The 112,742-nt window shown below is 71.5% G+C and carries 106 protein-coding genes and 1 tRNA gene (2 of these 107 only partly in view); 49 read left to right on the plus strand and 58 right to left on the minus strand.

The annotated features are described in order from the left end of the window. From IL992_RS20240 to IL992_RS20270, 7 genes are all read right to left on the minus strand, one after another. A protein-coding gene (locus IL992_RS20240; protein WP_193204920.1) for a PhoH family protein crosses the window boundary here: on the minus strand, positions 1-803 show its 5' portion. It extends 508 nt beyond the left edge of the window; only the first 803 of its 1,311 coding nucleotides appear in the window; its start codon is at positions 801-803; its stop codon lies off the left edge, out of view. A 246-nt stretch (positions 804-1,049) separates the two neighbouring features. Next, positions 1,050-1,811, minus strand: coding sequence for an isoprenyl transferase (locus IL992_RS20245; RefSeq protein ID WP_193204921.1), 762 nt, complete (start codon positions 1,809-1,811; stop codon positions 1,050-1,052). Between the two features lie 220 nt (positions 1,812-2,031). Further along, entirely contained in the window at positions 2,032-2,370 is a 339-nt protein-coding gene (locus tag IL992_RS20250; RefSeq protein WP_193204922.1) for a hypothetical protein, read from the minus strand. After that, on the minus strand, positions 2,363-3,286 hold the full coding sequence (locus IL992_RS20255; protein WP_319018687.1) for a DUF692 domain-containing protein: 924 nt from the start codon (positions 3,284-3,286) through the stop codon (positions 2,363-2,365). The genes IL992_RS20250 and IL992_RS20255 overlap by 8 nt, the downstream gene beginning before the upstream one ends. After that, complete coding sequence (locus tag IL992_RS20260) at positions 3,279-4,280, minus strand: TIGR04222 domain-containing membrane protein (RefSeq protein WP_193204924.1); 1,002 nt, start codon at positions 4,278-4,280, stop codon at positions 3,279-3,281. The genes IL992_RS20255 and IL992_RS20260 overlap by 8 nt, the downstream gene beginning before the upstream one ends. A 155-nt stretch (positions 4,281-4,435) precedes the next feature. Further along, positions 4,436-6,304 (minus strand): phosphoenolpyruvate carboxykinase (GTP), encoded by a 1,869-nt coding sequence (locus IL992_RS20265; RefSeq protein WP_404804770.1) that lies wholly within the window; start codon positions 6,302-6,304, stop codon positions 4,436-4,438. Between the two features lie 280 nt (positions 6,305-6,584). Continuing rightward, positions 6,585-7,103 carry a hypothetical protein gene (locus IL992_RS20270; RefSeq protein WP_193204925.1) on the minus strand — a complete coding sequence of 173 codons (519 nt, stop codon included), beginning with the start codon at positions 7,101-7,103 and terminating at the stop codon, positions 6,585-6,587. A gap of 95 nt (positions 7,104-7,198) precedes the next feature. Between IL992_RS20270 and IL992_RS20275 the strand changes: the two genes are divergently transcribed. From IL992_RS20275 to IL992_RS20290, 4 genes are all read left to right on the plus strand, one after another. Beyond that, a complete protein-coding gene (locus IL992_RS20275; protein ID WP_193204926.1) occupies positions 7,199-7,831 on the plus strand; it encodes an acyl-CoA-like ligand-binding transcription factor in 633 nt (210 codons plus the stop codon). Positions 7,832-8,151: 320 nt separating this feature from the next. Beyond that, positions 8,152-8,412 (plus strand): SAV_915 family protein, encoded by a 261-nt coding sequence (locus IL992_RS20280; RefSeq protein ID WP_193204927.1) that lies wholly within the window; start codon positions 8,152-8,154, stop codon positions 8,410-8,412. Continuing rightward, positions 8,412-8,561, plus strand: a complete 150-nt coding sequence (locus IL992_RS20285; protein WP_193204928.1) for a hypothetical protein — start codon at positions 8,412-8,414, stop codon at positions 8,559-8,561. The genes IL992_RS20280 and IL992_RS20285 overlap by 1 nt, the downstream gene beginning before the upstream one ends. A 191-nt stretch (positions 8,562-8,752) precedes the next feature. Beyond that, a complete protein-coding gene (locus IL992_RS20290; RefSeq protein WP_193204929.1) occupies positions 8,753-10,594 on the plus strand; it encodes an APC family permease in 1,842 nt (613 codons plus the stop codon). Positions 10,595-10,821: 227 nt separating this feature from the next. Here the strand turns inward: IL992_RS20290 and IL992_RS20295 are convergent, their stop codons facing one another. Continuing rightward, positions 10,822-12,735 (minus strand): APC family permease, encoded by a 1,914-nt coding sequence (locus tag IL992_RS20295; protein ID WP_404804775.1) that lies wholly within the window; start codon positions 12,733-12,735, stop codon positions 10,822-10,824. A gap of 436 nt (positions 12,736-13,171) precedes the next feature. Here IL992_RS20295 and IL992_RS20300 point away from each other — a divergent pair, with 436 nt between their 5' ends. From IL992_RS20300 to IL992_RS20310, 3 genes are read left to right on the plus strand one after another with little or no spacing between them, the layout of a single operon-like run. Next, positions 13,172-13,639, plus strand: coding sequence for an Lrp/AsnC family transcriptional regulator (locus tag IL992_RS20300; protein ID WP_193204930.1), 468 nt, complete (start codon positions 13,172-13,174; stop codon positions 13,637-13,639). After that, positions 13,636-14,964: a diaminopimelate decarboxylase gene (gene lysA, locus IL992_RS20305; RefSeq protein ID WP_193204931.1), complete on the plus strand. Its 1,329-nt coding sequence runs from the start codon at positions 13,636-13,638 to the stop codon at positions 14,962-14,964. The genes IL992_RS20300 and lysA overlap by 4 nt, the downstream gene beginning before the upstream one ends. Before the next feature lie 6 nt (positions 14,965-14,970). After that, positions 14,971-15,486: a hypothetical protein gene (locus tag IL992_RS20310; protein ID WP_193204932.1), complete on the plus strand. Its 516-nt coding sequence runs from the start codon at positions 14,971-14,973 to the stop codon at positions 15,484-15,486. Between the two features lie 103 nt (positions 15,487-15,589). Here the strand turns inward: IL992_RS20310 and IL992_RS20315 are convergent, their stop codons facing one another. Next, positions 15,590-16,570 (minus strand): NADP-dependent oxidoreductase, encoded by a 981-nt coding sequence (locus IL992_RS20315; RefSeq protein WP_226873415.1) that lies wholly within the window; start codon positions 16,568-16,570, stop codon positions 15,590-15,592. An 87-nt stretch (positions 16,571-16,657) separates the two neighbouring features. Between IL992_RS20315 and IL992_RS20320 the strand changes: the two genes are divergently transcribed. Next, on the plus strand, positions 16,658-17,254 hold the full coding sequence (locus tag IL992_RS20320) for a TetR/AcrR family transcriptional regulator (protein ID WP_193204933.1): 597 nt from the start codon (positions 16,658-16,660) through the stop codon (positions 17,252-17,254). On the opposite strand, the gene IL992_RS20325 is transcribed toward IL992_RS20320, so the two are convergent. The 3 genes from IL992_RS20325 to IL992_RS20335 all read right to left on the minus strand — a co-directional run bounded on the left by IL992_RS20325 (position 17,223) and on the right by IL992_RS20335 (position 19,647). After that, a complete protein-coding gene (locus IL992_RS20325) occupies positions 17,223-18,479 on the minus strand; it encodes a C40 family peptidase (RefSeq protein ID WP_319018688.1) in 1,257 nt (418 codons plus the stop codon). The genes IL992_RS20320 and IL992_RS20325 overlap by 32 nt on opposite strands. Before the next feature lie 166 nt (positions 18,480-18,645). After that, complete coding sequence (gene greA / locus IL992_RS20330; RefSeq protein ID WP_079315666.1) at positions 18,646-19,146, minus strand: transcription elongation factor GreA; 501 nt, start codon at positions 19,144-19,146, stop codon at positions 18,646-18,648. 75 nt (positions 19,147-19,221) lie between these two features. Beyond that, positions 19,222-19,647: a DUF4307 domain-containing protein gene (locus tag IL992_RS20335; protein ID WP_193204935.1), complete on the minus strand. Its 426-nt coding sequence runs from the start codon at positions 19,645-19,647 to the stop codon at positions 19,222-19,224. 151 nt (positions 19,648-19,798) lie between these two features. Here IL992_RS20335 and mca point away from each other — a divergent pair, with 151 nt between their 5' ends. The 3 genes from mca to IL992_RS20350 are packed head-to-tail and all read left to right on the plus strand — an operon-like array spanning position 19,799 to position 21,171. Further along, positions 19,799-20,680, plus strand: a complete 882-nt coding sequence (gene mca / locus IL992_RS20340; RefSeq protein WP_319018689.1) for a mycothiol conjugate amidase Mca — start codon at positions 19,799-19,801, stop codon at positions 20,678-20,680. A 9-nt stretch (positions 20,681-20,689) separates the two neighbouring features. Beyond that, entirely contained in the window at positions 20,690-20,857 is a 168-nt protein-coding gene (locus tag IL992_RS20345) for a hypothetical protein (RefSeq protein ID WP_179155211.1), read from the plus strand. Beyond that, positions 20,854-21,171: a GNAT family N-acetyltransferase gene (locus IL992_RS20350; protein ID WP_193204936.1), complete on the plus strand. Its 318-nt coding sequence runs from the start codon at positions 20,854-20,856 to the stop codon at positions 21,169-21,171. Before IL992_RS20345 ends, IL992_RS20350 begins: the two co-directional genes overlap by 4 nt. A 60-nt stretch (positions 21,172-21,231) precedes the next feature. Here the strand turns inward: IL992_RS20350 and IL992_RS20355 are convergent, their stop codons facing one another. Together IL992_RS20355 and IL992_RS20360 are read right to left on the minus strand one after the other, a co-directional pair. Further along, positions 21,232-22,395: a hypothetical protein gene (locus IL992_RS20355; RefSeq protein ID WP_319018690.1), complete on the minus strand. Its 1,164-nt coding sequence runs from the start codon at positions 22,393-22,395 to the stop codon at positions 21,232-21,234. Between the two features lie 11 nt (positions 22,396-22,406). After that, entirely contained in the window at positions 22,407-23,426 is a 1,020-nt protein-coding gene (locus IL992_RS20360) for a helix-turn-helix domain-containing protein (protein ID WP_193204937.1), read from the minus strand. A 110-nt stretch (positions 23,427-23,536) separates the two neighbouring features. On the opposite strand from IL992_RS20360, the gene IL992_RS20365 reads away from it, so the two are divergent. Next, entirely contained in the window at positions 23,537-24,565 is a 1,029-nt protein-coding gene (locus IL992_RS20365; protein ID WP_193204938.1) for a saccharopine dehydrogenase family protein, read from the plus strand. 74 nt (positions 24,566-24,639) lie between these two features. Next, positions 24,640-26,637, plus strand: a complete 1,998-nt coding sequence (locus IL992_RS20370; protein ID WP_193204939.1) for a thioredoxin domain-containing protein — start codon at positions 24,640-24,642, stop codon at positions 26,635-26,637. Between the two features lie 63 nt (positions 26,638-26,700). Here IL992_RS20370 and IL992_RS20375 read toward each other — a convergent pair whose 3' ends face one another. Continuing rightward, positions 26,701-29,022 carry a transglycosylase domain-containing protein gene (locus tag IL992_RS20375; RefSeq protein ID WP_319018691.1) on the minus strand — a complete coding sequence of 774 codons (2,322 nt, stop codon included), beginning with the start codon at positions 29,020-29,022 and terminating at the stop codon, positions 26,701-26,703. Between the two features lie 302 nt (positions 29,023-29,324). Then, positions 29,325-29,792, minus strand: coding sequence for an Lrp/AsnC family transcriptional regulator (locus IL992_RS20380; protein WP_193204940.1), 468 nt, complete (start codon positions 29,790-29,792; stop codon positions 29,325-29,327). 96 nt (positions 29,793-29,888) lie between these two features. Between IL992_RS20380 and hppD the strand changes: the two genes are divergently transcribed. The 3 genes from hppD (at position 29,889) to IL992_RS20395 (ending at position 33,253) form a co-directional block, all read left to right on the plus strand. Beyond that, entirely contained in the window at positions 29,889-30,992 is a 1,104-nt protein-coding gene (hppD, locus tag IL992_RS20385) for a 4-hydroxyphenylpyruvate dioxygenase (RefSeq protein WP_193204941.1), read from the plus strand. A gap of 104 nt (positions 30,993-31,096) precedes the next feature. Further along, positions 31,097-31,603 carry an RDD family protein gene (locus IL992_RS20390; RefSeq protein WP_193204942.1) on the plus strand — a complete coding sequence of 169 codons (507 nt, stop codon included), beginning with the start codon at positions 31,097-31,099 and terminating at the stop codon, positions 31,601-31,603. A 162-nt stretch (positions 31,604-31,765) separates the two neighbouring features. Then, on the plus strand, positions 31,766-33,253 hold the full coding sequence (locus IL992_RS20395; protein ID WP_319018692.1) for a M1 family metallopeptidase: 1,488 nt from the start codon (positions 31,766-31,768) through the stop codon (positions 33,251-33,253). Between the two features lie 45 nt (positions 33,254-33,298). Here IL992_RS20395 and ilvA read toward each other — a convergent pair whose 3' ends face one another. The 3 genes from ilvA to IL992_RS20410 all read right to left on the minus strand — a co-directional run bounded on the left by ilvA (position 33,299) and on the right by IL992_RS20410 (position 36,906). Further along, positions 33,299-34,513, minus strand: a complete 1,215-nt coding sequence (ilvA, locus tag IL992_RS20400; protein WP_193204944.1) for a threonine ammonia-lyase — start codon at positions 34,511-34,513, stop codon at positions 33,299-33,301. A 141-nt stretch (positions 34,514-34,654) separates the two neighbouring features. Further along, entirely contained in the window at positions 34,655-35,683 is a 1,029-nt protein-coding gene (locus tag IL992_RS20405) for an ROK family protein (RefSeq protein ID WP_193204945.1), read from the minus strand. Beyond that, the gene (locus IL992_RS20410; protein WP_193204946.1) at positions 35,680-36,906 is read right to left on the minus strand and encodes an FIST signal transduction protein; all 1,227 of its coding nucleotides are present in this window, start codon (positions 36,904-36,906) and stop codon (positions 35,680-35,682) included. The genes IL992_RS20405 and IL992_RS20410 overlap by 4 nt, the downstream gene beginning before the upstream one ends. A gap of 160 nt (positions 36,907-37,066) precedes the next feature. On the opposite strand from IL992_RS20410, the gene IL992_RS20415 reads away from it, so the two are divergent. The 4 genes from IL992_RS20415 (at position 37,067) to IL992_RS20430 (ending at position 42,566) form a co-directional block, all read left to right on the plus strand. Further along, positions 37,067-38,476 carry a sigma 54-interacting transcriptional regulator gene (locus IL992_RS20415; RefSeq protein WP_193204947.1) on the plus strand — a complete coding sequence of 470 codons (1,410 nt, stop codon included), beginning with the start codon at positions 37,067-37,069 and terminating at the stop codon, positions 38,474-38,476. Between the two features lie 7 nt (positions 38,477-38,483). Beyond that, positions 38,484-40,427: a vWA domain-containing protein gene (locus IL992_RS20420; RefSeq protein ID WP_193204948.1), complete on the plus strand. Its 1,944-nt coding sequence runs from the start codon at positions 38,484-38,486 to the stop codon at positions 40,425-40,427. Between the two features lie 417 nt (positions 40,428-40,844). Continuing rightward, positions 40,845-41,276: a hypothetical protein gene (locus IL992_RS20425; protein WP_193204949.1), complete on the plus strand. Its 432-nt coding sequence runs from the start codon at positions 40,845-40,847 to the stop codon at positions 41,274-41,276. A 72-nt stretch (positions 41,277-41,348) separates the two neighbouring features. Further along, a complete protein-coding gene (locus IL992_RS20430) occupies positions 41,349-42,566 on the plus strand; it encodes an MFS transporter (RefSeq protein ID WP_193204950.1) in 1,218 nt (405 codons plus the stop codon). A 42-nt stretch (positions 42,567-42,608) separates the two neighbouring features. On the opposite strand, the gene IL992_RS20435 is transcribed toward IL992_RS20430, so the two are convergent. Beyond that, on the minus strand, positions 42,609-43,748 hold the full coding sequence (locus tag IL992_RS20435) for a cystathionine gamma-synthase (protein ID WP_193204951.1): 1,140 nt from the start codon (positions 43,746-43,748) through the stop codon (positions 42,609-42,611). Between the two features lie 60 nt (positions 43,749-43,808). Beyond that, complete coding sequence (locus IL992_RS20440; protein WP_193204952.1) at positions 43,809-45,179, minus strand: cystathionine beta-synthase; 1,371 nt, start codon at positions 45,177-45,179, stop codon at positions 43,809-43,811. Positions 45,180-45,299: 120 nt separating this feature from the next. Here IL992_RS20440 and IL992_RS20445 point away from each other — a divergent pair, with 120 nt between their 5' ends. From IL992_RS20445 to IL992_RS20455, 3 genes are all read left to right on the plus strand, one after another. Further along, positions 45,300-46,274, plus strand: a complete 975-nt coding sequence (locus IL992_RS20445) for an SGNH/GDSL hydrolase family protein (protein ID WP_193204953.1) — start codon at positions 45,300-45,302, stop codon at positions 46,272-46,274. A gap of 47 nt (positions 46,275-46,321) precedes the next feature. Next, entirely contained in the window at positions 46,322-47,689 is a 1,368-nt protein-coding gene (locus IL992_RS20450; RefSeq protein WP_079315683.1) for an outer membrane protein assembly factor BamB family protein, read from the plus strand. Positions 47,690-48,026: 337 nt separating this feature from the next. After that, the gene (locus IL992_RS20455; protein ID WP_193204954.1) at positions 48,027-49,244 is read left to right on the plus strand and encodes an acetyl-CoA C-acetyltransferase; all 1,218 of its coding nucleotides are present in this window, start codon (positions 48,027-48,029) and stop codon (positions 49,242-49,244) included. Positions 49,245-49,292: 48 nt separating this feature from the next. On the opposite strand, the gene IL992_RS20460 is transcribed toward IL992_RS20455, so the two are convergent. The 3 genes from IL992_RS20460 to IL992_RS20470 form a co-directional block, all read right to left on the minus strand. Next, on the minus strand, positions 49,293-49,703 hold the full coding sequence (locus tag IL992_RS20460) for a PPOX class F420-dependent oxidoreductase (protein ID WP_193204955.1): 411 nt from the start codon (positions 49,701-49,703) through the stop codon (positions 49,293-49,295). A 177-nt stretch (positions 49,704-49,880) separates the two neighbouring features. Continuing rightward, positions 49,881-50,099, minus strand: a complete 219-nt coding sequence (locus IL992_RS20465; protein WP_193204956.1) for a DUF4287 domain-containing protein — start codon at positions 50,097-50,099, stop codon at positions 49,881-49,883. Between the two features lie 187 nt (positions 50,100-50,286). Then, positions 50,287-51,072 carry a Bax inhibitor-1/YccA family protein gene (locus IL992_RS20470; RefSeq protein ID WP_193204957.1) on the minus strand — a complete coding sequence of 262 codons (786 nt, stop codon included), beginning with the start codon at positions 51,070-51,072 and terminating at the stop codon, positions 50,287-50,289. A gap of 417 nt (positions 51,073-51,489) precedes the next feature. On the opposite strand from IL992_RS20470, the gene IL992_RS20475 reads away from it, so the two are divergent. Continuing rightward, the gene (locus IL992_RS20475) at positions 51,490-52,995 is read left to right on the plus strand and encodes a HAMP domain-containing sensor histidine kinase (protein WP_193204958.1); all 1,506 of its coding nucleotides are present in this window, start codon (positions 51,490-51,492) and stop codon (positions 52,993-52,995) included. A gap of 6 nt (positions 52,996-53,001) precedes the next feature. On the opposite strand, the gene IL992_RS20480 is transcribed toward IL992_RS20475, so the two are convergent. The 7 genes from IL992_RS20480 to IL992_RS20510 all read right to left on the minus strand — a co-directional run bounded on the left by IL992_RS20480 (position 53,002) and on the right by IL992_RS20510 (position 59,352). Next, positions 53,002-53,973, minus strand: coding sequence for an asparaginase (locus IL992_RS20480; RefSeq protein ID WP_193204959.1), 972 nt, complete (start codon positions 53,971-53,973; stop codon positions 53,002-53,004). Beyond that, complete coding sequence (locus IL992_RS20485) at positions 53,970-54,821, minus strand: Clp protease N-terminal domain-containing protein (protein WP_193204960.1); 852 nt, start codon at positions 54,819-54,821, stop codon at positions 53,970-53,972. The genes IL992_RS20480 and IL992_RS20485 overlap by 4 nt, the downstream gene beginning before the upstream one ends. Positions 54,822-54,865: 44 nt before the next feature. Then, positions 54,866-55,603 (minus strand): trypsin-like serine protease, encoded by a 738-nt coding sequence (locus IL992_RS20490; protein ID WP_193204961.1) that lies wholly within the window; start codon positions 55,601-55,603, stop codon positions 54,866-54,868. Between the two features lie 125 nt (positions 55,604-55,728). After that, on the minus strand, positions 55,729-56,133 hold the full coding sequence (locus IL992_RS20495; RefSeq protein WP_193204962.1) for a hypothetical protein: 405 nt from the start codon (positions 56,131-56,133) through the stop codon (positions 55,729-55,731). A gap of 578 nt (positions 56,134-56,711) precedes the next feature. Continuing rightward, positions 56,712-56,784 (minus strand) — tRNA-Leu (locus IL992_RS20500). Positions 56,785-57,036: 252 nt separating this feature from the next. Further along, complete coding sequence (locus tag IL992_RS20505) at positions 57,037-58,368, minus strand: NAD(P)/FAD-dependent oxidoreductase (protein ID WP_193204963.1); 1,332 nt, start codon at positions 58,366-58,368, stop codon at positions 57,037-57,039. A 180-nt stretch (positions 58,369-58,548) separates the two neighbouring features. Then, the gene (locus tag IL992_RS20510) at positions 58,549-59,352 is read right to left on the minus strand and encodes a uracil-DNA glycosylase (protein WP_193204964.1); all 804 of its coding nucleotides are present in this window, start codon (positions 59,350-59,352) and stop codon (positions 58,549-58,551) included. A 224-nt stretch (positions 59,353-59,576) separates the two neighbouring features. Here IL992_RS20510 and IL992_RS20515 point away from each other — a divergent pair, with 224 nt between their 5' ends. The 3 genes from IL992_RS20515 (at position 59,577) to IL992_RS20525 (ending at position 61,728) form a co-directional block, all read left to right on the plus strand. Continuing rightward, positions 59,577-60,782, plus strand: a complete 1,206-nt coding sequence (locus tag IL992_RS20515) for a cytochrome P450 family protein (protein WP_193204965.1) — start codon at positions 59,577-59,579, stop codon at positions 60,780-60,782. 97 nt (positions 60,783-60,879) lie between these two features. Continuing rightward, positions 60,880-61,296 carry an SRPBCC family protein gene (locus tag IL992_RS20520; protein WP_193204966.1) on the plus strand — a complete coding sequence of 139 codons (417 nt, stop codon included), beginning with the start codon at positions 60,880-60,882 and terminating at the stop codon, positions 61,294-61,296. A 3-nt stretch (positions 61,297-61,299) separates the two neighbouring features. Continuing rightward, a complete protein-coding gene (locus IL992_RS20525) occupies positions 61,300-61,728 on the plus strand; it encodes a MarR family winged helix-turn-helix transcriptional regulator (protein WP_193204967.1) in 429 nt (142 codons plus the stop codon). Between the two features lie 13 nt (positions 61,729-61,741). Here the strand turns inward: IL992_RS20525 and IL992_RS20530 are convergent, their stop codons facing one another. From IL992_RS20530 to mfd, 9 genes are all read right to left on the minus strand, one after another. Beyond that, on the minus strand, positions 61,742-62,749 hold the full coding sequence (locus IL992_RS20530; protein WP_193204968.1) for a DUF1700 domain-containing protein: 1,008 nt from the start codon (positions 62,747-62,749) through the stop codon (positions 61,742-61,744). Next, the gene (locus IL992_RS20535) at positions 62,746-63,075 is read right to left on the minus strand and encodes a PadR family transcriptional regulator (RefSeq protein ID WP_142571211.1); all 330 of its coding nucleotides are present in this window, start codon (positions 63,073-63,075) and stop codon (positions 62,746-62,748) included. Before IL992_RS20535 ends, IL992_RS20530 begins: the two co-directional genes overlap by 4 nt. Positions 63,076-63,144: 69 nt before the next feature. After that, positions 63,145-64,086 (minus strand): Ppx/GppA phosphatase family protein, encoded by a 942-nt coding sequence (locus tag IL992_RS20540; RefSeq protein ID WP_193204969.1) that lies wholly within the window; start codon positions 64,084-64,086, stop codon positions 63,145-63,147. 76 nt (positions 64,087-64,162) lie between these two features. Further along, on the minus strand, positions 64,163-64,783 hold the full coding sequence (locus IL992_RS20545; RefSeq protein ID WP_193204970.1) for a DUF501 domain-containing protein: 621 nt from the start codon (positions 64,781-64,783) through the stop codon (positions 64,163-64,165). Further along, on the minus strand, positions 64,780-65,241 hold the full coding sequence (locus tag IL992_RS20550; RefSeq protein ID WP_319018693.1) for an FtsB family cell division protein: 462 nt from the start codon (positions 65,239-65,241) through the stop codon (positions 64,780-64,782). Before IL992_RS20550 ends, IL992_RS20545 begins: the two co-directional genes overlap by 4 nt. Positions 65,242-65,401: 160 nt before the next feature. Continuing rightward, entirely contained in the window at positions 65,402-66,682 is a 1,281-nt protein-coding gene (eno, locus tag IL992_RS20555) for a phosphopyruvate hydratase (RefSeq protein WP_193204971.1), read from the minus strand. Between the two features lie 82 nt (positions 66,683-66,764). Then, positions 66,765-67,763, minus strand: coding sequence for a MazG family protein (locus tag IL992_RS20560; RefSeq protein ID WP_193204972.1), 999 nt, complete (start codon positions 67,761-67,763; stop codon positions 66,765-66,767). 287 nt (positions 67,764-68,050) lie between these two features. Beyond that, positions 68,051-68,698: a SurA N-terminal domain-containing protein gene (locus tag IL992_RS20565; protein ID WP_193204973.1), complete on the minus strand. Its 648-nt coding sequence runs from the start codon at positions 68,696-68,698 to the stop codon at positions 68,051-68,053. Between the two features lie 52 nt (positions 68,699-68,750). Beyond that, positions 68,751-72,248, minus strand: coding sequence for a transcription-repair coupling factor (mfd, locus tag IL992_RS20570; protein ID WP_193204974.1), 3,498 nt, complete (start codon positions 72,246-72,248; stop codon positions 68,751-68,753). A 227-nt stretch (positions 72,249-72,475) separates the two neighbouring features. On the opposite strand from mfd, the gene IL992_RS20575 reads away from it, so the two are divergent. Next, positions 72,476-73,207: a methyltransferase domain-containing protein gene (locus tag IL992_RS20575; protein WP_193204975.1), complete on the plus strand. Its 732-nt coding sequence runs from the start codon at positions 72,476-72,478 to the stop codon at positions 73,205-73,207. A 4-nt stretch (positions 73,208-73,211) separates the two neighbouring features. Here the strand turns inward: IL992_RS20575 and IL992_RS20580 are convergent, their stop codons facing one another. Together IL992_RS20580 and IL992_RS20585 are read right to left on the minus strand one after the other, a co-directional pair. Beyond that, on the minus strand, positions 73,212-74,474 hold the full coding sequence (locus tag IL992_RS20580) for a hypothetical protein (RefSeq protein ID WP_193204976.1): 1,263 nt from the start codon (positions 74,472-74,474) through the stop codon (positions 73,212-73,214). After that, positions 74,471-75,061 (minus strand): SigE family RNA polymerase sigma factor, encoded by a 591-nt coding sequence (locus IL992_RS20585; RefSeq protein ID WP_319018694.1) that lies wholly within the window; start codon positions 75,059-75,061, stop codon positions 74,471-74,473. Before IL992_RS20585 ends, IL992_RS20580 begins: the two co-directional genes overlap by 4 nt. An 89-nt stretch (positions 75,062-75,150) precedes the next feature. On the opposite strand from IL992_RS20585, the gene cysC reads away from it, so the two are divergent. Next, positions 75,151-76,392: an adenylyl-sulfate kinase gene (cysC, locus tag IL992_RS20590; protein ID WP_319018699.1), complete on the plus strand. Its 1,242-nt coding sequence runs from the start codon at positions 75,151-75,153 to the stop codon at positions 76,390-76,392. Between the two features lie 16 nt (positions 76,393-76,408). On the opposite strand, the gene IL992_RS20595 is transcribed toward cysC, so the two are convergent. After that, the gene (locus tag IL992_RS20595; protein ID WP_193204978.1) at positions 76,409-77,440 is read right to left on the minus strand and encodes a glycoside hydrolase family 26 protein; all 1,032 of its coding nucleotides are present in this window, start codon (positions 77,438-77,440) and stop codon (positions 76,409-76,411) included. A 312-nt stretch (positions 77,441-77,752) separates the two neighbouring features. Here IL992_RS20595 and IL992_RS20600 point away from each other — a divergent pair, with 312 nt between their 5' ends. From IL992_RS20600 to IL992_RS20630, 7 genes are read left to right on the plus strand one after another with little or no spacing between them, the layout of a single operon-like run. Continuing rightward, positions 77,753-79,027 (plus strand): YveK family protein, encoded by a 1,275-nt coding sequence (locus IL992_RS20600; RefSeq protein WP_193204979.1) that lies wholly within the window; start codon positions 77,753-77,755, stop codon positions 79,025-79,027. Then, positions 79,024-80,382 carry a hypothetical protein gene (locus IL992_RS20605; protein ID WP_319018695.1) on the plus strand — a complete coding sequence of 453 codons (1,359 nt, stop codon included), beginning with the start codon at positions 79,024-79,026 and terminating at the stop codon, positions 80,380-80,382. The genes IL992_RS20600 and IL992_RS20605 overlap by 4 nt, the downstream gene beginning before the upstream one ends. After that, a complete protein-coding gene (locus IL992_RS20610) occupies positions 80,379-81,329 on the plus strand; it encodes a hypothetical protein (protein ID WP_193204980.1) in 951 nt (316 codons plus the stop codon). The genes IL992_RS20605 and IL992_RS20610 overlap by 4 nt, the downstream gene beginning before the upstream one ends. Beyond that, positions 81,326-82,180, plus strand: coding sequence for a sulfotransferase domain-containing protein (locus IL992_RS20615; RefSeq protein ID WP_193204981.1), 855 nt, complete (start codon positions 81,326-81,328; stop codon positions 82,178-82,180). Before IL992_RS20610 ends, IL992_RS20615 begins: the two co-directional genes overlap by 4 nt. 26 nt (positions 82,181-82,206) lie before the next feature. Beyond that, on the plus strand, positions 82,207-83,496 hold the full coding sequence (locus IL992_RS20620; RefSeq protein WP_193204982.1) for a lipopolysaccharide biosynthesis protein: 1,290 nt from the start codon (positions 82,207-82,209) through the stop codon (positions 83,494-83,496). Then, entirely contained in the window at positions 83,493-84,560 is a 1,068-nt protein-coding gene (locus tag IL992_RS20625; RefSeq protein WP_193204983.1) for a sulfotransferase domain-containing protein, read from the plus strand. The genes IL992_RS20620 and IL992_RS20625 overlap by 4 nt, the downstream gene beginning before the upstream one ends. Continuing rightward, a complete protein-coding gene (locus IL992_RS20630) occupies positions 84,452-85,705 on the plus strand; it encodes a cytochrome P450 family protein (RefSeq protein ID WP_193204984.1) in 1,254 nt (417 codons plus the stop codon). The genes IL992_RS20625 and IL992_RS20630 overlap by 109 nt, the downstream gene beginning before the upstream one ends. 198 nt (positions 85,706-85,903) lie before the next feature. On the opposite strand, the gene IL992_RS20635 is transcribed toward IL992_RS20630, so the two are convergent. Then, complete coding sequence (locus IL992_RS20635; RefSeq protein ID WP_193204985.1) at positions 85,904-86,404, minus strand: MarR family winged helix-turn-helix transcriptional regulator; 501 nt, start codon at positions 86,402-86,404, stop codon at positions 85,904-85,906. Positions 86,405-86,510: 106 nt separating this feature from the next. On the opposite strand from IL992_RS20635, the gene IL992_RS20640 reads away from it, so the two are divergent. The 3 genes from IL992_RS20640 (at position 86,511) to IL992_RS20650 (ending at position 89,108) form a co-directional block, all read left to right on the plus strand. Continuing rightward, positions 86,511-87,455: an EamA family transporter gene (locus tag IL992_RS20640; RefSeq protein ID WP_193204986.1), complete on the plus strand. Its 945-nt coding sequence runs from the start codon at positions 86,511-86,513 to the stop codon at positions 87,453-87,455. 190 nt (positions 87,456-87,645) lie between these two features. Then, positions 87,646-88,266, plus strand: coding sequence for a cyclodeaminase/cyclohydrolase family protein (locus IL992_RS20645; protein WP_193204987.1), 621 nt, complete (start codon positions 87,646-87,648; stop codon positions 88,264-88,266). Then, entirely contained in the window at positions 88,263-89,108 is an 846-nt protein-coding gene (locus tag IL992_RS20650; RefSeq protein WP_193204988.1) for a bifunctional 5,10-methylenetetrahydrofolate dehydrogenase/5,10-methenyltetrahydrofolate cyclohydrolase, read from the plus strand. The genes IL992_RS20645 and IL992_RS20650 overlap by 4 nt, the downstream gene beginning before the upstream one ends. A gap of 13 nt (positions 89,109-89,121) precedes the next feature. Here IL992_RS20650 and IL992_RS20655 read toward each other — a convergent pair whose 3' ends face one another. Beyond that, positions 89,122-90,372 carry an MFS transporter gene (locus IL992_RS20655; protein ID WP_193204989.1) on the minus strand — a complete coding sequence of 417 codons (1,251 nt, stop codon included), beginning with the start codon at positions 90,370-90,372 and terminating at the stop codon, positions 89,122-89,124. 170 nt (positions 90,373-90,542) lie between these two features. On the opposite strand from IL992_RS20655, the gene IL992_RS20660 reads away from it, so the two are divergent. Together IL992_RS20660 and IL992_RS20665 are read left to right on the plus strand one after the other, a co-directional pair. Further along, positions 90,543-90,857, plus strand: coding sequence for a YciI family protein (locus IL992_RS20660; RefSeq protein WP_193204990.1), 315 nt, complete (start codon positions 90,543-90,545; stop codon positions 90,855-90,857). Next, complete coding sequence (locus IL992_RS20665) at positions 90,854-92,113, plus strand: RNA polymerase sigma factor (protein WP_193204991.1); 1,260 nt, start codon at positions 90,854-90,856, stop codon at positions 92,111-92,113. Before IL992_RS20660 ends, IL992_RS20665 begins: the two co-directional genes overlap by 4 nt. Positions 92,114-92,241: 128 nt before the next feature. On the opposite strand, the gene IL992_RS20670 is transcribed toward IL992_RS20665, so the two are convergent. From IL992_RS20670 to IL992_RS20680, 3 genes are read right to left on the minus strand one after another with little or no spacing between them, the layout of a single operon-like run. Beyond that, on the minus strand, positions 92,242-93,483 hold the full coding sequence (locus IL992_RS20670; RefSeq protein ID WP_193204992.1) for an RNA polymerase sigma factor: 1,242 nt from the start codon (positions 93,481-93,483) through the stop codon (positions 92,242-92,244). Continuing rightward, positions 93,480-93,803: a YciI family protein gene (locus IL992_RS20675; RefSeq protein WP_193204993.1), complete on the minus strand. Its 324-nt coding sequence runs from the start codon at positions 93,801-93,803 to the stop codon at positions 93,480-93,482. The genes IL992_RS20670 and IL992_RS20675 overlap by 4 nt, the downstream gene beginning before the upstream one ends. A gap of 53 nt (positions 93,804-93,856) precedes the next feature. Continuing rightward, a complete protein-coding gene (locus IL992_RS20680) occupies positions 93,857-94,480 on the minus strand; it encodes a dihydrofolate reductase family protein (RefSeq protein WP_193204994.1) in 624 nt (207 codons plus the stop codon). 286 nt (positions 94,481-94,766) lie between these two features. On the opposite strand from IL992_RS20680, the gene IL992_RS20685 reads away from it, so the two are divergent. After that, the gene (locus IL992_RS20685) at positions 94,767-98,162 is read left to right on the plus strand and encodes a phosphodiester glycosidase family protein (protein ID WP_193204995.1); all 3,396 of its coding nucleotides are present in this window, start codon (positions 94,767-94,769) and stop codon (positions 98,160-98,162) included. Between the two features lie 230 nt (positions 98,163-98,392). Continuing rightward, positions 98,393-98,767: a DoxX family protein gene (locus tag IL992_RS20690; RefSeq protein ID WP_193204996.1), complete on the plus strand. Its 375-nt coding sequence runs from the start codon at positions 98,393-98,395 to the stop codon at positions 98,765-98,767. A gap of 10 nt (positions 98,768-98,777) precedes the next feature. On the opposite strand, the gene IL992_RS20695 is transcribed toward IL992_RS20690, so the two are convergent. From IL992_RS20695 to IL992_RS20710, 4 genes are all read right to left on the minus strand, one after another. Continuing rightward, entirely contained in the window at positions 98,778-99,755 is a 978-nt protein-coding gene (locus IL992_RS20695; RefSeq protein ID WP_193204997.1) for a WecB/TagA/CpsF family glycosyltransferase, read from the minus strand. Next, positions 99,755-100,678, minus strand: a complete 924-nt coding sequence (locus tag IL992_RS20700; protein WP_193204998.1) for a glycosyltransferase family 2 protein — start codon at positions 100,676-100,678, stop codon at positions 99,755-99,757. The genes IL992_RS20695 and IL992_RS20700 overlap by 1 nt, the downstream gene beginning before the upstream one ends. Next, positions 100,675-101,598, minus strand: a complete 924-nt coding sequence (locus IL992_RS20705; RefSeq protein WP_319018696.1) for a sulfotransferase family protein — start codon at positions 101,596-101,598, stop codon at positions 100,675-100,677. The genes IL992_RS20700 and IL992_RS20705 overlap by 4 nt, the downstream gene beginning before the upstream one ends. 171 nt (positions 101,599-101,769) lie before the next feature. Next, entirely contained in the window at positions 101,770-102,459 is a 690-nt protein-coding gene (locus IL992_RS20710; protein ID WP_226873417.1) for a helix-turn-helix transcriptional regulator, read from the minus strand. Positions 102,460-102,586: 127 nt separating this feature from the next. Between IL992_RS20710 and IL992_RS20715 the strand changes: the two genes are divergently transcribed. The 4 genes from IL992_RS20715 to IL992_RS20730 are packed head-to-tail and all read left to right on the plus strand — an operon-like array spanning position 102,587 to position 105,407. Then, positions 102,587-103,108 carry a DUF2231 domain-containing protein gene (locus IL992_RS20715; RefSeq protein WP_193204999.1) on the plus strand — a complete coding sequence of 174 codons (522 nt, stop codon included), beginning with the start codon at positions 102,587-102,589 and terminating at the stop codon, positions 103,106-103,108. A 34-nt stretch (positions 103,109-103,142) separates the two neighbouring features. Then, positions 103,143-103,571: a hypothetical protein gene (locus IL992_RS20720; RefSeq protein WP_193205000.1), complete on the plus strand. Its 429-nt coding sequence runs from the start codon at positions 103,143-103,145 to the stop codon at positions 103,569-103,571. A 1-nt stretch (position 103,572) separates the two neighbouring features. Next, the gene (gene folE / locus IL992_RS20725; RefSeq protein ID WP_193205001.1) at positions 103,573-104,172 is read left to right on the plus strand and encodes a GTP cyclohydrolase I FolE; all 600 of its coding nucleotides are present in this window, start codon (positions 103,573-103,575) and stop codon (positions 104,170-104,172) included. A 17-nt stretch (positions 104,173-104,189) separates the two neighbouring features. Continuing rightward, positions 104,190-105,407, plus strand: coding sequence for an NAD(P)/FAD-dependent oxidoreductase (locus tag IL992_RS20730; RefSeq protein ID WP_319018697.1), 1,218 nt, complete (start codon positions 104,190-104,192; stop codon positions 105,405-105,407). A 156-nt stretch (positions 105,408-105,563) separates the two neighbouring features. On the opposite strand, the gene cysN is transcribed toward IL992_RS20730, so the two are convergent. The 4 genes from cysN to IL992_RS20750 are packed head-to-tail and all read right to left on the minus strand — an operon-like array spanning position 105,564 to position 109,925. Then, positions 105,564-106,826: a sulfate adenylyltransferase subunit CysN gene (gene cysN, locus IL992_RS20735; RefSeq protein ID WP_193205002.1), complete on the minus strand. Its 1,263-nt coding sequence runs from the start codon at positions 106,824-106,826 to the stop codon at positions 105,564-105,566. Next, the gene (gene cysD, locus IL992_RS20740) at positions 106,826-107,740 is read right to left on the minus strand and encodes a sulfate adenylyltransferase subunit CysD (RefSeq protein ID WP_079320299.1); all 915 of its coding nucleotides are present in this window, start codon (positions 107,738-107,740) and stop codon (positions 106,826-106,828) included. The genes cysN and cysD overlap by 1 nt, the downstream gene beginning before the upstream one ends. A gap of 11 nt (positions 107,741-107,751) precedes the next feature. Next, positions 107,752-108,525, minus strand: a complete 774-nt coding sequence (locus IL992_RS20745) for a 3'(2'),5'-bisphosphate nucleotidase CysQ (RefSeq protein ID WP_319018698.1) — start codon at positions 108,523-108,525, stop codon at positions 107,752-107,754. A 2-nt stretch (positions 108,526-108,527) separates the two neighbouring features. Further along, on the minus strand, positions 108,528-109,925 hold the full coding sequence (locus IL992_RS20750) for a sugar transferase (RefSeq protein WP_193205050.1): 1,398 nt from the start codon (positions 109,923-109,925) through the stop codon (positions 108,528-108,530). Between the two features lie 103 nt (positions 109,926-110,028). Here IL992_RS20750 and IL992_RS20755 point away from each other — a divergent pair, with 103 nt between their 5' ends. Together IL992_RS20755 and IL992_RS20760 are read left to right on the plus strand one after the other, a co-directional pair. Then, complete coding sequence (locus tag IL992_RS20755; protein WP_193205003.1) at positions 110,029-111,267, plus strand: glycoside hydrolase 5 family protein; 1,239 nt, start codon at positions 110,029-110,031, stop codon at positions 111,265-111,267. 231 nt (positions 111,268-111,498) lie between these two features. Next, a complete protein-coding gene (locus IL992_RS20760) occupies positions 111,499-112,056 on the plus strand; it encodes an exonuclease (RefSeq protein WP_226873418.1) in 558 nt (185 codons plus the stop codon). Here the strand turns inward: IL992_RS20760 and pth are convergent. Both pth and IL992_RS20770 read right to left on the minus strand, forming a co-directional pair. Further along, entirely contained in the window at positions 112,031-112,642 is a 612-nt protein-coding gene (pth, locus tag IL992_RS20765) for an aminoacyl-tRNA hydrolase (protein ID WP_193205004.1), read from the minus strand. The two genes, IL992_RS20760 and pth, sit on opposite strands and share 26 nt — an antisense overlap. Before the next feature lie 81 nt (positions 112,643-112,723). Next, positions 112,724-112,742, minus strand: the final stretch of a protein-coding gene (locus IL992_RS20770; protein ID WP_193205005.1) for a 50S ribosomal protein L25/general stress protein Ctc. 578 nt of this gene lie beyond the right edge of the window; the window shows 19 of its 597 coding nt (coding positions 579-597); its start codon lies off the right edge, out of view; the stop codon is at positions 112,724-112,726.

A 112,742-nucleotide genomic window follows, 5' to 3' on the forward strand; every position in this document is an offset into this window, starting at 1 on the left:
TCCAGGCCCGCGCACAGCGCCAGCGCGGACTTGCCGGTGCCGGCGCGGCCGCCCATCGAGACGATGCCGACGTCGGGGTCCATCAGCAGGTCGAGCGCGATCCGCTGCTCCGCCGACCGGCCGTGCAGCCCGAAGACCTCACGGTCGCCTCTCACCAGACGTACCGACTTGTCCGGCAGGACGCGGCCGAGCGCGGAGCCGCGGCTCGACAGCAGCCGCAGGCCGGTGTGGCACGGCAGCTCGCGCGCCTCGTCGATGTCGGCCGTGCCGGCCTCGAAGAGGGCGCCCATCTCCTCCGTGGTGACCTGGAGCTCCGCCATGCCGGTCCAGCCGGACTCGACCACCATGCCGGCGCGGTACTCCTCCGCGGCCAGGCCGATGGACGCCGCCTTGACCCGCATCGGCAGGTCCTTCGACACCAGCACCACATCCTTGCCCTCCGCCGCGAGGTTCTGCGCGACGGTGAGGATGCGGGTGTCGTTGTCGCCCAGGCGGAAGCCCGCCGGGAGGCAGGACGGATCACTATGGTTCAGCTCGACCCGGATGTTCCCGTCGCCGATCGGCATGGGCTCATCCAGCCGTCCGTACCGCACTCTGAGGTCATCGAGGAAGCGCAGAGCCTCCCGGGCGAAGTAGCCGAGCTCGGGGTGGTGGCGCTTGGCCTCCAGTTCCGTGATGACGACGATCGGGACGACGACCTCGTGCTCGGCGAAGCGGCTCATCGCCGCCGGGTCGGCGAGCAGGACGGACGTGTCCAGAACGTAGGTGCGGGATGTGGACGGGTTGCTCGAGGACACTGCCACGCGTTCTCCCCCGGGCGCCTGAGGTGGGCGCCCTGCCTTGACTGGTGGTGAACGGACCGGGCCCGTGACCTGCGAAGGCAGACCGGGGCTCCGGCCCTCCTCGCATGGTGGTCGCGCAAGGACGGGCCCTCTCCCGAGGTGGTGGCCGCCGATCCCCTCGACGGCCGCTCAGCTACTACGTTACGTAACGAATCTCCCCAGCCCAATAGGTTTACGCAGGCTAAAAGATGCTGGTCACGTACCGTCTCAGGAGCCGTACCGACGGTGCCGTGCGGCGTACGAGCGGAGCGCCCGCAGGAAGTCGACTCTGCGGAAGTCGGGCCAGTAGGCCTCGCAGAAGTAGAACTCGGAGTGGGCGCTCTGCCAGAGCAGGAATCCGGAGAGTCGCTGCTCTCCCGAGGTCCGGATGACGAGATCCGGGTCGGGCAGGCCGCGCGTGTAGAGATGCTCCGCGATGTGCTCGACGTCGAGGACCTCGACGAGGTCCTCGATACTCGCGCCCTTGCTGGCGTGCTCCTGGAGGAGGGAGCGCACCGCATCAGCGATCTCACGCCTTCCTCCATACCCAACGGCAACGTTCACAATCAGGCCTGGACGATGCGATGTGGTTTCTTTTGCGTGTTTGAGGACACGAGCCGTGTGATCGGGCAGAAGGTCGAGCGAGCCCATGGGGTTGAGGTGCCATCCCTGGTCCACGAGATCCTGCACGAGGTTCTCGATCACCTGGAGCAACGGCTCGAGCTCGGCCTTGTCCCTGGCGAGGTTGTCGGTGGAGAGCAGCCACAGCGTCACGTACTCGACCCCGGCCTCGCGGCACCACACCAGCAACTCGGAGATCTTGTCGGCGCCCTTCTGATGGCCCCGGCTGACGTCCCGCAGCCCCATGGCCCGCGCCCACCTGCGGTTGCCGTCCACGATGACGCCGACATGGCGGGGGATCTGGTCGGAGGACAGCTTCCGTTCGAGCCTGCGCTCGTACAGCTTGTACACGAGATCGCGCACGCTCATGCCACCTCCTCCCCTAGCGGCTCGGAGTTCGGTCGTGCCGGAGGCGCGCAGGTTAGCGCTTCGCGAAACGCGCTGTGTTTATTGGTTCGCTCGCTGCGCTCGCTCACTCGACCCTCTTCCTCGCGACGGTGGGGCTCGATCACCAATTATCGCGGGCGAACCGGCATGCCCTGCCCTCCTCAGGCTTTCCTGAGCACGGCCGGAGTAACCCGCGTCGCGGTCAGAGGCGCCCACGTGCCCGCAGCCAGACGGCGAAGTCCCGTGCGTCCGCCCGCGACCCGCCCTCGGGCTTCACGTGTTCGGCGGAGTACGCCGCGAACAGGCCGGCGAACTCTGCGCCGAGGACCTCGACCAGGTCCGGGGCGGTGCGGGCGACCGAGCCGCGCCGCTTGGCCAGCAGCCCGCGGGCCTGGACGGCCAGCCGGCCGGGGTCGAAGCCGTCCGGCGCGCGTCCACCCGCGACCAGGGCCGCCAGCAGTTCCGCCTGGGCGGCCGCGAGCGCGGACCGCGCATCCGCAAGGGACGCGGAGGACGCCGGGGACGCCGCCGGCTCAGGCACGGGACACCGCCTCCCGGATGCGCCCCAGCTCGCCCGCCAGAACGCTGTCGCCGGGGTAGGCGTCGTCCCACTCCAGCAGCACGCCGGGCGGCGTGACCCGGGAGCACAGCTCGGTCAGCAGGTCGAGCACCTCGGCGGGAGGCGACGCGGTGTGCGTGTCGTGCCAGAGGCCGTCGTGGGCGTGCCCGCCCGCCACGTGCACGTACGCGACGGCCTCCAGTGGCAGCGCGTCGAGCGCTCGCCTCGCGTCCAGGCCGAGGTTGACCTGGTTCGTGTAGAGGTTCGCCACGTCGACCAGCAGCTTCACGCCCGTCCGCTCGACCAGCTCGCCGAGGAACCGCCCCTCGGTCAGTTCGTCGTCCGGCCAGCCGAACAGGGCCGCCACGTTCTCGAGCGCGAGCGGCACCGGGAGCGCGTCCTGCGCCTCCCGCACGTTCTCCACGATCACCGACAGCGCCTCCCTCGTGCGCGGCACCGGCAGCAGGTGGCCGGCCTCCGCACCCCCGGCCCGTACGAAGGCCACGTGCTCGCTCACGAGAGGGGCGCCCAGCGCCTCGGCGCACGCCGCCAGGCGCGCCAGCCGGGCCGGATCGGGACGATGCGCGCCGCCGACGCCCAGGCCCACGCCGTGGGGCACGACGGGCACCCCGGCGGCGCGCAGCACGGCCAGGGACTCGGGCGGCCGGGCCGGGTCGACGTTCTCGGCGATCACTTCGACGAACCCGACGCCGGGCAGCCGCTCCACCGTGAGATCGATTTCCGGCCGCCAGCCGATCCCGACACCCAGACCGGCACCGAGACCGGCGCCCTGAGCGCTACCCCGGCCGCCATTCTGACCGGCGCCGGCGGCGTGCCTCTTGTGCTCCCCGGCACGCCTGCCGGACGCCAACCATCTCCCGAACCGGCGCTCAGCCACCGCCGCACCCACCGCCGCAGCCGCCGCCGCCACAACCACTGCTTCCGCAGCCATGCGAGCCGCCGGAGCCGCATCCGCTCGAACCACAGCTCGCGTCACCCACGCTGCCGTCGCCCGGGACGTTTCCTCCGCCCGAGGACCCGCCGCCACCGCTGTCGAAGGAGCGGCGGGCGAGGGCGTCCTCGGCCGCGATCTGGCCCGCCAGGTGCGGGTCGGCGAGCTCGCCCAGGCCGTACAGGGCGATGGCCGTGCCCGCGGCGACACCCGCCGCACCGCTCGGACCGGGCACCCCGGCGGTTCCGTGCGCGAGAACGCCCCTCGGGTGCCTCTCGCGCGCCTGCCGCAGCGCCTCCTCGCCCGCATGACTCAGCCGGCCCCGCAGGGACGCGGCGTACGTGACGGACGCGATCAAGGCGTAGACGTCGGAGATCGCGGCGATCGCGAACGCGGCCCAGCTCGCCGCACCGGAGGCGACGGTCCCGGTGAAGACGATCAGCACGAGCGTGACGGTCGCGGCGGCGAAGGCGAGCACCGCGAGGGCCCGCAGGCGCGCGTTGAGGCGGCGCGCGCCCTCCAGGGAGCCGTCGGGAAGCAGGTAGCCCTGCGCGATCAGGCGTTCCTTCAGAGCCGCCACTGCGGAGCCGTCGCCCGCGCGGCGCCTGACCTCGGCCGCGCTCGCCCCGCCGGGCCGCGTGGCCAGGTCGAGCATCGCCTGCTCGACGGGGTCGGCGGAGGTGGCGGGAGCATCCGCCACTGCGGTGACCCTGCCGCCGCGGGCGACGCGCACATACTCGCGGACCGCCAGCGAGGCGAGCGCCGTATTGACCACCCGGGGCGGCCCGCCCGCCAGGAAGGCCAGCTCATAGGCGTCCAGGTCGAGCCCTGACCCTCCGGGCACCGCTGTGGCTCTGCGCCGCTCCCTGCCGACGGCGAGAGCGGTCGAGACGACGAGTGCCGCGATTATCGCCGCGGCGACGACGAGCACCAGTTCCACGTATGCCCTCCTCTGGGGGAGAAGAGGGGGTCCCCGAACCGGGCCGGACGGCCCGCGCCCCGTCTAACCCGTAGACGAAGCCTTCACGGGGAAAGTTCCGTCCGAAGGGAGCGGGCGCGCGGGCCGTACGCGAGTGCCCAACCGAGCCGCTGGACTCAACCGAGCCGCTGGACGAGGGCGCGGTACTCGTCCCACAGCTCCTTCGGCATGTGGTCGCCGAAGGTCTCGAAGTGGGGCGGGATCAGCGCGGCCTCCTCGCGCCACACCTCGGGGTCGACGGTGAGCAGGAGCTCCATGTCCTCGGGCGCGATGTCGAGGCCCTCGGTGTCGAGCGAGGCCGGCAGGTTGCCGATCGGCGTGGGCACGGCGTCGGCCACGCCGTTCAGCCGGTCGACGATCCACTTGAGCACCCGGCTGTTCTCGCCGAAGCCCGGCCACACGAAGCGGCCGTTCGCGTCCTTGCGGAACCAGTTCACGTAGTAGATCTTGGGCAGCTTCTCCGGGTCGGTCATCTTGCCGACCTCGAGCCAGTGCGCGAAGTAGTCGCCCATGTTGTAGCCGCAGAACGGCAGCATCGCGAACGGGTCGCGGCGCAGCTCGCCGACCTTGCCCTCGGCCGCCGCGGTCTTCTCCGAGGCCACGTTGGCGCCCAGGAACACGCCGTGCTGCCAGCTCAGCGACTCCGTCACCAGCGGCACCGCGGTCGCCCTGCGGCCGCCGAACAGGATGGCCGAGATCGGCACCCCGGCGGGGTCCTGCCACTCGCGGGCGATCGTCGGGCACTGCTCGGCCGGAGTGGTGAACCGGGCGTTCGGGTGGGCGGCGGGCTCGCCGGACTCCGGCGTCCAGTCGCGGCCCTTCCAGTCCGTGAGGTGCGCGGGCGGCTCGTCGGTGAGGCCCTCCCACCAGACGTCCCCGTCGTCGGTCAGCGCGACGTTCGTGAAGATGCTGTTGCCCCACAGCGTCTCGATCGCGTTGGCGTTCGTGGACTGGCCGGTCCCGGGCGCGACGCCGAAGAAGCCGGCCTCCGGGTTGATCGCGTACAGCCGGCCGTCGGGGCCGAAGCGCATCCAGGCGATGTCGTCGCCGATCGTCTCGACCTTCCAGCCCGGGATCGTGGGCTGGAGCATGGCGAGGTTCGTCTTGCCGCACGCCGACGGGAAGGCCGCGGCGACGTACCGCGCCTCGCCCTGCGGCGGCGTGAGCTTGAGGATCAACATGTGCTCGGCCAGCCAGCCCTCGTCGCGGGCCATCGCGCTGGCGATCCGCAGCGCGTAGCACTTCTTGCCCAGCAGCGCGTTGCCGCCGTAGCCCGAGCCGTACGACCAGATCTCGCGAGTCTCCGGGAAGTGGCTGATGTACTTGGTCTGGCTGCACGGCCACGGCACGTCGGCCTGGCCGGGCTCCAGCGGCGCGCCCACGGAATGGACCGCCTTGACGAAGTCGCCGTGCTCATGGTCGCGCTTGCCGCGGCCCTCGTTGGCTCGTGCCTCGCTCTCTCGGGCCTTTCGCGCCGCTCCGCGCTCCTCGATGAGGCGCAGCGCCTCCTCGCCCATCCTCGTCATGATCCGCATCGACACCACGACGTACGGCGAGTCGGTGATCTCGACGCCGAGCTGCGAGATGTTCCCGCCCAGGGGACCCATGCAGAACGGCACGACGTACATCGTCCGGCCCCGCATGCAGCCCTTGAACAGCGTGGCGAACGTCCGGCGCATCTCGTCCGGCGCGATCCAGTTGTTGGTGGGCCCGGCGTCCTCCTCACGCTCGGAGCAGATGAACGTGCGGTCCTCCACGCGGGCGACGTCGCTCGGGTCCGAGGCCGCGTAGAAGCTGTTGGGACGCTTGACCAGCCGCTTGAAGGTGCCCTGCTCGACCAGAAGGTTGGTCAGGCGCGTCCATTCGGCCTCGGAGCCGTCGCACCATTCGATCCGGTCCGGCTGGGTCAGCTCCGCGATCTGGCTCACCCAGGCAGCCAGATCGCTGTGAGTGGTGGGCGTCGGTACCTCTACTGAAATGGACACGGGGGCGGCTCCTTAATCTCTCAGGGCCAGAGCATCATCAGCGACGAATGGCTTCCGAATCCAATTGGAGTAGACCACCCTGTTTCCACTCCGTTAAATCGGCGCCATTCTCGGCTTCACGGCCTCAGACAGCATCAGCGCAGGCAGCGGCCGTGATGTCGTGGGACCTTACCCACTCTGGCCCTGTTGAAAAAACGTCCTTCTCCCCCTTACCCACCTGACCGGCCTTACACATTGGTATAGGCCAATTCGAATGGTCCAGACCTCTTCGCGAATTGGTTCAGTCCAATCCGCCGGGGCCTTCCTCCCTGATCCGGTCGACGTGCTGGAGGGCATCGCGCAGGTCAGCGAGCCAACTGTCGGTGTGTTTGCCGACGAGCCGGACGCACCAGGCCAGCGCGTCGCTGCGACTGCGTGCGACACCCGCGGCGACCAGGGTGTCGAGGACCTGCCGTTCCGGCTGGCGCAGCCGGGTCATGACCGGGACGGAAAGAGTGGTGAACATCACTGTCTCGTCACCGACGACGACACCCCAGGAGACCTTGCGCCGGAAGCGGTGCTCGGCCTCCCTGGCGATGTCGATCCTGCGCTCGCGCGTCTCCTCCCGGAACCGCTCGACGTACCCCTCCATCGCCGCCGCACGCTCCAGGTCGGGGAGCCCTTCGGCCACCGACAGCGGCGGAAGCGTGCCCAGGACGGTGATCTCCTCGCGGTCCACCACGACCTTGGGGGACTCGGCGAACCAGTTTTCCGGCAACCGGCCGGCGAACCAGGCGCTCAGCTGTTCTTCTGAATTCATGTAATCAACATTACATCGCAACTCGGCAACCGCCCAGTGCGCCGGACTCCTACCGGGGAGTATGGGCAGGGGTGGAAGAACGGCAGAATCGGGGCATGAGCTCACCACAGCGCGCTGACCGGACTCCGCACCCCTCCGACCGCGCTGTCACGAGCCTGCGCGAGCGCAAGAAGGCCAAGACCCGCAGGACCATCCAGGAGGAGGCCCTGCGGCTGTTCGCCGAGCAGGGGTACGAGGCCACGACGGTCGAGCAGATCGCGGAGGCGGCGGAGGTCTCCCCGAGCACGTTCTTCCGCTACTTCCCGACAAAGGAAGACGTGGTCACCCAGGACGACTTCGACCCGATCCTCATGGAGGCGATCAAGGCCCAGCCGCCGGACCGGCCCCCGCTGGCCGCGCTGCGCGCCGCGTTCCGCACCGCCTTCGAGTCGATGGGTGCCGAGGAGCTCGACCAGGTGCTCGCCCGGACCAAGTTGTCCGCCTCCGTGCCCGCCCTGCGGGCGCGGACCATGGACGGACTGTTCGCCACGATCGACATGCTCGCGGGCGCGGTGGCCGAGCGGGCGGGCCGCGACCCCCGCAACCTCGCCGTACGGGCCCTCGTCGGCGCGGTCATGGGGGTCCTGCTCCCGACCCTGTTCACCTGGGTCGAGCGGGACGGCGCCACCCCGCTGCCCGATCTGGTCGACGAGGCTCTCGGCTATCTCGAGGCCGGGCTGCCCATCTAGGCCCCTGTGAACGGGAAGAGGAGAACGGTCCCGGCCGATTGCGCGGCCGGGACCGTGCCCTCGGCGAGGTGAGGGTCAGGTGAGCTACCCGTCCTGCTCGATGGTCCGCGCATCGGCCCCCGCTGAGTGCAGCGACCAGCCGGCGCGTGGCAGAGCGAAGAGAGCCGCGCTGTCGCCCGGAGACGCGACCAGGATCGCGGCGATCCGTCAACATCGCGTCAGCTTTCCGCGGGGCGCCGTCGGGATTGCGTAGCGATGGCGCTCCCGCTGGCTGCGTGGAACCTAAGGTCGCCTTCGTAGAGTCCTCTGGAAGGCATGACATGCTCGAAGATCCGTTATATGTGCCGGTTCGCCGTAATGCGTTCTCCCTGGCGCTACGCCTGTTCCGGACGGCCGCAGGCAAGCAGACGGCCGTGGCCTTCACCTCGCCGCTACGGCTGACGAAGGTGCTGGGCAGCGACCAGGACTGGATCCGCCTGAGTGAGCCCGCGCTGCGGAGCATGATCAATGATCTCAGTGTGATCGGCATTGTGATCGACCCCGCCGGCACGATGAGTCGGCCGATCTCCAGGACCGCGTGATGTGCACCCTCCAACAGAACCTCACCGACCAAGATGACCGATTCGTGGAGCCGGTGGCGATCGGGAACCCGCTTCCCAGGGAAAAGGAGAACCCCTGCGACCTCCGGCGCGACCTCGACCGGCAGGGGCTGCGGTACAGCGAGGAGTGACACGCGGAAAAGACGCCGGACCGACGACACGTGAACGTCGTCGGCCCGGGCAGCTCCGGGGCCGCCGTCCGGCGCCGCGCATCAAGCCCTCGTAGGGATAACGACGGAAGGCGTCAAGGTCGCGTATGGATCGGCCGGAACGGCTCTGGCAGTGGCGGATGATTGGGGCGTTTCCCCTAGTAGGAGGACTGATGTCCGTAACGCTCACCTCCACCGCGGCCTCCGCGGCGAAGGAGCCTCCTGATAGTGGCGAGAAGCACCGGCTGTCAGTGATCGGCGGTCTTGCTGCTCTTTCCTTGGACGCGATGGCCTCGGTGGCGTACGGCCCCGAGGCGATCGTCATCGTCCTGGCGCTCGCCGGCGGCGCAGGGCTGGGGTTCACCATCCCGGTCACCCTGACCATCGCCGGGCTGCTGGCCGTGCTGACCTTCTCCTACCGCCAGGTCATCGCCGCCTTTCCCGAGGGCGGCGGCGCGTACGGCGTGGCGAAGACCTATCTCGGCCGCCGGGCGGCGCTGGTCGCCGGGGCGAGCCTGATCGTCGACTACGTGCTCAACGTGGCCGTCTCTGTGGCCGCGGGGGTCGCGGCGCTCACCTCCGCGTTCCCCGAGCTCCTGCCGTTCACGGTCTGGCTGTGTCTCGGCGTGCTCGCCCTCATCACCGCGATCAACCTGCGCGGCATCGCGCACAGTGCGCGGGCGTTCATCGCTCCCACGGTGGTGTACGTCGGTGCCATCCTGCTGGTGATCGTGGCCGGCCTGCTCCGCGGCGAACCCGCAACGGTTACCGAGCACGCCGCGCAGGCGCACACCCTGCAAACGGTCGGTGTTCTGCTGCTTCTCAGGGCGTTCGCCAACGGATGCGCCTCGCTCACCGGTGTGGAGGCCATCGCCAACGCGGTGCCGTCTTTCCGGAAGCCGGGCGTACGGAGAGCGCAGCGGGCCGAGGTGGTCCTCGGCGGCCTGCTGGCGATCATGCTGCTCGGCATCGCCGCATTGATCGAGAAGTTCTCCATCGCCCCGGCAGAGGGCGTGACCGTGCTCGCCCAGGTCACGCGGGCCTCTTTGGGCGACGGCCCGCTGTTCTACCTGGTACAGATCTCCACGATGATCCTGCTTGCGCTGGCTGCCAATACGTCCTTCGGCGGACTTCCTGTGCTCGCCCAGTTGCTGGCGAAGGACAACAATCTTCCGCACCTGTTCGCGCTCCGCGCCGACCGGCAGGTCCATCGGTACGGCATCGCCTTTCTGGCGATCACCTCGGCCGTGCTGCTGATCCTCGCCCGCGGAGATATGAACCTGCTGGTGCCGCTGTTCGCCATCGGGGTCTTCGTCGGCTTCACGCTCTCGCAGTTCGGCATGGTCCTGCACTGGGTCGCGGAACGACCGAGGGGCTGGAAGGGCAAGGCGGCACTCAACGGGTTGGGGGCAGTGCTGACCTTCGCCGCCGCGATCGTGGTCACCGTCTCGAAGTTCACCGAGGGCGGCTGGCTCATCGTCGTGGCGCTGCCGCTCCTGGTGCTGGCGATGCAGTGGGTCAATCGGAGTTACGGACGCATCGGCCGACGACTGGAGCTGGGCAGGACTCCCGCCCCTCCCCGCCCGCGCCGCTCCCTCGTGGTGGTGCCGGTGCACGTGGTGAGTCGCCTGACCCGCGACGCCCTCTCGGCCGCGGTCTCCCTGGGCGACCGGGTGGTTGCCGTCAACGTCACCCACCCCGGGGACGAGCGGGAAGCGCGGCGCTTCATCGAGGACTGGCAGCGCTGGGATCCGGGTGTGGAGCTTGTGCAGGTGTCCGGCGCTCACCGACGCCTCGACGAGCCCCTGGTGGAATACCTCAGAAACGTCCCCGAGCCACACGTTTTCGTCCTGATCGCCGAGGTCGAACCCGAGCACGCATGGCAGCGGTTGTTGCAGAACCAGCGCGGTGCCGTCCTCGCCCGGGCGTTGCGCCGCCGAACCGACACGGTCGTCTGCCGCATGCGCTTCCGGGTGGGTTCGTCGACGGCCGACCCGGTCGTCGCCACGCATTGAGGCAGCGTTCGGCGACGTGACAGCCAGCGGTGGGGGCGTACCAGCGCGCCCGGACGGTGGTGGAGTCCACGGCGATGTCCCACTCCACCCGGCCTTCGGCCTCCTGCGGCCTGCCCGCTAACGGGCCCGCACCTGGCACCGGCGGGCCGCGCGCTGCCGGTGCCGGACCTCGAAGCCTTCGTCGACACAGAAAAGAAAAGTACGCCGAGAGACGGTTACCAGCCCTCCTAGCCGACGTGGACGTGGGGCCTGCGCACGAGGTCCGGCTCCGCCTTGCGCAGCACCTCGCGGGTGAGCGGGGGCACGTCGCCGCCGCCGAACACCAGGTAGCGCAGCATGGCGAGCACCGGGTTCCCTTCGGCCCAGTGGAAGTAGATGTGCGGCACCGCACCGGTGCGGTCGCGGAGGTGGAGCAGGAGCGCGGCCAGCGAGTTCGGCACAGCCGAGCTCTCGATCCGCAGGATCCTGTGCCCGTAGCGCTCCTCGCCCCGGACGTGCAGTTCCGTCTCGAACTCCGAGGCGTCCGGCACGGTGACCTCAACGAACATCACCGGCTCCTCGCTGCGCAGCCGGTGGTTGATCCACTGCTCGCGGAGCTTGTCGTTGTACTCGTCCTGGTCACGTTGATGGGGCTCGTTGGCGATCAGGTGGATCAGGCCGCCGGCCTCGTTCACCCACTGCTCGGCCAACGGGTCCAGGTCGACCTCGGTGACCCGCAACTCGGTGGAACGGGTGGCCCGGGAGATCACCGAGGTGACGATGATCGCGGCGATGAAGAACGAAGCGATCTTCACGCCGTCCGGCCGCTCGACCACGTTGTCGACCAGCGTGTAAGCAAGGACCGCCGCGATCAGCCCGAAGCCGATCGAGGCGGCTGTCTGGCCCTTCCTGAACGCCGACAGCGTCACCGCGACCGCCGCCGACAGCATCAGCACCAGAACCCCTGTGGCGTAGGCGCCGCCCTGGGCGTCCACGTCGGCGTCGAAGATGATCGTGATGGCGAACGCGATCGCCGAGAAGACGAGCACCAGGGGCCGCACCGCGCCGGTCCATTCGGGCGCCATGCCATACCGGGGGAGATAGCGCGGCACCAGATTGATCAGGCCCGCCATGGCCGAGGCGCCCGCGAACCACAGGATCGCGATCGTGGAGATGTCGTACACGCTGCCGAACCACTCACCCAGGAACCTGTGCGCCAGATAGGCCAGCGCGCGGCCGCTCGCCTTGCCACCCTCCTCGAACTCCTCGTGCGGGATCAGCACGGTCGTGACGAAGCTGGAGAAGATCAGGAAGACGCTCATGACAAGCGCGGCCACGGTGAGCAGCCGCTTGGTCCCCTTGATCCGCTGCCGTACGTCGCCCCTGACCATCGGCATCACGGCGACGCCCGTCTCGAAGCCCGACATGCCCAGCGCGAGCTTCGGCATGACCAGCAGCGACAGGCCGATCATGGCCAGGGGGCCGCTGTAGCCGACGTCCAGCGTGTGCGTCCAGTCGACGACCACCTGGGGCGCCTGGAGCACGTGGATGATCGAGGTGACCACGACGACGGCGTTGAGCCCGAGGTACACGAGGACGAGGATCACCGCGATGCCGATCGCCTCGGTGAAGCCCATCAGGAACACGCCGCCGAGCAGGGCCAGCAAAAACAGTGTGACGGGCACCCGCTGCCCCTCGAGCCAGTGCGGCGCGAACGGGTTCTCCAGGATGTGCGCGGTGGCGTCGGCGGCCGACAGCGTCATGGTGATGACGAAGTCGGTGGCCGCGAACCCGAGTAGGGCCAGGACGAACAGCTTGCCCCACCACTGCGGCGCCAGCTTCTCCAGCATCGCGATCGAGCCCTGGCCGTACGGGCTCTCGGCGGCCACCCGGCGGTAGACCGGCAGCGCGCCCAGCAGCGTGAGTGCGACCAGGAAGACCGTGGCAAGGGGAGACAGGAACCCGGCCGCGAGCGCCGCGATCCCCGGCTGGTAGCCGAGCGTGGAGAAATAGTCCACACCCGTCAGGCACATCACGCGCCACCACGGGTGCTTCGTGTGCGGCCCGTACTCGATCTCCTTGCGATCGGTCTGGAGACCCTCGAGCAACCAGGTGCGCACGGGACCCGTCGGCGTGGCGACAGAACGCCCCAACCTGGCCACCTCCGGCATCAAGGACGCGTAAAGCAACGCATGCACACTACTGGCGGAATCACCGCCATCAGAGGAGACAGGGCGTCAAAAAGGCGTCAAGAGCGGAAGTTGTTCGATCACAGAACGTGACGACGGGTGCTCCTGGTCCCGAGGGTTCGAGGGCGGGTTCCCGCGTCGAGGGCGGTGAAGCGTCCGCCCTCCTTGGGCAATCGGCCGACCGCACGTCCGCTCCCCACGCAAGCAGCCGAGGTCCCCTGGTCGACGCCGCCGGGGACAGTGCTGAGTGTGGTGCACGTCAATCGGGCGTCAGATTCGGCGGGGCCGCCGTAGGGATCGCGTCAGGATCGCCCACCTATGGACTGGCCCGTGCTTAGCGTGTCGTGTGTCCTATTTCCGGGCTGTTTGCCCGTTCAGCACGACAGGGCCGTTCAGGAGGCGGTGTGCGGTGAGATCTCTCGACGATGTCGACCGGTCGCTGCTCCAGGCGCTTGCGCGGGACGGCCGTGCTCCGGTGCGGGCCCTCGCCCGCGACCTCGCGCTCGGCGACAGCACGGTCTCCGTCCGGTTGCGCAGGCTGCGCGACAGCGGAGCGCTGGCCGCCGTCCGCGTCGAGGTGGACCCAGCGGCGTTCGGCCGCCCGATCCAAGCAGTCGTACGCGTCCGGCTGCGCCACGACGTGACGTGCGGGCTCTACGAGCGGCGGCTGCGTGAGATGCCCGCGGTGTTGAGCGCGCTGGTCCTGCTCGGCGACGCCGACGTCGAGGTACGGGTGGCCTGCCGGAGCATGGACGACCTCGAACTGGCGGTGGCGGCGCTCCGCGAGGCGGGCGCCGACACCACCTGCACCCAGATCGTGACCCGTACGGTCACCGGACTCGGCCAGGCGCTCCTGGCGGAGAAGAGAACGAAATGAGCCTGCTGATCACACCTTCGCCTACGACGGAGACGGCCGACGGCCCCTGGCCGGCCGGCGCGCGCTTCGGCGCCGACGGGCATGCGGAGGTCGGCGGCGTCGACCTGATGAAGGTGGCCCGGCGCTTCGGCACCCCGGCGTACGTCATGGACGAGGCGGACGTGCGTCTGCGCTGCCGTGCCTACCGCGCCGCGCTGCCCCGGGCCGAGGTGGCGTACGCCGCCAAGGCGTTCTGGTGCCGGGCCATGGCCGCCTGGATCCGGTCCGAGGGGCTCGCCCTCGACGTGTGCTCGGCCGGTGAGCTCGCCGTGGCGAGGGCTGCCGGCTTCCCGGCGGACAAGATCATCTTCCACGGCAACGCCAAGACCCCGGCGGAGTTGCGCGCCGCGGTGGACGAGCGCGTCGGCCGCATCGTCGTCGACGACCTCACCGAGATCAACCGCCTCGCCGCGCTCGTCCCCGCGGGGATGCGGCAGAAGGTGCTGGTGCGGGTGATTCCCGACATCGAAGCCGGGGCGCACCCCGCCATCCGCACGGGCGGGGAGGACCACAAGTTCGGGCTGTCGATCGCCGCCGGTGTGGCGAGGGAGGCGGTGAACCGGATCCTCCGCCAGCCGCGCCTGGAGCTGGTCGGCCTGCACTGCCACCTGGGATCCCAGATCACCGTCGCCGAGCCGTACGAGCAGAGCGCGCGGGTGCTGGTGGAGCAGCTCGCGCGGATTCGCGACGCGCACGGAGTGACGCTGCCCCAGCTCGACCTCGGCGGCGGCCACGCGATCGCGTACACGAGCGGGCAGAGCGGCCTGGCTCCCCTCCAGCTCAGCTCGTTGGCCGCGACCGTCGAGAGGCGTTGTGCCGGCATCGGCCTGCCGGTGCCGCGGCTGACCGTCGAACCCGGACGGGCCATCGCGGGGCCCGCCGGCGTGACGCTCTACCGGGTGATCACCATCAAGAAGGGGCTGCGCCGCACGTACGTCGCGGTCGACGGAGGCATGAGCGACAACCCCCGGCCCGCGATGTACGGCTCGCGGTACGAGATGCGCATGATCGGCCGGGCGACGCACGGGGGCGAGCGCGACTTCACCGTGGTCGGCCACCACTGCGAAAGCGGGGACACGCTGGCCGAGGCCGCCGCGCTCCCTGCCGACATCCGCCCCGGAGACGTGCTCGCCGTCGCCGCCACCGGCGCCTACAACCACTCGATGGCCTCGACGTACAACATGAACGGGCGCCCACCAGTCGTCGCCGTGAGCCGGGGCAAGGCCCGCCTCGTCATCCGCCGCGAGGGCCTCGACGACCTGCTGCGCCGTGACGTCGGCCTCTGAGAACTCGTGGGGAAGATCGTGCACGTCTCGTCGACGGGGCGCGTCCTGACGGCCGCGCTCCTGATGATCGTCGCCTGCGCGACCAGCGCGATCGTGAGCGCGCTCCTGACCCGCGACGCGGACGCCTACACCGACGGCCACCGGCGGGTGACCGCCCAAGTCGTACGGGTGCTACGGACCCCCGTCGCCGCGGCCCGGTCCGCTCCTCTGCCCGCCGCCGTGGTGGAGGTCGTCTGGATCGGCCGGGACGGCCGTCCCCACACGGGCAGAACGGTGACGACCTCCGGGCACCAGGCAGGGGACCGGCTGCCCCTGTGGGTCGACGCCGGCGAGGAGCCGGCCCCCGGCCCCTCACCGACCACCATGGTCGTCGTGGTCGCTCTGCTCGCGGGACCGACCGCGGCCGCCGGCCTCTGGACCGCCGGCCACCTCGTGCGGTCGAGATGCCGCGCGTGGACCGCGCGGCGTGCCGTGGCCGGGTGGGAAGGCGAATGGCGGACCATCACGGCCAGAGAGCGCTGAGAACGGCGACGGTCACAGCCATCCCCTCCTCTTGAACACCATGTAGAGGACTGCCGACGCCAGCATCATGAGGCGAACGTGGGCAGTCGGCGGCGTATGGCGGCTAGTCCGTCGGGTCCGGCACGACCCGGAGGACGATCTTCCCCTGGATGTGGCCGCGCTCGGCCCGTTCATGGGCCCCCGCGGCCTCGGCGAGCGGGAAGACGGAGTCCAGGCCGACGCGCAGCCGGCCCTCCTCCAGCAACCGTCCCAGCTCGGCCATCTGCTTTCCGTCCGAGTGGACCTGGCCTGACCGGAACGTGATGCCCAGCCCGGCCGCGCGCTCCCGGTGGTACTCGCCGTAGAAGACCGGGCTGATCACGCCGCCGGGCCGCAGGACCGGCAGGAACCGATGGGCGTCCGGCCCGCCCACGGTGTCGATGAGCACGTCCACGTCCCGCACCTCGTCCTCCGCACGGGTGGTCGTGTAGTCGACGAACTCGTCCACCCCCAGCTCACGCAGGAACGTCTCGTGCCGCCCCGAGGCGACCCCGATGACGTACGCGCCCCGCGACTTGGCGAGCTGCACCGCGAAGTGGCCGACCCCGCCGGCGGCGCCGTTGACCAGCACCCTGCGGCCCTCGCCGAGCTTGATGTGATCGAAGACGTACTGGTAGGCGGTGAGCCCCGCCATCGGCACGGCGGCCGCCTCCACGTGGCTGAGGTTGGCCGGCTTGCGGGCCAGGTGGAACGCGGGCGAGGTGGTGTACTCGGCGTATCCCCTTCCCCCGTGCTCCACGGAGGGGAAGCGCACGAGGCCGAACACCTCGTCGCCCTCCTGCCACTCGGTGATGCCGGGGCCGACGGCGGCGACGATGCCGGAGATGTCCGAACCCGGCGTGTACGGCAGGGGGAACGTGGGCCGCAGTTCCTCCGGGATGTTGGCGAAGCCTCTACGGGCGTACCAGTCGGGCGGGTTCAGCCCTGCCGCGTGGACCTGGACGAGCACGTCCCCGATTCCCGGCTCGGGGCGGGGGACCTCCTCCACCGCCAGAACTCCGGGTTCCCCGGTCCTGTGCATGCGGACGGCCTTCATCGTGGGCATCGATCCTCCTGGACGACTACGATTCGGAGCGATGCTCCGGATAATAAGCGGAGCACCGCTCCGTATGTCAAGTGCAAGGATCGACGCATGACGGGCCGACAACAGCGCGCGGACGCGCAGCGCAACTACGAGCGCATCCTGGAGGTCGCCAGGACTGTGGTGGAGGAGCAGGGGACCCAGGCGTCGCTGCGCGACATCGCCCGGCGCGCCGAGGTCGGCATGGGCACGCTCTACCGGCACTTCCCCACGAGAGAGGCCCTGCTGGAGGCGTTGCTCCGGCAGCGGTTCGACAACCTGGCGGCCCGCGCGGAAGAGTTGGAGGGCGCGGGCGACTCCCACGAAGCGCTACGGCAGTGGCTGCGGGAGTTCCTCCGCGGCGCGAGCGCCTACCGCGGCCTGACCGCTTCGATGATGACGACGATCAGCGACGAGGACTCTCCCCTGCACGCGTCGTGCTCCGCCATGCGGGAGGCCGCCGGACGCCTGGTCAAACGGGCCCAGGACGACGGCCACATCCGCCCCGACGCCGACGGGATGGACGTGTTCGCGCTGATCAGCGCCGTCGGGTGGATCGCCGAGCAGGGCCCGGTCGTCGCCGAGCGGCGCGATCACCTGTTCTCGGTCGTGCTGGACGGCCTGGCCGCCGGCGCGGTCAGCGGACGCGGGCGGAGAGCTGCGGACTGACCCGGACGACCCCGGCGAGGTTCTTGGTGTAGACGTTCGCGATCTTCACGACGTCGCCGGTGTGCGGGGCGTGCAGCATCTTCCCGTTGCCCCAGTAGATAGCGACATGCGAGATGTAGCCGGGGTTGGTCGGATCGTTGCGCCAGAACAGCAGGTCGCCAGGCTGCGCCTGCGACAGCGGCACCTGCGGACCGGTGACCCACTGCTGGTACGTCACCCGCGGCATGCGCACGCCCGCCTGCGCGTACGCCCACTGCACCAGCCCCGAGCAGTCGAAGCTGTCGGGCCCCTCCGCGCCCCAGACGTACGGCCGGCCGAGTTTGCTGACGGCCGCCGTGAGCGCGACCCTGAGCTGCTCCGCGGACATGAACGCGGTCTGCGGCCACACCGTGCGTCCCTTGGGCGTCACCACCACCGGGTTGATCGTGGCGACCTGACTGCCCTTGGGCAGGATCTTCAGCAGCCTGAGGCGGAGCTTGCGGGAGTCGACCTTCGGCGCGCTCACGACCAGGGCGTTGCCGTCCGGGATGCCGAGCGCCGCCGCCGTCCCCTTCGAGACGATCGCCGCGATCGAGCCCATGCCCACCGTGGCGTACGCGCCGATGCGCAGGCGCCTGACGCCGCTGTGGACCTGCGAGCCGAGCTGCACGCCGCCGTCATTGCCGAGTTCGAAGGAGACCGCCATGTCGCCGGCGGCGACGTTGCGCCACAACTCGTCGGAGGAGGCCGTCACCTTCGGCGTGTACGACCGGAAGGTGGACGGGTCGACGCCCATCGTCGGCACCCGCTTGCCGTCCACCACCACGTCGGCCGCGCCGGTCACCTCGGCGGCGGTCACGCCCTTCGCCTTGCGCACCTTCTCCACCACCTCGGGTGGAAGGGGCCGGTTGGCCACCACGAACAGGTGCGGGCGGATCAGCCGCTGCAGCGGAGCCACCGGCTGCTGCGTCACCGTCTGGGCGACGGGGGCCTGACGCCCTGGCGTCGGGGACGACACGTCGCGGGCCTGCCGGGCCGCCGCCACGTAGCCGTTGCCCGTACGCCGCTCGGAAAGAGCCGTGACCACACCTGAGTCCGCGGACTCCGCCCGGAGATCCCGGAGCACGAGCACGTCGGCCGTCAGCACGGTGACGAGCGCCACGACGATGAGGGGAACCGTCCTGCGCAGGCGCCCCGGGCGGGGCAGACGGGGGCGGTAGGCGAGATCCTGACGAGCCTCGGACACGACTCTCGCGAACTTCCTGCCTAAACGGGTGGACGGACGCGCTCGGCGTTCGAGCACGATCTCACCCCTCCCGCGGCTAATGGTCCGGTCCACGACGAGACTGCCGCACGGCCGGGAATACCGCAAACGAATCCGGAATTCCCGGCCGGGGCGAAAAGGGTGGAACCTAGTTGCCGATGTACGGCACGGCTTCGAGGATCTCTACGGTGTTCTGCCTGCCGTTGGGCAGCGTGTACGTCGCCTTTTCCCCGATCTTCTTGCCGTTGATCGCGGACCCGAGGGGGGAGTTCGGCGAGTAGACGTCGATGGGCGCGCCGCTCTCCTCGCGGGAGGCCAGCAGGAAGGTGACCTCCTCGTCGTCGCCGTCGAAGCGGACCGTCACGGTCATGCCGGGACCCACGACGCCCTCGGCGCGGGGAGCCTCACCGACCCTGGCGTTGTCCAGGATCTGCCGGAGGTGGAAGATGCGGGCCTCCATCTTGCCCTGCTCGTCCTTGGCGGCGTGGTAGCCACCGTTCTCCCTGAGGTCACCCTCTTCCCGGGCGGCTTCGATCTTCTTGGCGATGTCCGTGCGACCCGGGCCCGAAAGGTACTCGTACTCCTCCTTGAGGCGGTCGTACGCCTCTTGCGTCAGCCAGGTGACGTTGTCGTTCTGGGAGACGGCCACGGGCTCTCCTTGTTTCCGTAAGTGACTCGAAAGGCTGTCAAGTTAACGCCTTCGAACGCTTCCCCAAAGATTCCACTATACGAGATCGCAGTAGTCGACATGTACTGCCGTGGCCTGGGAACTCGTCCTCAGCCGCTCGGTGAACTCGAGGTCCGACCGGCCCTTGGGAATGTCGACCTCGCGGCTGCCGACCTCCAGGTGCTGGGTGTCGAGTGCCTGGATCCGGCACATCGCCGCCCGGTCGGCGGGCTTGTGCACGGTGAAGGTGATGACGGCGGAGTCCGCGGCGCTCGCGTCAAAGGTGATCACGTCGGCGCTCACCGAGGGGTTCCCGTTCGCGCGGAGCATGACATAGCCCCAGCCGCCCGCCATGACCGCCACGATGAGCGCGATCACGATGTACGGCACCAGCCTGGCGGGCCGCGCCGGGCGGGGCGCGAACTCGTCCGGCGTGCCGAGCACCGGGCGCGTCCCCTGGCCGCCGGCCTCATCGGTGGGCATCGCGGAATCTCCCTGAGGATTGTCGGTGTTGTGCGAGACGATCGTCCGCACAAGTCGACCGTGTCCGCGACGCGGCCCATACCGGGTCCGGAACACACGGTCTCTTAGAAGCTAACCTCTTTTCGTAGCCATAGGACACCTGAGGAGAGACGTGAGTGCACCGTTGAGGCTGATGGCCGTGCACGCGCACCCAGACGACGAGTCGAGCAAGGGCGCCGCCACGATGGCCCGCTACGTCGCGGAGGGCGTGGAGGTGCTCGTCGTCACATGTACGGGTGGTGAACGCGGCTCGATCCTCAACCCCAAGATGGACCGGCCCGACATCCTGGAGAACATGGGCGAGGTGCGCCGCCAGGAGATGGAGAAGGCGCGCGAGATCCTCGGCGTCCAGCAGCGTTTCCTCGGCTTCGTCGACTCCGGGCTGCCGGAGGACGAGAACGAGCCGCTGCCCGAGGGGTGCTTCGGGCTGCAGCCGCTCGAGGTGGCGTCGGCGCCGCTCGTGGCCGCCGTCCGGGAGTTCCGGCCGCACGTGATCCTCACGTACGACGACAACGGCGGCTACCCGCACCCGGACCACATCATGACCAACCGGGTCTCCGTGGAGGCGTTCGAGGCGGCGGGCGACCCCGACCGCTACCCCGGCACGGGTGAGCCGTGGCAGCCGCTGAAGCTCTACTACCACATGGGCTTCACCCGGGAGCGGTTCGAGGCGCTGCACAACGCCATGACCGAGCGCGGCATGGGCTCGCCGTACGCCGACTGGATCGCGCGGTGGGAGGACCGGCCGCAGAAGTGGGACGTCACGACCAGGGTTCCGTGCGCCGAGTACTTCGAGGTCCGTGATCTCGCCCTGCTCGCGCACGCCACTCAGGTGGACCCGGACGGGTTCTGGTTCGTCTGCCCGCGTGAGCTGCAGGAGGAGATCTGGCCGACCGAGGACTACCACCTCGCGCGGTCGCTCGTGGACACCACATTGCCGGAGGACGACCTATTCGCGGGGATCGCCGCGGAGGTCACCCCTGCCTGCTCGTAAGCTGAAGGCGTGGATGCAACCAGCTACGGGCCGGGTCTCCTGGGCTTCCTCGTCGTCGCCGCGATCGGTTTGGCCCTGTTCTTCCTTCTGAAGAACATGAACAAGCAGATGAGGAAGATCCAGGTGCCGCACGACGAGCGCGAGGACGAACGGCGCGGGAACGGGCCCGAGGCGTGAGCGCGGCCGCTCAAGTCGTCGACAACCCCGCCGCGTCGCGCTATGAGATCGTCGTCGACGGGATGGTCGCCGGGTTCGCGCAGTACCGGCTGCGGGGCGGCTCGATGGTCTTCCCGCACACCGAGGTGCGCGACGAGTTCGAGGGCCGCGGGCTGGGCAGCAGGCTGGTGGGTGGGGCCCTCGACGGAGCACGGGCGGCCGGCCTCCGGGTCGTGCCGCTGTGCTCGTTCGTGGCCTGGTACATCCAGCGGCATCCGGAATACCGCGATCTGGTGGACGACGACTACCGGGACCTGGTCGACACGCCCGGGTGATCCCCCCTCAGCCGGCCAGCTCAGTTGGGCAGCTCAGTTGGGCAGCTCAGCCGGCCAGCTTCAGTCGGGCAGCGCGGGGCCTGAGGACCAGGCGCGCTCCAGCGCCTTGGGCAGGCCCCACCAGCCCAGCGGGGTCAGCACCTCCGCCCGGTCCACGATGCCGAGGTGCGCCCACAGCGGCGTCACCGCCGTGAACAGCATCTCCGTCGCCTCCAGGTCCTCCGGCTCGTCCGGGTCCATGTCGACGTCCTCGGAGTCGGCGATGAACCGGGCGATCCGCTCGGGCGAGGCGAGCACCCCCGGGCCGTACCGGACCAGGGCGATCACCGACGCGAGCCAGTCGGCGTGGTGGATGGCGCACAACGAGGCCAGTATCGAGTCCTCGTGGCTGAGCTCGCCCTCCATGTCGAAGAACCGGGCGGCGTCCTCCTCGTCCGGCAGGTCGGAGATCGGCGCGGCGATCCCGGCGGCGACGGTGAGCCACAGGTCCTCGTCCCGTTCGGGCAGATCGCCGTCCTCCAGCCCGGCGCAGGCGCGCAGCACGTTGCCCGGATAGCCGGGCCGCGTCAGCGTCACGCGCAGCCGCCGGGCGGCCGAGCGGAGATCGCCCTCGGGGAAGGGCGGCTCCGGCAGGTCGTCGAGCACCCGCCGCAGCTCGCTCAGCGCGAACGCCTCCTCCTCGTCCCAGGCGGCGTACAGCTCCTGGTCCTGTTCGTCGTTGACCACGACGTTGGGCACCCGGCCGTCCGGCAGCGGAGTGCCGAGCCAGCGCTCCTGGAGCTCCTCATAGGCATGCCGGGCGTCGAGATCCCCGGCGGCCAGCGCGTCCGCGTCGATCTCCCCGGCCGCCAGCCGCTCCTCCAGGAACTCGACCAGCCGCTCGTACATCTCGGTGGCCACCGGGCCGCGCTCGCTCTCCTCGGGCCACAGGAAGTAGCTACGGGTGAGCATGATCGGCTCGGTCCCGCTGGACTCCAGCCAGCGCTGCACGTCGCCGACCGTCGCCACGCCGGACTCGATGCTCATCAGCACGGCTTTGGCCGATTCCCAGAACTTGGGCGACAGCGGGTTGCCCGCCGCGAGCAACTGCCGCCGCAGGTCGGGAAGGGCGACCAGGGCCTGTCCGGACGGCACGGCCAGCAGCACCCGTGCGACGTCGCGCCGCGTCATGGCGGCCGCCGGGCGTCCCGAGTGCCTGATAGCGAAGTCCAGATCCAAGCCCACGTCCTGTGAGCCTACGCCGGGACGGGCCGGAAAACATCCCCGCGGTCCCCCATGCGTTCCTCCGGACGTGACAGCCCCTCCGGCGCGGGGCGGGTCCGGGAGCGGAAGGTGCGGCGGTAGGTGTCCGGAGGCACGCCCACCGTGCGGTTGAAGTGCCGCCGCAGGGTCGTGGCGGTGCCCATGCCGGTGGCCGCCGCGATGGCGTCGATGCTGTCGTCGGTGGTCTCCAGCAACTCCTGGGCGTGGCGGATCCGCTGAGTCAGCAGCCACTGCAGCGGGGTGGTGCCGGTCACCGACCTGAAATGGCGGCCCAGATTGCGCGAGCTCATCCGCGCCTGGCGGGCCAGGTCCTCCACGGTCAGCGGATGGTCCAGCCGTTCCATCACCCAGGGGAACAGTTCGGCGAGCGGGTGGTTGTCCGGGGCGGGCACCGGGGTGGTGACGAACTGGGCCTGGCCGCCGTCCCGGTGCGGCGGCACGACCAGGCGGCGGGCGACCGTGTTGGCGATCGAGGAGCCGTGGTCGAGGCGGACGAGGTGCAGGCACAGATCCATGGCCGCGGCCTTGCCCGCGGAGGTGAGCACGCTGCCGTTGTCCACGTACAGGACGTCCGGGTCGACTTCGACCTGGGGGAAGCGGGCGGCCAGGTCTCGGGTGTGCGCCCAGTGCGTGGTCGCGCGCTTCCCGTCCAGCAGGCCGGCGGCGGCCAGCACGAAGGCGCCCGTGCAGAGGGAGGCCACGCGTGCGCCTGCCTCGTGGGCCGCGCGCACCGCGTCGACCAGGCCGGCGGGTGGATCGACATCGACGTCGGCCCAACCCGGGACGATCACGGTGCCGGCGTGCCGGAGCCGGTCGAGGCCGTGGTCGGGCTCCAGCAGGAACCGGCCGGCCCGCACCGCGCCGGGCCCGCAGACGACGAAGCTGTACCAGGGGTCGGCCGCGCCGGTCGGATGGGTCCCGAAGACCTCGTACGCCAGCGACAGCTCGAAGTGCAGCATCCCGTCGGTGACGGCCAGCGCGACAGTGCTCATGTCCGAAATTGTACGGGTCATGGCGTTCCGGACACTCGTGCCGAACACTCCCTCCTCGTCAGGATGTCCACGACAGATCGCAGCAGGTCGTTCGAGTAGAAGGAGAACCGATGGGATCGGGCCTCACGGTGGCGGTGTTCGGCGCGTACGGGCACACCGGGCGCTTTGTGGTGGCACAGCTGCGGAATCGCGGGTTCGTTCCGGTTCTGTCCGGGCGCGACGCCGGCAAGCTGAAGACGCTGGCGTCCGAGTCCGGGCTGGAGGCCCGCCCGGCGTCGGTCAATGACCCGGCCTCGCTCGACCGCGCACTGGCCGGCGCGGCGGCCGTGGTCAACTGTGCCGGGCCCTTCGCCGCGACGGCCGCCCCCGTGATCGAGGCGGCGCTGCGCGCCGGGATCCCGTACGTGGATCTGGCGGCCGAGATCGAGGCCAACGTCGACACGTTCACGCACTTCGCGGACCGCGCCCGGGCAGCGGGAGCGGTGATCGTCCCTGCGATGGCCTTCTACGGCGGTTTCGGCGACCTGCTGGCCACCGCCGCGATGGGTGACTGGACGACGGCCGACGAGGCACACGTCGCGTACGGGCTGAACAGTTGGCACCCCACCGCCGGGACACGTGCCTCTGGCGTGATCTCCGGGCAGCGGCGGGGCGGCCGGCGCGTCCGTTACGCGAACGGCCGGCTGGAGTATCGCGATGACAAGGCGCCGACCCTGGAGTGGCCCTTCCCCGACCCCATGGGGCCCCGGGCCGTCATCGGGGAGTTCACGATGGCTGACGTCGTCACCATTCCCAGCCACCTGTCCATCCCCGACGTGCGTACCTACATGACCGTCGAGGCGGCAAGGGACCTGTCGGACCCGGACACGCCGACGCCGGCTCCGGTCGACGAGCGCGGGCGGTCCGCGCAGACCTTCCTCGTCGACGTCATCGTGCGCTCCGGCGGCAGCGAGCGGCGCGCCGTGGCGAGCGGCCAGGACATCTACGCCATCACCGCGCCGCTCGCGGTAGAAGCGGTCGACCGCGTACTCACCGGACGGACCAGGACCGTCGGCGTCGCCTCCGCCGGCGAGATCTTCGACGCCCTCGACTTCCTCCGCGCGCTGTCCCCCCACATCGCCCTGGAACTGCGTCGGTAGCGGCCGGTCCGAGCCGATCACGCCCGGTGTCCAGGCCCCGCCCGGGAGAACAGACGGTGTGAGAGGCTGGCCTTATGAATCGGCTGGGTGGCGAGACCTCTCCCTACCTCCTGCAACACGCGGACAACCCGGTGGACTGGTTCCCCTGGGGCGAGGAGGCGTTCGCGGAGGCGCGCGGGCGTGACGTCCCCCTGCTGATCAGCGTGGGCTATTCGGCGTGCCACTGGTGTCATGTGATGGCACACGAGTCCTTCGAGGACGAGGCCACCGCGCGGCTGATGAACGAGTTGTTCGTCAACGTCAAGGTGGACCGCGAGGAGCGGCCCGACGTGGACGCCGTCTACATGGGCGCGGTCCAGGCGATGACCGGGCAGGGCGGCTGGCCGATGACGGTCTTCGCCACCCCCGGCGGACACCCGTTCTACGCCGGCACCTACTTCCCCCGGTCGCACTTCCAGCGGCTGCTGCACGCCGTCTCGCAGGCCTGGCGGCAGGACCGGGAGGGCGTCCTGGCCCAAGGGGAGAAGGTGGTGGAGGCGCTCACCGAGCGCACCGGGGCGCCCTCAGGCCCGCTGCCCACCGCCGAGACCCTCGACCTCGCCGTACGGAACCTCGCGGAGAGCTTCGACGAGCGGCGGGGCGGGTTCGGCGGGGCGCCCAAGTTCCCGCCGTCCATGGTCTTGGAGTTCCTGCTGCGGCACGGCACCCGGGAGGCCATGGCCATGGCGGAGACGACCATGGAAGCGATGGCCAGGGGCGGCATGTACGACCAGCTCGCCGGGGGCTTCGCCCGCTACTCGGTGGACGCGGACTGGGTCGTGCCGCACTTCGAGAAGATGCTCTACGACAACGCGCTGCTGCTGCGGGTCTACGCCCACTGGTGGCGCTCGACCGGCTCGATCCTGGCCAGGCGGGTGGTCCTGGAGACCGCCGAATGGCTGCTGCGGGAGATGCGCACGCCCGAGGGCGCGTTCGCCTCGGCCCTCGACGCCGACAGCGAGGGACCGGACGGCACCCACGGCGAGGGGTTGTTCTACGTCTGGACCCCCGAACAGCTCCGCGAGGTCCTCGGGGAGGACGACGGAGCCTGGGCGGCCTCGGTATTCGAGGTGACCGGCACGTTCGAGCACGGCACGTCGGTCCTCCAGCTTCTCGCCGACCCCGACGACCCGGCCCGGTTCGACCGGGTGCGTACGGCCCTGCGCGCCGCGCGGGAGCGGCGGCCACGACCCGGCCGGGACGACAAGGTCGTGGCCTCCTGGAACGGGCTCGCGATCGCCGCCCTGGCCGAGGCGGGCGCGCTCTTCGACCGGCCGGACCTGATCGGGGCCGCACGCGAGGCGGCCGTGCTGCTCGACGACCTGCACACGGTGAGCCGCGACCCGGCCCGGCTGCTGCGGACCTCCCGCGACGGCCGGGCGGGGGCCAACGCCGGCATGCTGGAGGACTACGCCAACACGGCCGAGGGCTTCCTCGCCCTCTACGGCGTCACCGGCGAGAGCCGGTGGTTCCAGCGGGCCGGAGACCTGCTGGAGACCGTGCTGACGAGGTTCCCCGACGGGTCGGGAGGGTTCTACGACGCGCCCGACGACGGCGAGCGGCTGTTCCAGCGGCCCCAGGACCCGACCGACAACGCGACGCCCTCAGGGCAGTTCGCGGCGGCGGGAGCGCTGCTGTCGTACGCCGCGCTCACCGGTTCGGCCCGGCACCGGGAGGCGGCCGAGGCGGCGCTGGGCACGGTCTCCGCGCTGGCGGAGCGGTACGCCCGGTTCGCCGGATGGGGTCTCGCGGTGGCGGAGGCGGCGCTGCGCGGCCCCGCCGAGGTGGCGATCGTCGGCCCGGCCGACGACGCCCGCACCCGCGCGCTCCACAAGGCGGCCCTCATGTCCGGCACGCCGGGGCTGGTCGTCGCGCTGGGCACGGGACAACCCGGCACCGCGCCGATGGAGGTGCCGCTGCTCGAGGGGCGGGGCATGGTCGACGGCTCGCCGGCGGCTTATGTGTGCCGGCGGTTCACCTGCCGGGCGCCGGTCACCACCCCCGCGGAGCTGCGCGCCGAACTCGCCCAATAGAAGCGGCAGGGTAGACGCGGAAGGCCGAGACGTCCTCAGGCGTGGTCGCCTGCCCCCGGGCCGTCAGCGGGCGGGAACCTGGGCGACCGGGAGCTGCGGCCCGGGGATCTGTGCGACCGGGCCACTCTGACCGTTCTGCGAAGTCTGACCCGACTGCCCGTTCTGAACAGTCTGTCCCGTCTGGCCGGTTCGCCGCGTGCCCTGGTCGATCTGGCCGGACCGTCTGGTGCCCGCGTCGGATCTGGTGGTTCCCGTCGCGGTGGCGGCGCGGGTGGCGGGGTCCGCGGCACCCGTGTCGCGGGCACGGCCCGTGCCGATCGGGCCATTCGGGCCGGTCACGTCGCCGATGCCGTTCGCACCGCCTCTCGGGCCGGCCTCGCCGTCCTGGCCGGTCGCGCCCGGCTGCTCCTCGTCCGCACCTGTGGGCCCACCGGGCACACCGGGCATGTCGGGGCCGGGCACCGTCGTCCCGTCACCCGGCCCGTACGGCATGGGCGACCCGGCCGGTCCCGACGGATAGGCCGTGGGAGCCCCGCTCTGCTGCGGCATCGCCATGCCGTAGGTGTCCCAGTAGTAGGGGTTCCACGTGACCGGGTCGGGGAACTCCCGGACCGGCTTGCCCTCCATGGCGGTGCTCATGAAGGTCTTCCAGATCTCGGCGGGCAGCGTGCCGCCGTACAACTCCCCGTAGCCGGGGACGGTCACCGGCTTGTTGTCGTCGCGGAACATGTCGACCGCGACGGCCAGCTGGGGGACGTAGCCGGAGAACCAGACGGCCGCCGACTCGTCGGTGGTGCCGGTCTTGCCCGCCACCGGGCGGTCCCACAGCCGCGCGGCGGTGCCGGTGCCGCCGCGCACCACCTGCTCCAGCGCGTACGTCGTATCGGCGGCGGTGTTCTCGCTGAAGGCCCGGGTGCCTGGCGGGGCGAACTTCCGGGTGAGTCCGGTGCTGTCGGTGACCGCCCGGATCACGTGCGGCTCATGGTGGATGCCTCCAGCGGCGAAGGTGGCGAACCCGGAGGCCTGCTGCACGGCGCTCACCGAGGCCACGCCGAGGGGCAACGTGGCGGCGCTCTGGTGGGGGGTGAGCTGCGCCGCGGGGATCCCGGCGGCCCGCGCCGCCGCGACGACCTTGTCGAGGCCGATCCGCTGTCCGAGGTCCACGAAGGCGGTGTTGACCGAGAACTGCGTCGCCTGCAGCAGGGTGATCGCCTGCCCGTACGACCTGCCGCCGGAGTTGGGGATGTCGGCGGAGCCGATGCGGATCGGAGAGTTGCCGTAGACCAGCGTGTCGAGCCCGTATCCGGCTTCGAGCGCGGCGGCCAGTGTGTAGGGCTTGAAGGTCGAGCCGGCCTGGACCTTGGCGGAGAAGGCGTTGTCGTACTGGTTGGTCTCGTAACGGCCGCCGTAGAAGGCGACGACCTCGCCGGTCTCGGGGTCGACGGCCGCCAGGCCGGTGCGGACCTTCTTGGGGGTGTCGTCCGGCAGGACCGACTTGACCGCCTGCTGGGCCTGCGTCATCAGCTTCTTGTCGAACGTCGTGGTGACCTTCAGGCCGCCGTGGTTGATGTCCTCGTCGGTGTAGCCGAGCCGGTTCAGCTCGGCGCGCACCTGCGCCAGCATGTAGCCGTTCTGGCCGCCGAGGGTCAGCGGCGCCCGCTGCTTGGCGAGTGTGGGGAACACCTGTGCGTCTGCCTCTTCACGCGTGATCGCGCCGGTCTCGCGCATGCCCCGGATCACCGACGTCCATCTGGCCCTCACCGCGTCGAGCGCGTCCCCGGTCGGGTTGGCGAACCGGGTGGGCTGCTGGATCACGGCGGCGAGGTAGGCGCCCTCGGCGGCCGTAAGGTTCTGCACGTCCTTGTCGAAGTAGGCCCGCGCGGCGGCCTGGATGCCGTACGCCCCACGGCCGAAGTAAATGGTGTTGAGGTAGCGCTCCAGCACCCAGTCTTTCGACTTGGAACGATCCACCTTCAACGCGATCATGATCTCCTTGAGCTTGCGCCCGATGGAGCGTTCCTGACCGAGGCCGCTGTAGTAGTTGCGGACCATCTGCTGGGTGATCGTCGAGCCGCCCTGGAGCTGACGGCCGGTGACGGTCGACCACACGGCGCGGGCCGTACCGGACAGGGAGACGCCCTGGTCCTGGTAGAACGTCCGGTTCTCCGCCGCGATGACCGCGCTTCTGACGACCTGGGGGACCTGTGTGAGCGGCACGTTCTTGCGGTTGACGCCCTCGGTGGCGAGGACCGTCCTGCCGTCCCGGTAGTAGATCACCGAGCCCTGGGCCGTCGCCAGTTCCTGGGTGCTGTCCGGGATGGGGGTCAGCGCCCACACCACGGCGAGGAACACGACAAGCCCCAGGATCCCGGTGGCCAGGCTCACGAGGAGGACACGCGGCAGCCGTCTTCGCCGGCGAGGCTTCGGCGCGCTGCCGTCCCCGCCTCCTCCCCCGTTCGGGCCGCCGAGTGGCGCCCGCGGATCCGCGGCGCCCTCCCCGATCGGGCCCTCCTCGGCGCTGTCCACGCTGTGACCCCCGATAAGTCCGATACCCCCGCTACGCCCATTTGTGCCCTCTGAGCTGGGCGGATGGAACCACGGTAAACGATGGCCATCGATGGTCCGGCACTTCCCGCGACGTCTGTGGAAAAGCCTGTCCCTCGCAAGGGCACTGTGGAAAACCCGCGTCAGCCCCCCGCCGCACGGACGAGCGGGAGGGTCCGGTACGGCACCGGCGTGTCGAGCGCGATCACCGATTCGGTCCGTACGACGCCCTGCACGTCCACGATCAGGTCGATGACACGCTGGAGGTCGGCGTTGCTGCGGGCGACCACGCGGCAGAGCATGTCTCCCCCGCCGGTGATCGTGTGGACCTCCAGGACCTCGGGGATGAGCGCGAGCTGGTCGGCCACCGGCACGTGCCCCGCGACCTGCCTGATGTGCAACGTCACGAACGCCGTCACGTCGAAACCGAGCGCGGCCGGATCGATCTCCGGGCCGTAGCCGGTGATGACCCCCTTCGCGGCCATGCGATCGAGCCGGGCCTGCACCGTTCCCCGGGCGACATTCAGCCTTCGGGAGCACTCGAGCACGCCGATCCTGGGCTCGGCGGCCAGCAGGGCGACGAGCCGGGCGTCGAGGTGGTCAATCGTCATAACGATTTCCCCTTGCGTGAGGCGAAGATTGAGCACATTGTCCACCGAATCAACTCACTGTTGCGCAAATTGGCCACGCCAACGGACAGTTGACGCATGAACGATGTCTTTCCGGTTCACGGCATGGACGCGGTGGTCTTCGCGGTCGGCAACGCGAAGCAGGCCGCCCACTACTACTCGACCGCCTTCGGGATGCGCCTGGTGGCCTACCGAGGGCCGGAGACGGGCAGCCGCGAGGAGGTCGCGTACGTCCTCGTGTCGGGCTCGGCCCGGTTCGAGCTGCGCGGAGCCGTACGCGCGGGCACGCCGCTCGCGCGTCACGTGGCCGAGCACGGCGACGGAGTCATCGACCTCGCGCTGGACGTGCCGGACGTGGAGACGGCCTACCGCCACGCGCTGGCGCACGGGGCCCGGGGGCTGGAGGAGCCCCACGTGGTCGAGGACGACCACGGCAAGGTCGTGGTCGCGGCCATCGCGACCTACGGCGAGACCCGGCACACGCTGATAGACAGGTCCAACTACACCGGCCCCTACCTGCCGGGATACGTCGCGGCCGAGCCCATCGTCGCCCCGCCCGCGGTGAAGAACGGCCGGCTCTTCCAGGCGATCGACCACTGCGTCGGCAACGTCGAGCGCATGGAGGAGTGGGTGGAGTTCTATGAGAAGGTCATGGGCTTCACCAAGATGGCGGAGTTCATCGGCGACGACATCGCCACCGAATACTCGGCGCTCATGTCCAAGGTCGTCGCGGACGGCACCCGCAAGGTCAAGTTCCCGCTGAACGAGCCCGCAGAGGGCAAGAAGAAGTCCCAGATCGAGGAGTTCCTGGAGTTCTACGGCGGCCCTGGCGTGCAGCACATCGCGCTGGCCACCAACGACATCGTCACGACGGTCGACGCCATGCGCGAGGCGGGGATCGAGTTCCTCGACACGCCCGACTCCTACTACGACGACCCGGAGCTGCGCTCCCGCATCGGCGAGGTCCGCGTGCCGGTCGAGGAGCTGAAGAAGCGCCGCATCCTCGTGGACCGCGACGAGGACGGCTATCTTCTGCAGATCTTCACCAAGCCGGTGGTGGACCGCCCGACCGTCTTCTTCGAGCTCATCGAGCGTCACGGGTCCCTCGGCTTCGGCAAGGGCAACTTCAAGGCGCTCTTCGAGGCCATCGAGCGCGAGCAGGAGCGCCGCGGCACCCTCTGACCTCAGGTCGTGGCCGGCAAATCAAGGGCAGCGTTTGCCAGACACTCCCCAGCCTTTGCGCGCGCCCGGCTTTGACCGAAGGGCGGCGGGGTGACCATTCAGCCATGGGAACACCGCCGCCTCCGGGAAGCCCGTACGAGGAACCGAGGATTCCCTGGACGCCCCCGCCTTTCGGGCAGACGGCGCCGCGGCTCGCCGGCCGCTGGCGCCGCCTGTTCGCCGGGATCGTGGACGCCGTGCTCGTCGGACTCGTCACCTCGCCGCTCACCTGGGACAACTGGAGGGTCGTGTACGACAGCACGACGGGGGCGGTGGCGCGGATCCCGGTCGGCAACGGCCTTCTCATCGGAGTGATCGGGTTCCTCTACTACTGGCTGCTCCAGTCGTTCTGGAACGGGCAGACGGTGGGCAAGAGGCTGTTCGGCATGCGCGTCGTGCGGGAGACCGGTGAGCCGGCCGGTCCCGGGCCGATCGCCGTGCGGCAGGCGGTGGAGATCGTGCTTGGCTGGCTGTTCTGCCTCGGGCTGGTGAACCTCGCGTGGATCCTGTTCGACCGCAGGAAGCAGGCCCTGCACGACAAGGCGGCCCGTACGCTCGTCGTGGACGCCTGACCCGCACGCCCGGCGCACAACGGACACCTGACCGGCACGCCCGGCGGACCCCCGGCGACCCCCGCGAGCAGGGAAAACGCCCGGAGTCACTACCCGGACCACACCACGGCCTCGCGTAGAGTTGCCAGACATATGTCCACGCATCGTCTTCCTCCGTTCTCAGTGACGACCACGACGCCGACCACCACGCCGACCGGCGTGCGGGCCGGCAGACGGGTCTCCGCCCTGATCTGTGCCGTGGCCGTGGGGGCCGCCACCGCCTGCACGCCGTCCGAGGGCGCGGTCGCGCCGTCCCAGGTGGCGGCCGTCGCCCCGGCATCGCCGGGCGCGGGCGCGTCGAAGGGCACCACCGGCGCCCCGGGGATCGGCGACCCGGACTTCCCCGGTGACGGCAACGGCGGCTACGACGTCCAGCACTACGACCTGCGCCTGTCGTACGACCCGTCGTCCAGGAAGCTCGCGGGCAGCGCCACGATCGAGGCGAAGGCCGCACAGGACCTGACGTCGTTCGACCTGGACCTGCACGGGCTCACGGTGAGCCGGGTGACGGTGGACGGCGGAGCGGCCTCGTTCAGCCGCAGCCAGGACGAGCTCGTGATCCAGCCGGGCCGGCGGATCTCGAACGGCGACCGGTTCGCGGTCACCATCGACTACTCGGGCGTGCCCGAACCGATGCGCGACTCCGCCAACCTCGGCGAGTACGGCTTCATCTCCACGGCGGACGGGGCGTTCGTCACGTGTGAGCCGAACGGCGCGAAGACCTGGTTCCCGTCGAACGACCACCCGTCGGACAAGGCGACCTACGACTTCCAGATCACCGTCCCCGAGGGGCTGACCGCGATCGCCAACGGCGAGATGGCGGGGACGCCCCAGACCAAGGGGGGCAAGACGACCTTCGTCTGGCGGGAGAAGCACCCGATGGCGAGCTACCTCGCCACGATGACGACCGGGAAGTTCCAGGTCCGCACCGGCACGAGCGACAAGGGCCTGCCGATCTACGTCGCCGTCGCCGACTCCTTTCGCGGCTCGCTCGACCAGCTCCTCACGCAGACGGGGAAGATCACCGACTACTGGTCGACCGTCTTCGGGCCGTACCCGTTCTCCTCGACGGGCGGCGTGATCGACGACTACGCGGCCGGGTACGCGCTGGAGAACCAGACGAAGCCCATCTACGGCGGCTTCTCCCCCGAGCCCGACATCATCGCGCACGAGCTCGCGCATCAGTGGTTCGGCGACAGCCTGAGCATCGGGCGCTGGCGGGACCTGTGGCTGAACGAGGGCTTCGCGACGTACGCCGAATGGCTGTGGGCGGAGCACACCGGCCAGTACACGGCCGATTCGGCCTTCCGGCGCTACTACGCGAACGCGGGGGACGCGATGTGGGCCTACCCGCCGGGCGCGGCCCGCGCCGACGACCTGTTCAGCGCCGCCGTCTACACCCGCGGCGCGATGACGCTGCACGCCCTGCGCCGGGAGATCGGCGACGACAAGTTCTTCCCGCTGATCAGGGCGTGGACCGACGCCCACAGGTACGGCAACGTCACGACGCAGGAGTTCATCGCGCTGGCCGAGCGCGTGTCGGGCAAGAACCTCAAGGGGCTGTTCGACGCCTGGCTGTTCCAGCCGAAGCGTCCCGCCCCGATCACCTGACCGCCCCGATCTCCTGAGCCGGCCGCCGACCGGCTCAGGAGAGGCTCAGGAGAACAGCAGCTTGTAGCCGTCCCGCCGCAGCGCGCTCAGCACCTCGTCACAGTGCGCGGGGCCACGGGTCTCCAACTGCAGCAGGACCTCGGCCTCGTCCAGGTGCAGCCGGGAGCCGAACCGCTCGTGCACCACGTCGAGCACGTTGGCCCCGAGGTCGGCCAGCCGGGCCAGCAGCGCGGCCAGCGCCCCGGGACGGTCGGTCAGCCGGATGCGGAAGGCGAGGTAGCGGCCCGCCGCCGCCAGGCCGTGCCGCAGCACCCTGGCCAGCAGCAGCGGGTCGATGTTGCCGCCCGACAGCACGACGACCACCGGCGGCTCGAACGCGTGCGGCTGGTCGAGCAGCGCCGCCACCCCCGCCACTCCGGCCGGCTCCACCAGCAGCTTCGAGCGTTCGAGGCACAGCAGCAGGGCCCGCGACAGCGACTCCTCCGAGACCGTCACGACGCTGTCCACCAGGTAGTGGATCAGCTCGAACGGCAGCTCGCCCGGCCGCCCGACCGCGATGCCGTCCGCCATCGTCGACGTGGGCTCGACCATGACCGGCCGGCCCGCGGCCAGCGAGTCGGGGTAGGCCGCGGCCCGCTCGGCCTGCACGCCCACCACCTTGATCCCCGGACGCTGGGACTTCACCGCGAGCGCGACCCCCGCCGCGAGACCGCCGCCGCCGATGGGCAGCACGATCGTGGCCGTGCCGGGAAGCTGCTCCAGGATCTCCAGGCCGACCGTGCCCTGCCCGGCGACCACGTCGGGGTGGTCGAACGGGTGGATGAACACCGCGCCGGTCCGGTCTGCGTGCTCCCTGGCCGCCCCCAGGGCCTCGTCGACCGTGTGCCCCGCGAACACCACGTCCGCGCCGTACGCCCGGGTGGCCTCCACCTTCGGCAGCGGCGCGCCCTCGGGCATGTAGACGGTCGACTTGGCCCCGACCAGCGACGAGCCCAGCGCCACGCCCTGCGCATGGTTCCCCGCGCTGGCCGCAACCACGCCCCTGGCCCGCTCCTCCTCGCTCAGGCGCGCGATCCGCACGTACGCCCCGCGGACCTTGAACGACCCGGCCCGCTGGAGGTTCTCGCATTTGAGGTGCACCGAGCCGCCGACGATCTCGGACAGCACCCGTGAGTGCAGGACGGGCGTCAGCGCCGCCACTTCCGACAGCAACTCGCGCGCGGCGACGACGTCGTCGTACGTCACCTGTGGGACAGCCATGTGCCAATCATCACAGGTTCCGGGGAGCGACACGCCCTCAGAGGCCGGGCGACCAGTGCCGCGACCGACAAGATTTGCCCGTTCGGAGCGGTGTCCAGAGTGGTGCATCGCAAGGCGGAGGAGGAGGCCATAGCGGTGGAGCTATGGGCGACGACGAGAACGCAGCGAGGTGCCGCTCTGGGCGACGCGACGGGGCAAAGATTGGCGGGAGGGGGACCAGTAGCTGTCTCCGGCGATCACGAGGGCGGCGGCGCCGACGAGACCGGCGTCCTGGCCGAGCGCGGCGGGCACGACCCGCACCCGCCCGGCGAACCCCATCCGGGTGTGCTCCCGCAAGGCCTCCTCCAGGGGCCCGAACAGCAGGTCGCCCGCCTGACTGAGCCCGCCGCCCACGGTCACGAGGTCGAGGTCGCACAGGTTGACGGCCGAGGCGATCGCGATGCCCAGGGCGCGCCCGGCCCGGGCCATCGCGGCCAGCGCGGTCGGGTCACCCGCGGCGGCGTCCGCGGCCAGCCTGCGCGCGGTGGCCGTCCCCTCCTCCCGGTAGAGGTCCCCTTCGGTGACGGCCTCGCCCGGAGACCAGCCCTGGGCGAGCGCCCAGGCGGCGAGGCCGGGGCCGCGGGCGATCGCCTCCAGGCAGCCGTTGCCGCCGCACCCGCACGGCGGGCCCTCGGGATCGACCACCACGTGGCCGATGTGACCCGCGTTGCCCGTCCCGCCGTCGATGAGCCTGCCGCCGAGGATCAGCCCGCCGCCGACCCCGGTCGACACGACCATCCCCAGCATGGCCGCGCTCCCCCGCCCGGCGCCGCGCCAGTGCTCGGCGACGGCGAGGCAGATCGCGTCGTTGTGGATGCGGACCGGGACGCCGGGAAAGCGTGCCGCCAGCCTCGCGCGCAGCGGGAAGCCGCGCCAGCCGCCCATGTTGAGCGGCGAGACCTCCCCCTCCGGCCAGGTCATCGGGCCGCCGCAGCCGATGCCCACACCGGCGAGGGCGGCGGGCGCGTCCAGCCGGTCGAGCAGGACGGTCAGCGTCCGCCAGAGCGTCTCGGCGTCGGCGCCCTGCGGGGTGGCGACCCGCTCGGCGGCCACCACCTGCCCGTCCGGCTCCACCAGGCCCGCCGCGAACTTCGTGCCGCCGATGTCGACGGCCAGGGTGAGGTCGCTCACGCACCCGCTCCCGTGCCGGTGGACAGGCCCGTACCACTGGAGAACCCCGTGCCGCTGGAGAAGACGAGCAGCGACGCGGTGAAGCCGTGGACGTGGTTGTGCCCGCTGACCGGCCCGACCTCGCCCGCGGCGAAGAACCCCGCCACCCCGATCGGCCCCAGCGTCTCGCGTACGGCGAGCGCGTCGTGGTCGGCCGAGCCGAACATGCCCGAGCCCCGGCCGTTGCAGGAGAACAGCAGAGCCCCCTCGACCCGGCCGGAGTGCTGCTGCAGGTGGGCGTCGAGCAGTTCGTAGAGGTCCTCGTCGGCGGCCTCGGCATCCCTGACCTGGAACCGCACCGTCCTGCCGATCTCGATCACGTCGCCGACGGCCACCGCCTCGCGTTCGGGATCGATGCCGATGACCCCCCGGATCAGGAAGTCGCCGCGCTCGTGGCGCTCGGCGTACTCGTCCATCGCGATGCCGATCTGTAAGCCGGCGGCCACCAGGTCGCGGTCCTCCTCGTCGAGGGCGCTGACGATGTCCTCCAGGCGGGCCAGGGCCGGCTGGCCGGCGAGTTCCAGCAGCACGTTGTCCTCGGCCCGGGTGACGACCATGGACGGCCCGATCGGCCGGCAGCCCTGGCTGACGACGGTGCCGATGTTCACCGCGCCACCGATGATCACTCCGATCGCGCCGGAGTCGTGGACCTCTCCGTTGGCGAACAGCCGTACGGAACCACGGCCCTGGAGCCCGTTGGCCAGGCCGCCGACGATCGGCAGGCTGCCCAGCACCTCGTGCGAGTGCTCGATGAACGCGTCGGTGGGGAAGCTGTAGGGGTCGGCGAGCAGGATCGCCGCCCGGTCGTCGGGGACGCGCTCGGGCAGCCCCACGACCACGAACCTGTCCTCCGTGCGGAGCGTCTCCAGGGCGAAGGTGTCGATCCTGGCCCCGCCGAGGGAGGCCGCCCACGCGCTCACGGCCGGGGTCAGCTCCACGCCCTGGCCGTGCCCGATGACGCCGGTCGCGCTACAGCCGATCACGTCGGCTCCGGACGCGACGGACATCGCCCGCCGGCCCGCGCTGGCCACGTCGTCGGGATCGTCCCCGCAGATGAAGAAGCACACCAGGTCTGGCGGACCCGACAGGCCGGCCAACGCCTGGCGTACGGCCGTCTCGGCCGCTTCCACCAGGTTCGCGCCCACGGCGAGACCGTCGGCGAAGCGGCTCGTCAATACCGCCATGTCTCGCCCTCTCTTCCTCCGCGACTGTTTCCTTGGGCCGATTCTCCCCACTGAACGGAGGTCAACGCACAGGCCGCCCCGCCAATTGGCCGGGCGTCCGGCGGCCGTGTCTCCCAAACCCGGCTGCAGGATCGTCTGATGGGGACGTAGGCTCGACTCCGTGCACAAATCGCCCACGCCTGCCCCCAGCACTCTGCGTGAACTGCGCGAGAGTGGACACCGATACCGTACGGTCAAGGCCGAGATCAGGGAGAACCTCCTGGCTCGGCTGCGGGCCGGCGAGACCCGGTTCCCCGGCATCGTCGGCTTCGACGACACCGTCCTGCCCCATCTGGAGAGGGCGCTGATCGCCGGTCACGACCTCGTGCTCCTCGGCGAGCGCGGCCAGGGAAAGACCCGCCTGATCCGCACCATCACCGGCCTGCTCGACGAGTGGTCGCCCGTGGTCAAGGGCTGCGAGATCAACGACCACCCGTACGCGCCGGTCTGCGTCCGGTGCCGGCGGCTGGCCGCCGCGCACGGCGACGACCTGCCTGTCGCGTGGAAGCACCGCGAGGACCGGTACGGCGAGAAGCTGGCCACCCCGGACACCTCGGTCGGCGACCTGATCGGCGACGTCGACCCCATCAAGATCGCCGAGGGCCGCACGCTCGGCGACCCCGAGACGGTCCACTACGGCCTGGTCCCCCGGACCAACCGAGGCGTCTTCTCCGTCAACGAGCTGCCCGACCTGGCCGAGCGCATCCAGGTGGCGCTGCTCAACGTGCTGGAGGAGCGCGACATCCAGGTCCGCGGCTACAACCTGCGCCTCCCCCTCGACATCCTGCTGATCGCCAGCGCCAACCCCGAGGACTACACCAACCGCGGCCGGATCATCACCCCGCTGAAGGACCGCTTCGGCGCGGAGATCCGCACGCACTACCCCCAAACGGTCGAGGACGAGCTGGTCCTGATCCGCCAGGAGGCCGACCTCGGCGCCCTCGGCGCGGACCTGCCCGACCACCTGGTGGAGGTGATCGCCCGGTTCACCCGCCTGGTCCGCGAGTCCACCGCCGTCGACTCCCGCTCGGGCGTGTCGGCCCGCTTCTCGATCGCCGCCGCCGAGACCGCCGCCGCCTCCGCCGTACGGCGGGCCGCGCTGACCGGGGAGGAACGGCCTGTCACGCGGGTGTGCGACCTGCCCGGCGTGGTCCACACGCTGCGCGGCAAGGTCGAGTTCGAGGTCAGCGAGGAGGGGCGGGAGATCGACGTGCTCGCCCACCTGCTGCGCCGCGCGACGGCCGAGACCTTCCGCTCCTCACTCGGCGGCGCCGACCTCGCGCCGCTTCTCGACAGGTTCGGCGAGGGCGCGCAGGTCGAGTCGGGCGAGCTGGTGCCGGCCCACGAGCTGCTGCGCAGGATCGGCCGCGTCGAGGGCCTGTCGAAGATCATGGCGCGGCTCGGCATGGGCGAGGGCGACGAGTCGCCCGGCCACGCCGCCGCGGCGCTGGAGTTCACGCTGGAGGGGCTGTACCTGATGCGCAGGCTGTCCAAGGACGAGACCGACGGCGGGACGGTGTACCGCACGTGACCCGGCCATGAGCTACTTCTACCGCGAGTACCACGACGGGCCGGATCCGCTGGCTCCGCCCTACGACGTACGCTCGGCGCTGGACGAGATGGGCGACGCCATCCTGTCCGGCTCGACACCGCTCGACGCGCTGCGCGACCTGCTCAGGCGGGGGCTCCCCGGCGCCCCGGACCGCCGCGGCCTCGACGACCTGCTCCGCCAGGTGCGGCGGCGCCGCCGCGAGCTGCGGGAGAACACCCGGCTCGACGGCACGCTGGAACGCGCGCGCGCCCTGCTCGACAAGGCGATCGGCCAGGAGCGGGCCGAGCTGTTCCCCGACCCCTCGGACGACGCCCGCTTCCGCGAGTCGGCGCTCGACGCGCTGCCTTCGGACACGGCGCGGGCGGTCCAGGAGCTGGCCGACTACGACTGGCGGTCGGCCGCCGCCCGGCAGACGTTCGAGGAGCTGCGCGACCTGCTGCGCCGGGAGGTCCTCGACAGCCAGTTCCGCGGCATGCGCGACGCGCTGGCCAACCCCGACCCGGCCGCCATGGAGCGCGTCCGGCAGATGATGTCGGACCTCAACGACATGCTGGACCGCGACGCCCGGGGTGAGCACACCCAGGATGACTTCGACCGGTTCATGCAGCAATACGGGGACATGTTCCCCGAGAATCCGCGGAACCTCGACGAGCTGGTCGACCAGCTCGCTCGCCGCGCCGCCGCCGCGCAGCGGCTGCTCGCCTCGCTCACCCCGGAGCAGCGCGAGGAGCTGGCCGGGCTGATCAACCACACGCTGGAGCAGGCGGGCCTGGCCGAGCAGATGCGCCGGCTCGGCGACGCCCTCCACGCCCGCCGCCCCGACCTCGCCTGGGGCGCCCCCGAACGGGTGTCCGGCGAGCAGCCGATGGGCATGGGTGACGCGGTGACGGCCCTGCAGGAGCTGGCCGACCTCGGCGACCTGGAAACCGCGCTGCGCCAGGACTACCCCGGCGCCCGGCTCGACGACATCGATGAGGCCGCCATCAGGCGGGCGCTCGGCCGCTCGGCCGTGGACGACCTGGAGGCCCTGCGGCAGGTCGAGCGCGAGCTGGAGGCCCAGGGCTACCTGCGGCGCAACCGCGGCAAGCTGGAGCTCACCCCCAAGGCCGTACGCCGGCTCGGGGAGACCGCCCTGCGCCGGGTCTTCGCCTCGCTCGACTCGGGCCGCCGCGGCGACCACGACCAGCGCGACGCGGGCACGGCCGGGGAGCCGACCGGATCGACCCGCCCGTGGCGCTTCGGCGACGAGCAGCCCATCGACGTCGTGCGTACGGTCGTCAACGGCGTACGGCGGGGCGGCGGCGCGCCGGTGGCCCTGTCGGTGGACGACTTCGAGGTCGTGGAGACCGAGCGACGCTCGGCGGCGGCCGTGTGCCTGCTGGTCGACCTGTCCTACTCGATGGCCCTGCGCGGCACCTGGGCGGCGGCAAAGCAGACCGCGCTCGCCCTCCAGGCGCTGGTGGCCTCGAAGTTCCCGCAGGACGCGGTGCAGATCATCGGGTTCTCGAACTACGCGCGGGTGCTACGGCCCGACGAACTCGCCGGGCTCGAATGGGACATGGTCCAGGGCACCAACCTGCACCACGCCCTGCTGATCGCGGGCCGTCACCTCGACCGGCACCCGGACTTCGAACCCGTGGTCCTGGTCGTGACCGACGGCGAGCCGACGGCGCACCTGATGCGCAGCGGCGTGCCGCGCTTCGAGTGGCCGCCGTCGCAGGAGACGCTGACGCTGACGCTCGCCGAGGTCGACAAGATGACCCGGCGGCGCGCGACGATCAACGTCTTCATGCTGGCAGCCGACGACCGTCTGCGCGAGTTCGTGGACGAGGTCGCCCGGCGCAACGGCGGCCGCGTCTTCTCCGCCAGCGCCGACCGCCTCGGCGAGTACGTCGTCAGCGACTTCCTGCGCGCCCGCCGCACCCGCTGAGCGGCCGGGCAAGAAGACGGATAGACGGACGCGCAGAGCGGTTCGCCGCCCCGTCACGCGGGCATTGCTAAGCACATGGGCGCGATTCGGGGGCGCGTTCCGAAGCGACGGATGGAGACCGGACGAGTTCCGGGAGATCGATAATCGATTGCCGACCGGGCTGCAATCGGCGGACGATAGACAGGCATCCCCTGTTCGCGCTGGTCGTTCCACATGCCGGTGGAAGGAGCGCTCCCATGTTCGCAGCGGTCGGCCTCATCGTTCTCATGATCCTCACCGGAGTGCTGTACGAGATGGCGGTCCACAACCGCCCCCGTCGCCGGAAGTAGTTCCTCGACGCCCCCGGTGTCCGACGCACCCGCGACAAGCGGGTCCGGGCGACTGCGTGGCCTGTCAGCCAGGCGATAGCCTCTGCCCATGTCGCCTCTCGACCATTTCCTGCTGTGGCTGCACATAGGGTTCGCGATCTTCGCACTCGGTCCGCTCACGGCGGTCACGAGCGTCACGCCGCGCTACATCCGGGCCAGGGATGTCGCGGTGCTGCGGTATCTCCACCGCGCGACCCGGCTCTTCGGCCTGCTCACGATCGGGGTCTTCCTGTTCGGCCTGCTGCTGGGCCGCAGCGCGCTCGGCGCGCCCTACCTGTCGGTGTCGATGACGCTGTTCGTCGTGGCGGCCGTCCTGCTGGTGATCGTCGAGCGTGACCAGCGTACGGCCATCGCGGCGCTGTCCAGCGAGTCGACCGAGGACGACGCCAAGGTGCAGACCGGGCGGATCGCCGCGCTTGGCGGCATCAGCGCCCTGATCTGGCTCGTCATCCTGTTCCTGATGGTCTTCTTCAACCCCTGAGAAGGAGATTCCCGCTTTTCCCCAAATGTCCGGTAGAACGTCTTTGGCCGGAAACGGGGGAAAGAGGAGCGGGTGCACCTTACGACGCAACGCCGGGCGGCGTGGGCGCTGGCCGCCCTCGCCGTCGGGGCCTTCACCTACGTCACCGCCGAGGTCCTCCCCATCGGGCTGCTCACGGTCATGGCGGCCGACCTGGACCGGTCGCCGTCCGAGACGGGCCTGCTGGTCACGGGGTACGCCGCGGTCGTGGTGCTGGCGTCGCTGCCGCTCACCCGGCTGACCCAGCGGGTGCCGCGGCGCAGGTTGCTCACCGTCACGCTCGGCGTGTTCGTCGCGGGGATGCTGCTGACCGCCGTGGCGCCGAACTACCCGGTGCTGCTGGGCGGGCGACTGCTGGTCGCGGCCACCCAGGCGCTGTTCTGGTCGGTCGCGACCCCGGCCGCGGCGGCGATGTTCCCCCCGGAGATCCGGGGTCGCGCGATCGCCCGGATGTCGATCGGCAGCTCCCTCGGGCCCGTCCTCGGCGTCCCTGTGGGCACCTGGCTCGGCCAGCAGGTCGGCTGGCGGACCGCGTTCGCCCTGGCCGCCGCCGTCGGCCTCGTCACGTGCGTCACCGTGGCGACGCTGATGCCCGGTCGCCGGCAAGCGGGCGCAGGCTCCGACGGCCACGAGCCCGGCCGCGGCGCCACCCCGGACGCCCGGCGCTACGCGCTGCTCATCGTCGCCACCGTGATCGGTGTGGGCGGCTACCTCACCGCGTACACCTACATCACGCCGTTCCTGCTGGACTTCGGCGGCTTCGCTCCGGCCGCGCTCAGCCCCCTGCTCCTCGCGTCCGGGATCTCCGGGGTCGCGGGGACGATCGTGGTCGGCCGGCTGCTCGACAGCCGGCCCAGGGCGGCGCTGGTCGGGCCGCTGGCCCTCATCACGTGCGCGCTGCTCACCCTCTACTTCTTCGGCGCCCTGCACCCGGTGGCGGTGGTGGCCCTCTGTGTGACGGGCATGTCGTTCAGCGCGCTGGCGGCGGCCATCGCGAGCCGCGCGCTGCAGGTGGCCCCGGGCAGCACCGACATCGCCTCGGCCGGCAGCGGCTCGGCCTTCAACATCGGCATCGCGGGCGGGTCGCTGCTCGGCGGCGCGCTCATCGACCACTCGGGTGTCCGCAGCGTGACCGTGGCGGGCGCCGTCCTGACCGCCGCGGCGCTCGCCGCCCTGCTGTGCGAACGGTGGGTCGCCCCCGCCCGCGCCTCCGCGCCGGAGCGTACGGCCCCGGCGCGGAGCGCCCGCTAGAAAGCAGCGCGGAGCGGCCACTAGAGAGCGGCGGTCGGTTGATCAGCCGAGTGCCTCGGAGAGGTCGGCGAGCAGGTCGTCGACGGTCTCGATGCCGACCGACAGACGGACCAGGTCGGCGGGGACCTCCAGCGGCGACCCGGCGGCCGACGCATGGGTCATCCGGCCGGGGTGCTCGATCAGCGACTCGACGCCGCCGAGCGACTCCCCGAGCGTGAACAGCTTGGCGCGGTTGCAGATCTCGACGGCCGCCTCCTCGCCGCCCTCGACCCGGAACGACACCATGCCACCGAAACGCCGCATCTGCTTGGCCGCGACCTCGTGACCGGGGTGCTCGGGCAGGCCCGGGTAGAGGACCTGGACGACCTTCGGGTGCGACAGCAGCAGGTCGACCACGCGCTCGGCGTTGTCGCAGTGCCGGTCCATGCGCACGCCCAGCGTCTTGAGGCCGCGCAGCGTGAGCCAGGAGTCGAACGGCCCGGCCACCGCGCCCATCGCGTTCTGGTGGTAGGCCAGCCGCTCGCCGAGGTCCGCCGACCGTGTCACCAGCGCCCCGCCGACCACGTCGGAGTGGCCGCCGACGTACTTGGTCGTCGAGTGGACCACCACGTCAGCCCCCAGGCTGAGCGGCTGCTGCAGGTATGGCGAGGCGAAGGTGTTGTCCACCACGAGCACCGCGCCCCCGTCGTGCGCGACGTCCGCCAGCGCGGCGATGTCCGCCACGTTCAGCAGGGGGTTCGTGGGCGTCTCCACCCAGATCGCCTTCGTGGACGGCCGTACGGCGGCGCGCACCGCGTCCAGGTCGCCGAGCGGCACCGGGTCGAAGGAGACCCCCCACGGCTCCAGCACGCGGGAGAACAGCCGGTAGGTCCCGCCGTACGCGTCGTCGGGGATCACCACGTGGTCGCCGGGCTTGCAGACGGTCCGCAGCAGCGTGTCCTCGGCGGCCAGGCCCGACGCGAAGGCCAGCCCGCGCGCGCCCCCCTCGACGGCGGCCAGCGCCTCCTCGAGGGCGGTCCTGGTCGGGTTGGCCGACCGGCTGTACTCGTATCCCGCCCGCAGGCCGCCCACGCCGTCCTGCTTGTAGGTGGACACGGCGTATATGGGAGGAACGACGGCGCCCGTGTGCGGGTCCGCCTCCTGGCCCGCGTGAATGGCCAGCGTCTCGAAACCATGGTTCATGGGGTCGAGCGTAGCCGCCCGGCCCGCCTGGTCCCGGCGGGCGGCGCGTCAGCCGTTGGCCTAGTGGTTGGCGAGGAAGGCCAGCAGGTCCTGGCGGGTGACCATGCCCACCGGCTTGCCGTCGTCGAGGACCACGGCGGCGTCGGCCTTCTCCAGCGCCTCGACCGCCCGGGCCACCGGCTCACCGGAGCCGATCATGGGCAGCGGCGCGGACATGTGACCGCCGATCTCGTCCTCGGACCGCACCCGGCCGCGGTAGAGGCCCTCCAGCAGGTCGCGCTCCACGATCGAACCGATGACCTCGGCCGCCATGACCGGCGGCTCCTCCTTCATGACCGGAAGCTGGGAGACGTTGTACTCCCGCATGATCGAGATCGCGGTGCCGACGGACTCGTGCGGGTGGACGTGGACGAACTCGGGCAGCCCCGGCGTCTTGCGCCCCAGCACGTCCCCGACCAGGCCTTCCTCGCTCGACGTGGTGAGGAAGCCGTAGTCGGCCATCCACTCGTCGTTGAAGATCTTCGACAGGTAGCCGCGGCCGCCGTCCGGCAGCAGCACGACCACGACGTCGTCCGGCCCGGCCGCCTGGGCGACCCGCACGGCCGCCACCACGGCCATGCCGCACGAGCCGCCGACGAGCAGCGCCTCCTCGCGCGCGAGCCTGCGGGTCATGCCGAACGAGTCCTTGTCGGAGACCGCGATGATCTCGTCGCAGATCGTGGTGTCGTACGTCGCGGGCCAGATATCCTCGCCCACGCCCTCCACGAGGTAGGGACGGCCGGTGCCGCCGGAGTAGACGGAGCCGATGGGGTCGGCGCCGATGACCTTCACCCGGCCGCCGGAGATCTCCTTGAGGTACTTGCCGGTCCCGCTGATCGTCCCGCCGGTGCCGATGCCGGCGACGAAGTGCGTGATCCTGCCCTCGGTCTGCTCCCAGATCTCCGGCCCGGTGGAGTGGTAGTGGCTGGCCGGGTTCTCGGGGTTGGAGTACTGGTCGGGCTTCCAGGCGTTCGGGATCTCGCGGGCCAGCCGGTCCGACACCGAGTAGTACGAGTCGGGGTGGTCGGGCGAGACGGCGGTCGGGCAGACGACGACCTCCGCGCCGTACGCCCGGAGCACGTTGATCTTGTCCTGGGCGACCTTGTCCGGGCAGACGAACAGGCAGCGGTAGCCCTTCTCCTGCGCCACGATGGCCAGGCCCACGCCGGTGTTGCCGGAGGTCGGCTCGACGATCGTGCCGCCGGGCTTGAGCTCGCCGCTCCGCTCGGCCGCCTCGATCATCCGCACCGCGATGCGGTCCTTCACCGAGCCGCCGGGGTTGAAGTACTCCACCTTGGCCAGGACCTGGGCGGGCGCGCCCGCCGTGACCTTGCGCAGCCGGACGAGCGGGGTGTTGCCCATCAGCTCCACCAGCGAGTCGTGTACGCGCACCGCGATGACCACCTTGTTTGCCGAAGCTTGTCAGCCTGCCGTCAGCCGCGATCCCGATAGGGGTGGCCGGAACTCGGCTAGTTTCTTCTTCAAACCGTACCGTGAGCGTGAGGAGGGCGGGTGATCTGGACGTCCGGCGCGGTGCGCGCCGCGCGGCGTATCGCCACCGCCGCCGCCCTGGGCGGAGGCGGGCTCACGGCCCTGGGAGCGGTCACGTACGGCCTGCTGATGGCCGAGGCCATGGTGGCCCGCCGCATCGTGGGGCAGCCGCACGGCCTCGACGGCCCGCAGGCCGACGGCGTGTACGGCGCCTACCCCGGTGAGCCGATCCGGATGGCCGTCCTCGGCGACTCGACCTCCGTCGGCCTCGGCATGACCCGCCCCGAGGACACCCCGGCCGTCCGCATCGCGTACGGGCTCGCGGCGGTGGCGGAGCGCCCGGTGCGCCTCACCGTGGTCGGCCAGTCGGGCGCGGCGTCGGTGGACCTCGGCGTCCAGGTGGACCGCGTGCTGGAGAACCGGCCGGAAATCGCGGTGGTCTTCGTGGGGGCCAACGACGTGACCACGGCCACCCTGCCGGCCCGGGCCGTACGGCACCTGCAGAAGGCGGTGCGCCGGCTGCGCGAGGCCGGCGCGGAGGTGGTCGTGGGGACCTGCCCCGACCTGGGCACCGTACGCCCGCTCGCGCAGCCGCTCCGGTGGGTCACCCGGCGCTGGTCGCGGCAGCTCGCCGCGGCCCAGACGGTCGCCGTCGTCGAAGCGGGCGGCCGCACCGTGGCGTTCGCCGACCTGCTCGGACCCGAATTCGACGCGAATCCGGCAGAGATGTTCGGACCTGATCGTTTCCATCCATCTGCCCGAGGTTACCTACAAGCCGCGTACGCAGTGCTACCGTCTGTATGCGCCGCGTTGGGGTTGTGGCCCGAGCCGGAACCCGTGCGCGTCGAAGGATCGCAATACCTCTTGGCCGCAATGGCCGTGGAGGAACCCGGCACCGAGGTCACCGCGACCCGTGTCGCCGGCCGGGCATTCGGCCCCCACGGACGGTGGGCGGCGCTGCTCCGCCGGAGACCCGGGCCGCTTCCGAACGCCTAGAGCCGGCTACCTCCTGCGGCCGGGCCATCACCCCCTGTAGGAGCGAAATGATCCGGCCCCAGCTGAACCACGTGAAACCCGCTCTGGCGCTCGCCGCGACCGCCCTGCTGACCGGGGGCGCCCTCACCGGCTGCTCCGGTGGCGACGAGGCCGCCAAGGACTACCCGGCCTGGCAGAACACGCAGGTGAACGCGGTCAGCCGGGCCACCACGGGAGGCGGCGTCGCGGCCACCACCTCCATGCGGCCCGACGGCTCCCTGGAGACCGTCGCGCTCGATCTCGCCACCGGCCGCCGGCTGTGGGCACACCCCGCGACGATGGTGGGACGGCTCCCCGGCATGGGGGTGCAGGCTCCGGCGACCGTGGAGACCGGCGGCGGGCAGGCCGTGGTGGTCGCGCTCGACCCCGCCGCGGCCGGCCACAAGGGCGCCGCGCTGGTCGCCAGGGACGCCCGCACCGGGCAGCAGAAGTGGACCAGGCCCGTGCGGTCCACCTTCGGGCCGCAGCGCTGCGGGCCGTACGTCTGCGTCTCCGAGGACACCGCTCTCTCGTCCGCCCGCGTCGTGGTCCTCGACCCCCGCGACGGCGCCGTGAAGTGGCGCCTGGCCGGCATCGCGGAGGTCGAGTGGTCCGACTCGTCCAAGGTCGTCCTGCTCAGGCTCGCCTCCCACCCGGTGCTGGAGGCCCGTGCGATCAAGGACGGCAAGACCGTCTGGCAGCTGCCGATCGAGCAGGCCCTCGGCCCCGACGTCGACCTGAGCGGGGGCTGGGCCTTCGGCGCGACGGGCGACAAGATCATCGGATACGTCGCCCCGTACACCAATCCCGAGACCAAGGAGACCTCGACCTTCGGGCTGTTCTCCGCGCGTCTCGCCGACGGCGCCGTCGACTGGATGCGGCCGTCCGTCGTCCGCGTCTACCCCAGTGGCAACCCCGCGTACGCGCCGGTCGTCCGGCCGGTGGACGAGCAGGGCCAGTACGGCGGGTTCGCCCGGCTCGACGCCGAGACCGGACGGGTCCTGGGGCAGATCACACCCACCCAGGTTCCCGGGTCGGGCTGGTGGCTGGCCTTCCCGCCGGAGATGAACAAGCTCGGCTTCCTCAAGCGCGACGCGCCCGGCTCGGTCTTCGATCTCAGCACCGGCGAGCCGACCCCGGTGAGCGGCGCGACCGGCTGGTCGTTCTGCGTGACCGACCCCAAGCCGCTGCCGCTGCGCGGCATGATCCCCGGGTTCTACTCGATCGCGGCGCTGTGCGAGTTCGACCTGGCCACGGGCAAGCGCAAGGACTCCTCCTCCGCGCCGCCCTCCTGGTTCACGGGCAGCCAGAACGGCTGGCGCCTGTGGCGCGACGAGAAGGGCGGCCTCCACGCCGTCAACGACGGCACCGCCACCACTCCCGGCATGTACGGCTGATCGATTGGAAACCCGAGCGAGCCGGATAAGAGCGCCCCGACGAGCGACGCGGGAAACACCGAGCAAGCCGGAGGGCCGCGCCGCCGATCTGGACTGAGGAACGCGCGCAGCGAGGAACGAGCGAGCACGTGACGAGGGCTGTGCTCCTGGCGCGCCTCCGGCACGACCCGGCGGAAGTGAGCGGCCCTCCGAGCGACGCGGGAGACACTGTGCAGTAGTACAAAATTCTGGTGAGTGGGGCCCGGGGCGTGGCGGGCGGCGTACCGAGGGGTAACCTCCGGGGAGGAGGCCCCCCGAACCCTGGGTGGAGGGGCACGAGATCAGGCAGGAGAGTCACATGCCCGAGGCAGTCATCGTGGCGACCGCGCGGTCGCCGATCGGCCGCGCCTTCAAGGGGTCACTCAAGAACATCCGCCCGGACGACCTGACCGTGCAGATGGTCCGCGCCGCGCTGGCGAAGGTGCCGCAGCTCGACCCGAACGACGTTGACGACCTCATGCTGGGCTGCGGGCTCCCCGGCGGCGAGCAGGGCCACAACCTGGGACGCGTGGTCGCGGTGATGCTCGGGCTCGACAACGTGCCGGGCACCACCGTGACCCGCTACTGCTCGTCCTCCCTGCAGACGACCCGGATGGCGTTCCACGCCATCAAGGCCGGCGAGGGCGACGTGTTCATCTCGGCGGGTGTCGAGACCGTCTCCCGCTTCGCCAACGGCAGCTCCGACATGCCCCAGGCGCAGAACCCGCTGTTCGACGAGGCGAAGTCGCGGACGGAGGAGGCGGCGAAGGGCGGTGCGCCGGTGTGGCACGACCCGCGCGAGGACGGCGCGCTGCCGGACGTCTACATCGCCATGGGCCAGACGGCCGAGAACGTCGCGGCCCTGAAGGGCGTCTCGCGGCGCGAGCAGGACGAGTTCGGCGTGCGCTCGCAGAACCTCGCCGAGAAGGCCCTGGCCAACGGCTTCTGGGAGAGCGACATCACCCCGGTGACGCTCCCCGACGGCACCGTGGTGAGCAAGGACGACGGCCCCAGGGCCGGCACGACGTACGAGGCGGTCTCGCAGCTCAAGCCGGTCTTCCGGCCGGACGGCACGGTGACCGCGGGCAACTGCTGCCCGCTGAACGACGGCGCCGCCGCGGTGATCGTCATGAGCGACACCAAGGCCGCCGAGCTGGGCATCACGCCGCTCGCCAGGATCGTGTCGACCGGCGTCACCGGCCTGTCCCCCGAGATCATGGGGCTGGGCCCGATCGAGGCGTCGCGGCAGGCCCTCGCCCGCGCGGGCATGTCGATCGGCGACGTCGACCTGGTCGAGATCAACGAGGCGTTCGCGGCCCAGGTGATCCCCTCCTACCAGGAGCTGGGCATCGACATCGAGCGGCTCAACGTGAACGGCGGCGCGATCGCGGTCGGCCACCCGTTCGGCATGACCGGCGCCCGCATCACCTCCACACTGGTCAACAGCCTCCGGTTCCACGACAAGTCGATCGGGCTGGAGACGATGTGCGTCGGCGGCGGCCAGGGCATGGCGATGGTGCTGGAGCGGCTGTCCTGAGCGACGGGGCTCCCGCCGGTCCCGGCCAGCGCCGGGACCGGCGGGGGCTCAGCCGTGGTAGTCGGGGCCCGCGCGCGTGGGCTCGACCCGGATGATGACTCGCTTGTCCCGGATCATCGCGGCGCGGTAGTCGTCCCAGTCCGGGTGCTCGCCGCTGATGTCGCGGTAGTACTGCACCAGGTGGTCCATCGCGTCCGGCAGCGAGACGACGTGGGCGATGCCCTCGATCTGCATCCACTCGCCGTAGAAGGCATCGGTCATCACAGTGAGCACGACCTGGGGGTTCTCCCGGAGATTGCGGGTTTTGACGGCCGTCTCGCGGCTGCTGATCACGATGTAGCCGTCCTTGTCGCAGCCGACGGTCACCGGGGAGGTCTGCGGCCGCCCGTCCGGATAGCGGGTCAGCATGACCGCTCGGTGGTTGTTCCTGACGAACTCACGCGCCTTGTCGAGATCCATACAACAATGATGCGCCCGCACCGGAGCGGTGCGGGCGCGTCAGTTCTGCCTCAGGACGCCACTCAGGACCGCGGCAACGTGTTGCTCGTGAGTCGCTGCTCGTGCCTGCTGTGTTGTGCGTGCTGTGTTGTGCCTGCTGTGTGCGCGGGACGTCACTGCCCCCTCCCGCGCTCCGGTCTAGAAGCGACGGCGCCGTTCGTGTTCGAGGACGATCGCGGCGGCGTAGCCGTGGCTCAGCCCGTGCTCGTCGGCGAGCCAGTTGGCCCGCTCTTCACAGCGTAGGAACGACGGGCCGTTGTCGATGGCTTCGAACCACTCTGGGAGTTCGCGCCCGGTTATGGACGGGACACGGGCGATCAGCTTGTTCTGGGTCTCCGGTGAGTGGTTCAACGACATGGGCACCTCCACGGAAAAGGCTGCTTTGTGTCACAGTGCATCACCGGTCCGCGCTTGACAAGCCCCCGGCGGCATTGATTTGTTACAAGATGTTGATCGAAAGTTGCGGCGCCGATCACCGGATCCTGATATAGCGCGACAAAGGGGCACCGCTCCCGGAGGAACGGCGCCCCTTCGACTCGTACGGCTAGTCGTTGTTCGTGAAGTAGCTGATGAAGCGGAGGATCTCCAGGTAGAGCCAGACGAGGCTCAGGGTCAGGCCGAACGCCATCAGCCACGAGTAGCGCTCCGGCACACCGGCCCGCACCCCGGCCTCGATCTCGCTGAAGTCGAGCAGCAGGAAGAAGCAGCCGAGCAGGATCATGCCGATGCTGAAGATCCATCCGATGGGGCTGTCGGTACGCAGGCCGAGGCCACCGGTGACGAAGATGCTCGCGATCCAGTTGATCAGCACCAGGCCGACCGCGCCGAACCCGGCGGCGATCACGAACTTGGCGAACTTCGGCGTCGGCCGGAAGATCTTCAGCGCGTACACGGCCAGCGTGCCGCCGAAGGCCACCATCGTGCCGAGCACGGCCTGCAGGACGATGCCGTTGTAGACCGTCTCGTACATGTGGCTCAGCACGCCGATGGCGACGCCATAGCACACGGAGTAGCCGAGGATCAGCGCGGGGTTCGTGCTCTGCCGGAACGACACGATGAGCCCGAGGATCAGGCCCACGATCATCGCCGGCGCCGCGAGCCCCCAGCCGAGGTTGAAGTACCAGGCCAGGGCCGCCGACACGACGAGCGTGCCGAGGGTCATGAAGCCCCGCACCACGACGTCGTCGATGGTCATGGCCCGCGCCGCGGGGGGAGCGTACGAGGGCGCGGCGTACATCTGGTTCAGCTGCTGCACGCTGGGCGTCGGACCGGCCCACGCCTGCTGACCAGCCGCCCCGCGCCGACTGAATATGGGGTTCTTGCTCTCCATTCGCTTCCTCCAGGACGCGACTCACTGATCAGCCGCTGCGCGGCCTAGTGGGGATGGTGCCCGAGGAGTAGTGCCCCCACAAGGGGGAGCGCCACTCCACCACAGTGGCAACGATCAGGATTTCCGACAAGTTCCCGCCGTTGCCTTACGGACGAGAACGAGCCGACGTCGATCGCAGAACAAACTTGAACAGTTCCTTTACTTGAGGTCTTCAAGTCTGGTGCTAGCGTGGTGCGGAGCCGAGAAGTAGCGGCCTGACCAGGCAGAACGCCTCAGCGACCACTCCGCCTGCCGTTGCGAGCCTCTCATTCCAAATCACACAGGCACAGCAGCCCGTCCGGACGGTCACTTCGACGCCGCAGAGCCGCCCGACCGCCGCCAGTGCCGCAGGGGAATGTCATCGCAAGGAGGACGGCGATGAACGTCAGCGGCCCACCATTACTGCGAAGGTTCCGGCCTGATTCCATCCGGGGACGGATCACCGTCCTCGTCACGGCGCTCGCCACCCTGCTGCTGATCCCCACCGGGATCCTGGGCAGCATACTGGCCCGGCAGGCCTTCTCCACCGCGGTCTGGCTCGACGCCCGGCAGGAGGCCGCGCTCACGGCCGCCGCGTGGCGTACGGGCCACTTCCGCCACGTCATCATCCCGCAGGTGGCCGGGATCGACCTGGTCCAGGTGGTGGCTCCCAATCGGCGGGTGCTCGCCGCGTCGCCCGCGGCCCGGGGCATGCCCCCGCTGACTTCCTTCTGGCCGTCCCAGGAGGATCCGATGCAGGACCTGCAGGCCTGCGCGCACGACGGGATCGGCTGCCTGCGCCTGTCGGCGCTGCGGGTGACGCCGGGGCCCAACTCTCCCGTCGTGTACGCCGGACGCCCCATCGACGGCTTCACGCCCGTCGCGATGTTCGACCTGCTCTTCGCCGCGGAGGTCGCCGTGCTCGTGCTGCTCACCGCCTGGGCCACCTGGAAGGTGGCCGGACGCACCCTGCGCCCCGTCGAGGCCATTCGCAGCGATCTGGCCGCCGTCAACGTGAACGACCTGGACACCCGGGTGCCCGTACCGGCGGGGGACGACGAGATCGCGCGGCTCGCCCGCACCGTGAACAGCACGCTCGCCCGCATCGAGCAGGCGAAGCTCACCACCGAGCGGGCGCTGCGGCGGCAGCGCGAGTTCGCCGCGGACGCCTCCCACGAACTGCGCACTCCGCTCGCCGGCCTGCGCGCACAGCTGGAGGAGGCGCAGCTTCACCCCGACGAGACCAATCTGCGGTCGCTGCTCAGGGACGCGCTGCTCGACGTGGAGCGGCTGGAAGCGATCATCGACGACCTGCTCCTGCTGGCGAAGGTGGGGGCAACGGCCCCGGGCCGCAAGCCCGTGGACGTGACGGCGCTGGTCAGGGATGAGGTCGCCCGCCGGACCGACCGGATACCGGTGCGCCTTCGGCTGGCGGACGGGGTCACGATGCACGCCGCGCCGCGCCACCTCGCCCGTCTGCTGACCAACCTGCTCGACAACGCGCAGCGGCACGCCAGGAGCGTGGTCGAGGTCGGGCTCCGGCGCGACGACGGCTTCGTCGAGTTGTGGGTCAGCGACGACGGTCCCGGCGTCCCGGTGTGCGAACGGGAGCGGATCTTCGAACGCTTCGCCAGATCGGACACGGCGCGCAGCCGGGGCCGTGGGGGCACCGGGCTCGGCCTGGCCATCGCCCGCGACATCGCCCGCGCCCACTGCGGCACCTTGGTGGCGGCCGAGTCGCCGTACGGCGGCGCCATGTTCGTGCTGTGCCTGCCGGTCTCCGGCTGCCCGCCGAACACCGACGCCGCGCCCTCGCAGGCCACGATCCACGGCGCCGCCGGCCCGTACGCCGAGCCGCGGCGGATGGATGACGCCCCGGCGCCGGTGAACGAGCGACGTGCCTGACGGCGGTCAGAGGCGGGCGAACCAGTCGCGGACGGCGCGCCGGCCGCCCCCGCCGAGCGCCACCATCAGGGCGTACCGGGCCTTCGCCGGAGCCAGGCCGCGGGCCCCGATGGCGCCGACCTTCGCGGCCAGCCCCAGGGCCGGTGGCAGGTCCTCCAGCGCGACCGGCCGGGTGTGGCACCGCGAGGCGACCACCACGGGGATGTCCCACTCCGCCAGCTCACTGAGGGTCGCGTACAGGTTGATCGGGATGTTCCCGACGCCGGTGCCCTCCAGCACGACGCCCCTGGCTCCGGCGTCCACGACGGCCGTGACGAGCACGGGGTCCATCTCCGGATACGTTTTGATCAGCGCGACGTTCGTCTCCGGCTCTCCCCGCGCCGCCGGGGGCCGCGGCGGCGGCGTCGCCGTCAGCTCGGCCCGGCCGTCCGCGACCCGGCCGAGGATCGGCGCGGGGGCGGAGGAGAGTGCCGCCAGGCCCGTCGCGTCGGCCATCGTGACCCAGCGGGCCGCGTGCAGTTCGTCGTTCACGCAGACCACCGCGCCGACGCCGCGAAGCGCGGGATCCGCGGCGGCGACCAGGGACGACGCGAGGTTGCGCGGGCCGTCGCTCGACAGCTCGTCCAGCCCGCGCACGGCGCCGGTCAGCACGATGCCGCCGCGGAGAGCGGCGGGCCCGGCGAGCAGGTCCGTGAGGAAGGCCGTCTCCTCGATCGTGTCCAGGCCGTGGGTGACGACCACGCCGTCGAACCCCTCGTCGAGCAGGGCCGTACGGGCACGCCGGGCCAGCCGCACCATGGTGGAGGGCGAGGTGTCCCAGCTCGGCTCGGCCTGGACGTCCTCGGTCACGACCTCCACGCCGAGATTCCCGGGTACGGCAGCCAGCAGGTCGGCGGCGGTCGCGATCCCCGGACGGCTGGTGTGACGGGCATACGCCATGACGTCGCCCGTCGCGACCAGCAGCACGCGCCGGGTCACGACGCGTCGTCCTCGGCGGATGCGGCGACTCCCGCGTGCCGCTCGAGCCGTTCGACGCGTTGCAGGAGCGGAGCGATCTCCTGACGGACGACCGCCGCCACGGCCTGCACAGCGGTCTGGGAAGCGGTCTGGGGGGCGGTCTGGGGGGCGGACTGAGGGGCGGACTGAGGGGCGGCCTGGGATGCGGCGGCGTCCTGCGCCCGGAGGTGGACGTAGCCGGCGAGCGCCGCGACGACCGCGCGCCGCGTGAGGCGGGGCTCCGCGCCTCGTGCCCGCAGCACCTGCCCGCCGGTCCCGTCGGGCTCCGTGACCAGGCCGAGCAGCAGGTGTTCGCACCCGATGTAGTTGTGCCCCAGCGCATGGGCCTCGGTGACCGCCAGTTCGAGGGCGTTGGCCGCGGGCGCGTCGAACCGGCTCGGACCGTCCTTCCCCGTTCCCTCGTCCCCGGACTGCTCCGGGCCGGCCGCCGTGGCGGGTGCGGAAGGGCTGCGGCTCGCGAGGTCGCGTTCGAGCAGGGTGGGCTCGATCTCGATCGCTCGCAGGACGTGCAGGGCGAGGTTCTGCCCCTCGGCCAGCATCGCGGCGAGCAGGTGCTCGGTGCCGATACCGGAGGCGCCCTCGGCCCGGGCCCGTTCCAGCGCCAACCGGAAGACGGCACGGGTCCTGGGCGTGAAGTGCGACAGCCGGGGGTCGTCGATCTCGAAGTCGCCGAGGATGCTCTCGCGGATGGCGGTCACCCGGCGGACCGCCTGCTCCAGCGCCCGCTGGCAGATCGCGGACACCGGAAGTGCCGCCTCCTTGACCGCCTCCGCGAGATCGTCCGGCAGGTACACGTTGATCTTAGGCATGCATCATTCATACCCCCATTGGGGTTACACGTCTACCCCCATCCTCAGGGGAGCGTGACGTACTTGCCGAGAAACTCCCGGACCTCGGGGATGTCCAGGCGGTAGTCGACGTTGGTCGTCCGACAGGCGTCGTCCACTCCACTGATCGTCGTGGCCACGAGCAGGTTCGAGGCGGGACCTCCGAGGTAGTTGGGGCCGCCCGAGTCGCCGTAACAGGTTCCGCCCTCCCCGCGCGAGGGGTCCGGCGTCAGGTCGAGCCACCTGCTGCCGAGGCGCTTGAAGGAGATGGAGGTCTGGCTGCGCGTGTCCGTGTAGTGGTATCGCCATCCGTGCCGCTTCTTCGTGGGGTCCACCGAGCCGTAACCGACGGGGGTGAAGCGCGCGGTCTTCAGGCTGCCGTCGGCCTTGAGCTGGTCGAGCAGGCCCAGAGGAGGCAGCTTGGCCGGCGTGATGCCGGTGATGGGCTCGGAGAAGAGGACGACCGCCATGTCATGGGCATCACTGTCGTCCGTGTGCCTCGGGTCGGGCACGAAGCGACCGGTGTAGAGCTTCGCCCCGGCCTGGTAGCGGCTGGCGAAGGAGACCCGGGCGGTCTTCTGGCCCTCATGCCCGCAGTGGGCGGCCGTGAGGAAGACGGTCGGCGAGATGAGGGTGCCGGTGCAGTACGACCACGTGCCGTCGCTTTCCGGCGCGTCTCCGATGAGGGCCCCCACTTCGGGGTGTTCGGTCCCGTCGACCGAGCCATGGGTGATGGCCGACGCGGGCGAGGCGATACTCGCCATCAAACCCGTAAGAATCATGACAAAAGGGACGAAACGCATGCACGAATGTATCCGAACATGGGCTCCGTATGACAAAGCGGACCGAAAAGATCTACCGATCGGCCGTCAGGGCGGGACTTCCCGCATCAACGCCCGTCATCGGCGTTGAACCGCCCGGCCGCCGCTCGGCCGGACCGCCGGCACCAGAACACACAGCGGGAGACGCAGGCCACCAGCTCGCCGTACATGCGAAGACCGCCCCTCCGGTCGAAGGAGGAGCGGCCATGGTGATGCGGCCCGAGTCGCTTACCTCGGCATCGGGCAGTGATCCCGACCGTGATGGTCCCAGCCGTGATGGTCCCGACCGTGCCGATCCCAGCCGCGCTCGTCCCAACCGCGCTGGTCCCGACCGCGCTCGTCCCGACCACGGTGATCCCGACCACGGTGATCCCAGCCGTGACGATGCCGACCGTGGTGATGCCGACCGTGGTGATACCGACCGCGGTGATGCCGACCGTGGTGATGCCGACCGTGGTGGCGATCACAGCCATGCCCGTCATCCTGCGGCGATGTCGCCGCCACTGCAGCGCCGAGACCCGAGACCGTCGAGGGCGAGGCCAGGGCACCCTGAGCCGGCCACAGCACGAGCGTGCCGAGAAGGGCCACGCCTAAAATGCCGCATCGTTTCCCGTACATGTGATTCCTTCCGGTCGGGGCCCCCGTAGCACGCCTGGAAGCCTCTCGAATCGGACATTCAGGACCATTCCCCCCGTCGGGGGGTCATAGATGCACCAGCAGTCAACTTGGCATCTCGAGTTGCCATGGCAAGTCCAAAGACACTTTGGTGACAGCGCTGATCGCGCCCGCGGTTCGCCATGACGGCCTACGACGTCGGGGTACCACCCAGCTCACACTCCTTGGTCGCGACCCCGGCGTGCCCCCCACAGGTCGCGGAGTTGGCCGGCCACGGTGTCGCCGTCCTGCTGGGCGAGGAGTGAAGCTGGGGGCGCACCACGGGCACGGCCTCCCGCGGACGCTCGCATCCGGCCGTAGTCAACCGGACAGCCGGAATCGGGCCCGTGGTCCCGCTCCCCCAGGTCACGGGCTGATTGGTCGAGGCGGCGCTCAGTGCCCCCGGTGGGACTCGAACCCACACCACAGCCCTTTTAAGGGGCTTGCCTCTGCCATTGGGCTACGGGGGCGCCGCGATCATATGTCACGGATCACTCCTCTGTAAGCAAGTTACGTCTTACGCGGCTTGTCCCCCTTTCCACAGCGCGTGAACGGCGTCTCTGGCCGCCACCCGGTCAAGGTCCTGGAGACCGTCCGCACCTTCTCCCCCGTCCACCACACCAGCATGTCAGAGCGCAGGAACACGAAACGGCCCGGCGGGGTGCGCCGCCGGGCCGTTGCGTGTCCTGAGGTCGTGCCGTCGATCCGTCCGCGCCGAGCGGTCAGCGCTTGGGGCCGCTCTTCGCGGCCGCCCTGAACTCGTCGCGCGGGTGCTCGATCTCGCCGAGGGAGATCGTCTCTCGCTTGAAGAACAGCGACAGCGTCCAGTCCATCACCACGCGGACCTTCCGGTTGACGGTGGGCACCCGCGACAGGTGGTAGGTGCGGTGCATGAACCAGGCCGGGAAGCCGCGCAGCTTCACGCCGTAGACGTTCGCGACGCCCCGGTAGAGGCCGAGCCCGGCGACCGACCCGGCGTACTTGTGCCGGTAGTCCTGCAGCTTCTCGCCGCGCAGGTACGCCGCGATGTTGTCGCCGAGGACCTTCGACTGCCGTACCGCGTGCTGGGCGTTCGGCGCGCAGTACTGGCCGGGGTTGGTCACGTCGGGCACGCCCGCGATGTCGCCGGCGGCGAAGGCGCCCTTGACGCCCGCGACGGTCAGGCGCGTCGTGGTCTTGATCCGGCCGCGCTCGTCGAGCGGCAGGTCGGTGGAGTTGACGATCGGGCTCGCCTTGACGCCTGCGGTCCAGACGATCGTGGCAGACTCGAACTCGTCGCCGTCCGAGGTCTTGACCAGGCCGCCCTCGCACGACTGGAGGAACGTCTCCATCTTGAGCTCGATCCCGCGCTCGCGCAGCTGCTCGGCCGTCCACTCGCCCATCTCGGGGCCGACCTCGGGCAGGATGCGGTTGGACGCCTCGATCAGGACCCAGCGCAGGTCCTTCTTGTCGATGCTCGGGTAGTACTTGATCGCGTCCTCGGTCATGTCCTCGAGCTCGGCGAGGGCCTCGATGCCGGCGAAGCCGCCGCCGACCACGACGAAGGTCAGCGCGCGGCGGCGCACGTCCTCGTCGTCGCTCGACTCGGCCCGGTCGAGGAGGGCCAGGACCCGGTTGCGCAGCGCGATCGCCTCGCCGACCGTCTTGAAGCCGATGGCCGCGTCCTCCAGGCCGGGGATCGGCAGCGTACGGGAGATCGAGCCGGCCGCCATGACGACGACGTCGTATTCGATCTCACGCGACTGGCCCGCGGCGGGCTCGAAGGTCAGCGTGCGCGCCTCGTGGTGCACCTTGGAGACCTTGCCGTTGAGGATGCGCACCTTCGGCAGCACCCGACGCAGCGGGGCCACGACGTGGCGCGGCGAGATGTTGCCGGCCGCCGCCTCGGGAAGGAACGGCTGGTAGGTCATGTACGACTGCGGGTCGATGAGCGTGATCCGCACGCTGCCGTCGCGCAGCTCTCGGCGGAGCGTGCGCTGGAGACGAAGAGCCGTGTAAAGGCCCACGTACCCACCGCCGACGATGACGACGTGCTTCCAGTTGCGGTCTGCCACGGATGCCCTCCCAACGCTTGTGAAAGCATTCACAAGCCTACGTCACGAGTCGGCAACCGCACCAACCCACTAGGGCCGAAGGTCCAGTGATTTTCCCCACTTCGTCATCTCTTGACGACATTTCTCAGGAAAATTCCCGCGTTCTTCCCTTCGTGATCGACTTCACACTCGTGAAATGGTTCACAAGGGTGCCGTCCCCAGGGCGGCGGCGCGGGCGAAGGCCCCGTCGAGCATGTCCGCGGTGACCCGGCCGGTGAAGGTGTTCTGCTGGCTCGGGTGGTAGCAGCCGATGAGCGTGACCGGAGCCGCGCCGTAAGAGAGGGACACCTCCACCGCGTGGCCGAACGGCGGCCTGCGGGGCGGCAGCGTGAACCCGGCCTCGCGCAGCGCGGGCCACACCGCCTGCCAGGCGAAGCCGCCGAGCGCCACGATCACCCGAGTCGTGCCGGCCACCAGCGCGAGTTCCCTGGCGAGCCAGGGGAAGCAGGTGTCGCGCTCCTCCGGGGTGGGCTTGTTGGCGGGCGGCGCGCACCGCACCGCCGCCATCATCCGGGCGCCGATCAGCCGCTGCCCGTCGCCCGCGTGGACGCTGGTCTCCTGCGCGGCGAGCCCGGTGCGGTACAGCGACGCGAACAGCCAGTCGCCGCTGCGGTCGCCGGTGAAGATCCGGCCGGTCCGGTTGCCGCCGTGCGCGGCGGGGGCCAGACCCACGATGAGGGTGTGCGGCGCCTCGTCGCCCCACCCCGCGATCGGCCGGCCCCAGTAGGTCTCGTCCGCGAACGCCCGCCGTTTGACGTCGGCGACCTCCTCCCGCCACTCCACGAGACGGGGGCAGGCGCGGCACACCGACTGCCTGGCGGTCAGTTCGGTCAGCGTACGGCTCTCTGCGGCCAGTTTGGCGACCTCGTGGGCGTCGTGGGCGACGGGGGTGTCCGGGCACGCGGGGTCGCCCGGCCAGCCGGAACCGGGAGGAACGGAGCTCATGACACCGATCGTGCCAGGTCAAAAGATGTGTGTCGGCCAGAAGCCGGCTCTCGCGGCGCCGGCGCCCGCGACCGCCGATCGCGCCGCGGAACCGGCGCCCGGTGCCGCGCCGTCGCGCGGTCTCCACCCGGTGTCCACGGAGCATCCGCGCCGTGTCACGAAGAGGCCATGCCGAGAAAGATTCCAATCTTTTCCGTCGTGCCGGAGGTGGGTACGTACGGCGCGTGTCGACCGACTCAATCCCCCCGCTGTTCGGCCCGGCGTTCGACGCCGACCCTTACCCCGCCTACGACTGGCTGCGCCGGAACGCACCGGTGACCCGCGTGCCGCTGCCCGGCTGCGAGGCGTGGCTGATCACACGGTACGAGGACGCCGTGACCGCGCTGACCCATCCCGCCCTCGCCAAGGACCCGGCGGCCGGCTCGCCCGAGTGGCGGGCCGCCTCTCTCGGCCTGCCCCTGGACCACCGGCCCGGTCTCGCCCGCCACATGATCAACGCCGACGGAGGCGACCACGCGCGCCTGCGGCGGCTCGTGAGCGGGGCCTTCACGCCCCGGCGGATGGCGGGGCTGCGGACGCGGGCGCTGGAGGTGACCGACGCGCTGCTCGACCGCCTCGACGGCCCCGAGGCGGATCTGATCGCCGGTCTCGCCTATCCCCTGCCGATCACGATCATCTGCGACCTGCTCGGCGTGCCCGAGGAGGACCGGGCCACCTTCCACCACCACGCCTCCGTCATCGACTCGGCGGCGGCGTCCGAGGTGGAGGAGATCACCCGCGCCACGGACGCCCTGGAGAGCTTCCTGGCCGACCTGGTCGAGCTCAAGCGTTCCCGGCCGGGCAACGACCTGCTCACCGATCTCGTACGGCGGTCCAACCAGGGCGAGATCGACAAGGACGAGCTGACCTCGACCGCGTTCCTGTTGCTGATCGCCGGCCACGAGACGACCGTCGCGCTGATCGGCAACGGCCTGCTCGCGCTGCTGCGGCATTCCGGCCAGGCGGCGGCCCTGCGCGCCGACCTCTCCCTGCTGCCGGACTTCATCGACGAGATGCTGCGCTACGACGGTCCCGTGCGGAACGCCACCTGGCGCTTTCCCACCGAGCCCGTGGTCATCGGCGGCCAGGAGATGCTGCCCGGGGAGCCCATCCTCGTCTCGCTGCTGGCGGCGAACCGGGACCCGGCGGCGTTCGCCGAACCGGACGCGTTCTCCCCCGGCCGGATCGGCGAGCCGCACCTCGCCTTCGGCCGGGGGCCGCACTACTGCGTCGGCGCGGCCCTGGCCAAGGTGGAGGGAGAGGCCGCGATCGGCCGGGTCCTCGAACGGTTCCCCGATCTTGCCCTCGCCACCGACCCCGCCGAGCTGAGCTGGTGGCCGAGCGCCATCATGCGCGGCCTGTTCTCCCTGCCTGTCCGCCTGCACGGCTGACGTCCCGCCCGGCTCCGTCCGTACACGGAGCCGGGCTATGGACGGATAGTCTTCGCGTAGATAGTCTGTGCGTAGGCAATGAGCGAAGGAACCCGGAATGTGGGAGTACGAGCACAGCGTGGAAACCGCCGCGAGCGCGGGCACGGTCTGGCGGCACTGGTCGGACATGGCGGCGTGGCCGCGCTGGAACGACGGGATCGAGAGCATCGAGATCGACGGGCCGTTCGCCGTCGGCACCACGTTCACGATGACCCCGCCGGGCGACGAGCCGATCCGGATGCGCCTGACCGAGGTCGAGCCGGGCAAGTGGTTCACCGACGAGATGGACGCCGGCGACTTCGTCGTACGGACCGTGCACCGGCTCGAACCGGCCGACGGCGGCACCAGGATCGTCTACCGCACCGAGATCACCGGCCCGGCCGCGGACGAGGTCGGCCCGCAGCTCGGCCCGGCCATCACCGCCGACTTCCCCGACGTGCTGGCCGCGCTGGTGCGGCTGGCAGAGGAGGGCTAGACCATGCCGCCGCTGGACCCCGAGGAGAGCCCGGGGTTCCTGCTGTGGCACGCCACGCTCCGCTGGCAGCGCGACATCGCGGCGGCCCTCGCGCCGCTGGATCTCACCCACGTGCAGTTCGTCCTGCTGGCCGCCACGTGGTGGTTCAACTCCCACGGCGAGGATCCCAACCAGCTCACGCTGGCCCGGCAGGCCGGCACGGACGTGAAGATGACCTCGCAGGTCATCCGCAAGCTGGAGGCCAAGGGCCTGGTCCTGCGCGAGGTCGACCCCGCCGACACCCGAGCCAGGAGGCTGCGGGTCACCGAGCGTGGCGCCGCCCTCGCGCAGGAGGCGATCACCGTGGTCGAGGGGGTGGACCGGGCCTTCTTCCGGCCCGTCTCCGACCGCACGACGCTCCTGACCATGCTGCGTGCGCTCGGGTCCGGCTGACTCCGCGTTCGTCCTACCGCTCTCGGCGCGACGGCGTGGCGGAGGGCGACGGTGAGGCGGAAGGGGTCGCGGAGGGGGTGGCGGAGGCCGTGGCGTCCGTGGGCGCCGGCGTGGCGGGCGCGCAGGTCGCCTCCGTCCCGTCGGGGGCGAAGGCGCCCGGCCCGCGCATCGGCCGCAGCGGCAGCGGGTAGGCGTTGCGGATGGGCGGCTCGCCGCCACAGGGGATGACGATGCTCTGGTCGAACATCTCCGGATTCATCATGATCGGGTTGCCGTCCTGGTCGTAGAGCCGGACGTTGCGCAACGGCGTCCCGTCCTCCGCGTACGGGAAGATGTTGTAGACGTCCCCGCCCAGCGAGGACACCGTCTCCACCCGCATCCCCGGCCCGTACACGTCCGGCTGGGGGCCGTAGTCGAAGGCCACGCTGCGCGACGACGTGCTCGGGACGTCGGCCATCGCCGTGATCACGAGGACCGCGGCCAGCAGGTTGGCCCCGAGCAGCAGCACGCGGCCCCAGCGCGACGGCCGCGTACGGCCCCGCCGGCCCAGCCACACCGACCCCCAGATGACCGCGAGCGTGAACACCCAGGCGGGGATGTCGCCGGGGACCAGCCCGGGGGCGCTGATCGGTGCGAGCACGGCCAGCGCGATCGCGTAACCCCGCAGCACCCACCACGCGGGGCGCAGCTCTGGGGCGAAGACGGCGGCCTGCCGGTAGGGCGGGAGCACGAGCAGCCGCGTGTGAACGCGCCGGACGGCTCCGCTCACCCGCTCGCGCAGCCGCCCGCCCAGCGAGGAGCCGCCGCCCGACGGCCGCCCGCCGTAGGCGGCCCGCAACTCGGCCGCGTACGCCTCGGGGCTGCCGAGGCGTTCCTCCAGCGACATGCCCGGCTCGGCGGCGACCTCGGCGAGATGTTCGTCCAGGTCCTCCAGCAGCGCGTCCCGGTCGCGGGCGGGGAGATCGGCGAGCGCCTCGCGTACGGCGGCGGCGTAGTCCTGGGGCGTCATTGGGGGATTCATCCTGGATCGACCTCCTTGAGCAGGTCGTTCATGGTGGCGGCGAAGGACGTCCAGGTCTTCGCCGAGGTCTGGAGGAGCGAGCGGCCCACGTCGTTCAGGCCGTAGTACTTGCGGTGCGGTCCCTCGTCGGAGGCGACCACGTAGGAGGTGAGCGCTCCGGCCTTGAAGAGCCGCCGCAGCGTCCCGTACACCGAGGCGTCGCCGACGTCCTCGAGCCCCGCCTCACGCAGGCGGCGTACGACGTCGTATCCGTAGCTGTCGCGCTCGGCGAGCACCGCGAGGACCGCCAGGTCGAGAACCCCTTTGAGGAGCTGGCTACTGTCCACGCACCGCACAGTACTACGCAATGCGCAATAGCGGCAAGATCGGGCCCCGAGGGGCCGGACCGTGGGCGGTCAGGCGGTGAGGGACCAGGCGATTCCGTCGAGGATGTCGTGCTCGCTGACCACGACCTCGGAGAAGCCGTAGCGGCGGACGATGCGGTCGAGAATGAGCGCGCCCGCGCCGATGACGTCCACCCGGCCCGGGTGCATGACCGGGATGGCCGCCCGCTCGTCGTGCGTCATGCGCAGCAGTCGCGCGGATACCTCGTGGACCCGCTCGGCGGGGATGCGCGAGTGATGGATGCGCGCGGGGTCGTAGGCGGACAGATCGAGCGCGATCCCGGCGACCGTGGTGACCGAACCCGCCAGGCCGACCAGCGTCCGCGCCGTGCGCACGGGGACGCTCTCCTCGACCCGGTCCATCGCCGCCTCGATGTCGGCGATGGCCGCCTCCACCGTCTCGGCGCTCGGGGGGTCGTCGCGCAGGTGGCGCTCGGTCAGCCGTACGCAGCCGATGTCCACCGAGAGCGCGCCCTCGACGGACCGGGAGCCGACGACGAACTCGGTCGAGCCGCCCCCGATGTCCACCACCAGATAGGGGGTCTCGGCCTCGGCACCGGAGTGGGCCAGGCCCCGGGTCGCGCCGGTGAAGGACAGCCGCGCCTCCTCGTCACCGGTCACCACCTCGGGCTCCACGCCGAAGATGTCCCGCACACCGGAGACGAAGTCGGCCCGGTTGGCGGCGTCGCGGGTCGCCGAGGTGGCGACCACGCGGACCGGCAGGGGACCGTCCGGGGAGTGCTCCCTGATCAGCTTGGCGTACCCGCGCATGGCCGTGAACGTCCGCTCCAGGGCCTCCGGCGCGAGCCGTCCCGTACGGTCGACGTCCTGGCCGAGCCTGACGATCTCCATCCGCCGCTCGACGTCGGTGAGGCTGTCGCCCGAAATGTCCGCGATGAGAAGGCGGACCGAGTTGGTCCCGCAATCGATGGCCGCGACCCGCTTCGTCTTCACGCTCATCCCCTCCGGCCTCCGGTCGGCTCCCCGCGCCATGGCGGCGCTCCCGTTTCGGTCCCGCGCCCGGCCGGGCTCATGACTGCTCTTCGGTTTTCTCCACGACCACGCAGGGGCCGCCGGCCCACCAGTCGGGCAGCGCGTCGAGGGCCTCGCGGCCGAACGGGTTGACCCCCGGCGCGGCCAGCTCGTGGGCGACCAGCGCGTGCAGGCACTTGACCCGGCCCGGCATGCCGCCGGCGCTCTGCATGCCGCGCGGCAGCGGCTCCAGGCCCTCCTCCTCGGCCGCGCGGTCGCGGCGGGCGACATAGTCCTCGTGGGCCGCCCGGTAGGCCTCGGCCAGCTCGGGGTCCTCGGAAAGCCGGGCCTGCATGCTTCTCATCAGGCCGGAGGACTCCAGCGTGCCGATCGCCGAGGCGGCCTTCGGGCAGGTCAGGTAGAACAGCGTGGGGAACGGCGCGCCGTCGGGCAGCCGGGGCGCGGTCTCCAGCACGTCGGGCAGGCCGCAGGGGCACCGGTGGGCGACGGCCCGCACCCCGCGCGGCTGCCGCCCGAGCTGCGCCCGCGCCGCCGCCAGGTCGGCGGGGTCCACCCGGCCCGCGTGGCCCACGTGGTCCGCCTGGTCGTCCACCACGTCGATCTCCTCGCCCTTCACGCTTTCCGCCACGCCGTCACCGGCGACGTACGCGGTCCTCATCCCGCCGGTGCCGACGCCGACGCGGATGCGGACGCCGTCGGTGCCGGGCTCTGCCGCGCCGCGGGTGCGGCGGGCCGCCCCTTGTCGGCCGCCTCGAACGACCGCCAGAGAGTGACGTACCAGGCGGGCCGCTCCGGCTGCTTCGCCCCCGCCTTGGCGGCGGCGGTCCCGGCCGTCTCCTCGTCGAGCACCTGGTAGCAGTCCGCGCCCGGCTCGCAGTAGAACAGCCGCTCCTTGGCCAGGCGCTTGATGTAGTCCGGATCCTCCAGCCGCCGGCGCCGCTGCTCCAGATTCTGGAGCTTGCGCAGCGCGTTCGCCTGCTGCGCCTCAAGCTGGGCGATCTGCCGGCGTTGGGCGACGTACTCCCGCACGGGGTAGGCCAGGCTCATGGCGATGGCGCACACGACGACCGCGAGGATCGCCGCGCGCCCGGTGAGCTGCGGCCGCTTCGCCGCCACGAAACCACCCCTCCCGGTCGGTCAGCGCATGGCCCGATCAACGGCCACACTAACCGCCCGTCCCGGCCGTACACGCCCGGACGGGCACGGCGTCGCCGCACCCATCGCCACACCGGGCGTCCGGAACGTGTCCAGCCGGGCTACCGCCGCGTGCCGCAGGCTATCCCCGGAAACGCGGGAAGGCGGCGCGACCGGCGTACCGCGCCGCGTCGTCGAGCAGCTCCTCGATGCGCAGGAGCTGGTTGTACTTGGCCACCCGGTCCGAGCGAGCCGGGGCGCCGGTCTTGATCTGACCGCAGTTGGTGGCCACGGCGAGGTCGGCGATCGTGGTGTCCTCGGTCTCGCCGGAGCGGTGGCTCATCATGCAGCGGTAGCCGCTGCGGTGGGCCAGGTCGACCGCGTCGAGGGTCTCCGACAGCGTGCCGATCTGGTTCACCTTCACCAGCAGGGCGTTGGCCGCGCCGTCGGCGATGCCGCGGCCGAGTCGCTCGGGGTTGGTGACGAACAGGTCGTCGCCCACGAGCTGGACCTTGGCGCCGAGCGAGGTGGTGATGGCCTTCCAGCCCTCCCAGTCCTCCTCGTTCAGCGGGTCCTCGATGGAGACCAGCGGGTAGGAGCGGACCAGGTCCTCGTAGAAGGAGATCAGCTCGGCGGCCGACACGCCCTTGCCGTCGATCGTGTAGACGCCGTCGTTGTGGAACTCGCTGGCCGCGACGTCGAGCGCGAGCGCGATGTCCTGGCCCGGCGTGTAGCCGGCCTTCTCGATCGCGACCATGATCAGGTCGAGGGCGTCGCGGTTGGACGGCAGGTTGGGCGCGAAACCGCCCTCGTCGCCCAGGCCGGTGGCGTAGCCCTTCTCCTTCAGCACGCCCTTGAGCGTGTGGTAGGTCTCCGCGCCCATGCGCAGCGCCTCGGAGAACGTCTCGGCGCCGATCGGCGCGATCATGAACTCCTGGATGTCCACGTTGGTGTCGGCGTGCGCGCCGCCGTTCAGGATGTTCATCATCGGCACGGGCAGGATGTGCGCGTTCGGCCCGCCGACGTAGCGGAACAGGGGCAGGTCGGCGCTGTCGGCGGCGGCCTTGGCGACGGCCAGCGAGATGCCGAGGATCGCGTTGGCCCCGAGGCGGGCCTTGTTGGGCGTGCCGTCCAGGTCGATCATCGTCTGGTCGATGAGACGCTGCTCCTCGGCGTCGAAGCCGATGAGCTCGTCGGCGATCTCGTCGGTCACGCCGAGGACGGCCTTCTCGACACCCTTGCCGAGATAGCGCTTCTTGTCCCCGTCGCGCAGCTCGACGGCCTCGAACTGACCGGTGGAGGCGCCACTCGGAACGGCGGCACGGCCGGTGCTGTAGTCGTCCAGCAGTACCTCGACCTCGACCGTGGGGTTCCCACGGGAGTCGAGGATCTCGCGGGCGGTGATGGCCTCGATGGCAGCCACGAACGCTCCTAGCAAAATGGCGGGCGGTTTGCCTCCCGAGCCTATCGGTCCCTACTACTCGGTACGGCGCAGGGCCGCCCGTTCACGGCGTGTCCGGCGGCGTCACCGGTTGATGGCTCTCCCACTCCTCCACGCGCCGCCGGTACTCCCTGGCCGCCGCCCTCAGCTCGGCCTCGGGGTCGAGCCCCGCGTCCTGGGTCTCCCGTACGAGCGCGAACAGGCGGGCGCCGGCGGGCGGGGCGAGGTCGCCGGCGAGAGAGGCGGGCGCGCCGGCCCGGCCGGCCCGGCGCAGGAGCTGGGCGGCCAGAGAGATCGCCGGCTGGCCCATGGGCACGCCGCTGAGCGCCGAGGCGGTCTCCCCCTTGGCGGCACGCTCGGCCGCCTTGATCGTCTCCCAGTTGTCGCTGACCTCACCGGCGCCGGCGACCTCGACGTCCGCGAAGACGTGCGGGTGACGGCGCACCAGCTTCTCCACGATCCCGGCGGCGACGTCGTCGATGTCGAAGCCGTCCCCGGCCGTCCCCTCCGGGCCCATCCGTTCCTGGGCGAGCCGGGCGTGGAACATCACCTGGAGCAGCAGGTCGCCGAGCTCCTCGCGCAGCGGCGGGCCGTAGTCGCCCTCGTGGATGGTCTCCAGCACCTCATAGGCCTCTTCGACCAGGTAGGGCACGAGCGACTCGTGGGTCTGCTTGCGGTCCCACGGACACTCGCGGCGCAGCCGGTCCATGACCTGGACGAGGTCGAGCAGCCGGGCCCCGGGCAGGTCGTAGGAGCCGGGGACGACCTCGATCTCCGGCGGCTCGTCCAGGGAGATCGCGGCATGGCCGACCGCGCGCATGAAGTCCTCGTCGCCGTCCTGCGCGGCCAGCCACACCACCGTCCCCGTACGGCTCTCGCGGGCGATCGCGCCGGGGTCGGGGGTCACCACCTCGACCCGGACGCCTGCCTCGTCGAGATAGGGCAGGTAGGGATGGTCCGGGGTGCCGGTGAGCACCCGCCCTCGGGTGAGGGCCTTCCACGCCGCGGGCGCGAGCAGGCCCGGAGCGACCCGAGGCGAGGTGGTCACCACGATCAACGCCATGGTCCCACCTTAGTGAGGGCGTTCGCTGCAAGAAGCGGAGCGGGCGGAAGCGAGGACCGCGGCGAAGACTCAACCCGGGCCCCGCGGAAATTCCGAGCTTGCGAGGAATTTTCGTGGGTGGAGCGGAGCGGGCTTCGTGAGGACCGGAGTTTTCGCCCGGAGCAGTGACGTCCCGACGAACCCGCAGACCGGCGCAGTGACGTCCCGGCGAACCCGCAAAAGGACAGCACACCGGCCGCCCGGCGGGTGGTCCGGGCGGCCGTCTCGAAACCCGCGGAGATGGCGGCTCAGCCGGCCGGGGCGGCGTCGGCCGCGCCCGCGGCGGCCCCGCCCGCCGTGGCCGCGCTCGATGAGCCGAAGCGGTCGTCGGGCACGAAAATCGCCTGCTTGGGGTCGTACTTGCCGTAGCGCGGGCTGTACTTCACCGGCACGGTGGAGTCGGCCTCCTCCATGACCTTCTGCACCGCCGCCTGCTGGCTCGCCTGGTCCTGACCGGCCCCGGCCTGCTGCATCAGCTTGATGCGGATGACGTAGGCGCGCAGGAAGTCGCGGCCCTGGTCCAGCGGGATGCCGCTGGCCAGCAGCACCTTCTTGAACTGGTCCCAGCCGCCCTGCGCCGCGGCGATGTCGTCGACGTCCCGGTCCGTAGCCGTGACGCCCTTGCGCTGGCCGAACTCCTGGAACTGCCTGCTGAAGCTCATGTTGAGCAACACCATCTGCGGCAGCGAGGCGGGCAGCTGGAGCTGCTCCTCGGGGATCTTGTTGGCGGCCAGATCGGCGCGCAGCGCGCGGACCTCGTCGTTCAGCTCGCTGGAGGTGATGCGCTCCTTGCCCACGATGGCCGCGGAACCCGCCTGCACGGGGCCGCCGCACGCGGTCACGGCGATCCCGGCCGCCGCCAGCGCCACGGCGACGCGCACTCGATACGACTTCACGGACGATCCTCCCGAACGACACCGGCCACGCATATGTTGACAATTTCGCGGGTCACTGTACCCGCATCGACTCCAGGAACAGGGCCTCGACCAGGTCCCCGCACCATTTCAGCAGGTCGAGGTCGCGTAGTGGCTGACCGCCGATCGGCTTGGTCTTGGGCACCGGCACGAGCAGGACGCCCGTCGCCTGCTTCCAGATGGAGCGGGGATAGAGCCGCTGCAGCCGCACCTGCTGGGAGTCCCTCAGCTCCACGGGCGCGAACCTGATCTGCTGGCCCTGCAGCGTCACGTCGGTCAGCCCCGCCTTGCGGGCCTTGATCCGGAAGCGCGCCACCTCCAGCAGGTTGTCCACTTCCTGGGGCGGCCTGCCGTACCGGTCGGTGAGCTCGTCGCGGACCGCCGTGATGTCGTCCTCCGAGCCGATCGCCGCGATCCGCTTGTACGCCTCCAGGCGCAGCCGCTCCGAGGTGACGTAGTCGTGCGGCACGTGGGCGTTGATCGGCAGCTCGACCTTGACCTCGGGCCGCTCCTCCACCTTCGCCTCGCCCGCGAGCTTGGACTTCTGCTCCTGGACGGCCTCGGCCATCATGCGGACGTACAGGTCGAAGCCGACACCGGCGATGTGTCCCGACTGCTCGGCCCCGAGGATGTTGCCGGCGCCGCGGATCTCCAGGTCCTTCATCGCGACGTACATGCCCGCGCCCATCTCCGTGTGCTGGGCGATCGTGGCGAGCCGCTCGTGCGCGGTCTCGGTCAGCGGCGACTCGGGCGGGTAGAGGAAGTAGGCGTAGCCGCGCTCGCGGCCCCGGCCGACCCGGCCGCGCAGCTGGTGGAGCTGCGACAGGCCGTAGTTGTCCGCCCGGTCCACGATGAGCGTGTTGGCGTTGGGCACGTCGAGGCCGGACTCGACGATCGTGGTGGAGACGAGCACGTCGAAGTTGCGCTCCCAGAAGTCCACCATGATCTTTTCGAGCTGGCTCTCGTTCATCTGGCCGTGGGCGACCGCGATCCGCGCCTCCGGCACCAGCTCGTGCAGCCGCGAGGCGACCTTGTCGATCGTGCGGACCCGGTTGTGGACGAAGAACACCTGGCCGTCGCGCATCAGCTCGCGCCGGATCGCCGCCGCGATCTGCTTCTCGTCGTACGGCCCGACGAACGTGAGGATCGGATGCCGCTCCTCCGGCGGGGTGAGGATGGTCGACATCTCGCGGATGCCGGTGAGGCCCATCTCCAGCGTCCGCGGGATCGGCGTCGCCGACATGGCGAGCACGTCCACCTGCGTGCGCATGTGCTTCATGGCCTCTTTGTGCTCGACGCCGAACCGCTGTTCCTCGTCCACGATGATCAGGCCGAGCTCCTTGAACTTCACCTCGGGCGACAGCAGCCGGTGCGTGCCGATCACCACGTCGACCGTGCCCGTACGCAGGCCGTCGAGGGTCTCCCGCACCTCGGAGTCGGTCTGGAACCGCGAGATCGGCTTCACCGTGACGGGGAAGCTGGCGAACCGCTCGCCGAACGTCGACAGGTGCTGCTGCACGAGCAGCGTCGTCGGCACGAGCACGGCGACCTGCTTGCCGTCCTGCACCGCCTTGAACGCCGCCCGCACCGCGATCTCGGTCTTGCCGTAACCGACGTCGCCGCAGATCAGGCGGTCCATCGGGACGGGCCGCTCCATGTCGCGCTTGACCTCGTCGATCGCTTCGAGCTGGTCGCCCGTCTCGGCGTACGGGAAGGCGTCCTCCATCTCCCGCTGCCAGGGGCTGTCGGGGGCGAACGCGTGACCGGGCGAGGCCATCCGGGCCGAGTAGAGCCGGATCAGCTCGCCCGCGATCTCCCTGACCGCCTTCTTCGCCCTGGTCTTGGCCTTGGCCCAGTCGGCCCCGCCCATGCGGTTGAGCGTGGGCGCCTCGCCGCCGACGTAGCGCGTGACCTCGTCGAGCTGATCGGTCGGCACGTAGAGCCGGTCGCCCCTGGCGTACTCGATCACGAGGTATTCGCGGGTCGCGCCCTGGATCGTGCGCTGCACCATCTCGACGTAGCGGCCCACGCCGTGCTGCTCGTGCACCACGTGGTCGCCGACCTTGAGCTGGAGCGGGTCGACCATGTTGCGGCGGCGCGACGGCAGCCGCCGCATGTCCTTGGTGGACGCCTTCTGGCCGACGAGGTCGAGGTGGGTCACCACGGCGACGTCCGGCGTGACGAAGCCGTGGTCGATGCGGCCCGTCGTGACCTGCACGACGTCCTTCGGCGGCGGACCGTCGAGGGACGGCACCAGCCGCGCCGCCACGTCCACGCCCTTGAGCAGCTCGACCATGCGCTCGGCCGGGCCGTGCCCCTCGCTCAGCAGCACGACGGCCTTGCCCGTGCCCATCCAGCCCTTGATGTCGGCGAGCGCCCGCTGCGTGTCGCCCCGGTAGGCCTCGACGTCCTGCGCGTCCAGCTCCACGCCCTCGCCGAAGGGGGCGATGCTCCACCACGGCTGGCCCAGCTCGCCGGCGTGGTCGCGCACCTCCTCGAGCGTGCGGAAGGCGGCCGCCTCCAGGTCGATCGGGGCCTCTCCGCCCGCCGCAGCGGCGATCCAGGACGCCTCCATGAACTCCTGGCTGGTGTGGACCAGCTCGACGGCCCGGCCGCGGATCCGCTCGGGATCGCAGACGAACACGGCCGACCGGACCGGCAGGTGGTCGAGCAGCAGGTCCATCTCCCCGGCGAGCACGGGCGCGAACGCCTCCATGCCCTCCACCGGCACGCCCTCGGCGAGCTGGTCGAGCACGTCCTTCAGCGCCGGGTGCTCCTCCCCCAGCTCGCGGGCGCGCCGCCGTACGTCGTCGGTGAGCAGCAGCTCGCGGCAGGGCGCGGCGAACAGCCCGTCCTGGGCGACCTCCAGCGAGCGCTGGTCGGCAACCTTGAACCAGCGGATCTCCTCGATCGTGTCGCCCCAGAACTCCAGCCGCAGCGGGTGCTCCTCGGTGGGCGGGAACACATCGAGCAGGCCACCGCGCACGGCCACCTCACCGCGCTTCTCCACCATGTCCACCCGGTGGTAGCCGTTCTCGACCAGCCGGGCCACCACGTCGTCCAGGTCGGCGTCGTCGCCCGCGCGCAGCCGTACGGGCGCCAGGTCGCCGAGCCCGGCCACGATGGGCTGGAGCAGCGAGCGGATCGGGGCCACCACGACCCGCAGCGGGCCGGCCGCCGGGTCGCCCTCGATCGGGTGCGCCAGCCGCCGCAGCACGGCCAGGCGCTGGCCGACCGTGTCGCTGCGCGGCGACAGGCGCTCGTGCGGCAGCGTCTCCCAGGCGGGGAAGACGGCCACGGCGTTCTCGTCGACCAGGCTCGTCAGCGCGGCGGCGAGATCCTCCGCCTCGCGCCCGGTCGCCGTGACGGCGAGCACCGGCCGTACGCGGGACAGCGCGGCCACGGCGAACGGCCGCAGCGCGGGCGGCGCCACGAGCTCGGCGCCGGGGTGGGCGGCCTGCCCGGCGGCGTCGAGCGCGGCGGCCAGCCTGGGTTCGGCGGATACGAGGTCGAGCAGTCCGGAAAGAGACATCGATGCCTTCAAAAGCCCCGTGACAAAGACAGCCGGCGTGCGGACGCGGCCCCGTTCATCCGGCCGATCCCCCTTACGGAGGAGATCCGCGAGACGCTCCCAACCGGGCCGCGGCTACCAAGGCTACGCCCTGTCCATCCGCCTCGCTCCGCTCGCTCCTCGGTCGGGACATGATGGGTGACGGCAAATGCGCAACTGCGCGTCGTCAAATGATTACTCTCAGTGGTATGACAGAGGTTCGGTTGTCGTCCGCTGACCAGGACGACGTGTTCAGCCAGCGGATTCGCGAGCAGTGGACCGACCAGCTCGGACGGCGGCTCGACATCCTCATCGCCGGCTGCGGCCGGGGCGGCGCCCTCGACGTGGGGCGCTACGAGCCGAGGATGACGGGGGTGGACGAGGATCTGCCGCCCCTGCGGGCCCACACCTCCAACCGCGACGACCTGGAGGCGTCCTACCTGGGCGACCTGCGTCTCGTGCCGATCCCGCCGCGCTCCTTCGACGTCGTCTACGTGTCGTTCCTCCTCGAACGCATCCGGCACGCCGAGCTCGTGCTCGACCGGCTCGTCGCCGGGCTGCGTCCCGGTGGGCTGCTGCTGCTGAAGATGCGCGACCGCAAGTCGGCGTACGGCTTCTGCGACCGAATGGCGCCCCGCTGGCTGCGGCGGGCGCTGTGGCGCACGCTCGCCCCGGCGGGGTCGGTGGGGCCGCTTCCCGCGGTCTACGAGCCGCTGGCCTCCCGCGAAGGCATCCAGGCGTACTGCCTGATGCGCGGGCTCATGATCGCCGAGGACTACTCGGCGGTGAGCGGCCCGGCCCGGCGGGGTCCGCACGGCGGTCTGGTCGCCGTGGTCTGCCGGGCCGTGGCCGCGCTCTCGCGAGGCGGGCTCAACGGGACCGAGGACGAGATCACCATGGTGATCCGCCGTCCGCAGAACCACTTCGCCCGCCTCATCTGACCCGCTACCTGAGGGTCAGGACCGGCTGCCACGCCCCGGCCTCCTGGCTGTTCTTCCGGTAGACCGAGAGCTGGACCATGTCCCCGCCGTCGACGCCGACCAGGACCAGGCCGTTGTGGAACTCGCTTCCGCACGTGTCCGCGCAGCCCAGCGCGACCAGACGGTGGTCGTCGGCCCAGGCGAGAAGCTGGAGCACCTGCTGGCGGCCCACGACCTTGCCCGTCAAGACCTCGGTGACCTTGGTGGGCATACCGTCAGGGCCGGCGAGCAGCGCGCCGTCGGGCGACACGCCCGCCTTCGACTCCGTCGCGACGTAGCCGGGAGGTGCGTCGTGCGGTCTGCCCTCCAGGTCCAGGAAGGCGTCCGGCCGCTTCCAGACGTTGCTGCGCTCGCGGATCAGAGTGCCGTCGTCGCTCCACTCGAAGTCGCGCCTGACGTTGCTGTTGTCGGTCAGACAGGGATCGACGGCGTGAAAGTCGCCCGCCGTCGCGCTCGCCACGTCGACCAGGTAGAAGCCGGTGCGGCTGGTGGAGATCGTCTGGAACGGCGGCTGCCCGGGGTCCTCAGGCGTCGCAGCGACCCGCGCCGGGCACCGCCGCTCGCCGCCGGACACGACGTCCAGATCCGGGTAGTCGTCGTAGGCGGTGGCGAGGAGCTGTGTGCCGTCCGGCGACCAGGACACGCCGCCCACGGGGTGGTCCACCGGCACCCACGCCCGCACCTGCCGGGTCTCCATGTCGAGGATGCCGATCCTGCGTGCGGGCAGGTCCTTCTCCAGCACCGCCGCCCAGCGCAGTCCGGGCGCGACCTCGGCCCAGCCCCACTCCGTCTTCTCGTACCGGCTCGTCACCGGGTTGAGGAGATACCAGGTCCGGTCGAACAGTTTGCGTCCGGCGACGGTGCGCCACCGCCACGTGTAGTAGGCGGAGACGGCCACCCGGCCCGCCGCGATCATGGTCTTCGGCGGAGAGTTCCCGGTGTCGGCCAGCACGTCGTCCGCAGGGGTCGTCTGCCGGTACGGCTCGACGGGCACCACCACCGGCGGACCGCCGACCTGCGAGATCGGCTCTTCGGTGAAGAGGGGGACCACGACCAGCGGCACCAGCAGGGCCACGGCCGCCACGACGGCCGCGCACGAGACCGCCCCCGCGAATCTCGTCAGGCGCAGCCGCGACCGGCGCCGCAGCGCGCGGTCGGCGAGATCGCCGGGCACACGGGCCTCCCGCGACCACTCCTCCAGCGTCTGCTTCAGCATCCGGGGCGTCATGAGATCACCTCACTCAGGCGCAGATCGGCGAGTTCCGGCGCGGTCGTCCGCAGCCGGGCGAGGGACCGGTGCGCGGTGCTGCGCACGGTCCCGACGGAGCAGCCGAGGATCCGGGCCACCTCGTCCTCGGGCAGGTCTTCGAGATAGCGCAGCACGAGCACGGCGCGCTGGCGGGGCGTGAGCCGGGCGAGGGCCCGGCGCAGGATCATCCGCAACTCGGCCTCGTCGGTGCCCGCGCGCCCCGCCGGGTGCTCCGGCACGTCGGCCACGCTGGTCTCGCGCTGCCGCCAGGCGAGCCGCCACCAGCTGATCTGCTGGCGGTACATCACCTGCCGCACGTACGCCTCGGGCTCGTCGAGGCGGCCCCACCGCGTGACGACCTTGGCCAGGGCCGTCTGCAGCAGGTCCTCAGCGGAGTGCTGGTCTCCTCCGGTCAGCAGATAGGCCAGCCGCATCAGCGCCGGCGCGCGGGCCGACACGAATTCGCGAAATCTTCGCTCCTCCGCGTCGTCGCGGATGTCGTCGCGGATGTCGTCGCGGATGTCGTCGCGGATGTCGTCGCGGATGTCGTCGCGGATGGCGTCCACGAGCACCTCCTCCTCGGATTAATGTCTGCCTGTAGACGCTCCGAGCACGGGCGCGCTATGCGTGCCGTTGCCAGTAGGGTGCGTATCCGATTACCCGAGCGGAGACGGAAGCCATGACCGAGTGGACGCCCGACGCGCGTGAGCTGGCCGACCTGGAGCTGCTGCTGTCCGGGGCGTACGCGCCGCTGACCGGCTTCCTCACCTCGGCCGAGGTGGAGAGCGTGGTCGAGCGCGGGCGGCTGTCCGGCGGGACGCCCTGGCCCGACCCGATCACTATCGCGCTCCCCGACGAGTTCGGGCCCGGCGACCGGGTGACGCTCAAGGACCCCGAGGGCGCGGCGCTCGCGGTGCTGACCGTCGTGGAGCGGGACGGCCACCACGCCGCCGGACCGGTCGAGGCGCTCGACACCCCCGTGTACGGACCGTTCTCCCGGCTGCGCCGTACGCCGGAGGAGGTGCGCAAGGACCTGCCGGACGGCGAGGTCCTCGCGGTGACCATGCGCGGGCCGCTCGACGGGGCCGCGCTCGACGACGTGGCGGCGACCGCCGAGGAACTGGACGCGGCCGTGCTCCTCATGCCCCTCGTCTTCGGCGAGGGCGGGCCTGCCGTGGTGCGGGCCGCGCTCAAGGCGGCGGAGCGGCTTCCCGGGGCGAGGGTGGTCGCGGTGCCGCTCGCGCCGCGCGAGGACACCGAGATCGACCTCGAACTCCGCGAGCACGTGGCCCGCAACTACGGCGCCACCGAGCACTACGCCGGTCCCGCGCCGGTCACCATCCCGGGGCCGCCGCACAAGCGGGGGCTCGTGGTGTTCTTCACCGGGCTGTCCGGCTCGGGCAAGTCGACGATCGCCCGGGGGCTGCGTGACGCGCTGCTCGAACGGGGCGGCCGCACGGTCACCTACCTGGACGGCGACGTCGTGCGGCGGATGCTGTCGGCGGGGCTCACGTTCTCGCGGGAGGACCGCGACCGCAACATCCGCAGGATCGGTTTCGTGGCCGCCGAGGTGGCCCGCCACGGCGGCCTGGCCATCTGCGCGCCCATCGCGCCGTACGCCGCGACCCGCGACGAGGTGCGGGCGATGGTCGAGGAGGTCGGCGGCGACTTCCTGCTCGTCCACGTGGCCACGCCGCTGGAGGAGTGCGAGCGCCGCGACCGCAAGGGCCTGTACGCCAAGGCGCGGGCCGGGCTGATTCCGGAGTTCACCGGGATCTCCGACCCGTACGAGGAGCCGGAGGACGCCGACCTCGTCCTCGACACCACGGACATGACGATCGAGCGGGCGGTCGGCGCCGTGCTGAACCTGGTCACCTCGGGCGGCTGGGTCCGCTGAGGCGTCCGCCGAAGGCTCAGGAGGGCGGCACCGGCGTGGACGTGAAGCGGGGCAGCCGCCCGAGCTGCGCGAACGCCCGGGTGGCGCCCGGCGTGGTGTCGAACCTGGTGTCGCCCCGGGGCGCCAGCGGCGAGTCGAAGTAGACCAGCGCCTTGATCTGGGGGTAGTCCCCGATCTGACGCCGGACCGACTCGAAGAAGTCGCGCTTGAACCCCGGCGCCCCGCGCCGCTCGAAGGCGCCCCACTCGGCGACCATGATCGGCTTGGCCGGGAACCTGGCCTGCATCCAGCGGTAGAACCCGGGCCAGCCCGGCGCGTCGGGCCGGGTCTTGTCGACCAGCCCGGCGAAGTCCGTCACCCGGTCGTCCGCGTACGGGTCGAAGGCCACCCAGTCGACCACGTCGTCGCCGGGGTAGAGCCTGCCGAACCACGGCTTGACCGCCCAGTTGGGCGCGCCCATGTAGGTCATCACGGTCACCGCGTTGCGCACTCCCTGTTGCCGCAGGCGGGTCACCACGTGGCGGTACATCGCGACGTAGTCGGCGGGCGAGTATCCCCCGCCCTCGCGTACGTCGTTCTCCGGCTCGTGGTGGATCGTGAGGAAGAACCGGCCGGGGAAGGTGCGCCGGATGTGATCGGCGAGCCGGTCGAGACGCCCGTCCACCTCGCCGCGCGCGACCTCGGCCCAGGTGTGGTCGAGCGCCGGCTTCCAGTTCACCAGCAGCAGGCGGGGCCCCTTGGCGATCTCCCGCTCCTCTGCCGTCGGGAAGAGCTCGCCGCCCCGGTGGTAGACGTGCACGATGTCGGCCCGGCGGCCCATGCGCCGCTCGGCCATGTCCACCGCGCGGACCGGGCCGCGCCCCGAGAAGACGTCGGGCGCGATCCCCCACCACGCCCCGCACGTCGGGATGAGCTTGTCGGTGACCACGCAGGCGACCGGCGTCGTCCCGGCGCCGCCGCCCGGCACCCGCCCGCTCGTGGCGGTGCCCGTGCAGGCCGTCGCGCACGCCCCCGCCACCAGTACGGCCAAGCCGGCGATGAGTCTCATCGCGCCCCCTTCCTCGGCAGACCACGCAATGAACGGATGGGCAAACACCATCCCATCAATCCCCGTGGCTTTGGGGGCCGTTTCCCCATCTCACGTGTACGGAAATATCCGTTTTCATCGGCTAATTGAGCGGCCATTTCCTGACGCGAATTCGGCAATAGCCGGGGACGAAACTCCGCGGCGGCTTATAGTTCGAGACCGGATCCCGCCGGACCACCGCCGGGACCACGAACGCGCCCGGCCGCCCCTCCCCTCGTCCCGGGGGCCACCGATGGCCGCGGCCGCGTGACGAACGAGGGCACGGGGAGTTCCATGAGCCTGCCGCCGCACAGCCGCGACCTTTCCGAATACGGTTCGGTGCTCGGGCGCAGGCGCCTGATCGCCACCGTCTGCCTGATCGCGGGAGTCGGCGGCGGGGCCGCGGCGCTCGCGGTGACCCCCGAGCGCTACACCGCGGTCGCCCAGGTGCAGGTGTTGCCGACCGGCGCGCAGGAACAGTTCAACGTGCCGAGCTCCCGGCAACGGGAACCGCTCAACCTCGACACCGAATCGCAGGTCGCCCGGTCGGCGGTCGTTTCCGCGCTGGCCGCCGCGATTCTCGGGAATCCGGATCCGGAGGAATTGCGGGAGCACGTGACAGTGGACGTTCCTCCTAATTCCGCCATTCTCTCCATTTCTTACTCGGCGTCCGATCCCCGGGCCGCAGCCGCGGGAGCCCAGGCGTACGCGGAGGCCTATCTGCGCAACCGCGCCCGCGCCGCCGAGGACGCGATCGACGCCCAGTTGAAGCTGATCGCGGCGCGGCTGCGCGAGGTCAAGGACGACCTCGACGAGACCACCACGACCCAGGCGGCGACCACCCACACCACCCAGGCCGCCCAGACCACTCAGGCCGCGACCGCCCAGACCGCGGCGGGGCCGGGAACGGCCAGGCGGCAGGCCATGCTCGCCCGGCAGGTGTCGGACCTCACGCTGCGCTACGACGCGCTCAAGACCGTCGCGGTGACGCCGGGCACGGTGATCAGCCCCGCCAGGCCGCCCGCGCGGCCCGCCCATCCGAGCCCTCCGCTCTTCCTCGGCAGCGGCCTGTTCCTCGGCGTACTCGCCGGGGCGGGGGCCGCGTTCGGCCGCGACCGGCTCGACACCCGCATCCGCACCGGCGCGGACATCGAGAGGCTGTGCGGCCTGCCGCTGCTCGCCGAGCTTCCCGCCCGGCCGGATCAGGCGTGCCTCGACGAGATGGCCGCCGCCGTCGCCACGTCGCTGGGCGGCGGGCCCCACCGGCTGCTCCTCGAAGGCGTGGGGGCGGGGAGCCCCGAAGGCGTGGGGGCACAGAGCACCGTCAGGCCGCTCGCCAAGGGCCTCGGCTCCGCGCTGGCGCATCTGGTGCCGGTGACGGTCGTGACCGGCCGGTCCGCCCATCCCGACGCCGCCCTGCTGCTGGTCGGCCTGCGGCGGACGACCTCCCCGGAGGTCACCCGGGCCGTACGGCAACTCGCCCGGCAGGGCGCCCGCGTGCTCGGCGCCGTCGCGGTGCCGCCGGGGTTCGTCGCACCCGTCCCCGAGACCGCGGAGTGGGGCGTGTGAGCGCCTCCGGCCCCCGCACCGCCCTGCCACCGGCGGCCCGCCCCCGCCCCCGGCACCGGCGCCGTCCCGCGCGGGCGGCGTGGCCGATCGCGGCGTTCCTGCTCGGTTATCCGGTCTGGTGGGCGCTCGGCCTGGGCGGCCTGTCGGTGGTGGTGCTGGCCGTGCCGATGGCGGCGGTGCTGTGGCGCAGGCGGCCGATCCGCGCGCCGAAGGGCTTCGGCCTGTGGGCGCTGCTGCTGGTGGCCTACCTGGTCAGCGCGCTCGCGCTCGCCGAGACGCCGGACGGCACGTACGGCGAGCTCGCCGCCGGCCGGGTCATCGGCTACCTGATGCGGCTGGCCGTCTACGTCTCGCTCCTGATCACGGTGCTCTACCTGGGCAACCTGACCCATGACGAGCTGCCGCAGCGCACCCTGGTCAGGTGGCTCGGCGTGCTGTTCCTGACGGCCGTCGCGGGCGGGCTGCTCGGCGTGCTCGCGCCGGGCTTCGCGTTCACCTCACCGCTGGAGATGGCGCTGCCGTCGTCGATCGCCGGCAATCCGTTCGTCGCCAACCTGATCCATCCGACGGCGGCCCAGATGCAGCACGTGCTCGGGCACGCCGAGCCGCGCCCGGAGGCGCCGTTCGAATGGGCCAACGCCTGGGGCAGCGACGTCTCGGTGCTGGTGATCTGGTTCGTGGTGGGCTGGTGGACCTACGGCGGGCCATACCGGCGCGTGGCGGCCGTGCTCGCGCTCGCCGCCGCCGCAGTCCCGGTCGTCTACTCGCTCAACCGGGGCCTGTGGATCGGGCTCGGGATCTCGGCGGCCTACCTGATGATCCGGGGCGCACGCCCCCTCCTGGCCGGGGCGGTCGCCGCCGTCGCCGCGGCGGCGTTCCTGCTGTCACCGCTGAGCACGATCGTCGTGCAACGGCTGGACAACCCGCACAGCAACGGCATCCGCGCGTTCACGGTCGCGGCCACCGTCCGGGTCGCGGCCTCGTCGCCGGTCATCGGCTACGGCAACACGCGCAACGCGTACGGCAGCCACCGCACGGTCACGACGGGCCGCAGCCCGTGGTGCGTGGAGTGCGGCCATCCCCCGCTCGGCAGCGATGGGCAACTGTGGCTGCTGCTGATCAGCCAGGGCTTCGCGGGGGCGCTGCTGTACGTCGCCTTCTTCGCCGGAGCGGTGCGGCGCTACTGGGCGGACCGTACGCCGATCGGCAAGGCGGGGACGCTCGTGATGATCCTCGTGCTGCTCTACATGTTCGTCTACGACGGGCTGATCAGCGCTCTGACCCTGTATCTGATCTCCTTCGCCCTGCTCTGGCGCAACGCCGCCGGCACATCTGACCTCCGGGAGGCGCGATGAGAGACGCGGCCGATCGTCTCCACTATCTGGACGAGGTGATGGACCTGCTGTTCCCTTCTTCCCGGCCCGGCGCCCGGCCGGGCGTCCGCAGCGTGCTGCCGCACCGCCTCCTCCCCCGGCGGGTCGTCCCGCGCGCGTGGTGGCACACCGCGCTGGGCCGCGGCCTGCCCGTCGGCGGCGGGACCGACACGATCGAGACGCACCTGAGCGACGTCCTCGGCCGCCGGATGCGGGTCGTCGTCCACGTCAGGCCCGTCCGCCGCGCCAACCGCAAACCGATCCTGGAGGCGTACGACGAGTCGGGGCTCGCGGGGTTCGTGAAGATCGGCGACTCGCCGCGGGCCAGGCGGCTGGTGCGATACGAGAGCGAGGTGCTGCGCATGCTCGCCGGGCGGCCGTTGAAGGTCGTCGTGCCACCCGACCTGCTGTATCACGGCGAGTGGCGGGGCCTCGAGGTGCTGATGCTGTCGCCGCTGCCCGTGACCTCCCGCCGCGTGGGTTCCCGCCGCGTGCCCGCCCCCCTGCTCACCTCGGCCGCACGGGAGATCGCCGCCATCCGCCCGCACGGCGAGGAGACGGGCTCCGGGGAGGCGGCCTGGCACGGCGACTTCACCCCCTGGAACGTCGCCGCGGGGGCGGACGGCCGGCTGCTCGTGTGGGACTGGGAGCGGTTCGCCGTGGGCGTGCCACTCGGCTTCGACGCGCTGCACCACTTCTTCCACCGGGCGCTGCGCCGGATGCCGCCTCCGGTCGCCGCCCGAGCCTGTCTCGCCCAGGCGGGCGGGCTCCTGGAACCGTTCGGCGTCGACGTGGCCCGGGCACGCCGTACGGCGGTCCACTACCTGGTCGCCCTGGCCGAGCGGCACCGCCGCGACGGCCACGAGCCGCTGGGGCCGCCCGCCGTCTGGCTGAACCCCCTCGTCGATCACCTGGAGAGCCTGTTGTGAGGTCCACGCTGAAACACTCGGCGCACGCCGTCTCGCTCGCCGCCGGGAGGGCGACCAGCGCGGGCAGGGTGCTGCCGTCGTTCCTGATCATCGGGGCCCAGCGGTGCGGTACGACCTCGTTGTACCGTGCCCTCTCCCGGCATCCGCTGGTCATGAAGCCGGTGCTGCGCAAGGGCGTGCACTACTTCGACATGGCCTACGAGCGGGGCCTGCCGTGGTATCGCGCCCATTTCCCGCTGACGTCCAGGGCGCAGGCGCTCAGGTTCCGGTGGGGCCATGCCCCCCAGGCGTTCGAGTCGGCCCCTTACTACCTGTTCCATCCCCTGGCGGGAGCCCGCATCGCCGGAGACCTTCCCGGGGTCAAGCTGATCGTCTTGGTCCGGGACCCGGTCGAGCGGGCCTGCTCCGCGCACGCGCACGAGCTGGCGCGGGGGTTCGAGACCGAGCCGTGCTTCGAGCGCGCCCTCGCGCTGGAGCCGGAGCGCCTCGCCGGCGAGACCGAACGGCTGCGGACCGTCCCCGGATACGCGAGCCACGCGCACCGGCACCAGGCGTACCTGGCCCGGGGACGGTACGCCGAGCAGCTGGCCCGGCTGGAGCCGCTCGTGGGCCGTGACCGGATCCTGGTCCTCGACAGCGGACTGCTGTTCCGCGCCCCCGGCGCCGCGTACGACCGGGTGCTGGGGTTCCTGGGACTGCCCCGGCTCGGCGGCGTGGAGTTCGAGCGGCACAACGCCCGGCCGCGGGAGGCCATGCCCGCGTCGGTCTACCGGCGGCTTCGGGAGCACTTCGAGCCGTGGGACGCGCTGCTCGTCCCGTGGCTGGGAGCGGTGCCCTCGTGGCGGCGCTGACCGATCTTCCGCGGCCGGGCGGCTTGATGAGGCACGGAGTCGCCGGCCTGGCCACGGCGGGCGCCACGGCGGGCGGGCAGTTCGCGCTCGTGCTGGTGGTGACGCGGTCGCTCGCCCCCGCGGCCGCCGGGGCGTTCTTCACGGCCACCGCGCTGTGCCTGATGCTCGCGGGCGTCGTCCGCCTCGACACCGGCAACGGCCTCGTCCACGCCCTGGCCCGCAACCGGTCCGTTGACGGCGCCGGCCGCGATGGGGGCCGGCGGCTGGTCCGCGGGGTCCTCGCCCCGGTGGCGGCACTCGCCGCCGTGACGGGGGCCGGTGTGGTCCTGGCCTCCGGGCCGCTGGCCCGGCTCACCGGCGTGCCCGGCGGCGTCTGGGTCGTGCTGGCCGCCGCCCTGCCGTTCGTCGTCCTGTCGGACGTGCTGATCTGCGCCACCCGCGGTCTCGGCACCATGCGGCCGACGCTGCTGCTCGCCGGGGCCGTCCAGCCGCTCGGGCAGCTCGCCCTCGTCACCGCGGCCGTGCTCGCCGGAGCCCCGCCGCCGGTGCTGGCCGCCGCCTGGGCGCTTCCCTCCGTGGCGGGCGCGGTGCTGGCCGCCGTACGGCTGCGCGGGCTCGGGCCGTACGACGTGGGGGAGGTGGGCGCCTTCTGGCGGCACACCGCGCCGCGGTCGGCCGCTGCGGCCGTGCAGTCGGTGTTCCAGCGGCTCGACGTGGTGATCGTCGCGCTACTCGCGGGTCCCGCCGCCGCGGCCGTCTACACGGCGGCGACGCGGTTCAAGGTGCTCGGGCAGCTCGCCGGTCAGGGGCTCGCCCAGGCCGCGCAGGCACGGCTGGTCAGGGCCCTGGCCGAGGGCGACCTGGACGGCGCCCGCGCGCTGTACCGGACGGCCACCAGGTGGCTGGTCGTGCTCACCTGGCCGCTCTGGCTGGGGTACGCGGCGCTCGCGCCGTGGCTGCTGCCGCTGTTCGGGTCCGCCTACGCCGGCGGCGGCGCGATCGCGCTCGTCCTTTCCGCCACGATGATGGTCGCGACCGCCTGCGGCATGGTCGACGTCGTGCTCGTCGCGGGCGGGCGTACGGCCGCCAGCCTGGCCAACGTGACCACGGCCGTCGCCGTGACGATCGCCCTCGACGTGCTGCTCGTCCCCGCGCATGGCGCGCTGGGGGCGGCGCTGGGCTGGTCGGGCGGCGTGCTCGTGAAGAACCTGCTGCCCGCCGTCCAGGTCTACCGGCGCTACGGCCTGCGCCCCTTCGGTGTAGGCCGGTCGGTCAGGGCCGCGAGGGCGGCTGGGGCTGCGAGGGCGGCGTCATGACCGCCGCTCCGCCCGTGCTGGTCACCGGCCTGCCACGCAGCGGCACGAGCTGGGTGGGCCGGATGCTGGCGGCGAGCGGACGCCTGGTCTACGTCAACGAGCCCCTCAACCCGCAGCGCCCGCCGGGCCGCTCCCCCGGCGTGCTCGACGCGTCCGTGACGCACCGCTTCCAGTACATCTGCGCCGACAACGAGACGCCCTGGCTGGCGGCGTTCTCCCGTACGGTCGCGCTGCGCTACAACTGGTGGGCCGAGATCCGGCGCAACCACGGGCCCGGCGACCTCGCACGGATGGCCAAGTACGGCACGGCCTTCACCGTCGGCCGCCTGCTGGCCAGGCGGGCGCTGCTCGACGACCCGTTCGCGCTCCTGTCCTCCGAGTGGTTCGCCGGCCGCCTCGGCTGCCGGGTGGTCGTCGTGGTCCGCGATCCCGTGTCGTTCGCCGGAAGCTGGCGGCGGCTCGGCTGGAGGGTGGACGTGCGCGAACTGCTCGACCAGCCCCTCCTGCTGCGCGATCATCCGTACGTGGCCGAGCTCGGACCGCTCGCCGGGAACCGGGACGTGGTCACCGGAGCGGCGATGTTGTGGAAGGTCGCGAGGCGGGTCACCGACACGGTGGCCCGGCGCACCCCTGGCATCAGGGTCGTGTGGTACGAGGATCTGTGCGCCGCGCCCCTCGGCGGCTTCCGCGACCTGTACGACTGGTGCGGCCTGCCCTGGACCGGCCGCGCCGCCCGCCGGATCACCGCGGCCTGCACGTCCTCCCGCTCTGGATCTCGCCCCGCCTTCGCCTGGACCGGCCTGTCCCGTACGGCCTACCGCCCGATGGACTCCCGGCAGGCGCTCACGTCGTCCTCCCTCCCCCATGCGGACGCCGCCCGCGTACGTGCCCTGACTCACCCCCGCAACCCACCCCCGACCCCTTCTGCCCAGGACAGGATCACGGAAGGAACCACATGGACGCCTCCCGCACCCTCCTCGGACCCGGCTGCCCCATCCGCCTCGATCCCGCCGGCTCCGACATCCACGCCGAGGCCGCCCGCCTCCGCCGGGCCGGGTCGGTGACACCGGTGGAGCTTCCCGGCGGAGTCGTCGCGTGGGCGGTCACCCACCACGCCGCCCTCCGTGACGTGCTGGCCGACCCACGGGTCTCCAAGGACCCGCGCCGGCACTGGCCCGCCTTCATCGACGGGCGGATCACCCCGGAATGGCCGCTGTACCTGTGGGTGGCGGTTACCAACATGTTCACCGCACACGGCCCGGAGCACCGGCGGCTGCGCACGCTGATCTCCCCGGCGTTCACCCAACGCCGCACCCAGGCGATGCGCCCGCGCGTCGAGCAGATCACCAGCGAGCTGCTCGACCATCTGGCCGGCACCGCCCCCGGCCAGCCGGTGGACCTGCGGGAGGAGTTCGCCTACAAACTGCCCATGCGGGTGATCGGTCACCTGTTCGGCCTGCCGGACGACCAGCGCGACGACCTGCGCCGCGTGGTGGACAGCGTCTTCAACACGACGGCGGACATCGACGAGGTCCTCGCCACGCAGCGCGACGCCCAGGACATCCTGGCCGCTCTGGTCGCCGCCAAGCGCGACAACCCCGGGGACGACATGACCAGCGACCTGATCGCGGCGCGCGACGAGGACGGCTCCCACCTGTCGGAGGCCGAACTGATCGGCACGCTGCTTCTAATGGTCTCCGCCGGGCACGAGACCACCGTCAACCTGATCGACAACGCCATCACCGCACTGCTCACCCACCCCGAGCAGCGCGCCCTCGTCCTCAGGGGCGGCGCCTCCTGGGACGACGTGATCGAGGAGACCCTGCGCTGGCAGTCGCCGGTCGCCCACGTCCCGCTGCGTTACGCCGCCGAGGACGTCACCGTCGGCGACGTCACGATCCGCAAGGGGGAGCCCATCCTCGCCTCGTACGCCGCCGCCGGGCGCGACCCCGCCCAGCACGGTCCGGACGCCGACCGGTTCGACATCACCCGCCCGGGTCGCCGTGACCACCTCGCGTTCGGCCACGGCGCCCACTACTGTCTGGGCGCACCCCTCGCCCGGCTCGAAGCGCGCATCGCGCTCCCCGCGCTCTTCCGCCGCTTCCCCGGCCTCGCCCTCGCCGTACCCGCGGAGGAGTTGCGCCCGCAGCCGTCGTTCATCGCCAACGGCCACGCCGAGCTTCCGATCGTCCTCCGGCCCGCTCGCTGACCGCCTGGATACGGTCCCGCCCAGGAAAGGGCGGGCCGCTGCCCAAGAGTCGTGTCGCCGCAGTGCGGGCGTCGGCATTTGATATGCCGGCGATCTCGGCGATGGCCTCCGGTGACGACGTGAAGTAGCGGTCCGTGCGGTCGGCCGTCGCCCACGTTGTCCGCCGGCGACCACCGATCGTGACCAAGTGGCATCGAGCTAGCCCAAGGTGGTGTCGCCGAGGGAGGCGAGGAGGGTGCGCAGGGCGCCGGCGAGGTGGTCGCGCTGCCGGGGGTCCAGCGCCGCCAGCAGGCGCGCCTCGTTCGCGACGTGCGGCTCAAGCACCTCGTCCACCAGCGCGAGGCCGCGGTCGGTGAGCCTCACCCGGACCGACCGCCGGTCCTCCTCGTCGGGGATCCGTTCGACCAGTCCCCTGGCCGCCATGCGGTCGATGCGGTTGGTGATCGCGCCGGAGGTCACCATCGCCGCCTTGTTCAGCGCTCCCGCCGCCAGCTCGTAGGGCGGCCCCGATCGGCGCAGCGTCGCGAGCACGTCGAACTCCCAGCGCTCCAGGCCGTACGCGGCGAAGAACTCCTTCAGCTCCCGGTCGAGCAGCCGCGACAGCCTGCTGATCCGACCCATGATCCCCATCGGCCACACGTCCAGGTCAGGCCGTTCCCGCGCCCACTGCGTCATCAGCAGATCGACGGCATCGTCCATGGCGCGACCCCTAAACACTAAGTATCTCAACATTGAGTAGTTTGACGTCTATGCGAGTCTCATGCTGTTATTTCAACGTTGAGATTATCAACGAGGAGCAATCTTCATGAGCATGTCCGCCACTTCCCGGTCCGGTGTTGCCGGAACGCTCGCCCTCACCGCGCTCACACCGCTCGCCTGGGGCTCGACGTACGCCGTGACCACGGAGTTCCTGCCGCCCGACCGCCCGATGTTCACCGCGGTGATGAGAGCGCTGCCCGCCGGGCTGGTGCTGCTGGTCATCGGCCGCGTGCTGCCGCGGGGCGTCTGGATCTGGCGGGCCGCGGCGCTCGGCGTGCTGAACATCGGGGCGTTCTTCCCGTTGCTGTTCCTTGCGGCATACCGGCTGCCCGGCGGCGTCGCGGCCGTGCTGGGCGCGGTGGGCCCGCTGTTCGCGCTCGTCTTCGCCGCCCTGCTGCTCGCCGAGCGTCCGACCGTACGCAAGGTGCTCGCCGGGCTCCTCGGACTGCTCGGGGTCGGGTTGGTCGTGCTGCGCGCCGAGGCACGGATGGACATGGTCGGCGTGCTCGCCGGGCTGGCCGGGGCCGCGTCCATGTCGGCCGGGACCGTGCTGACCAAGCGCTGGGGTCGCCCCGAGGGCGTCGGTGCCCTCGCCCTCACCGGATGGCAGCTCACCGCGGGCGGGCTGCTGCTCATCCCGGTCGCCCTGCTCGTCGAGGGCGCGCCGCCGGCGCTCAGCGGCGAGAACCTGCTCGGCTACGCCTACCTGGGCATCGTCGGCACGGCCCTCGGCTACTGGATCTGGTTCCGCGGAATCTCCCGGCTCCCGGCGACGTCCGTCGCCTTCCTCGCGCTGCTGAGTCCGGTCTCCGCGGCCGTCATCGGCTGGGCGGCGCTCGGTCAGGCCCTCAGCCCGGTTCAGCTGCTCGGCATGGTCCTCGCCCTCGGCGGCACCCTGCTCGGCCAGGCCCCGGCCGGACCCTCCCGGCGCGCCGCGGCCCCGCCCGAGCCTGTACGGCCCGCGGCCCGGACGGCCTGCCCGTCCCGCTGACACGAACGAGTCCCTACGCGGAGCGACCAGCGGGACGTGGGAGGATTTTCCCGGCCGTGCCACGCGCGAGCTGTGCCACGCGCGAGCTGTGCCACGCGCGAGCTGTGCCACGCGCGAACTGTGCCACGCGCGAACTGTGCCACGCGCGAACTGTGTCATTCGCGCACCAGGACGACCGGAGGACGACGCGATGCGCGACGAGAAGATCAGTGATTTCCTGTCCCGCCTCGCCGATCGGGTGCCCGCGCCGGGCGGAGGCGCCGCCGCGGCCCTGCACGCCGCGCAGGCCGCGGCTCTGCTGGGCATGGTCGCGCGCTACACCACCGGCGAGAAGTACGCCGAGCACGCGGCCGTGATCGAGCGGATCACCGGCGAGACCGACGAACTACGGGCGAGCGCCCTGCGCCTCGCCGAGGACGACGCGGCGGCGTTCACGGCGGTCACCGAGGCGTACAAGCTGCCCAAGGACACCGACGAGGCGAAGGCCGCGCGATCGGCCGCCATCGCCGAGGCGCTGGTGGGGGCGGGCAGGGTCCCGGCCGAGGTCGTCGGCGTCGCGAGGAAGGCCGTCGGCATCGCCGAGGAACTGCTGCCCATCGGCAACCGCAACGTCGTCTCCGACATCGCCGCCGCCACCGAGGCCGCGCGGGCCGCGGCGACCACCGCCCGGGTGAACATCGAGATCAACCTCGGTGGGATCAAGGACGAGCGGGCCCGCGCCGAACTGGCCGCCGAGGCGGCCGGGGTGGACGAGGTCGCCGCGCGGGCCGAACGGGTCACCGCCGCCGTCCGTGAGGAGATCGCGAAGTGAGCGCCCGCGTTCTGCCCGGCAAGGAGCTCGCGGCGTCCATCCGGGCCGAGGCCGCCGAGGGGGCCGCCGCGCTCGCCGCGGCCGGTACGCCGCCCAAGCTCGCGGTCGTCGTCGCCACGGCGGACGAGTCCAGCGCCTGGTACGTACGCTCGATCGCCCGCGCCGCCGAGAAGGCCGGCATCTCCTGCGACATCGTCGACCTCGGCGCGGAGGCCGCCCCCGATCTGATCCGGGACAGGCTGGCGGCGCTGAGCGCCGACGACACCGTGCACGGGATCATCCTCCAGACCCCGCTGCCGCAGGGGGCGAAGCTGGAGGACCTGGCCGGTGCGATCGCGTTCGAGAAGGACGTCGACGGCGCCAACCCGCTGTCGCTGGGCCGCCTGGCCGCGGGCCTGCCCGCGTTCGCTCCGGCGACCGCCGAGGCCGTCGTGGCGATCCTCGACCACCACGGGATCGACCTGACCGGCCTGCATGTCGCGGTGGTCGGCCGGTCCACCGTGGTCGGCAAGCCCGCCGCCCACCTCCTGCTGGACAGGAACGCCACCGTGACGGTCTGCCACTCCCGTACGCGGGAACTGGCCGCCGTCACCTCCGCGGCCGACGTGGTCGTGGCCGCGGTCGGCCGGGCCGGGCTGATCACGGCCGAGCACGTGCGGGCCGGGGCGGTGGTCGTGGACGTCGGCACCAACCCCACCGAGGACGGCGGCCTGGTCGGCGACGTCGACGCGGTCGCGGTCGCGAACCAGGCCGGGGCGCTCACGCCCGTGCCCGGCGGGGTCGGGCCGGTCACCACCGCGCTGCTGCTGCGGCACACCGTGCAGGCCGCCGGCCGCGGCTGACAAGGCCGCACCGTCAGACGAGGGTCGAGCCCGACGGGCTGCGCGCCACCACCGGAGCCTTCCAGGCCACGGCCACCAGCAGCGGCACCAGCAGCGCCAGCGTCCAGGTCAGCCCGAGCGCCTGTGCGACGCGGCCGACGAGCGCCGGAGCGAGCAGCATGGCGGAGTACGTCATGGTGGTGAGCCGGGCGACCGCGGCGGTCGCTCCCGTGGCGCCCTCCTCCGTGCCCGCATGCCCGGCCGTGCTGAAGATCAGTGGCAGCGGTGTCGCCAGCCCGAGACCGGCGAGGGCGAACCCGGCGACCGCGAGGATCGGCGTGGGAGCCACGACCACCGCCGTCAGACCGGCGGTCGCCAGCGCGGCGCCGCTCCGCACCAGGACGCGTGCCGGGTGCCGCGCCGACAGCCGGTCGCCCACGAGCCGTCCGGCCGTCTGGCAGGCGGTGAAGGCGACGAGGCCCAGCGAGGCCACGCCGAGCGAGGCGCCGCGGTCCTCGTGCAGGAACACCCCGCTCCAGGTGATGACGGCCCCCTCGCAGGCCAGCACCGCCGCGCCCATCGCGCCGAGGAGCAGGACACGGCGGGTCCAGCCCGTCCGCCATCCCCGCCGTCCGGCCACGTCGTCCGTACGCGCGGGCGGGTGTTCCGCGGAAGGCTCCTCGCTTGGCAGCCCTCCGCCCACCACCAGGACGACGGCCGTCACGACCACCCCCACGATCATGTAATGGGTGGTGAGGGACATGCCCGCCTGGGCGGCGGCTCCGCCGGTGAGCGACCCGGCCACGGAGCCGATGCTCCATGCCGCGTGGCAGCCGTTCATGATGGGGCGGTGTGCCGCCCGTTCGACCATCACCGCCTGCGCGTTCATCGCCGTGTCGAGCAGCCCGTTCGCGGCGCCGACGAGGAGCATGGCCGCGGCCAGATGGACGGGCCCGCCGGCGAGGCCCACCCCGAGCAGGGCGAAGGGAAACGCGACCGCGGCGATCCGCACCACCCACGCGCCGCCGATCCGCGCCGTGAGGCGCCCGGCGACCCGCGTGGCGGCGAGCGCCGCCACGCCGACCAGGGCGGTCAGGAGCCCGAGCAGCCCCTCCGTCAGCTCGTGATCCGCTTTCAGGGAGGGCGTACGGACCGCGAACGCGGCGATCAGGGCACCGTTCACGGCGAACACCGCCGTCACCGCCGTGCGCGCCCGTCCCACGGCTCTCCGCTCCCGGCCCTCTCGTCGCCGCTCCCGACCGGCTGCCCGGGCCACCTCGGACATGCGTCCCGCCTTCCCCTACGGCGCCTCCCGATGGGCGCCTCCCTGAAGGACGACGGCGCCGAGGCGGATTTTCGACATCCGCGCGCGACCGGATGTCGATTTCGGAGACTCACCGCGTCGTAGAGGAGAGCGGCCGCGCAGGGCGGCCCGTGTCCCTGAGGAGACAACCGATGAAATACCTGCTGTTGATCTGTGCCGAGGAGTCGGTCGAGGTCAGCCCCGAGCAGGCCGACCCCGAGCCGTGGATCGAGGAGACGGAGCGCCGCGGCGTGCGCCTCGACGGGCATCGCCTGTGCCCCGCCGGCGACGCCACGACGGTGCGAGCCGGATTGGTGACCCAGGGGCCGTTCGCCGAGACCAAGGAGCAGATCGCCGGATTCGACATCATCGAGTGCGAGGACCTGGACGAGGCCATCGAGATCGCCTCGAAGCATCCGGTGGCGTCGTTCGGCGCGATCGAGGTGAGGCCGTTCTGGCCGGAGTGAGCGGCGCCGACGTCACCCGGGTCGTCGGGCAGGCGTTCCGCGAGGAGTGGGGCCGCGTCGTCGCCACGCTGATCCGGCTGACCGGCGACTGGGACCTGGCGGAGGAGTGCGCCCAGGACGCCTTCGCCCAGGCGCTCGCCCGCTGGCCCCGGGACGGCCTGCCGCGCCGTCCCGGGGCGTGGCTCACCACCGCGGCCCGCAACCGGGCGCTGGACCGGCTCCGCCGCGGCACGACCGAGACGGCGCGGCTGCGCGCGCTGGCCTCGGCGCCGCCCGGCTCGACCTCGGAACCCGGGGAGCCGGATCCCACGGAGGAGGACAGCGTGCCCGACGACCGGCTGCGCCTGATGTTCACCTGCTGTCACCCGGCCCTGCCGCTGGAGGCACAGGTCGCCCTCACCCTCCGTACGCTCGCGGGACTGACCACGGCCGAGATCGCCTCGGCGTTCATGGTGCCGGAGACGACCATGGCGCAGCGGCTGGTCAGGGCCAAGCGGAAGATCCGCAACGCCGGCATCCCCTACCGGGTGCCGCCCGCACACCTGCTGGCCGAGCGGACGGCGGGGGTGCTCGGTGTGCTGTACGTCCTGTTCACCGAGGGCTACTCGGCGAGCGGCGGGCCGAGCCTCACCCGGCAGGAACTGGCCGCCGAGGCCATCCGGCTGGCCCGGGTGCTCGCCGGGCTCATGCCGGGCGAGCCCGAGGCGCGGGGGCTGCTGGCGCTCATGCTGCTGCAGGACTCGCGGCGCGCGGCCCGGTTCGACGAGGCGGGCGACATCGTCACCCTGGAGTTCCAGGACCGCGCGAAGTGGGACCACGACGAGATCGAGGAGGGGCTGCGGCTCCTGGACGAGGCCCTGGCGCGCCGCCGCCCCGGGCCCTACCAGGTGCAGGCGGCCATCGCCGCCTGCCACGCCACCGTCCTCGACCCGGACGACACCGACTGGCCGCAGATCGCCGGACTGTACGCGCAGCTGGCCCGGCTGGCGCCGTCCGCGGTGGTCGAGTTGAACCGGGCGGTGGCCGTGGCGATGGCCGACGGCCCCCTCGCCGGTCTGCGGCTGGTCGACGAACTGCGGGACGGCGGCGCGCTGGCCGGGCACCACCTGCTCGCCGCGACCCGTGCCGACCTGCTGCGCCGGCTGGGCCGTACGGCGGACGCGGCGCAGGCCTACGGGGAGGCCCTGGCACTCGCGCCGACCGACGCGAAGCGCCGCTACCTCGCCCGCAGGCTTGCCGAGACCGAGGGGACCTGACTTCGGCCGTGCCCCTGATGACGTACGTCAGGATCCTGCGGGGCGGTCTCGACCGGCCAGGCGCCCGTCCTGGCTCCCTCGTCCGGCCTGGCGTGCCCGGCCTCCCGTGCGAGATGCGTCCGTGGGCGCTACCGCAGTTGGTCGCGGCGGCGGGTCAGGGAGACGGTCTCGGCGGTGTTACCCGCCAGGTCGATGGCTTTGTCGTAGGCCGCGCGCGACTCCCGGCCGCGGCCCAGCCGGCGCAGCAGGTCGGCGCGGGTGGCGTGGTAGGCGTGATAGCCGGCCAACCTGGGCTCAAGACGGTCGACGGCCGCCAGTGCCACCTCCGGGCCGTCGAGCTCGGCGACCGCGATTGCCCGGTTGAGGGCGACGATCGGCGAGGGGTCGAGGCGGACGAGCTGGTCGTAGAGGGCGAGGACCTGCGACCAGTCGGTGTCGCGCATGTCGCGGGCGGAGGTGTGCACGGCGTTGATCGCCGCGAGAATCTGGTAGCGACCCGGAGCCACCCCGGCGGCGGCAGCGGCGAGGCGCTCGCGCACCAGCCGGTGACCCTCGGCGATCAGCTCCGCGTCCCAGGCCCCACGGTCCTGCTCGACGAGCGTGACCAGTTCGCCGCCGGCCGAGACCCGGGCGGGGCGGCGGGCCTCGGTCAGGAGCATCAGCGCCAGCAGCCCGGCCACCTCACCGTCGTCCGGCAGGAGGGCACGGATCAGGCGAGTGAGCCGGATCGCCTCGGCGGTCAGCTCGTGCCGTACGGGATCGGTGTCGGGGCCGGTGGCCAGGTAGCCCTCGTTGAAGACGAGGTAGAGGACGGCGAGGACGCCGGAGACGCGCGCCGGGAGATCCTCCGCCGACGGCACCCGATAGGGGATGCGCGCCGCCTTGATCTTGGCCTTCGCGCGGGTGATCCGCTGCCCCATGGCGCTCTCGGTCACCAGGAAGGCGCGGGCGATCTCGGGCATGGTCAGGCCGGCGACCATGCGCAGCGTCAGCGCCACGCGGGTCTCCATCGCCAGCGCCGGGTGACAGCAGGTGAAGATCAGCCGGAGTCGGTCGTCGTCGATGGCGCCGACGGGCTCGGGCGGGTCGTCGTCGTACACCATCTGAGCCTCCTTGTGCTTGTCGTCGCGCTTGTTCTCACGCCGGATCCGGTCGATGGCCTTGCGGTTGGCGGTGGTGGTCAGCCAGGCGCCGGGGTTGGGCGGGACGCCGTCGGCCGGCCACCGCTGTACAGCGGTCGCGAAGGCGTCGGCGGCCGCCTCTTCGGCGATGTCGAGGTCACCGAAGCGCCTGGTCAGGGAGGCGACCACCCGGGCCCACTCCTCGTGGTGAGCCCGGGTGACCGCCTCGCGGACGTCGACGTCGTTCACAGGAACGGCCGCACCTCGATCTTCCGATCGCAGATCTTCGACGCCTCGGTGGCGAGCTTGAGCGCCACGTCCAGATCGGGGGCCTCCCACACCCAGACGCCGGCGAGGTACTCCTTCGACTCCACGAAAGGCCCGTCGCTGAACACCGCCTGCTCGCCCCGGTTGTCGATGACCGTGGCCGTGTCGGTGTCCGCGAGTCCGCCCGCGAAAACCCAGTAGCCCTCGGCGATAAGTCGTTCGTTGAACGCGCTGATGGCAGGCTGCCTGTCCGTACTGCCGGGATTGCTCTTGTCATCGATCACGGAAACCAGGTATCGCATCTGAAGATCATCTCCTGTGGTGTCACGACAGCGTGGTTGGGTGGTCAGGGACTTCAAGCCGTTGGCGCATACTGCGGGCGCCCGGCCGGCCGGTAGACCTGGATCGTCACGCCCTTGGAGTCGACGCGCGACTCGACCAGGTCGAGCGCGAGATCCGGGCCCGCGTCGGGGAACAGCCGCGCGCCCTGGCCGACGACCACCGGGACGGTGATCAGAGTCATCTCGTCGACCAGATCGTTCTCCAGCAGCCACCGGGTCAGGATGCCACTGCCGTGCACCTGCAGCTCACCCCCCGGCTTGGCCTTCAGCTCTCGGACGGCGGCGGCGACGTCTCCGGACAGGACGATCGTGTCCGACCACGCCGGATCTGTGAGCGTGGTCGACGCCACGTACTTGGGCCGTGTGTTCAACGCTTCCACGACGCCCTCCCAGCCAGGGGCATCCTGGACCGTCATGGTCCCCCACGAGCCGGCGAACAGCTCGTAGGTCCGCCGGCCGAACAGGAACGCCTCGGCGCGCCGGTAGGTCTGGTTGATGAACGCGTGGGTCTCGTTGTCGCCCTTGCCCAGGGCCCATCCGCCGCGCTCGAATCCGTTCCTGCGGTCCTCGTCCGACGCGCCGCCGTTTCCCTGCACCACGCCGTCGACGGTGACCTGAGTGATGGTCGTCAGCTTCATGATCGCGGTTCCCCTGCCTTGGCGCCGCCCCTCGTGGGCGGTCTCACCTCCGCTACGAACACCACCGCCCCGATCCGACACCGCCCTCCCGGATTTCTTCAAAAAACTTCTTCGAGACGCCGGTCGCCTCGACCGCGCTCGACAGACATGGCGGAAGCGTAAAACCCCCTCTCCGCTCCGGGAAGATCTGTCGTTCATGGGGTGGTCATGGTGGCGTCATGCCGTGGACGGAAGATCGGTTTGGAGATTGTCTACCTTCAGGCCCGTTCTTGCTTGGAGGTACAAAATGCGCAAATTTGCGCACCTTGTCGCCGTCGCAGCGGTCGTCGCCGCGGGCTCCGTGACCGTCGGCGGGACGGCATGGGCCGAGGCGCCCCCCGGCGACAGGCCGGTCGAACCGCCCGGCTACCAGACCACCGTCCCCGGCGAGTCGGTCGAGGCGGCTCGCACCGACCGCGTGATCGCCCCCGGCATCGTGCTGACGTCGTTCGACACCTTCGGCCGTACGGGCTGGACCCGCGCGCACGTGCTCAACGCCGACCTGGCGGACGACCGGGTGGACGTGGGCATGGTCGGCGGCACGCTGACCGAGACGCGGGCGCTGTCGAAGTCGGCGGACGCCGCGGGAGCCGTGGCCGCGGTCAACGGGGACTACTACGACATCAACCAGACCAACGCGGTCATCGGCCCCGAGGTCAGGGACGGCCAGGTGCGCAAGGCGACCACCCAGCCCGCCACGGTCGCCTCGGTGGGCGAGGACAAGATCGCCCGGCTCGCGAGCGCGCTGCTGGAGAGCACGGTGACCGTGAGCGGCGCGGACCATCCGGTCGCCTCGCTCAACTCGGCGTCCCTGCCCGCGAACGCCGTCTCCGTCTTCACCGACCAGTGGGGGCCCGGCCTGCGCACGCTGATCGGCCACGCCACGCCCGTCACCGAGCTGGTCGTCTCCGGCGGCGTCGTCACGGCGGTGACCGACACGGTCACGACGACCCCGGTGCCCGCCGGGGGCCTGGTGGTCGTGGGCGTGGGGAACGCGGCGGCCCCGCTCGCCACCGCCAAGGCCGGCGACCCGGTGACGCTCACCACCGGCCTGCGCACCGACTCCCCCGCGAAGCTGCGCACCGCGCTGGGCAGCGGAGCGGTCCTCGTGCGGGACGGTCAGGCGATCGACTTCCCGCCCTCGACGGGCAACGACGCGCCGAAGCCGCGTACGGCGATCGGCTGGCGCGACGGCGGCAGGCGGCTCCTGCTCGTGACCGTCGACGGCTCGGCCAACTTCTCGGCCGGTCTGAGCTTCGACGAGACGGCCAAGCTCCTCGTGCGGCTCGGCGCCGACGAGGCGTTCATGCTCGACGGCGGCGGCTCGTCCGATCTCGTCGCCCGCACGCCCGGAGACGCCGGGGTGAGCGTGGTCAACACCCCGTCGGACGGCGGTGAACGACCCATCCCCAGCGGAGTCGGGCTGTTCGCCGCGAAGGGATCGGGGGCCCTCAAGGGCATCGCGGTGCGGACGAGCGCGCCGCGCGTCTTCCCCGGCCTCACCCTCCGCGTCTCCGCCGCCGGGTACGACGAGTCGTACGCCCCGGTCGCCCTCGACGGCGGCAAGGGCGACCCCGTCCGTTGGAACGCCGGGAAGCTCGGCACGGTGCGCGACGGCGTGCTGCACGCCGAGCGTTCCGGGGAGGGCGAGGTCGAGGCCCGCTCGGGGCGGGCGCACGGCGCGGCGGACGTCCGCGTGCTCGATGCCCTGTCCACCATCGCGTTCACCGAAACGAGCCTGACCCTGGACGCCGGCGGCTCGGCCGTCGTGGGGGTCACCGGCACCGACGCCGACGGCTTCGACGCGCCGATCGCCGCTCGCGACGTCGACCTGGACTACGACACGGCCGTGGTGAAGGTGGAGCCGCGGGACGACGGGTCGTTCACGGTCACCGGGCTGGAGGCGGCCGACGGCCGCGGCGCCGTGATCACCGCGACCGTCCAGGGCAAGGTCGCGCACCTGCCCGTCGCCGTCGGGCTGAAGCGCGGGTCGCTGGCCGAGTTCGACGGCGGCGAGCCCTGGGGCGTCTCGACGGCCAAGGCCACCGCCTCGGTGGCGAGCGTCGACGCCGCGGACCGTCCCGGCGCGGCGGCCGGCAACCACGCCCTCGCGCTCACCTACGACTTCACCGGCACCTCCGGCACCTCGGCGGCGTACGCGGTGGCCAAGCCCGGGCCGCTCACCCTGCCGACCGGCACCAGGCGGCTCGGCATGTGGGTGTACGGCGACGGCCGCGGGCACTGGCTGCGGGCCACGCTGCGGTCGCAGGGCACGACGAACGTCCCCTTCACCTTCGCCTCCGTCGTCGACTGGACCGGGTGGAAGTGGGTCGAGGGCACCCTGCCCACCGGCTTCACCGAGCCGATCACGCTGCTCAACGTGTACGTGGTCGAGACGTCCAACCTCGCCAAGGACGCGGGACAGCTCAGGTTCGACGGGCTCACCGCGCTGGTGGGGCAGGATCTGGCCACCGGCGACGCCCGGACCCCCGATCCGTTCGTCCTGGAGCAGGCCGACATCGACCGTTCGCGCTGGCGGTTCGCGATCATGTCCGACCTGCACGTGGGCGCGGCCGGAGGCACGACGTCGTTCGCGGCGCAGCAGGCGGCGGCCGCGCTGAAGCAGGCCGTCGCCGCGAAGCCCGACTTCATCGTGATCAACGGCGACTTCGTGGACAACAACACGCCGGCCGACTTCGCGCTCGCGGAGGAGGTCCTCAAGGCCAACGTGCCCGCCGACCTGCCGGTCTACTGGACGCCGGGCAACCACGAGTCCGGGGCCACCGCGACGGGAACCCTCGACAACTTCCTCGCCACCGGGCGGCACGCCCACCAGGTGTTCGACCACAAGGGCACCCGCTTCGTCCTGCTCAACACCACCCTGGGCGGGCTGCGGACGTCCGACTGGTCGCAGGTGCCGGAGCTGCGGCAGGACCTGGACGCCGCGGCGAAGGACATGTCGGTGAAGTCCGTCGCCGTCGTCTTCCACCACCCCCTCCGCGACCCCTCGGGGGCGGGCGCGTCCCAGTTCTCCGACCAGCGCGAGGCGGACCTCGTCGAGAAGTGGCTCGCCGACTGGCGCGAGTCGTCGGGCAAGCCAATCGCGTTGTTCACGGGCCACGCCCACACCGCCGCCGCCACCAGGTCGGACGGCGTGCTGGAGGTCACCACGCCGCCGGTGGGCAAGACGCCCTACAGCTCACCGGACAAGGGCGGGTTCTTCGGGTGGGACCTCGTCGGCGTCGACGCCCGGCCGGGAAAGGTCGAGGCGGGCCGCCCCAGCCCGGAGACCCGCGACTGGGTCGTGGCGCGGACGAACCCGCTGATCGACAAGATCTCCCTGTCGGCGCCCGGCACGCTCGCCCCGGACGCCTCGGCGGAGGTCTCGGCGACCGGCACCACCAGCGGCGCCAACCTGACGTTCCCGCTGGCGTACCCGGCCAGCGTGACGTGGAGCGGCGACCGCTCCCTCGCCCTGGCCGAGTCGGCCGCGGACGCGAAGAAGGCGGCACGCCGCCACGGCGTCGTCGCCGTCCTCGACGTGTCCACGCACACGCTGACCGGTGTACGGCCCGGCCAGGCCACCATCACGGTCACGTCGGGTGGGCAGACCGCCTCGGCCACGATCACCGTGGCCCGGTAGGCCCGATGCGAGCAGCCCAGTAGCCCGATGCGAGCAGCCGGATAGGCCCGATGAGAGCGGCGGGCCGGTCTCCCTCACCGAGGGCGGCCGGCTCGCCGTTCTCTCACGCGCGCTCGCGGTCGCTCTCATGCGCGCTCGCGGTCGCGACAGGCGTGACGGCGATCCGCGACGATGGCCGCAGCTCGCCCATCCGCTACATTTCGCTCTGAAGCCGCAAGAACGGACTCCCCATGAACGTCGTCCTGTGGGTCATCGCCGGCCTGCTCACTCTCGCCTTCCTCGTCGCCGGAGTGATGAAACTCGCCCAGCCGAAGGACAGGCTGGCCGTGTCCGGCATGGCCTGGACCGAGGACTTCTCCGCGGGCGCGGTCAAGGGCCTCGGCGCTCTCGAGGTGCTGATCGCCTTCGGCCTCGTCCTGCCCGCCGTCACGGGCATCGCCCCGGTGCTGACGCCGCTCGCCGCGCTCGGCATCGCCCTGATCATGGCCGGAGCGGTCGTCGTCCACGCCCGTCGCGCGGAGTCCCAGGTCATCGCCGTCAACCTGGTGCTCCTGGTGCTGGCCGCCGTGGTCGCCTGGGGCCGCTTCGGCCCGTACGCCTTCTAGCCCTTGCTCGCTAACCCTTGCTCCGCGGCCCCAAGGCCCTGCGTATCAGGGCGCCCGACAGGAGGCGGATGGCGAAGGGGAGGTCGTGAACCAGGTAGCGACGGGCGAGCCGCTGGGGCTCGCTGATCAGGCGGTACAGCCATTCGAGCCCGTGGTCGCCCATCCAGCCCGGGGCCCGGCGCACCGATCCGGCGGCGAACGCGATGGCCGCGCCGCACCCCACGAACCAGGCGCCCGGCAGGTCGGCCCGCAGCTCCGCGATGAGCCGGTCCTGCCGGGGAAACCCGAGACCCACGAAGACCAGGGACGGCCGCGCGGCGACGAGCCGCCCCCGCACCTCCGCGAGCGCCGCCGCGTTGGTCTCGAACCCGTACGGCGGAGCGTGGACGCCCGCCACGACCAGACCCGGATGCCGCCCGCACAGCGCGTCCCGCGCCGCCTCGGCGACGCCGGGCGGTCCCCCGATCAGGTAGACGGGCAGGCCGCGGGCCGCGGCGGCCCCGGTCAGCGACCAGATCAGGTCGGCTCCCGTCACCCGTTGCGGCAGCGGACGCCCGAGCAGGCGCGACGCCCAGACCAGCGGCATGCCGTCGGCAACGGCGAGTTCGGCCGTGTCGATCAGCGCGCGGAGCGAGGGGTCACGGGCGGCGGCACGGCAGATGTCCACGTTCGGCGTGACGACGTGGCCGCCCGTGCCGCGCTCCAGCGCGGCCGTCACCCGCGCGACCACCTCCGCCTCGGTGAGCGGGTCGAGCAGCACCCCGCCGACGCACACCCTGCCCACCCCCACCGTGCCCACGCCCACCGTGCCCACGCACGCCCTGCCCGCACGAACCCCGCCCGCCCGTGCGGCGGCCACCCCTATCCCGGCCGTCTGTGCCCGGACCGCTTGTGCCGGGACCGCTTGTGCCGGTACCGCCTCGGCCCACTGCCTCACCGGCGTCGCCGGGTCCACGGCCGCCGTACGCGCCGGCGCGGGCTCGGCCATCAGATGCCGTGGCCGCGACGGTGGAGGGCGTGCAGCACGGCGCGCGGGCTGACCAGACCCCCGGCGACCGCCAGCGCCACCGCCGCCCGCGGCTCGCCCGGCCGGGCGGAGAAGGCGCGCAGCGACCAGCGGGCGGCCTCGCGCCGCCGGCCGAGGGCCGCGTTGCAGAAGGCGAGTTGCCCGTAGACGCGGGCCGCGCCCCGCGGTTCCGCGGCCAGCCCGGGATGCCGGGCGAGCATCCACTCCAGCCCCGCGATCCGGTCGGCCCAGCGCCCCACGTAGTGCGAAGAACCCCAGCGCACCCGCACGAGCGGCCGGTCGACGTGGACGATCGGATGCCGCCAGGCGGCCCGCAGCGCGAGGTCCCAGTCCTCGTTCTGGCCGGCCGGCGCGCTCTCGTCCACCCACGTCCAGCCCCGGCGGAACAGGAACGTCGAGGAGTGCACCATCATCATGCGCGAGCGGGTGAGGTGCCGATGGGTCACCCGGCCGGTGCCGGCCAGCCGCGGCACCCGGCGGTCGCCGTACTCGACCTCGACGGCGCAACTGGCGAAGCCCGCGTCGGGCTCCTCCGCCAGCGCGGCGACCTGGGCGGCCAGCTTGCCGGGCAGCCAGAGGTCGTCGTCGTCGCAGAAGGCGACGAGATCCGTGCCGAGCACCGAGATCCCGGTGTTGCGCGCGCCCGGCAGGCCGGCGGCCCGCCGGTTGCCCAGCACGCGGACGCTCCGGGCAGCCCCACCGGCCCCCGAACCGGTGACGCCGGACACCTGCTGGGCGACGAGGGAGGCGGGGACCTCGTCGGCCACGACCACCACCTCGACCCGGTCGGCGTACTCCTGGGCGAGCACGCCGGTCAGCGCGGCTCGCAGCGGGCCGGGCCGGTCGCCCCGGGTGGGGATGACCACGCCGACGGACGGCCTCATCGCCGGGCTCCCGGCCGGTAGGCGAGGCGATAGCCGTAGAAGAGCAGAAGAGGGAGAGTGATCGCGGTGACCAGCCATCGCTGGAAGCGGGGCAGGGGCGCCGGACGGTGGCGTATCTCGATCGGTCCCACGGAGAAACGCATCGGGTTGCCGGAGACGGTGTGCGCGACGCCGAGCAGCGCTTCGCGGTCGTCCAGGAAGGCGAGGCCGCCGGCGGGAAGCCCGAGCCGCGCGGCCAGGCGTCCCAGCGTCGCGCGCGGATCGCGCACCAGGTCCTCGTGACGCACCCGGACGACCTCCACGCCCTTGCGGCGCAGCACCTCGAAGGCGAGATTCTGGGCCAGCCAGTGGACGGCGGTGCGCGCGGGCGTCCAGCGCGTCATCGGCCGCCCGTCCTCGGGCCTGCGCACCCTGCGCCGCCACGACGCGGCCACCGCCCGCGGATCACGCACCACCTGCACGACCCGCATCTCCATGATCGCCGCCAGGCAGTACGCCAGGGAGGCGTGCTTGCTGGAGTCGACGACGACCCGGGCGTCGGCCACCTCCGCCGCCGCCGCGTAGATGCGGGAGTACGACCGGACGTACTCGGCCAGTTCGGCCTCACGGGTCGTGAGCCCGAGGGCGAGGGCGGGCACACGGCGGGTCCGGTCGACACGGGCGCGCAGGCCGGGCAGCCACCCCGCCTGGCTCTGCCGCCACTGTCCGAACGCGCGGGCGCCCACCTTCGTCCAGAACGGGCACTGGGAGAACCGCTGCCCGCAGCCGCACGGCTCGTCGGCGCGTACCCCGCGGTCCCAGAGGTGGACGACCTCGCCGAGCGGCGCCACGCCGGGCACCTCGCCGAGAAGGCGTTCGAGCAGCGTGCTACCGCTGCGTCCCAGACCGCCCACGAAGATCACCGGCTGAGCGTCGGCCACGTGTCCTCCATGAATGGATGCGAAACGTGACGACCCTAGCGCGGAGGGTAATCGGATGGCCGCCAATCGCCAAAGGATCTACGAGCCCGCCGCCTGCAGCGGAACGGGACGGCCGGAGACGGGTGAAGCCGACGATGCCGCGAGAGGGCACGCTTTCGCCGGAAAGCCCTCTCAGGAGGAGCGCAGTTCGACACAGCACTCTCCCGGCCGGGGCACCAGGACGGCCCGCACCCTGGTGGCTTCCAGGCCGGTGAGCATGCCCTCGAGGAAGGCGTGGTTGACCCCGCAGACCAGTTCGGGGGCTCGCGCCGCCAGTGGATGAAACGGGCAGTTGCGCAGCCGTACACAGGTGGGAGACTCGCGGCCGGGCTCGAAGCCGTGCCGCGCGAGCAGGCCTTCGAGCAGAGTGAGAGCGCGTTCGGCGCCGAGCCGTCCGGGCTTGGCCCGGGCGCGTTCCGCGGCGCCGATCTCTTCGCCGCGCCGGCAGGCCACCCGGACCGCCGCCTGGCGGGCGCTTTCCCCCTCGCTCTCCGCGAGAACGGCGTCCATGAGGATGTCGGCCAGCACCTCGTGCCGGCGTTCGGGGATCGTGACGCGGATGTCGGTCTCGGTGGGTTCGTAGACCTTCGGGGTGCGGCCGACCTTGCGGATGCCGCCGACCGCCTCGTAGCGGGCGCGCAGCAGGCCGGCGTCGACAAGTTTGTCCAGATGGAAGGCGGCCAGCTTGCGGGAGATCCCGACCGAGGCGGCGGCCTCGTCCCGGGTCACCGGGCGACGCTCCCTGCGGATGTAGGCGTACATGCCCTGCCGCAGCTCGTCGTCCAGCGCGGCCACCGCACTGATCGCGGGATCCGTCGTCACCCTGCCACGATAACGCCCGCCTCTGCGGTCGAAAACCATGGCCCCTTCGATGTACGCGAACACCTTGACCGTCAGGCCGAATAAGACCAACAATCATTGGCGTAATACGTCGCACGCGGAGGTCCCGATGACCGGTGAACTGCACGAGGCGAAACGACCGGTGAGCGCGGCGCTGGCCGGGCCGTACGGCCATCCGTTCCACCCGATGCTGGTCGCGGTGCCCATCGGAGCCTGGGTCGCGAGCATGGTCTTCGACCTGGCGTCCCGGTTCGCTCCCGGTCCGGGTTTCCTGGCCGAGGGCTCGAAGTGGCTGATCGCCATCGGCGTGCTCGGCGCGCTGGCCGCGGCGATGGCCGGGTTCCTCGACTTTTTCGCCATCCCGGCGGGCACCCCGGCGTTCCGCACGGGTCTGCTCCACATGGGGTTGAACCTCGTGATCACCGCCGCGTACGCCGCCGGCTTCCTGTGGCGCCAGGCCGGCACAGGGGCGAGCACGGCGGCGGGCGCGGTCGCGCTCGGCCCGCTGCTGCTCTCGGCGAGCAGCCTGGCGCTGCTCGTGGTCTCCGGTTACCTGGGCGGCAAGCTCGCCTACCGCTATGGCGTGCGGGTGGCCGACGAGGCCACCCAGGCCGCCGGTTTCCGGCGCTGACCCTCATCCCACCATCGCAGGAGGAGAACTCATCATGGGTATCGCGGCACTGGTCACATGGTTGCTCACCGCGGTGGGCGGCTTCGTGATGCTGGGTGTCTGGATCGCCAGAGGCGGCAGGCGTACCAGCCGTTTCTCACCAGGTCTGATCTTCGGTCACTTCGCGCTGGCCGCCGCCGGGTTGGTCGTGTGGATCGTGTTCCTGTTCGCCGGCACCGCCGCTCTGGCGTGGGTCGCGCTGGTCCTGCTGGTCCCGGTCGCGCTGCTGGGCTTCGCGATGTTCGCCCGGTGGATCCCCGCCTACCGCGCCCGTACGGCGGTGGCCGGCGGGCCCGGCGCCACCGGCACGGCGGGACCGCCCGAGCGGCACTTCCCGGTCGCGATCGTGGCCGGACACGGTCTGCTGGCGGTGGCCACCGTGGTGCTGGTGCTGCTGGCCGCGCTCGGCACGAGCGGCGGCTGAGATGCGTTCCGGTAGCGCCCTGCGGGTGATCGACGAGCCGCGCGACGGTGTGGACCTGGGCGCGGCAGAGCGGGCGGCCGGCGAGTTCCTGGCGGCGCTGGGCATCTCGACGGACTCCGAGAGCCTGCGGGAGACTCCGGGGCGGATGGCCCGGGCGTATGCCGAGCTGTTCACGCCACGCCCGTTCGATCTGACCACCTTCCCCAACGAGGAGGGCTACGACGAGCTCGTGCTGGCCCGGGCGATCCCGGTCCGCTCGGTCTGCGAGCATCACCTGCTGCCCTTCTCCGGAGTCGCCCATGTCGGCTACCTCCCCGGCGACCGCATCCTCGGACTGTCCAAGCTCGCCCGCGTCGTCGAGCACTTCGCCCGCCGGCCGCAGGTGCAGGAACGGCTCACCAAACAGGTGGCCGACTGGATCGCCGACCGGTTGCGACCCGCGGGGGTCGGCGTCGTGATCGAGGCCGAGCACACCTGCATGACCCTGCGGGGAGTACGGGCCGTCGGCTCGACCACCGTCACCTCGACGCTGCTGGGCGTCCTGCGGGAGGACGCCCGATCCCGTCAGGAGTTCTTCGCCCTCACCGGCACCCGCCGCTGAACAAGGAGACCATCGCCGTGACACAGCAGAGGTTCGTGATCGTCGGAGCCGGTCTGGCCGGCGCCAAAGCCGCCGAAGCCCTGCGCGAGCAGGGATTCGACGGGCGGATCACGCTGATCGGCGCCGAGCCGCACCGCCCCTATGAGCGGCCCCCGCTGTCGAAGGGCTACCTGACGGGCAAGACCGACCGGTCCGGCGTCTTCGTCCACCAGGAGGGCTGGTACGTCGACCACGACGTCGAGCTGCGGCTCGGCGTGGCCGCGATCGGCCTCGACCGCGGCGCTCACCGCGTCGAACTGGCCGACGGCAGCGGGATCGAATACGACAAATTGCTGCTGACCACCGGCGCCCGCCCGCGAAGGCCGCCGATCCCCGGCGCAGACGCACCCCACGTGCGCTACCTGCGCCGGATCGAGGACTGCGAGTCGCTCAAGGACGTCCTCGGGAGCGTGTCCCGGCTGGCGGTGATCGGAGCGGGCTGGATCGGGCTGGAGGTCACCGCCGCCGCCCGGCAGGCCGGCGTCAAGGTAACGGTGCTGGAGGCGGCGCGGCTGCCCCTGCTGCGCGTGCTCGGGCCCGAGGCCGCCCGGGTCTTCGCCGACCTGCACCGTGACCACGGTGTCGACCTCCGGCTCGGGGCCGCCGTCAGCGAGATCACGCCCTCAGGCGTACGTCTGGGCGACGGCGGCGAGATCACCGCCGACGCCGTCCTCGTCGGCGTCGGCGCCGAACCCGAGGTACGGCTCGCCCTGCAGGCAGGGCTGCACGTGGACGACGGCATCGTGGTGGACGCGACCCTGCGGACCGGCGACCCGGACATCGTCGCCGCAGGGGACGTCGCCAATGCCTACCACCCTCTGCTGGGCACGCACGTACGGGTCGAGCACTGGGCCAACGCGCTCAAACAGCCCGCGGTCGCCGCCGCCGCCATGCTGGGCCGGGACGCGGTCTACGAGGAGTTGCCCTACTTCTACACCGACCAGTACGACCTCGGCATGGAGTACGTCGGCCACGTCGAGCCCGGCGGCTACGACCAGGTCGTCTTCCGGGGCGACGTCGCGGCACGGGAGTTCATCGCCTTCTGGCTCAGAGGCGATCGCGTCCTGGCCGGCATGAATGTCAACGTCTGGGACGTGGTCGAGCCGATCAAGACGTTGATTCGCACCGGAACACCCGTCACGCCCCAAGCGCTGGCCGACCCCGGCCTGCCGCTGGATGTCCTCACCAGCCCGTAGAGCGACGTGGCCTGGCGGAAGCCCGACCTTGGTCAGACGTCCTGCCAGGCGGTATTCACTCGGGCCCCTAAGGGCGGGCACGGGCAGCGCAGATCACTGTCCCGTGCCTCGCCCCGCGGGCCGCCCGGACCTCTCAGGTCCTTCGGCATGCGCCGGTCAGCGCGCGTCGACGATCATCCCGGCGCCGACGGTGCCGTTGGTGGCCTCGTCGATCAGGATGAAGCCGCCGGTGAGGCGGTTACGGGCGTAGTCGTCCACGAACAACGGCTGGGTCGTCCGCAGCGACACCCGGCCGATCTCGTTCAGGCCGAGGGCGGTGGCCGACTCGTCCCGATGCAGGCTGTTGACGTCGAGCCGGTAGTGCAGGTCCCGCACGAGCGCCCGGGCCGTACGCGTGGTGTGCTTGATGATCAGCTTGGAGCGCGGCTGGAGCTTCAGGCCGTCGGCCATCCAGCAGATCATCGCGTCGATCTCCTGGGCGGTCTGCGGCTGGTTGTTCGGCCGGCAGATCATGTCGCCCCGGGAGATGTCGATGTCGTCGCCCAGGCGCAGCGTGACCGACATCGGCGCGAACGCCTCCTCCACCGGGCCGTCGAAGGTGTCGATCGCGGTGATCGTCGTGGTCAGGCCGGAGGGCAGGTGCAGCACCTCGTCGCCCGGCTTGAGCACGCCGCCCGCGACCTGCCCGGCGTATCCGCGGTAGTCGTGCAGCTCCTGGCTGGTCGCACTGTGCGGGCGGATGACGTACTGCACGGGGAAACGCACGTCGACCAGGTTGCGGTCGGAGGCGATGTGCACGTTCTCCAGGTGGTGCAGCAGCGAGGAGCCCTCATACCACGGCATGTTCTCCGAGCGGGAGACCACGTTGTCGCCGTGCAGCGCCGAGATCGGGATGAACGTGAGGTCGGTCGCGTTCAGCTTGCTGGCGAACGACGTGAACTCCTCGCGGATCTCCTCGAACCGGGCCTCGGAGTAGTCGACGAGGTCCATCTTGTTGACCGCCAGCACCAGGTGCGGCACCCGCAGCAGCGTGGTCAGGAAGGCGTGCCGCCGCGACTGCTCCAGCACGCCCTTGCGCGCGTCGATCAGGATGATCGCCAGGTCGGCGGTGGAGGCGCCGGTGACCATGTTTCGGGTGTACTGGATGTGCCCGGGGGTGTCGGCGATGATGAACTTCCGCTTGGGCGTGGCGAAGTAGCGGTAGGCCACGTCGATCGTGATGCCCTGCTCGCGCTCTGCCCGCAGGCCGTCGGTGAGCAACGACAGGTCGGTGTACTCCGTGCCCCGGTCGCGGGAGGTGCGCTCGACCGCCTCGAGCTGGTCCTCGAAGATCGCCTTGGAGTCGAACAGCAGCCGCCCGATCAGCGTCGACTTGCCGTCGTCGACGCTGCCCGCCGTCGCGAAACGAAGGATGTCCATCAGAAGTAGCCTTCCTTCTTGCGATCTTCCATGGCGGCCTCTGAGGCCCGGTCGTCGGCGCGGGTGGCGCCGCGCTCGGTGATCCGGGTCACGGCGATCTCCTCGATGATCTGCTCGACCGTGGTGGCGGTGGAGGCGACGGCGCCGGTGCAGGTCATGTCGCCGACCGTGCGGTAGCGGACGACCGCGTCGAACGCCGGCTCGTCGTCGCCCCGCTGGACCACCTCGGCGTCGGCCAGCAGCATGCCGTCCCGCTCGAAGACCCGGCGCGAGTGGGCGAAGTAGATCGACGGGATCTCGATGCCCTCCCGCCGGATGTAGTGCCACACGTCCAGCTCGGTCCAGTTCGACAGCGGGAACACGCGGATGTGCTCACCCCTGCTGATCTTGGTGTTGTAGAGGTTCCACAGCTCGGGACGCTGGTTCTTCGGGTCCCACTGGCCGAACTCGTCGCGGAAGGAGAACACCCGCTCCTTGGCCCGGGCCTTCTCCTCGTCGCGCCGGGCCCCGCCGAACACCGCGTCGAACTCGTGCTCCTCGATGGCGTCCAGCAGCGTCGTGGTCTGCAGCCGGTTGCGGGAGGCCCGCCGTCCGGTCTGCTCGACCACCCGCCCGGCGTCGATGGACGCCTGGACCGACGCGACCACCAGCCGCGCGCCCAGCTCGGCGACCCGCCGGTCGCGGAACTCGATGACCTCGGGGAAGTTGTGCCCGGTGTCGACGTGCATCAGGGGGAAGGGGATCGGCGCCGGCCAGAAGGCCTTCTCGGCGACCCGCAGCATGACGATGGAGTCCTTGCCGCCGGAGAAGAGCAGACAGGGGCGCTCGAACTCGGCCGCGACCTCACGCATGATGTGGATCGCCTCGGCCTCGAGCACGTCGAGCTGCGACGTGGTGTAGTCACGCTGAAGCATGGGGACTTCCTTCACGGAGTCTGGCGATGCAGGTCACGGATTCCGGCGAGCAACGTTGGCGCCAGATCCGGTAGGGAGACCAGGATATCCGGCAGCGAAGGGTCCCCCTGGTTGTAGGTCAGGGGTGAGCCGTCGATCCTGCTCGCGTGGGCACCCGCCGCGACCGCCACCGCGACCGGCGCGGCCGAGTCCCACTCGTACTGGCCCCCGGCGTGCACGTACGCCTCGACCTCTCCGGTGAGGACCGCGGCGATCTTGGCACCGGCCGAGCCGATGGGGACGAGTTCCCCGCCGAGGCGGGCGGCCAGCTCACGGACGAACTCGGGCGGCCGGGTGCGGCTGACCGCGATGCGGAACGGCTCGCGCACCTTCTCCGGCAGCTCGGGCGGCGCCGCCGTCGTGAGCGTACGACCCTGGGCGGGCAGGGCGACCGCTCCGGCGGTGAGGGAACCGCGTTCCCACAGGGCCACGTGGACGGCCCAGTCGGCGCGGCCCTGCTCGGAGAACTCGCGGGTGCCGTCGAGCGGGTCGACGATCCACACGCGCTCGGCCGACAGCCGCCGGGGATCCATCCGCTCCTCGCGGGTCGCCTCCTCCGACAGCACGGCGTCGTCCGGACGCAGCCGACTCAGGGCGTCCATGAGGAACTCGTGGGACGCGCGGTCCCCCGCGTCCTTCAACGCCCGGCCGTCCTCGAAGCCGAGACGGGCGCGCAGCTCCAGGAGCCGCTCCCCCGCCTCCGTCGCCAGCTCCCCGGCGAGGGAATGGTCGTCCCGCATCCTCATTCTCAGTACGCTCCCGCCCCGCGTGCGACCGCAGACCACGTCTTCCATAAGATCTGCAGATCCAGCATGAGAGACCAGTTCTCGACATAACGCAGGTCCAACCGTACCGATTCCTCCCAGGAGAGGTCAGACCGGCCGTTGACCTGCCAGAGCCCGGTCAACCCGGGCCGGACCACGAGCCTGCGGCGCACGTCGTCGCCATACCGTGCGACCTCCTCCGGCAGCGGCGGGCGCGGCCCGACGAGCGACATGTCGCCCCGCAGCACGTTGATGAGCTGCGGCAGCTCGTCGAGCGAGTAACGCCGCAGCGCGGCGCCGAGCGGGGTCACCCGCGGATCCCTGCGCACCTTGAACAGCACGCCGTCGGCGTCGCTGACCAGCTCGATCTTGCGGGCCTCCGCGTCCCGCCGCATCGTGCGGAACTTGAGGATCGTGAACTCCACGCCGTCCCTGCCGACCCGCCGCTGGCGGAACAGGGCGGGCCCCGGACTGGTCGCCCGTACGGCCACGGCGACGGCGGCCAGCAGCGGGGCCAGCACGACCAGCGCCGCAGCGGCGACCAGCCGGTCGAACACGTCCTTGACCAGCCGGCGCCCTCCCGCCAGCTCGGGATGCTCCACGTGCAGCAGCGGGAGCCCGGCGACGGGTCTGATCGCGATCCGCGGGCCGGCCACCTCCATCAGCGCGGGCGCCACCACCAGGTCGGTGCGCGTCCGCTCCAGCCGCCAGGCCAGCCTGCGCAGCGCCGTGCCGTCGAGCTCGGGGCAGGCGAGCACCGCCACCGTGTCCGCCCGGACCTGCTCGACCACCAGCGGCACGTCGGTGAAGTCGCCGAGCACCGGCACGTCCACCACCCGGCCCGCGGCGCGGGCGGGCACGCAGGCGGCCACCACCTCCATCCCGTGGTAGCGCTCCCTGCGGAAGGTGCCGACCAGCTCGGCGATCGCCGCCCGGTGGCCCACCGCCACGACCCTGCGCATGCAGCCCTCGCCCCTGGCCCGCCTGCGGTGCAGCCGCTGCCGCAGGCCATACCTGGCCCCGAGGGTGAGCACGGTGGCGAGCGGCAGCGCGATCAGCACGTAGCCGCGGGCGATCTCGGTCTTCGACGCGTACGCCGCGATCGCGACACCCGCGATCACCGTGAAGCCGCCCCGCGCGACCCGGCGGAACTCCTCGGCCCCCACGCCGATCAGGCGCGGCTCGTACGCCCGGCTCAGGACCAGGGTCACCGCCCAGACGGCGGGCAGCGCGGCGCTCGCCATCACATACGGCATCACGTACGGAGTGACCTCGCCGAACCGGATCACCACGGCGGTGACCCCCGCGAGAAGGGCGCTCACGATGTCGCAGAGGGCCGCGACGAGCCGATACCGGACGGCCCACGCGGGCGGTCGCGGCATCGGATGGGCGGGCGAGTCCCGGGAGGTGCCCACAGCGACCGAGGACGTGTCGCCGTCCAGCACTGTCGCCCCCTGCGATTCTCCGACTACCGACCGTGCTGGAATGCTAGCCGCCCGCACCGACATCTCAGGGAGATTTCAATCAGCTTCCCGGCAGTGTGACTCGCTGCCCGGCCCGAGGGCCCGTCGGGTCGCCGCCTGCCGCACGCCCAGGTGGGGCCAACGACAGCGGTTCCATGGACCGCGAGGTCGTGAACGGCGTCTACGACCGGGCGCAGTTGAACGGCCTGAGGGTGATTCGCGTCACCGTTCGAAGGAGATCGGTGAGAATGACGGCACCTCCCACGATTACTTCCAGTACTGGGACGGGACCAAACCCGCTTACAACGACGGAGAAGACGGCCTCCGGCAGCTCGACTACGTGCTCGCGAGGGCCGCGGCATCCGGGATCAGGCTGATCATCCCGCTCGTCACCAACTGGCGCGGCAACGGCGGCATGGACCAGTACGTCCGCTGGGCCGGCGGGCAGTACCACGACGACTTCTACACGAACCCGGTGATCAAGGGCTGGTACAAGGACTGGATCACCCATCTGCTCAACCGGGTCAACACGCTGACCGGCGTCGCCTACAAGGACGACCCCACGATCATGGCCTGGGAACTTGCCAACGCACCCCGGTGTAAGGGAGGCGACGATTCCTACCCCACCTCATCGGGGTGCACCGCGGCGACCATCACGGCCTGGGCGGACGAGATGTCCCAGTACGTCAAGTCGGTGGATGGCAATCATCTGCTGAGCGTGGGTGACGAGGGCTTCTATTGCACCGACCCTGGCGGCCCGGACTGGACGAACAACTGCAGTCAGGGCGTGGACACCCTCGCCCTGGCGAGGCTGCCGGAGATCGACCTGATGTCCCCGCAGCTCTTCGCGGACAAGTGGGGCAAAGACGCCGCCTGGGGTACGAGCTGGATCACCCAGCACCTCGCCGACGGCCGCGAAATCGGCAAGCCGGTGGTGCTCAGCGCGTTCGGCCTGCCGAACAAGGCCGTGCGCAACCCCGTGTACCGGGACTGGACGGACGCGTTCAGAACCGGCGGCGGCGCGGGCTTCGCCTTCTGGCAGATCAACGAGGAGATCTCCGGCCAGACCCTCCCCGACCTCGACGGCTACACCGTCGACTGCCCCGGCCCGGTCTGCCGGACGATCACAAACGCCGGCATGCTGATGAACCGCCGCGCACCGGAACTCATCGATCCGGTCGCCGACGACGACACGGCCGTCACGGCCGCGAGGACGATGAATCCCGGCACCTTCTACATCGACAACATCCGTGCCGAGTGACGGCCTGACATGCGGTGCGGGCAGGGCTGCGGCTCCCTGCCCGCACCTGGGCTGGTGCGTGCGGAGTACATTGCCAACCGGAAACGTCCCGACTAGCGTCCGGGCGCAGAGGAGGGAAGCCATTCCTCCCGGCCGTGAACGGCCGGGATTCCTGGCTGGAGATTATTGAAAGCCGAAACGTACATATCGGTTGATGTAGAGGCGGACGGCCCGATTCCGGGACCGTACTCGATGGTCAGCTTCGGCATGACCGTGGCCGGCCGGATGACCGGGCGGCGGTTCGAGCGGACCGACCCGGAGTCCCTGACGTTCTACGCGGAGTTACGTCCGATCAGCGACGACTACGTGCCGGAGGCGCTGGCGGTGAGCGGCCTCGACCGGGCGACGCTGCTGCGTGAGGGACGCGACCCGGCCGAGGCGATGACGGCGGCGGCGGCCTGGGTGCGCGAGGTGTGCGGCGACGACCTGCCGGTGCTCGCGGCCTTCCCGCTGTCGTACGACTGGATGTGGATGTACTGGTACTTCCTCCGCTTCACCGGTCAGTCGCCCTTCGGCCACTCCCGGTGCATCGACATCAAGACGCTGTACGCCGCCAAGGCCGTGGTGCCGGTGGCCTGGGCGACCAAACGTCAGATGCCGCGCGAGGTTCGGTCGCGGCGCCCGCACACCCACAACGCGCTCGACGACGCCGTCGAGCAGGCGGAGTTGCTGCAGAACCTCATGCTCTGGCCGGGCGCCACTCGCGAACGCGACGCGAGCGACGTCAGCGGGGCGGCTTCGCCGGATTGAGGTCGGCGGCGTGGAAGCGGTTCTGCGTGGCCTCCAGACCGGCGGTCATCAGCGACTCCACCATGTCGGCCGCCCGGTCCACGAGGAACGGCAGGTCCTTGCGCTCGGCCGTGGCGAAGTCGCGCAGCACGAACGTCGCCGGGTCCATGCGGCCCGGCGGGCGGCCGATGCCGAACCTGATCCGCGGGTAGTCACGCGTGCCGAGCGACTTCGTGATCGACTTCAGGCCGTTGTGGCCGTTGTCCCCGCCGCCGGTCTTGGCGCGCAACGCGCCGTACGGGATGTCCAGCTCGTCGTGGACCACGATCACCCGGTCGGGGGTGACCTTGTAGAAGTCGGCCAGCGCCTTCACCGGGCCGCCCGACAGGTTCATGAACGACAGCGGCTTGGCCAGTACGACCGGGAGCCCGGCCAGGCGGCCCTCGACCACCTCGGCCCGTGATTTGTGTGCCTTGAACCGCCCGCCCACCCGGGCCGCCAGCTCGTCGAGCACCATGAAGCCCGCGTTGTGCCGGTTCCCGGCGTACTCCGGCCCGGGGTTGCCCAGGCCCGCCACCAGCCACCGCTGCGCGGACGTGTCGGACATCGCTGTCTCCTCCGCTGTCTGTCCCACATGGAAGAGTCCTCCACAGGACACCCTGTGGAGGACTCTCTCACGAACGAAGTCCTACTCGGCGGCCTCGGCG

The sequence above is a fragment of the Microbispora sitophila genome (genome assembly GCF_014892245.1).
In the GTDB taxonomy this organism is placed as follows: Bacteria; Actinomycetota; Actinomycetes; order Streptosporangiales; family Streptosporangiaceae; genus Microbispora; species Microbispora siamensis.

Excerpts from the sequence above, each read along its gene's own strand:
- IL992_RS20695 (WP_193204997.1), bottom strand. The coding sequence starts at position 99,755 with ATGGCCGAGCCCGCGCCGGCGCGTACGGCGGCCGTGGACCCGGCGACG.
- IL992_RS20595 (WP_193204978.1), bottom strand. The coding sequence starts at position 77,440 with ATGAGACTCATCGCCGGCTTGGCCGTACTGGTGGCGGGGGCGTGCGCG.
- IL992_RS20750 (WP_193205050.1), bottom strand. The coding sequence starts at position 109,925 with ATGCCGCGACCGCCCGCGTGGGCCGTCCGGTATCGGCTCGTCGCGGCC.
- IL992_RS20435 (WP_193204951.1), bottom strand. The coding sequence starts at position 43,748 with ATGAACCATGGTTTCGAGACGCTGGCCATTCACGCGGGCCAGGAGGCG.
- folE (WP_193205001.1), top strand. The coding sequence starts at position 103,573 with ATGCGTTCCGGTAGCGCCCTGCGGGTGATCGACGAGCCGCGCGACGGT.
- cysN (WP_193205002.1), bottom strand. The coding sequence starts at position 106,826 with ATGGACATCCTTCGTTTCGCGACGGCGGGCAGCGTCGACGACGGCAAG.
- IL992_RS20675 (WP_193204993.1), bottom strand. The coding sequence starts at position 93,803 with ATGCGATACCTGGTTTCCGTGATCGATGACAAGAGCAATCCCGGCAGT.
- IL992_RS20560 (WP_193204972.1), bottom strand. The coding sequence starts at position 67,763 with ATGGCGTTGATCGTGGTGACCACCTCGCCTCGGGTCGCTCCGGGCCTG.
- IL992_RS20390 (WP_193204942.1), top strand. The coding sequence starts at position 31,097 with ATGGGAACACCGCCGCCTCCGGGAAGCCCGTACGAGGAACCGAGGATT.
- IL992_RS20715 (WP_193204999.1), top strand. The coding sequence starts at position 102,587 with ATGACCGGTGAACTGCACGAGGCGAAACGACCGGTGAGCGCGGCGCTG.
- IL992_RS20285 (WP_193204928.1), top strand. The coding sequence starts at position 8,412 with ATGTGCACCCTCCAACAGAACCTCACCGACCAAGATGACCGATTCGTG.
- mfd (WP_193204974.1), bottom strand. The coding sequence starts at position 72,248 with ATGTCTCTTTCCGGACTGCTCGACCTCGTATCCGCCGAACCCAGGCTG.
- IL992_RS20380 (WP_193204940.1), bottom strand. The coding sequence starts at position 29,792 with ATGACGATTGACCACCTCGACGCCCGGCTCGTCGCCCTGCTGGCCGCC.
- IL992_RS20315 (WP_226873415.1), bottom strand. The coding sequence starts at position 16,570 with ATGCCCACGATGAAGGCCGTCCGCATGCACAGGACCGGGGAACCCGGA.
- IL992_RS20335 (WP_193204935.1), bottom strand. The coding sequence starts at position 19,647 with ATGCCCACCGATGAGGCCGGCGGCCAGGGGACGCGCCCGGTGCTCGGC.
- IL992_RS20370 (WP_193204939.1), top strand. The coding sequence starts at position 24,640 with ATGAATCGGCTGGGTGGCGAGACCTCTCCCTACCTCCTGCAACACGCG.
- IL992_RS20485 (WP_193204960.1), bottom strand. The coding sequence starts at position 54,821 with ATGCCTAAGATCAACGTGTACCTGCCGGACGATCTCGCGGAGGCGGTC.
- IL992_RS20685 (WP_193204995.1), top strand. The coding sequence starts at position 94,767 with ATGCGCAAATTTGCGCACCTTGTCGCCGTCGCAGCGGTCGTCGCCGCG.
- IL992_RS20290 (WP_193204929.1), top strand. The coding sequence starts at position 8,753 with ATGTCCGTAACGCTCACCTCCACCGCGGCCTCCGCGGCGAAGGAGCCT.
- IL992_RS20755 (WP_193205003.1), top strand. The coding sequence starts at position 110,029 with ATGCTAGCCGCCCGCACCGACATCTCAGGGAGATTTCAATCAGCTTCC.
- IL992_RS20470 (WP_193204957.1), bottom strand. The coding sequence starts at position 51,072 with ATGGAGAGCAAGAACCCCATATTCAGTCGGCGCGGGGCGGCTGGTCAG.
- IL992_RS20640 (WP_193204986.1), top strand. The coding sequence starts at position 86,511 with ATGAGCATGTCCGCCACTTCCCGGTCCGGTGTTGCCGGAACGCTCGCC.
- IL992_RS20425 (WP_193204949.1), top strand. The coding sequence starts at position 40,845 with ATGTCGCCTCTCGACCATTTCCTGCTGTGGCTGCACATAGGGTTCGCG.
- IL992_RS20420 (WP_193204948.1), top strand. The coding sequence starts at position 38,484 with ATGAGCTACTTCTACCGCGAGTACCACGACGGGCCGGATCCGCTGGCT.
- IL992_RS20490 (WP_193204961.1), bottom strand. The coding sequence starts at position 55,603 with ATGGCGAGTATCGCCTCGCCCGCGTCGGCCATCACCCATGGCTCGGTC.
- IL992_RS20635 (WP_193204985.1), bottom strand. The coding sequence starts at position 86,404 with ATGGACGATGCCGTCGATCTGCTGATGACGCAGTGGGCGCGGGAACGG.
- IL992_RS20360 (WP_193204937.1), bottom strand. The coding sequence starts at position 23,426 with ATGAGCACTGTCGCGCTGGCCGTCACCGACGGGATGCTGCACTTCGAG.
- IL992_RS20620 (WP_193204982.1), top strand. The coding sequence starts at position 82,207 with ATGAGGCACGGAGTCGCCGGCCTGGCCACGGCGGGCGCCACGGCGGGC.
- IL992_RS20460 (WP_193204955.1), bottom strand. The coding sequence starts at position 49,703 with ATGGATCTCGACAAGGCGCGTGAGTTCGTCAGGAACAACCACCGAGCG.
- IL992_RS20320 (WP_193204933.1), top strand. The coding sequence starts at position 16,658 with ATGACGGGCCGACAACAGCGCGCGGACGCGCAGCGCAACTACGAGCGC.
- IL992_RS20580 (WP_193204976.1), bottom strand. The coding sequence starts at position 74,474 with ATGACGCCCCGGATGCTGAAGCAGACGCTGGAGGAGTGGTCGCGGGAG.
- IL992_RS20365 (WP_193204938.1), top strand. The coding sequence starts at position 23,537 with ATGGGATCGGGCCTCACGGTGGCGGTGTTCGGCGCGTACGGGCACACC.
- IL992_RS20575 (WP_193204975.1), top strand. The coding sequence starts at position 72,476 with ATGACAGAGGTTCGGTTGTCGTCCGCTGACCAGGACGACGTGTTCAGC.
- IL992_RS20520 (WP_193204966.1), top strand. The coding sequence starts at position 60,880 with ATGTGGGAGTACGAGCACAGCGTGGAAACCGCCGCGAGCGCGGGCACG.
- IL992_RS20745 (WP_319018698.1), bottom strand. The coding sequence starts at position 108,525 with ATGAGGATGCGGGACGACCATTCCCTCGCCGGGGAGCTGGCGACGGAG.
- IL992_RS20690 (WP_193204996.1), top strand. The coding sequence starts at position 98,393 with ATGAACGTCGTCCTGTGGGTCATCGCCGGCCTGCTCACTCTCGCCTTC.
- IL992_RS20660 (WP_193204990.1), top strand. The coding sequence starts at position 90,543 with ATGAAATACCTGCTGTTGATCTGTGCCGAGGAGTCGGTCGAGGTCAGC.
- pth (WP_193205004.1), bottom strand. The coding sequence starts at position 112,642 with ATGTCCGACACGTCCGCGCAGCGGTGGCTGGTGGCGGGCCTGGGCAAC.
- IL992_RS20475 (WP_193204958.1), top strand. The coding sequence starts at position 51,490 with ATGAACGTCAGCGGCCCACCATTACTGCGAAGGTTCCGGCCTGATTCC.
- IL992_RS20530 (WP_193204968.1), bottom strand. The coding sequence starts at position 62,749 with ATGAATCCCCCAATGACGCCCCAGGACTACGCCGCCGCCGTACGCGAG.
- IL992_RS20280 (WP_193204927.1), top strand. The coding sequence starts at position 8,152 with ATGCTCGAAGATCCGTTATATGTGCCGGTTCGCCGTAATGCGTTCTCC.
- IL992_RS20495 (WP_193204962.1), bottom strand. The coding sequence starts at position 56,133 with ATGGCTGTGATCGCCACCACGGTCGGCATCACCACGGTCGGCATCACC.
- IL992_RS20455 (WP_193204954.1), top strand. The coding sequence starts at position 48,027 with ATGCCCGAGGCAGTCATCGTGGCGACCGCGCGGTCGCCGATCGGCCGC.
- IL992_RS20465 (WP_193204956.1), bottom strand. The coding sequence starts at position 50,099 with ATGTCGTTGAACCACTCACCGGAGACCCAGAACAAGCTGATCGCCCGT.
- IL992_RS20275 (WP_193204926.1), top strand. The coding sequence starts at position 7,199 with ATGAGCTCACCACAGCGCGCTGACCGGACTCCGCACCCCTCCGACCGC.
- IL992_RS20760 (WP_226873418.1), top strand. The coding sequence starts at position 111,499 with ATGGTCAGCTTCGGCATGACCGTGGCCGGCCGGATGACCGGGCGGCGG.
- IL992_RS20510 (WP_193204964.1), bottom strand. The coding sequence starts at position 59,352 with ATGAGCTCCGTTCCTCCCGGTTCCGGCTGGCCGGGCGACCCCGCGTGC.
- IL992_RS20720 (WP_193205000.1), top strand. The coding sequence starts at position 103,143 with ATGGGTATCGCGGCACTGGTCACATGGTTGCTCACCGCGGTGGGCGGC.
- IL992_RS20610 (WP_193204980.1), top strand. The coding sequence starts at position 80,379 with ATGAGAGACGCGGCCGATCGTCTCCACTATCTGGACGAGGTGATGGAC.
- IL992_RS20245 (WP_193204921.1), bottom strand. The coding sequence starts at position 1,811 with ATGAGCGTGCGCGATCTCGTGTACAAGCTGTACGAGCGCAGGCTCGAA.
- hppD (WP_193204941.1), top strand. The coding sequence starts at position 29,889 with ATGAACGATGTCTTTCCGGTTCACGGCATGGACGCGGTGGTCTTCGCG.
- ilvA (WP_193204944.1), bottom strand. The coding sequence starts at position 34,513 with ATGGCTGTCCCACAGGTGACGTACGACGACGTCGTCGCCGCGCGCGAG.
- cysD (WP_079320299.1), bottom strand. The coding sequence starts at position 107,740 with ATGCTTCAGCGTGACTACACCACGTCGCAGCTCGACGTGCTCGAGGCC.
- IL992_RS20645 (WP_193204987.1), top strand. The coding sequence starts at position 87,646 with ATGCGCGACGAGAAGATCAGTGATTTCCTGTCCCGCCTCGCCGATCGG.
- IL992_RS20700 (WP_193204998.1), bottom strand. The coding sequence starts at position 100,678 with ATGAGGCCGTCCGTCGGCGTGGTCATCCCCACCCGGGGCGACCGGCCC.
- IL992_RS20270 (WP_193204925.1), bottom strand. The coding sequence starts at position 7,103 with ATGAATTCAGAAGAACAGCTGAGCGCCTGGTTCGCCGGCCGGTTGCCG.
- IL992_RS20630 (WP_193204984.1), top strand. The coding sequence starts at position 84,452 with ATGGACGCCTCCCGCACCCTCCTCGGACCCGGCTGCCCCATCCGCCTC.
- IL992_RS20545 (WP_193204970.1), bottom strand. The coding sequence starts at position 64,783 with ATGAGGACCGCGTACGTCGCCGGTGACGGCGTGGCGGAAAGCGTGAAG.
- IL992_RS20600 (WP_193204979.1), top strand. The coding sequence starts at position 77,753 with ATGAGCCTGCCGCCGCACAGCCGCGACCTTTCCGAATACGGTTCGGTG.
- IL992_RS20410 (WP_193204946.1), bottom strand. The coding sequence starts at position 36,906 with ATGGCGGTATTGACGAGCCGCTTCGCCGACGGTCTCGCCGTGGGCGCG.
- IL992_RS20655 (WP_193204989.1), bottom strand. The coding sequence starts at position 90,372 with ATGTCCGAGGTGGCCCGGGCAGCCGGTCGGGAGCGGCGACGAGAGGGC.
- lysA (WP_193204931.1), top strand. The coding sequence starts at position 13,636 with ATGAGCCTGCTGATCACACCTTCGCCTACGACGGAGACGGCCGACGGC.
- IL992_RS20525 (WP_193204967.1), top strand. The coding sequence starts at position 61,300 with ATGCCGCCGCTGGACCCCGAGGAGAGCCCGGGGTTCCTGCTGTGGCAC.
- IL992_RS20625 (WP_193204983.1), top strand. The coding sequence starts at position 83,493 with ATGACCGCCGCTCCGCCCGTGCTGGTCACCGGCCTGCCACGCAGCGGC.
- IL992_RS20680 (WP_193204994.1), bottom strand. The coding sequence starts at position 94,480 with ATGAAGCTGACGACCATCACTCAGGTCACCGTCGACGGCGTGGTGCAG.
- IL992_RS20450 (WP_079315683.1), top strand. The coding sequence starts at position 46,322 with ATGATCCGGCCCCAGCTGAACCACGTGAAACCCGCTCTGGCGCTCGCC.